General features: G+C 70.2%; 78 protein-coding genes, 1 tRNA gene and 2 pseudogenes. 21 read left to right on the top strand and 60 right to left on the bottom strand.

What is annotated here, in order from left to right; genetic code table 11:
• The 3 genes from AC1DXJ_RS18830 to AC1DXJ_RS18820 form a co-directional block, all read right to left on the bottom strand.
• Positions 1-788: coiled-coil domain-containing protein (locus AC1DXJ_RS18830; protein WP_477637657.1), on the bottom strand; the 788-nt coding region annotated here is incomplete at its 3' end.
• Positions 789-1,076: 288 nt separating this feature from the next.
• Entirely contained in the window at positions 1,077-2,396 is a 1,320-nt protein-coding gene (locus AC1DXJ_RS18825) for an MFS transporter (protein ID WP_477637656.1), read from the bottom strand.
• A 42-nt stretch (positions 2,397-2,438) separates the two neighbouring features.
• Positions 2,439-2,885, bottom strand: a complete 447-nt coding sequence (locus tag AC1DXJ_RS18820; RefSeq protein WP_477637658.1) for an SRPBCC family protein — start codon at positions 2,883-2,885, stop codon at positions 2,439-2,441.
• A 69-nt stretch (positions 2,886-2,954) separates the two neighbouring features.
• Here AC1DXJ_RS18820 and AC1DXJ_RS18815 point away from each other — a divergent pair, with 69 nt between their 5' ends.
• Genes AC1DXJ_RS18815 through AC1DXJ_RS18805 form a run of 3 tightly spaced genes read left to right on the top strand, consistent with a single transcriptional unit; the run spans position 2,955 to position 5,718 of the window.
• Positions 2,955-3,815 (top strand): alpha/beta fold hydrolase, encoded by an 861-nt coding sequence (locus AC1DXJ_RS18815; RefSeq protein ID WP_477637655.1) that lies wholly within the window; start codon positions 2,955-2,957, stop codon positions 3,813-3,815.
• Positions 3,812-4,201 carry a VOC family protein gene (locus AC1DXJ_RS18810; RefSeq protein WP_477637654.1) on the top strand — a complete coding sequence of 130 codons (390 nt, stop codon included), beginning with the start codon at positions 3,812-3,814 and terminating at the stop codon, positions 4,199-4,201. The genes AC1DXJ_RS18815 and AC1DXJ_RS18810 overlap by 4 nt, the downstream gene beginning before the upstream one ends.
• A 35-nt stretch (positions 4,202-4,236) precedes the next feature.
• Positions 4,237-5,718, top strand: coding sequence for an LLM class flavin-dependent oxidoreductase (locus AC1DXJ_RS18805; protein WP_477637653.1), 1,482 nt, complete (start codon positions 4,237-4,239; stop codon positions 5,716-5,718).
• 80 nt (positions 5,719-5,798) lie between these two features.
• Here the strand turns inward: AC1DXJ_RS18805 and AC1DXJ_RS18800 are convergent, their stop codons facing one another.
• The 4 genes from AC1DXJ_RS18800 to AC1DXJ_RS18785 are packed head-to-tail and all read right to left on the bottom strand — an operon-like array spanning position 5,799 to position 11,033.
• Positions 5,799-6,383 (bottom strand): GTP-binding protein, encoded by a 585-nt coding sequence (locus AC1DXJ_RS18800; RefSeq protein ID WP_477624873.1) that lies wholly within the window; start codon positions 6,381-6,383, stop codon positions 5,799-5,801.
• Positions 6,364-6,735, bottom strand: coding sequence for a DUF742 domain-containing protein (locus AC1DXJ_RS18795; RefSeq protein ID WP_477633192.1), 372 nt, complete (start codon positions 6,733-6,735; stop codon positions 6,364-6,366). The genes AC1DXJ_RS18800 and AC1DXJ_RS18795 overlap by 20 nt, the downstream gene beginning before the upstream one ends.
• Positions 6,736-6,739: 4 nt before the next feature.
• Positions 6,740-7,159 carry a roadblock/LC7 domain-containing protein gene (locus AC1DXJ_RS18790; RefSeq protein WP_477613829.1) on the bottom strand — a complete coding sequence of 140 codons (420 nt, stop codon included), beginning with the start codon at positions 7,157-7,159 and terminating at the stop codon, positions 6,740-6,742.
• Positions 7,146-11,033 carry an ATP-binding protein gene (locus tag AC1DXJ_RS18785; protein WP_477637652.1) on the bottom strand — a complete coding sequence of 1,296 codons (3,888 nt, stop codon included), beginning with the start codon at positions 11,031-11,033 and terminating at the stop codon, positions 7,146-7,148. The genes AC1DXJ_RS18790 and AC1DXJ_RS18785 overlap by 14 nt, the downstream gene beginning before the upstream one ends.
• A 185-nt stretch (positions 11,034-11,218) precedes the next feature.
• On the opposite strand from AC1DXJ_RS18785, the gene AC1DXJ_RS18780 reads away from it, so the two are divergent.
• Together AC1DXJ_RS18780 and AC1DXJ_RS18775 are read left to right on the top strand one after the other, a co-directional pair.
• Complete coding sequence (locus AC1DXJ_RS18780) at positions 11,219-11,677, top strand: YkvA family protein (protein WP_477637651.1); 459 nt, start codon at positions 11,219-11,221, stop codon at positions 11,675-11,677.
• 122 nt (positions 11,678-11,799) lie between these two features.
• Positions 11,800-12,483: a phosphatase PAP2 family protein gene (locus AC1DXJ_RS18775; protein ID WP_477613832.1), complete on the top strand. Its 684-nt coding sequence runs from the start codon at positions 11,800-11,802 to the stop codon at positions 12,481-12,483.
• Positions 12,484-12,541: 58 nt separating this feature from the next.
• Here AC1DXJ_RS18775 and AC1DXJ_RS18770 read toward each other — a convergent pair whose 3' ends face one another.
• Entirely contained in the window at positions 12,542-14,380 is a 1,839-nt protein-coding gene (locus AC1DXJ_RS18770) for a GAF domain-containing SpoIIE family protein phosphatase (protein ID WP_477637650.1), read from the bottom strand.
• A 147-nt stretch (positions 14,381-14,527) separates the two neighbouring features.
• On the opposite strand from AC1DXJ_RS18770, the gene AC1DXJ_RS18765 reads away from it, so the two are divergent.
• Genes AC1DXJ_RS18765 through AC1DXJ_RS18755 form a run of 3 tightly spaced genes read left to right on the top strand, consistent with a single transcriptional unit; the run spans position 14,528 to position 17,971 of the window.
• On the top strand, positions 14,528-16,234 hold the full coding sequence (locus AC1DXJ_RS18765) for an alpha-amylase family protein (protein ID WP_477637649.1): 1,707 nt from the start codon (positions 14,528-14,530) through the stop codon (positions 16,232-16,234).
• Between the two features lie 38 nt (positions 16,235-16,272).
• A complete protein-coding gene (locus AC1DXJ_RS18760; protein ID WP_477637648.1) occupies positions 16,273-17,292 on the top strand; it encodes an SDR family oxidoreductase in 1,020 nt (339 codons plus the stop codon).
• The gene (locus AC1DXJ_RS18755) at positions 17,285-17,971 is read left to right on the top strand and encodes an HAD family hydrolase (protein WP_477637647.1); all 687 of its coding nucleotides are present in this window, start codon (positions 17,285-17,287) and stop codon (positions 17,969-17,971) included. Before AC1DXJ_RS18760 ends, AC1DXJ_RS18755 begins: the two co-directional genes overlap by 8 nt.
• Positions 17,972-17,998: 27 nt before the next feature.
• Here the strand turns inward: AC1DXJ_RS18755 and AC1DXJ_RS18750 are convergent.
• From AC1DXJ_RS18750 to AC1DXJ_RS18715, 8 genes and pseudogenes are all read right to left on the bottom strand, one after another.
• Positions 17,999-18,672 (bottom strand): annotated as a pseudogene (locus AC1DXJ_RS18750) (DUF6766 family protein).
• 81 nt (positions 18,673-18,753) lie between these two features.
• Entirely contained in the window at positions 18,754-19,161 is a 408-nt protein-coding gene (locus tag AC1DXJ_RS18745; RefSeq protein ID WP_477637646.1) for a hypothetical protein, read from the bottom strand.
• Complete coding sequence (locus AC1DXJ_RS18740; protein ID WP_477613839.1) at positions 19,158-19,478, bottom strand: phosphatase RsbU N-terminal domain-containing protein; 321 nt, start codon at positions 19,476-19,478, stop codon at positions 19,158-19,160. Before AC1DXJ_RS18740 ends, AC1DXJ_RS18745 begins: the two co-directional genes overlap by 4 nt.
• Positions 19,471-19,857, bottom strand: coding sequence for an STAS domain-containing protein (locus AC1DXJ_RS18735; protein WP_477613840.1), 387 nt, complete (start codon positions 19,855-19,857; stop codon positions 19,471-19,473). The genes AC1DXJ_RS18740 and AC1DXJ_RS18735 overlap by 8 nt, the downstream gene beginning before the upstream one ends.
• Positions 19,854-20,747 (bottom strand): STAS domain-containing protein, encoded by an 894-nt coding sequence (locus tag AC1DXJ_RS18730; RefSeq protein ID WP_477613841.1) that lies wholly within the window; start codon positions 20,745-20,747, stop codon positions 19,854-19,856. Before AC1DXJ_RS18730 ends, AC1DXJ_RS18735 begins: the two co-directional genes overlap by 4 nt.
• Before the next feature lie 2 nt (positions 20,748-20,749).
• Positions 20,750-21,832, bottom strand: a complete 1,083-nt coding sequence (locus tag AC1DXJ_RS18725; protein ID WP_477637645.1) for a sigma-70 family RNA polymerase sigma factor — start codon at positions 21,830-21,832, stop codon at positions 20,750-20,752.
• A gap of 355 nt (positions 21,833-22,187) precedes the next feature.
• Entirely contained in the window at positions 22,188-22,514 is a 327-nt protein-coding gene (locus AC1DXJ_RS18720) for a hypothetical protein (protein WP_477637644.1), read from the bottom strand.
• 224 nt (positions 22,515-22,738) lie between these two features.
• Entirely contained in the window at positions 22,739-23,278 is a 540-nt protein-coding gene (locus tag AC1DXJ_RS18715) for an ABC transporter substrate-binding protein (RefSeq protein ID WP_477637643.1), read from the bottom strand.
• Between the two features lie 483 nt (positions 23,279-23,761).
• Here AC1DXJ_RS18715 and AC1DXJ_RS18710 point away from each other — a divergent pair, with 483 nt between their 5' ends.
• Positions 23,762-24,241: an SRPBCC family protein gene (locus AC1DXJ_RS18710; RefSeq protein WP_477624869.1), complete on the top strand. Its 480-nt coding sequence runs from the start codon at positions 23,762-23,764 to the stop codon at positions 24,239-24,241.
• A gap of 10 nt (positions 24,242-24,251) precedes the next feature.
• Here the strand turns inward: AC1DXJ_RS18710 and AC1DXJ_RS18705 are convergent, their stop codons facing one another.
• From AC1DXJ_RS18705 to AC1DXJ_RS18690, 4 genes are all read right to left on the bottom strand, one after another.
• Entirely contained in the window at positions 24,252-26,447 is a 2,196-nt protein-coding gene (locus tag AC1DXJ_RS18705; RefSeq protein ID WP_477637642.1) for a catalase, read from the bottom strand.
• 62 nt (positions 26,448-26,509) lie between these two features.
• The gene (locus tag AC1DXJ_RS18700) at positions 26,510-27,214 is read right to left on the bottom strand and encodes an alpha/beta fold hydrolase (RefSeq protein WP_477637641.1); all 705 of its coding nucleotides are present in this window, start codon (positions 27,212-27,214) and stop codon (positions 26,510-26,512) included.
• Positions 27,211-28,095, bottom strand: coding sequence for a diacylglycerol/lipid kinase family protein (locus tag AC1DXJ_RS18695; protein ID WP_477613848.1), 885 nt, complete (start codon positions 28,093-28,095; stop codon positions 27,211-27,213). Before AC1DXJ_RS18695 ends, AC1DXJ_RS18700 begins: the two co-directional genes overlap by 4 nt.
• A gap of 28 nt (positions 28,096-28,123) precedes the next feature.
• A complete protein-coding gene (locus tag AC1DXJ_RS18690; RefSeq protein WP_477637640.1) occupies positions 28,124-28,330 on the bottom strand; it encodes a hypothetical protein in 207 nt (68 codons plus the stop codon).
• Positions 28,331-28,579: 249 nt separating this feature from the next.
• Between AC1DXJ_RS18690 and AC1DXJ_RS18685 the strand changes: the two genes are divergently transcribed.
• Positions 28,580-29,215 (top strand): ANTAR domain-containing protein, encoded by a 636-nt coding sequence (locus AC1DXJ_RS18685; protein WP_477624868.1) that lies wholly within the window; start codon positions 28,580-28,582, stop codon positions 29,213-29,215.
• A gap of 17 nt (positions 29,216-29,232) precedes the next feature.
• Here AC1DXJ_RS18685 and AC1DXJ_RS18680 read toward each other — a convergent pair whose 3' ends face one another.
• The 6 genes from AC1DXJ_RS18680 to AC1DXJ_RS18655 all read right to left on the bottom strand — a co-directional run bounded on the left by AC1DXJ_RS18680 (position 29,233) and on the right by AC1DXJ_RS18655 (position 34,197).
• Positions 29,233-29,781: a hypothetical protein gene (locus AC1DXJ_RS18680; protein ID WP_477637639.1), complete on the bottom strand. Its 549-nt coding sequence runs from the start codon at positions 29,779-29,781 to the stop codon at positions 29,233-29,235.
• Between the two features lie 71 nt (positions 29,782-29,852).
• A complete protein-coding gene (locus AC1DXJ_RS18675) occupies positions 29,853-31,085 on the bottom strand; it encodes an RNA polymerase sigma factor (RefSeq protein WP_477637638.1) in 1,233 nt (410 codons plus the stop codon).
• Positions 31,086-31,167: 82 nt separating this feature from the next.
• A complete protein-coding gene (locus AC1DXJ_RS18670; protein ID WP_477637637.1) occupies positions 31,168-31,509 on the bottom strand; it encodes a DUF2200 domain-containing protein in 342 nt (113 codons plus the stop codon).
• Between the two features lie 54 nt (positions 31,510-31,563).
• Entirely contained in the window at positions 31,564-32,736 is a 1,173-nt protein-coding gene (locus AC1DXJ_RS18665) for an alkaline phosphatase family protein (RefSeq protein ID WP_477637636.1), read from the bottom strand.
• Entirely contained in the window at positions 32,736-33,998 is a 1,263-nt protein-coding gene (locus AC1DXJ_RS18660; RefSeq protein ID WP_477637635.1) for an alkaline phosphatase family protein, read from the bottom strand. The genes AC1DXJ_RS18665 and AC1DXJ_RS18660 overlap by 1 nt, the downstream gene beginning before the upstream one ends.
• A 125-nt stretch (positions 33,999-34,123) precedes the next feature.
• Positions 34,124-34,197: transfer RNA gene (locus AC1DXJ_RS18655), tRNA-Thr, on the bottom strand.
• Between the two features lie 164 nt (positions 34,198-34,361).
• Between AC1DXJ_RS18655 and AC1DXJ_RS18650 the strand changes: the two genes are divergently transcribed.
• Positions 34,362-35,159 carry an SIMPL domain-containing protein gene (locus AC1DXJ_RS18650; RefSeq protein ID WP_477637634.1) on the top strand — a complete coding sequence of 266 codons (798 nt, stop codon included), beginning with the start codon at positions 34,362-34,364 and terminating at the stop codon, positions 35,157-35,159.
• A gap of 22 nt (positions 35,160-35,181) precedes the next feature.
• Here the strand turns inward: AC1DXJ_RS18650 and AC1DXJ_RS18645 are convergent, their stop codons facing one another.
• The 15 genes from AC1DXJ_RS18645 to topA all read right to left on the bottom strand — a co-directional run bounded on the left by AC1DXJ_RS18645 (position 35,182) and on the right by topA (position 52,006).
• Entirely contained in the window at positions 35,182-36,723 is a 1,542-nt protein-coding gene (locus AC1DXJ_RS18645; RefSeq protein ID WP_477637633.1) for an alpha/beta hydrolase, read from the bottom strand.
• A 34-nt stretch (positions 36,724-36,757) separates the two neighbouring features.
• Positions 36,758-37,897, bottom strand: a complete 1,140-nt coding sequence (locus tag AC1DXJ_RS18640; RefSeq protein ID WP_477637632.1) for a DNA polymerase III subunit delta' — start codon at positions 37,895-37,897, stop codon at positions 36,758-36,760.
• Complete coding sequence (gene tmk / locus AC1DXJ_RS18635; RefSeq protein ID WP_477633185.1) at positions 37,894-38,511, bottom strand: dTMP kinase; 618 nt, start codon at positions 38,509-38,511, stop codon at positions 37,894-37,896. The genes AC1DXJ_RS18640 and tmk overlap by 4 nt, the downstream gene beginning before the upstream one ends.
• 105 nt (positions 38,512-38,616) lie before the next feature.
• A complete protein-coding gene (locus tag AC1DXJ_RS18630) occupies positions 38,617-39,240 on the bottom strand; it encodes a response regulator (RefSeq protein WP_477613860.1) in 624 nt (207 codons plus the stop codon).
• Positions 39,237-40,655, bottom strand: coding sequence for a sensor histidine kinase (locus AC1DXJ_RS18625; protein ID WP_477637631.1), 1,419 nt, complete (start codon positions 40,653-40,655; stop codon positions 39,237-39,239). Before AC1DXJ_RS18625 ends, AC1DXJ_RS18630 begins: the two co-directional genes overlap by 4 nt.
• Complete coding sequence (locus AC1DXJ_RS18620; protein ID WP_477637630.1) at positions 40,656-41,201, bottom strand: hypothetical protein; 546 nt, start codon at positions 41,199-41,201, stop codon at positions 40,656-40,658.
• Positions 41,202-41,286: 85 nt separating this feature from the next.
• On the bottom strand, positions 41,287-41,913 hold the full coding sequence (locus tag AC1DXJ_RS18615; protein ID WP_477637629.1) for a GNAT family N-acetyltransferase: 627 nt from the start codon (positions 41,911-41,913) through the stop codon (positions 41,287-41,289).
• Positions 41,914-41,975: 62 nt separating this feature from the next.
• A complete protein-coding gene (locus AC1DXJ_RS18610) occupies positions 41,976-42,764 on the bottom strand; it encodes a MerR family transcriptional regulator (protein ID WP_477637628.1) in 789 nt (262 codons plus the stop codon).
• A 60-nt stretch (positions 42,765-42,824) separates the two neighbouring features.
• Positions 42,825-43,850: a branched-chain amino acid ABC transporter permease gene (locus AC1DXJ_RS18605; RefSeq protein ID WP_477637627.1), complete on the bottom strand. Its 1,026-nt coding sequence runs from the start codon at positions 43,848-43,850 to the stop codon at positions 42,825-42,827.
• The gene (locus AC1DXJ_RS18600; RefSeq protein ID WP_477613866.1) at positions 43,847-44,719 is read right to left on the bottom strand and encodes a branched-chain amino acid ABC transporter permease; all 873 of its coding nucleotides are present in this window, start codon (positions 44,717-44,719) and stop codon (positions 43,847-43,849) included. Before AC1DXJ_RS18600 ends, AC1DXJ_RS18605 begins: the two co-directional genes overlap by 4 nt.
• A 107-nt stretch (positions 44,720-44,826) precedes the next feature.
• Entirely contained in the window at positions 44,827-46,080 is a 1,254-nt protein-coding gene (locus AC1DXJ_RS18595; RefSeq protein WP_477633179.1) for an ABC transporter substrate-binding protein, read from the bottom strand.
• A gap of 98 nt (positions 46,081-46,178) precedes the next feature.
• Complete coding sequence (locus AC1DXJ_RS18590; RefSeq protein ID WP_477613868.1) at positions 46,179-46,886, bottom strand: ABC transporter ATP-binding protein; 708 nt, start codon at positions 46,884-46,886, stop codon at positions 46,179-46,181.
• A gap of 5 nt (positions 46,887-46,891) precedes the next feature.
• The gene (locus AC1DXJ_RS18585) at positions 46,892-47,665 is read right to left on the bottom strand and encodes an ABC transporter ATP-binding protein (protein WP_477633177.1); all 774 of its coding nucleotides are present in this window, start codon (positions 47,663-47,665) and stop codon (positions 46,892-46,894) included.
• Positions 47,666-47,843: 178 nt separating this feature from the next.
• Positions 47,844-49,202: a serine hydrolase domain-containing protein gene (locus AC1DXJ_RS18580; protein ID WP_477613870.1), complete on the bottom strand. Its 1,359-nt coding sequence runs from the start codon at positions 49,200-49,202 to the stop codon at positions 47,844-47,846.
• 5 nt (positions 49,203-49,207) lie between these two features.
• Positions 49,208-52,006, bottom strand: coding sequence for a type I DNA topoisomerase (gene topA, locus AC1DXJ_RS18575; RefSeq protein ID WP_477637626.1), 2,799 nt, complete (start codon positions 52,004-52,006; stop codon positions 49,208-49,210).
• A 213-nt stretch (positions 52,007-52,219) separates the two neighbouring features.
• Between topA and AC1DXJ_RS18570 the strand changes: the two genes are divergently transcribed.
• Positions 52,220-53,023 (top strand): dioxygenase family protein, encoded by an 804-nt coding sequence (locus tag AC1DXJ_RS18570; RefSeq protein ID WP_477633174.1) that lies wholly within the window; start codon positions 52,220-52,222, stop codon positions 53,021-53,023.
• 14 nt (positions 53,024-53,037) lie between these two features.
• On the opposite strand, the gene AC1DXJ_RS18565 is transcribed toward AC1DXJ_RS18570, so the two are convergent.
• Entirely contained in the window at positions 53,038-54,108 is a 1,071-nt protein-coding gene (locus AC1DXJ_RS18565; protein WP_477637625.1) for an NAD(P)-dependent alcohol dehydrogenase, read from the bottom strand.
• Positions 54,109-54,236: 128 nt separating this feature from the next.
• On the opposite strand from AC1DXJ_RS18565, the gene AC1DXJ_RS18560 reads away from it, so the two are divergent.
• Positions 54,237-54,965: a TetR/AcrR family transcriptional regulator gene (locus tag AC1DXJ_RS18560; RefSeq protein WP_477637624.1), complete on the top strand. Its 729-nt coding sequence runs from the start codon at positions 54,237-54,239 to the stop codon at positions 54,963-54,965.
• Positions 54,962-55,363, top strand: a complete 402-nt coding sequence (locus AC1DXJ_RS18555; protein WP_477613875.1) for a VOC family protein — start codon at positions 54,962-54,964, stop codon at positions 55,361-55,363. The genes AC1DXJ_RS18560 and AC1DXJ_RS18555 overlap by 4 nt, the downstream gene beginning before the upstream one ends.
• A gap of 171 nt (positions 55,364-55,534) precedes the next feature.
• On the opposite strand, the gene AC1DXJ_RS18550 is transcribed toward AC1DXJ_RS18555, so the two are convergent.
• From AC1DXJ_RS18550 to AC1DXJ_RS18505, 10 genes are all read right to left on the bottom strand, one after another.
• Entirely contained in the window at positions 55,535-55,855 is a 321-nt protein-coding gene (locus tag AC1DXJ_RS18550; RefSeq protein WP_477613877.1) for a hypothetical protein, read from the bottom strand.
• An 11-nt stretch (positions 55,856-55,866) separates the two neighbouring features.
• Positions 55,867-57,630: a sodium:solute symporter family protein gene (locus tag AC1DXJ_RS18545; protein WP_477613878.1), complete on the bottom strand. Its 1,764-nt coding sequence runs from the start codon at positions 57,628-57,630 to the stop codon at positions 55,867-55,869.
• A 99-nt stretch (positions 57,631-57,729) separates the two neighbouring features.
• Complete coding sequence (locus AC1DXJ_RS18540; RefSeq protein ID WP_477613879.1) at positions 57,730-59,766, bottom strand: ABC transporter ATP-binding protein; 2,037 nt, start codon at positions 59,764-59,766, stop codon at positions 57,730-57,732.
• Positions 59,763-61,499, bottom strand: a complete 1,737-nt coding sequence (locus AC1DXJ_RS18535) for an ABC transporter ATP-binding protein (protein ID WP_477637623.1) — start codon at positions 61,497-61,499, stop codon at positions 59,763-59,765. The genes AC1DXJ_RS18540 and AC1DXJ_RS18535 overlap by 4 nt, the downstream gene beginning before the upstream one ends.
• Positions 61,499-62,128, bottom strand: a complete 630-nt coding sequence (locus tag AC1DXJ_RS18530; RefSeq protein ID WP_477637622.1) for a TetR/AcrR family transcriptional regulator — start codon at positions 62,126-62,128, stop codon at positions 61,499-61,501. Before AC1DXJ_RS18530 ends, AC1DXJ_RS18535 begins: the two co-directional genes overlap by 1 nt.
• Positions 62,129-62,261: 133 nt before the next feature.
• Complete coding sequence (locus tag AC1DXJ_RS18525; RefSeq protein ID WP_477637621.1) at positions 62,262-63,761, bottom strand: DUF7059 domain-containing protein; 1,500 nt, start codon at positions 63,759-63,761, stop codon at positions 62,262-62,264.
• On the bottom strand, positions 63,758-64,471 hold the full coding sequence (locus tag AC1DXJ_RS18520) for an AIM24 family protein (protein WP_477613883.1): 714 nt from the start codon (positions 64,469-64,471) through the stop codon (positions 63,758-63,760). The genes AC1DXJ_RS18525 and AC1DXJ_RS18520 overlap by 4 nt, the downstream gene beginning before the upstream one ends.
• 9 nt (positions 64,472-64,480) lie before the next feature.
• Positions 64,481-64,957 carry a GNAT family N-acetyltransferase gene (locus tag AC1DXJ_RS18515; protein WP_477637620.1) on the bottom strand — a complete coding sequence of 159 codons (477 nt, stop codon included), beginning with the start codon at positions 64,955-64,957 and terminating at the stop codon, positions 64,481-64,483.
• Between the two features lie 152 nt (positions 64,958-65,109).
• Positions 65,110-67,626 carry a sodium-translocating pyrophosphatase gene (locus AC1DXJ_RS18510; protein ID WP_477613885.1) on the bottom strand — a complete coding sequence of 839 codons (2,517 nt, stop codon included), beginning with the start codon at positions 67,624-67,626 and terminating at the stop codon, positions 65,110-65,112.
• Between the two features lie 154 nt (positions 67,627-67,780).
• Positions 67,781-68,125 (bottom strand): anti-sigma factor antagonist, encoded by a 345-nt coding sequence (locus tag AC1DXJ_RS18505; protein ID WP_477613886.1) that lies wholly within the window; start codon positions 68,123-68,125, stop codon positions 67,781-67,783.
• A gap of 85 nt (positions 68,126-68,210) precedes the next feature.
• Between AC1DXJ_RS18505 and AC1DXJ_RS18500 the strand changes: the two genes are divergently transcribed.
• Positions 68,211-70,610, top strand: coding sequence for a DEAD/DEAH box helicase (locus tag AC1DXJ_RS18500; RefSeq protein ID WP_477637619.1), 2,400 nt, complete (start codon positions 68,211-68,213; stop codon positions 70,608-70,610).
• A gap of 107 nt (positions 70,611-70,717) precedes the next feature.
• Entirely contained in the window at positions 70,718-71,737 is a 1,020-nt protein-coding gene (locus tag AC1DXJ_RS18495; protein ID WP_477637618.1) for a hypothetical protein, read from the top strand.
• Positions 71,738-71,749: 12 nt separating this feature from the next.
• Here AC1DXJ_RS18495 and AC1DXJ_RS18490 read toward each other — a convergent pair whose 3' ends face one another.
• The 8 genes from AC1DXJ_RS18490 to AC1DXJ_RS18455 all read right to left on the bottom strand — a co-directional run bounded on the left by AC1DXJ_RS18490 (position 71,750) and on the right by AC1DXJ_RS18455 (position 77,684).
• Complete coding sequence (locus tag AC1DXJ_RS18490) at positions 71,750-72,166, bottom strand: Rv3654c family TadE-like protein (RefSeq protein WP_477633167.1); 417 nt, start codon at positions 72,164-72,166, stop codon at positions 71,750-71,752.
• On the bottom strand, positions 72,163-72,528 hold the full coding sequence (locus tag AC1DXJ_RS18485; RefSeq protein ID WP_477633166.1) for a TadE family type IV pilus minor pilin: 366 nt from the start codon (positions 72,526-72,528) through the stop codon (positions 72,163-72,165). Before AC1DXJ_RS18485 ends, AC1DXJ_RS18490 begins: the two co-directional genes overlap by 4 nt.
• Positions 72,529-72,542: 14 nt before the next feature.
• Positions 72,543-72,821 (bottom strand): DUF4244 domain-containing protein, encoded by a 279-nt coding sequence (locus AC1DXJ_RS18480; RefSeq protein WP_477613891.1) that lies wholly within the window; start codon positions 72,819-72,821, stop codon positions 72,543-72,545.
• An 85-nt stretch (positions 72,822-72,906) separates the two neighbouring features.
• Positions 72,907-73,407 carry a type II secretion system F family protein gene (locus tag AC1DXJ_RS18475; RefSeq protein ID WP_477613892.1) on the bottom strand — a complete coding sequence of 167 codons (501 nt, stop codon included), beginning with the start codon at positions 73,405-73,407 and terminating at the stop codon, positions 72,907-72,909.
• Between the two features lie 176 nt (positions 73,408-73,583).
• The gene (locus tag AC1DXJ_RS18470; RefSeq protein ID WP_477613893.1) at positions 73,584-74,285 is read right to left on the bottom strand and encodes a type II secretion system F family protein; all 702 of its coding nucleotides are present in this window, start codon (positions 74,283-74,285) and stop codon (positions 73,584-73,586) included.
• Positions 74,282-75,409: a TadA family conjugal transfer-associated ATPase gene (locus AC1DXJ_RS18465; RefSeq protein ID WP_477613894.1), complete on the bottom strand. Its 1,128-nt coding sequence runs from the start codon at positions 75,407-75,409 to the stop codon at positions 74,282-74,284. Before AC1DXJ_RS18465 ends, AC1DXJ_RS18470 begins: the two co-directional genes overlap by 4 nt.
• Before the next feature lie 13 nt (positions 75,410-75,422).
• Positions 75,423-76,133, bottom strand: coding sequence for a CpaE-like family protein (locus AC1DXJ_RS18460; RefSeq protein ID WP_477613895.1), 711 nt, complete (start codon positions 76,131-76,133; stop codon positions 75,423-75,425).
• 708 nt (positions 76,134-76,841) lie between these two features.
• A complete protein-coding gene (locus AC1DXJ_RS18455; RefSeq protein WP_477633163.1) occupies positions 76,842-77,684 on the bottom strand; it encodes a Fic family protein in 843 nt (280 codons plus the stop codon).
• Positions 77,685-77,803: 119 nt separating this feature from the next.
• Between AC1DXJ_RS18455 and AC1DXJ_RS18450 the strand changes: the two genes are divergently transcribed.
• The 5 genes and pseudogenes from AC1DXJ_RS18450 to AC1DXJ_RS18430 all read left to right on the top strand — a co-directional run.
• Positions 77,804-79,006 (top strand): sensor histidine kinase, encoded by a 1,203-nt coding sequence (locus tag AC1DXJ_RS18450; RefSeq protein ID WP_477613897.1) that lies wholly within the window; start codon positions 77,804-77,806, stop codon positions 79,004-79,006.
• Between the two features lie 10 nt (positions 79,007-79,016).
• Positions 79,017-79,829 carry a LytR/AlgR family response regulator transcription factor gene (locus AC1DXJ_RS18445; RefSeq protein ID WP_477613898.1) on the top strand — a complete coding sequence of 271 codons (813 nt, stop codon included), beginning with the start codon at positions 79,017-79,019 and terminating at the stop codon, positions 79,827-79,829.
• Entirely contained in the window at positions 79,826-80,248 is a 423-nt protein-coding gene (locus AC1DXJ_RS18440) for a hypothetical protein (RefSeq protein ID WP_477613899.1), read from the top strand. The genes AC1DXJ_RS18445 and AC1DXJ_RS18440 overlap by 4 nt, the downstream gene beginning before the upstream one ends.
• Positions 80,249-80,279: 31 nt before the next feature.
• Positions 80,280-81,806, top strand: a complete 1,527-nt coding sequence (locus AC1DXJ_RS18435; protein WP_477637617.1) for a sodium/solute symporter — start codon at positions 80,280-80,282, stop codon at positions 81,804-81,806.
• A gap of 128 nt (positions 81,807-81,934) precedes the next feature.
• A pseudogene (locus AC1DXJ_RS18430) lies at positions 81,935-82,055 on the top strand (IS481 family transposase); the annotation flags it as partial.

Here is an 82,055-nt window from a genome sequence, read left to right as displayed (position 1 = left end):
GCCTCGGCCGCGGCGGCGCGGGCGACGGCTGCCGCGGCCAGACCGTCCTGGCGCTGCTTCTCGAGGGTCACCGAGGTCTTGCGGAGGCTGGCCAGCTGCACGGTGAGCGCCTGCTGCTGGTGCTGGATCTGGGCGGCTGCGGCCTGGGCCTGGTCGGCCTGGGCCTGCGCGGCGTTGCGAGCCGCCTGGGCGGCCGCTGCCGCCTTGGCCTGCGCCGCTTCGGCGCTGGCGGCCTGCTGGCGCATGGTGTCGGCGACGATCGAGGAGGCGGCTGCCCGCTGCAGCGTGCGCGTCCGGGCGTCGCTGACGGCCTCGAGAGCGGTGGCGCGGTCCAGCAGGTCCTGCGGTCCGGTGCTCGACAGGTAGGCGTCGAGCTCACCGAGGTTGCCGCCCTGCTGGTAGACACTGGCCGCGTAGCGACGCACCTGCAGTCCCGCGGCGTCGGCGATCTCCTGGGCCTGGGCTGCACGCTTCTTGGCTGCCGCTGTCTCGGCCGTGCGCTTGTCGAGCTGGTAGCGGGCTCCGTTGTACGCCTCGGCCGCTGCCGCCGCGCTCTCCTGCACCTGGCTCAGCCGGGCGCTGGCCGTCGCGTACTGCGCGTCAAGGCTCGAGACCTTGCCGGAGGTGCTGGCGACAGCCGACTTCGCCTTGTCGACCTGGGACTTGGACGGGTAGACCGGGCCCGGGTTGGCGGAGGCGGACAGCCCCGTGCTGACGGCCAGGATCCCCACGATCGACAGGGTCGCGCCGGAGCGCAGCGCGCGACGTGCGGGGCGGGCGTTCGGCACGGGGGATGCCTCTCGAGTCGGGGGACCGGTCTGGTTGGGACAGCCGCACGAGACTAGAGCCGGGTTTTCACTCGGAACACTCCAGTCACACAAATCCCACGCCTTACGGGCCGGTACGGCGAATGACACGCCTGTAGTTCGGGGAGTTACACGGATGTCTTTCAGCAGGCAGCGACGCTCCTTCGATCACCTGTCCGACAATGGTCACGAATCAGTAACGAAATCCGCATTTTCGCAGGTGAGAGGCCCTGAGCGGCCGATCTGGCCCCGCTCCAGAAGTCGGCGAGATCAGGGCGTGATGGCCTCGCCGGCACGCAGGGCGGCGTAGGCCTCGGGATCGCCTTCCTTCAGGGCCCGGCGGGTCTTGCGGCGGTAACGGAGGATCTGCACGACACCGGCACCCCAGACGAGGTACTGCACCGACATGGCGGCGCGGAAGGTGTCGACGTCATAGGTGCTCGGCCCACCCGGCGCCACCCTGTCGAGGATGATGCCGATCAGCGTCACGGTCGACAGCGAGGCGAGGAAGCCGCCGACGTTCACGATCCCCGTGGCACTCCCGAGCCGCGTGGGCGGGTTGAACGTCCGGGCCAGGTCGAAGCCGACCAGCGACCCGGGACCACCGACCGCCGTGATGACGACGAGCAGCACCAACAGGGGCAGCGGCGCCCGCCCGGGCCACAGCAGCACGACCGCCCAGACCGTCATGATCGAGAAGACGATCCCGAGGATCAGGGTCGAGCGCGAGAACGGGTACTTCGTGACGAACCCGCCGATGACTGGACTGGTGACCACTGTCGTCACGGTCATCAGCATGAGCAGGATGCCGGCCGCCTTCGGCGAGAGCCCCTGCCCGGCCACGAGGAACGGGTAGCCCCACAGGAGGGCGAACACCGTCGCGCCGAACTGGGCGGAGAAGTGCGACCACAGGCCGAGCCGGGTGCCGGGGGTGCGCCAGGCGGCGCGCACGCTGCGGGCCAGCGCCCGGACCTTGATCTGGTCGAGCTCGTGGTCGGGGTTTGGCGAGTCCCGCACGACCACCAGGACGATCGCCGCCAGGACGACGCCGAAGAGCGCGGCACCCGCGTAGGACGGCGTCCAGCCCCAGGTGTGGAGGGCGTAGACGAGGGGAGTCGCCGCCACGAGGGCCCCCAGCTGGCCGAGGAGCCCGGTGAGCTGGGAGACCATCGGGATGCGCAGCGGCGGGAACCACAGGGCCACCAGGCGCAGCAGGGGGATGAAGATCATCGCGTCGCCGATCCCGACGAACACCCTGGCCGCGATGCCCACCACGAAGGAGTCGGCGAAGGCGAACCCCAGCTGCGCGACGGTCATCATCGTCACGCCCGTGAGCAGCAGCCTCTTGGGCCCGAACCGGTCGAGCAGCGCGCCGACGGGGATCTGCATGGCCGCATAGACGAGCAGCTGCACCATGGTGAACACGGACAGCTGCGTGGCCGCGATGTCGAAGCGCTCACTGGCCAGCAGCCCCGCCACCCCGAGCGAGCTGCGGTGGAAGACGGCCAGCACGTAGACCGACACGGACGCGGCATACACGATCCACGCCCGCCGCCCGCCGAGTGCGAACTGGGTGGCGGGTCTGGTCACGGCCCCAGTGTCCCCCAAGCCCGCCTTCACGGGCACCGCGGGTCACGCCAGGTAGTCCGCCAGCCCGGCTCGCCCCGACCTCATCATCCAGCCGTGGTTGGCGCGCAGCAACGGCCCGGTCACGCGCGCGGTCCGCGCCAGCAGCACGGGGGTGACGACGGCCTCCTGGTCGAAGTCGGCGATCGTGGCGCCGTCGTCACCAGCCCGGACCCGCCACTCGCACCAGCCCTCGAGGTCACCGCTGACCTCGACCCGCAGGTGACCGGTCGACGGGTCCTCGACCTCCCGTCGCAGCACCAGGTGCAGCGTGTAGGGCAGGAAGCTGCGGATGTCGGTGCGCCCGGAGTGGTCGTCGATGCGTTCGGCGGAGCGGACCTGCGGCCACCACAGCGCGTACCGCTCCACGTCCGCGAGTGCGTCGAAGACGCGCCCGGGAGCGGCGGGCAGGCGCCACCGGTGGTGGAAGTGGAAGGTCGGCACACCACTCATCATGCTCGCCCCCGCCGGGCCGCTGCCCACCACGTCCGCCCTCGCCAGGCACCCCGGTAGGTTCGCCCCATGGAGCGTTTCACCCGGGACGGCCTGGTGTTCGACGTCGCGGACAGCGGCGCCGGCGACGAGGTCGTGATCCTGCTGCACGGCTGGCCCCAGGACCGGCACACGTGGTCGCAGGTGGCCCCGCTGCTCGCCGCCGACGGCCTGCGCGTGGTGACGTTCGACCAGCGGGGCTACTCGCCGGGCGCGCTCCCCCGGGGTCGCGATGCCTATCGCATGAGCGAGCTCGTGTCCGACGTCCTGGCCCTCGTCGACGCGCTCGGCGAGACCCGGGTGCACCTCGTGGGCCACGACTGGGGTGGCTCGGTCGCCTGGGCCTTCGCCGAGCGTCACCCCGAACGGCTGCTGAGCCTCACCGCGGTCTCCACGCCGCACCACCGGGCCATCGCCTGGGCGCTGCGCCACGCGGACCAGGCCCGCGCAGCTGGTACGTGGCCGCCTTCCAGCTCCCCGCCCTGCCCGAGCTGGTCCTGCGTCGTCGCCTGCCTGCCGCCCTGCGCCGTTCCGGCCTGCCCGAGCAGCACGTGCAGAGGTATGCCGCGCGGTTCCGTCGGCCGGGCATGGCCAGTGGCGGGTTGGCGTGGTATCGCGCAATTCCGTTGCGCCGCAGCGCCCCTCACGATGCGACCACCTCACACCGGATCTCGACGCCCACGGCCTACGTCTGGGGCCGGCACGACCCGGCGCTGGGCCGAGCGGCCGCCGAGCGCACCCGGAGCCACGTGGCCGCCGACTACACCTTCACCGAGCTCGACGCCGGGCACTGGCTGCCAGAGACCCATCCGCAGGAGGTCGCCGCGGTCATCCTCGAGCGGCGACGCACGCTCCAGCAGTAGATTCACGCCCAGGAGGTGGGTGCGATGACAGGTGGCACCGGACTGGCACAGGTGGCCCAGCACGCTGAGGACCTCGACCGAGCGGCCGCCTTCTACGAACGGCTGCTCGGGTCGCCACCACTGGCCAGGTTCGACCCGCCCGGACTGCTGTTCTTCGGGCTCGGCGACACCCGGCTCCTCCTCGAGCAGGGTGCGAGCTCGGCCCTGCTGTACCTCGCCGTCGACGACGTCCCCACCCGCATCGAGGAGCTGCGCGCCGAGGGGGTCGTGGTCGAGGCCGAGCCGCACGTCATCTTCAGCCACACCGACGACACCCTCGGGCCCGCCGGCAGCGACGAGTGGATGGCCTTCATCCGCGACAGCGAGGGCAACCTCGTCGGACTGGTCAGCCACGCGCCGAGGGCAGACGGCTGACCACAGCGCCCCCGCTGCCCGACCCGGCGCTGGTCGTGCTCGTCGGCCCGAGCGGTGCGGGCAAGTCGACCTGGGCTGCGCAGCACTACCGGCAGCAGGAGGTCGTGTCGTCGGACGCCCTGCGCGCGGTGGTCGGCAGTGGTGAGCACGACCTCGACGCATCGGCCGACGCGTTCGCGGTCCTGCACCAGGTCGTGGCGGCGCGGGCTCGCCGCGGACTGACCGTCGTCGTCGACACCCTCGGGCTGGACCCGGACCTCCGCGACCGCCTGCGCGAGCAAGGCCGGGTGGCTGGACTTCCCTGCGTCGCAGTGCTTTTCGAGACAACCCCCGCCGTATGCCGCGCGCGCAACGCCCAACGTGACCGACCCGTCCCAGCGACCGTTCTGGGCCGACAGCTCGCGACGTTCGGGCGCGTCCGCGAGGCCCTCGCCGACGAGGAGTGGGACGTGGTCCGGACCGTCAGCGAGACGTCGTCGGCGGCGGACCCGATGTCGGCGACCACCACAACGCCGGAGGACGCGGCGGCCGCTCGGCCGGCGGCCGCCGGACGGGTGACCGCGGCGTCGACGGCCGGGGCTGGTGACCTCGGGCTCGACGTCGTGATCCAGGTGTCACGTTTTCCCTGGGGTGCGGACCCCGCCGGCTGGCTGCGTTCGGTAGCCCTGGCGGCGGACCACTTCGGCTTCAGCGGGATCGCCCTCATGGACCACCTGATCCAGATCCCCCAGGTGGACCGGGCCTGGGAGCCGATCCCTGAGCCGTGGGTGACGCTGGGCATGCTCGCCGGCCTGGACACGAACCTGCGACTCGGCACCCTCGTCTCGCCGGTGACCTTCCGCGCTCCCGGCATCATCGCGAAAACCGTTGCCACGCTTGATGTGCTCTCCGGTGGTCGCGCCTTCGTCGGACTCGGGGCCGGCTGGTGGGAGCGCGAGCACCTCGCGTTCGGGCTGCCCTTTCCCCCGCCGGCAGATCGGCTCGACCAGCTCGAGGCCTCGATCGAGACGATCCGCGCCCTGTGGGGCAAGGGCACCAAGGCACACCAGGGCAGACGGGTCACGTTGCCCGAGACCACGGCATACCCGCGGCCTGTGGGGCAACCACAGATCATCGTGGGCGGCGGCGGCGAGCAGCGGACGCTGCGCATCGCGGCGGAGCTCGCCGACGCCTGCAACCTCCCCAGCGACCTGCCGACGCTGGAACGCAAGCTCGCCGTCCTGCGCAGGCACTGCGACAGGGTCGGGCGCGATGCCGACGAGGTGGCCGTGACCGTGCTGGACCTCCCTGTCGTCGGCCTCGACCGTGAGGACACCTGGCGCCGGGTCGAGCGGCTGCGAGGTCGCACGCCGGCCACGACCTACGCGTCACGTCACCACGCGGGCGAAGCGGCCCTGCACCACGAGCGCCTCCTCACGTTGGCGCAACGCGGCGTCCGGACCGTCTTCGTGGGCTTGCCCGACCTCGAAGGCCCCGAGGACGTCGAGCGGCTCGCGGGAGTCCTGACCGGCCGCTAGACATGACCGAGCCGGGTGCCACCTCGTCGAAGTGGCACCCGGCGTCGCGGTCAGCAGGCCCGTGCGGTGACGGGCCGGGGTCAGGCCGAGGCGGAGACACCCGTGAGCTGGGTCAGCGCGAACTCGGTGATGCGAACGAGGGCCCGCTTGGCGGACTCGCGGTCGCGGGCGTCGACCGCGATGACGGGGATGTGCGACGGGATGGCGAGAGCCTCGCGGATCTCGTCGGGACCGAACTCCTGCGAACCGTCGAACTGGTTGAGCGCGACGATGAACGGCAGGCCCTTGGCCTCGAAGTAGTCGACGGCGGCGAAGCTGTCGTCGAGGCGACGGACGTCGACCAGAACGACGGCACCGATGGCGCCCTTGACCAGGTCGTCCCACATGAACCAGAACCGGCGCTGGCCAGGAGTGCCGAACAGGTAGAGAACGAGGTTCTCGGCCAAGGTGATGCGACCGAAGTCCATCGCCACGGTGGTGGTGTGCTTCTGCTGCACCTTGGAGATGTCGTCCTGGCCTTCGGACTCGTTGGTGACAAGAGCCTCGGTGCGCAGGGGATCGATCTCGGAGACGGCACCAACGAAGGTGGTCTTGCCGACGCCGAACCCGCCGGCCACGACAATCTTCGTCGAGGCGCTGTTGCGGCTAGAGGGCGCGTAGTCCACTGAGTGTCCTTTCAATCAGTTCACGTCGTTCGTCGGATGTCGTGTTTTCGGAGATGGTCGTTCGCGTCTTGAGGTGCCCGGCGGTGACCAGGTCACCCAGGAGCACCCGGGCGACGCCGAGTGGGATGTGCAGCTTTGCCGAGACCTCGGCCACCGACTCCTTGGCTGCGCACAGGTCGATGATCCGCCCCGAGAGGTCGCCCTCGGGCCAGGTCGTGGTGCGTCCGGAGGGAAGCACCTCGAACGTGGCCTCGATGGGAAGGTCGACCACGGACTCGGTGCGTCCGGACGTCAGTGCGTACGGCCGGACCAGGCGAGGGCCCGCCGACACTTCGCGTCCGTCTGGCGCCATGGGTCTAGCCCGACATCGGGGTCCGGGCAGACGCGTCGATCATCTTGCCGACGCGGTCGACCAGGACCGCCATCTCGTAGCCGACCTGACCGATGTCAGAGTCGGTGCTGGTGAGTGCTGCCAGGTGCGAGCCGTCCCCGACGCTCATGAGGAGCAGGTAGCCCAGCTCCATCTCGATGACGGACTGCAGGACCGTGCCGCCCTGGAAGAGGCGGGCCGCGCCCGAGGCGAGGCTGGCCATGCCCGAGGCCACGGCTGCCATCTGCTCGGCGCGATCGACGGGCAGCTGCTCGCTGGCGGCCATGGGAAGCCCGTCGGCGGACACCAGGATGGCGTGTGAAACGCCAGGGGTCTCCGTCGTGAACTTGGCCACGAGCCAGTCGTACTCGCCCTTGGGCTGGGCCATGGCGTCAGTGGTGTACATCGGCTTCCTCTCGGTGTGTTCCATCTTGTGCCTCGGTGCGAGCGGAGCTCACGCCGTTCTTGTGGCGGTTGAGGTTGCGGCGGATCGATTCGGGATCGCGTCGCGATGCTGCGGGGGCAGCGGGCTTCTCGTCGGCCTCGTCGACGGCGCCGGGGATCAGGTAGCTGCCCGGGCGTCGCATGGGGAGGCCGGCTGCGGACTCTTCCAGGGGTTGGGTCTCCTCGATCCGTGCGGCGGCTGACCACGCCTGGTCAGCCTCGTTGGTCGACCACGACGCCGAGGCGGGCACCGACGAGTCGTCGGTCAGCCAGCGCGACATCATCGCTCGGAAGATGGGGGTGTCGTTGAGGTTCCCGCTGCGAGGCGCGCTCGCCGGCTCCTCGACGTCCTCGGGCGCCACCGCAACGAGCTCGGTGGTCTCCTCGGCTGCCGTCTCGACGCCCTCGTCGACGCGCTGTTCGGGAGCGTCGGCGACTGCCTCGACCACCGGCTCCTGGAACGCGACGACCTCGGTCTCCTGCTCGACAACGGCGACTGCCTCGACCACCGGCTCCTGGAACGCGACGACCTCGGTCTCCTGCTCGAGAACGGCGACCGGCTCGGTCACGGCCTCGGGCACGGACTCGGTGGTCACGGCCTCCGCGCTGACGACGGTCTCCTCGCGCTCCGGCACCACGGCCGCGTCGCGGGCCCGACGGGCGCCGAAGAAGGACGTGTTGTGCGCCCGCATCGCCGGCCGTGAGCTGGGTGCGCCAGCCGTGGGGTCCTGGGTGGCAAGCGCGGACGTCGCCCCCGGGACGCGGGTCGGCAGCGGCGTGGCACCTTCCGGCCCCGTGACAGGGGCCTGAACCACATCGAGGCTGTCGACCGGCGCCGACACCTCGGCGGAAGCCTCCGCCGGCGCGTCGGCAGTGGCCTCGGGTGCGCCGTCAGCGACCAGCTCGCCTCCGGCCTCCGCGACGGGAGCGTCGTCCGAGTCCTGCTCGGAGTGCTGCTCCGGGACCTGGTCGGACCCGGCGTCAGCAGCCTCGACAAGGGCGACCTCGGCCACCCACTCCTCGGGCACGTGCATCTCGGTGGTCGAGTCGTGGGAGTCCATCGAGTCGCTGCTGCCCGTCGAGCCGTTCGACTCAGGTGAGTCGATCGAGTCGTCCTGGGCGGCGATGTCGGTGTGCGCTGCGGTCTCGCCGTCGGTTGCCGGGTCCTCGGCCCCGAGCTCACGGGCCTTGCCGGCCTCGACGATCTTGGCGCGGTGCTCGAGCCAGGCCGACAGGTTGGAGGGCATCTGACGGGGCTCGTCGACCTCGGCCTCGATCCGGGCGGCCTCGGCGGCCGCCTTCGCGCGGCCGGGAAGCCAGCTGAGCCGGCCCGACTTGGCGGGGGCACTCGACTTGGCACCGGGCTTGGTCGGTGCTTCTTCCTCGGGCGTGGACGGGGCGTCCTCGAACTCGCGGTACTCGGTGATCCCGGTGGCCCGTGGCTTGCGGACCGGAAGTCCGGACGCCGAGAGCTGGGGCCCGGTGGCTGCCTCTGCCGCCGGAGCATCCTGGCTCTGGGTGGGGGCCTCGGTGACCTCGGGGTCGGAGACCTCGGGGTCGGCGACAGCGGCCGTCGCAGCCTCGGCAGGAACCTGCGTGGCCGGGGTGTCGTCCGTCGGCGCGACGGTCGCGCCGTTGACGGCGGGCTTGTCGGACGAACCGTTGACACCCTTCTCCCGGGCGGCGTGGCCGTTGGTGGGCGCCTTCTCCTCCACCGCCGCGTCGGCACCGTCGATGACGGGCTTGGCGGGGGTCTGTATGCCGTTCGCGGCCGAGGGGCCGTGGGCCCCCGGTGTGCGGGTGGGCAGCACCTTCTTGGCTGCGCCCGGCACCGGGCTCGGCGTGGCGCCGCTGGCGCCGCGCACGCGGGTGGGCAGGCCGGACTTGGTGGTGCCGCCGACAGCGGACGCGGGCGGGGCTCCGAGGGAGGAGGCTGCCGGCGCCTCAGGAACGGCTGGAGCAGCGGCCGGGCGCGCCGGGCGCTCGCCCCGGCTGCTGTCGGCGAGCAGGGCCGCGGGCAGGTGCACGGACACCGTGATGCCCTGCTTGTCGTCGCCGTTGCGGCGCAGCCGCACCGCTATGCCGTGCCGCTTCGCGAGGCTTCCGACCACGAACAGGCCCATGCGACGGGCGGTGTCGGCGGTGATGTCGCCACCGTGCGCGAGCTGGTCGTTGAGGGCAGCAAGCTCCTTGGGCGGCATACCGAGGCCACGGTCGGAGACCTCGATGAGGAGGCCGCCTTCGGGCGTGCGGGCACCACGGATCGCCACACGGGAGGTGGGCGGCGAGTAGGAGAGGGCGTTGTCCACGACCTCGGCGACCAGGTGGATGAGGTCGGAGCCGACCGCACCCAGGACGTGGTCGTTCGAGGTGTCACCGATGTCGATGCGCTCGTAGTTCTCCACCTCGGACACGGCCGCACGGACGGCGTCGGAGACCGAGACCGACCCGGACACGCCACGACGGGTGGACGTGCCGGCGAGCACCAGCAGCGAGTCGCTGTTGCGGCGCATACGGGCGGCGAGGTGGTCGAGGCGGAAGAGGCTCTGCAGCCGCTTGGGGTCTTCCTCGTCGCTCTCGAGGCGCTCGATGAGGCTGAGCTGCTGGTCGATGAGGGACGTGCTCCGGCGCGACAGCGTCTCGAACATGTGGCCGACCTGGACGCGCAGGCGGGCCTGCTCGCCGGCGAGGGTGCGGGCCTGGGTGTGGAGGTCGTCCACCGCGCGAGCGAGCTGACCCATCTCCTCGGTCGTGTGGACCGGGATCGGTTCGAAGGCGGGGAGCTCGGTGCCGTCACGCATGGCGGTGACCGCTTCCGGCAGCCGCTTGTTGGCAACCTCCAGGGCGCCCTGGCGCACGGCGCGGATCGGGAGGAGGAGCGATCGGATGAGGGCCACCACCAGGGCCAGGGCGGCCGTCAGCGCAGCGATCACGATGATGGCGTTGAGGATCGCTGCGGTGCGGTGCTCTGCCGCGCGCTGGCGGAGGTTGGTCTCGAGCGCGGTCAGCTGCCCGTCCATGAGCTTGGTGTAGCCGGCGTTGCTGGACTCGATGACCGTTCCGAGCCCCTGGATCTGGGCCTTGTCGGGCGACGCCTGCTGGAGGGTGTACCCACGGCGGCCGTTCTCGTTGAGGAGCTGGCGGACCTGTCCGACCTGCTCGCCCGTCGAGGCCGACATGAGTCGCGTCAGGGCTGCGGTCTCGGCGCCGACCTGACCGACGGCGCGCAGGTTGGCGGCTGCGTCGTCAGTGTTGGCGAGGTTGACCTGTTCGCCGGTCATGGCGCGCTGGGCGGCGATAGCGTCCTGGAGGGCTACGACGAGCTTGGCGGAGGCCGAGTCGTCGCTGAGGCCGAGGTCGGAGACCGCCGAGGACATCAGGGTGGCGGTGTTGCCCGACTTGTCGATGACGGTGTCGGAGAAGCCGTTCTGCGTCTTGGCCGTACGCACTGCCTGCCCGAGCGACAGCGCCGTCGTGGCGCTCTCCTTCACCGAGTCAGGGACGCCGGGGACCTTGATGGCGATGCGGAGGTTCGCCGCCGCGGACTCGTACTTCGTGATGGCGGCGATGACGCCGCCGCCGCCGACGCTCTCGGCAGCAGCCAGCCGCTGGACCGCGAGGTTGTACTCGACAACGGGGCGGATGACGAGGACGGTGTCCGCGGCCCGCGAGAGCTTGCGAGAGGAGTCGAAGTCGTTCTTGACGCGGAGGCCACCGAAGACGAAGGCCAGCAGCACGGGAAGAACGATGGCGGCTGCCAGTTTGCGACGGAGGGGCCACTGACCGAACGACCAGCGTTGGGGGACACGGCCAGCCGCCGACTGCAGTCTGGACACGGAGCCACCTTCCTCACGACGAAAACTTGGGCGAACGGCAACATACGTGCGCCCACAGGGGGCAGGGATAGGTATCCAACGGCGGTTGGCACGTTTGGCCTGCGTAGTTCTGACCGAACGGACTAGACCACCCCGGAGGGGCGAACCAGCGTGCCTGCGGTGTCGCCGGTATACGCGGCTCGGGCATGGGCGAGACTGACGAGATGCCCCTCCCGCGGATCGACCTGGCCGACGGCGCGCCCGCGTGGTGGTCGCTGGCCGCAACCGTCGGTGGCGGCCTGGTGCTGCTCTGGGTCGTCCTGGTGGTGGCACTGTGGTGGGCCCGTCCGGACGACCTGCGGTTGCGGGAGGCGTTGCGGTTGCTGCCCGACCTTCTTCGCCTGCTGCGACGCCTGGCCGTGGACGCCACGGTGCCGCGTGCCGCGCGAGTGCGCCTGTGGCTGCTGCTCGCCTACCTCGCGAGCCCGGTCGACGTCGTGCCGGACTTCCTCCCCGTCATCGGCTATGCCGACGACGCCATCCTCGTGGCCCTGGTACTGCGCTCGGTCACCCGGCGCGCAGGGGCGGAGGCGCTCGAGCGGCACTGGCCGGGCAGCCCCGAAGGCCTCGCCGCGGTCCGCGCCCTGGCTGGGCTTCGGGACTGACGGAGCAGCGCGACTCCCGTGTCCCACCTGCCGGCTCAGCATCTGCGCAGGTCAGCGACCCGTGGCCGAGGCTTTGGGCGCTAGGCTCGTGAAGCTGTGCACCCCCACCGGAGTAGGACACCATGGCCTTCTTGACGCGCTACACCGACGATCGCTCGTCGCCTCCAGTCGGCTCCGCGGTCCGGGACGCGTTCGTCCGCGCCGTCGCCCCGGCAGTTGCCCTCTGGGCTGCCATCGTGGGCATCGGGCTGTTGATCAAGGGACCTCTCGGCGGCCTGCCCTCCGAGGAGGGCATCAGCAAGGACGCCCAGGGCGTGCGCACCCCGCGGTGGGACGACGTGACGCTGGTGTGGTCCCACATCGGCAACACCGAGATCGTCATCGGGGTGTGCGTGATCGCCGTCGGCCTCCTCTGGTGGGGCACGCGGCAGTGGTGGGTGGCCGTCATACCGGCCATCGCGATCTCCCTCCAGGCCACCGTCTTCGTGATCGCCACGGCCGTCGTGGGCCGGCCCCGGCCCCACGTGGCCCACCTCGACCCGGCTCCGCCGACCTCGAGCTACCCGAGCGGTCACGTCGGTGCGGCCACCGCGCTCTACGTCAGCTTCGCGCTCCTGGCCCAGCGGATCGAGTCACCCGTGCTGCGCCGGGCCGTGACGGCGGTGTGCCTCGTCATCCCTGTGCTGGTGGCGTGGGCCCGCCTCTACCGAGGCATGCACCACCTGACCGACATCCTGGTGGGAATGGCCAACGGCTTGGCCTGCGCGCTCCTGGCGTGGGCCTACCTGCGTCGCAAGAGCGCCTGACAGTCGCAGGGCGCCTGACAGTCGCAGGGCGCCTGGAAGTCGTCAGGGCGCGCGGTCGTCAGGGCGCGGGCTCGAGGTCCTCGGCGCCGGCGGCGGCGTTCTCGAGGGTTCGCGCCGTCGGCACCGCGGCGTGCCGACGCAGGGCGACCGCAGCCACGTCGTCGTCATGCGTCTCGTCCGCGACCGCGGCGATGGTGCCGCACAGGCCGCGGAACAGGTCCGGGTCCGTGAGGCCGGCGAGGGCAGCCGTGAGTCGTTCTCGACCGACGTCGATGTCCTCGGTGCGCCGCTCGATCAACCCGTCGGTGAAGAGCAGGACGGTGTCGCCGGGACCGAACCACATCCGATGGCGACGACGTCGTCCCTCTCCGATGGCCAAGGGCCCACCGTCGGCACTGGGAAACTGCTCGACGGAATTGTCTGCTCGCAGGAGGATCGGCGCCGGATGTCCGGCGTTCGCGACCAGCAGGTCGTTCCGTCCCGGATCGACCAGCAGGTAGGCCAGCGTGACGAACTGCTCGTCACCGTAGGCAGCGAGCATCAGGTCGAGCTTGGTCAGCACCACGTCCGGGAGCGGGTCCGCGGCGATGTAGGCGCGCACCGATGCCCGCATCTGCGCCATCGACGCGGCGGCCTCGACCCCACGCCCCATCACGTCTCCGACGAAGACCGCCACCCGCCCGTCCGTGAGGGCGACCACGTCGTAGAAGTCGCCCCCCACCTCGGTACGGCCAGACGGCAGGTAGCGCGCCGCGACATCGCAGCCCTCGATCACCGGCAGCCCGACCGGGAGGACGGCGTGCTGCAGCCGGGTGGCGACCGCCAGGGTCTCGCTGTGCAGCTCGGAGTTGTCGATCGAGACGGCCGCCCTGCGCGCGATGTCCTCGGCGAACACGAGGTCGCCCTGCGTGTAGCGGTGCTTGGACTCCGCGCTCACCCACGTGATGACGCCGAGGGTTCGTCCGCGCGCGACGAGGGGGACGGTCACCGCGCTGTACAACGCCAGCTCTCGCGCGATCCGGAGGTGCTCCTCGTCCCGGGCCCCGGCGACGAGCATCTCGTCGGTGATCTCCGCGATGAGCTCGCTGCGCCCTGTCCTCATCACCTGCCACGGACCGCTGGCGGAGTTCGGGTCGCTGGGGTACCGCTCCGCGAGCTCGTGCGCGTACGCCACCTTGGCCGGGTCGACATGGGCCACGGCGAGCCGGCGCAGCCGGTTGTCCTTGACCAGGTCGATCGCACACCAGTCGGCGAAGGTCGGCACTGCGAGCTGGGCCACCCGCGCCAGGGTGGACTCGTAGTCGAGGCTGCTCGCGAGCTCGGCCGAGGCCTCGGCGAGGAAGGTCAGCTTGGTCTGGCGGTCGGCTGCCTCCTGCTCGGCCTGCACGCGCTGCAACGCCTGGGCGCAGGTGTCGGCCAGGATGTCGAGGCAGTCGAGCTCCGTGGGCTCGAACCTGCGTCGTCCGGGGAAGGACAGCCCGATCGCCCCGAGGGTGTCGTTCGCGGTGTTCAACGGCAGGACCAGCACCGAGCGGTCGCCGCGATCTATCCGCGGGGTGTCCGGATAGGCATCGAGGATCGCCTCACGACCGGACAACAGGATGCGACGACCCGAGACGATGACGTCAGCCGCCGGGCTCGGCATCGACAAGGGGTAGGTCGCGAAGGCCTCGGCATCTCCCTCGTCCCCACCCCGCAGCCCCATGAGCCGGATCGTGTCGGGCCCGTCCTTCAGGCTGAGCGAGGCCATGGTCGCTCCCACGGCTTCGGAGCTGTGTTCGACCACGATCCTGGTGACGTCCTCTGCGCTGGCCGCCCGGATGAGCTCGGCCGTCACGCGGGCAAGTCCGGTCAGGCGGTAGTCGAGCCGCGCCTCGATGCCAGACCCCTGTGTCATGCCGACATGATGACAGCGAGCGCCTGCCGCGGCACGGGATCGCCAAGAACCCGACCGGACGATCTTTGGGGGTCGGGAGATCGGCGCGGCCTCCTGACCAGCGCTTTCGCGGTGGCTGGCTCGGGCCAACGGTGGTAGTGAGGACACATGCAGATGTCCAAGACGGCCGACCTGTGGTGGAAGACCGCGGTGTTCTACTGCGCCGACGTCCAGACCTTCCTCGATGCCGACGGGGACGGGCAGGGCGACCTGGCGGGCATGGCGCGCCGGATCGACTACCTGGCCGACCTCGGCGTCACGTGCCTGTGGCTCATGCCGCTCTACCCGACGCGCGACGTGGACGACGGGTACGACATCACCGACTTCCTGGGCGTCGACCCCCGGCTGGGCGACCTGGGTGACTTCGTCGAGCTGGTCCGGACCGCGCGGTCGCGCGGCATCCGGGTCATCCTCGACTTCGTCATGAACCACACGTCGGACCACCATCCGTGGTTCGTGCAGGCCCGCAAGGGCACCGACAACCCGTACAGGGACTACTACGTGTGGCGCTCGACGGCCCCACCGGACACGTCGGCGATGGTCGTCTTCCCCGACAAGGAGGACAGCATCTGGGAGAAGGACCCCCGCACCGACGAGTGGTACCTGCACAACTTCTACAAGACCCAGCCTGACCTCAACACCGCCAATCCCAAGGTCCGCGACGAGATCGTCAAAGTCATGGGTCTGTGGCTCGAGCTGGGCGTCTCGGGTTTCCGCATCGACGCGGTGCCGTTCCTCTTCGCGCGGGACACCGTGCCCAAGAAGGACCAGAAGTTCGAGTGGGACCCCCACGAGACCCTGCGCCACGTCAAGGCGTTCTGCGGGCGGCGGGGTAGCGACGTCGTCCTCCTCGGAGAGGTCAACGTGCCGCGCGCAGAGCAGACGGCCTTCTTCGGCGGAGCGGACGGGGACGAGCTCACCATGCAGTTCGACTTCATCGGCATGCAGGCGACCTGGCTGTCCCTCGCGCGCGGCGACGCACGGCCGTTGGCCAAGGCGTTGCAGGGCAGGCCGGAGGCCGACGAGGAGAGCCAGTGGGTGAACTTCCTCCGCAACCATGACGAGCTCACCCTCGACAAGCTCACCGACGAGGAGCGCCAGGAGGTGTTCGACGCCTTCGGACCCGACCCCGCAATGCAGCTCTACGGGCGCGGCCTGCGCCGCCGGCTGCCGACGATGCTCGACGGCGACCCCCGCCGCATCCGGCTGGCCTACTCCCTCATGTTCTCGCTGCCCGGCAGCCCGGTTCTCTTCTACGGCGAGGAGATCGGCATGGGCGAGAACCTCGACGTTCCGGGCCGGTATGCCGTGCGGACGCCGATGCAGTGGAGCGCGGCCAAGAACGGCGGCTTCTCCCGTGCGGCCAAGGGCCGGCTACCGCGGCCCGTCACGGAGGGCGCCTACGGGCCCGACCACGTCAACGTGGCCTCCCAGCGCAACGACCCCGACTCGCTGTGGACCTTCGTGGCCCAGCTGATCCGCCGCTACCGCCAGTCGCCCGAGCTCGGATGGGGTCGGTTCCACCAGCTCGAGCAGCCCTTCGACGCCGTCCTGGCGCACGTCGCCCGCGTGGACCCCTGGGCCACCATCGCGGTCCACAACCTCGGCTCGGAGGCCTGCCGCGTGCCGCTCTCGCTGGCCACGATCGCCGGCGACGACCTGCCGCCGATCGTCCACCTGACCGACCTGCTCGCGGACTACCGCCTCGAGCCGGTCGGAGACGGCGCGGGCGCTCCGACGGTCGAGGTCGACCTCGACGGCTACGGGTGCAGGTGGCTGCAGGTCATTCGCGAGGGCGACGAGCGGATCGCCTGACCGCATCGGCAGGACCAACCAAGGAGAGGAGCTGTCCAATGAAACGAGTGGTGGTCGTGACGGGAGCGAGTGGAGGCGTGGGACGCGCCTGCGTCCGTGAGTTCGCCCGGCGAGGCGACGACGTCGCGCTCATCGCGAGAGGCAGCTCGGGGCTCGAGGCTGCCGTCCGGGAGGCGCAGCAGGCTGGGGTCAAGGCCCTCTCGGTGCCCGTGGATGTCGCCGACGCAGAGGCGGTCGAGAGCGCCGTGGCCCGGATCGAGGACGAGCTCGGTCCGATCGACGTGTGGGTCAACGCGGCGTTCACCTCCGTGTTCGCGCCGTTCAGCCAGGTCACCGCCGAGGAGTTCCGCCGCGCCACCGAGGTGAGCTACCTCGGCTACGTGTACTGCACGATGTCGGCCCTTCCCCGGATGCGTGCCCGCAACCGCGGAACGATCGTCCACGTGGGATCAGCGCTGGCCTATCGGGGAATCCCGCTCCAGACCGCCTACTGCGGTGCACGGCACGCCGTCCAGGGTTTCCACGAGTCGCTCCGCTGTGAGCTGCTGCACGACGGCAGCAACGTCCGCGTCACGATGGTCCAGATGCCGGCCCTCAACACACCTCAGTTCGGCTGGGTGTTGTCGAAGCTCCCTCGACGTGCCCAGCCCGTCCCGCCGATCTACCAGCCCGAGGTCGCGGCGCGTGCGGTCGTCTACGCAGCCGACCACCCCCGTCGGCGGGAGTACTGGGTCGGCGCCTCCACCGTCGGCACCCTGGTCGCCAACGCCGTCGCGCCCGGCCTGCTCGATCGCTACCTGGCTCGGACGGCATACAACGCCCAGCAGACCGACGAACCCCGGGACCCAGCCGACCCAGCCAACCTGTGGGATGCGGCGGACGGTCCCGGCGGCCGGGACTTCGGTGCCCACGGTTCCTTCGACGACCGGGCGAAGGGGCGCAGCTGGCAGCAGGAGCTCTCCCACCGCCCCAAGGAGGTCGCGTCGGTCCTCGCCCTCGGCGCCGCCGGCGGGACGCTCCTCGCGGGGCGGGCGATGCGGGGAAGGAAGCATGTCTGACCTGCTCACCCGCGTCAGCGGGATCGTCTTCGACCTCGACGGCACCCTGGTCGACTCGACCTACGTCCACACGATCAGCTGGTGGGAGGCGATGCAGCAGTTCGGTCACGACCGGCCCATGGCGATGGTGCACCACGCGGTGGGGATGGGGGCCGACAACCTGCTCGACCACGTGCTCGGTGACCGGCGGAACCGCAGCCAGGACAGCGCCATCGCGGCCGCCCACGACGCCCTGTTCGGCACGTGGCACGACCGTCTGCACCCGCTTCCGGGCGCCGGTTCACTCCTGCAGTGGTGTCGGGACGCCGGGCTGACGGTGGCGCTCGCCACGTCCGGCGGAGAACGGGACCTGTGGGCGATGCTCGAGGTCCTGGACCAGCCCGACTTCGACCTGATCGTCACGGGCGACGACGTCGCGAGCTCGAAGCCCAGCAAGGACCTGCTCGAGTCCGTCATGACGCGAGCGGACCTCGAGCCCGAGGACCTGATGGTGGTCGGTGACTCCGTCTGGGACATGGAGGCCGCGACCCGCGTCGGGGCCTCCGGGGTGGGGGTCGCGACCGGGGGGACCAGTGCGCCCGAGCTGCACGACGCCGGAGCCGAGCTCACCTTCCCCGACCTCGCCGCACTGCACGACGCCCTCCGGAGTGCCCGACCGGAAGCCTCGCCCGGCGCGTAGCTGCCGCGGCTCCGGAGGGCAGGGCGCCTAGCCCTCGACTCCCGTGCTGCTGTGGGCGCTCCCGACCGGCTTGGACTCCGGCGACCCGCGCTCCCGCAGGTAGATGCTGAACACCACCATGCTGCCGACGGCGAGGAACTCCGACTGCCAGTTCTGGAAGGTGCGATTCCAGAAGTCCGGAGCGTGCAGGTAGCCATTCCACGTCAGCGGATCCTGGAGGTCCTGCAGCTGCTCGGCGTTGTAGGCACTGCGACCGGCGACCAGCTGCGCCGTCCACGACCCGAGGAAGACCGCCCCCATCGCCAGTCCGAGGGAGCGTGAGTACAGGCTGGTCCGCCAACCCCCGACCTTGGCCCACGTGGGCGACCCCACGTCCGCATAGCGTCCGACCTTCTGGTCCTTGTCCGACCCACGACCGGCGTGGTCGAGGGCTTGGACTCCGGGGACCCCTTCTGCAGGAGCCACACCGTCAGGAGGATGTAGAGCAGGAACTGCAGGTACTCCGACTGCCAGTTCTCTGCAACGTCCACCGCGAACTGCGACGAGGTGACGTACTCCCGCAAGGTGAGTGTGGGTAGCCCGGCGTCCATCGCCGCCTCGTTGTACGAGGCCTCCCCGGTGAGTGATTGACCGACGAGGGCAACCAGGAGTAGCACCGAGAAGGCCAGGGTGAGGCTGTTCTCACGAAGCCACGTCCTCATCGGTGGGTCACCCCCATGGCGAAGCAGAAGGTGAGTCCCAGTCCGATGAACAGCAGGTACCCGGCGAACCACGCACGCACGTCAGGCTCCCTTGACCTTGCAGTCATACGGCCGGCCGTCTTGCTGCCGGCTGCAGCCCGCGGCGGTCACCCGCCATCCCTGCTTGAACCGGGCGAGGAAGATCGTGTCCGTCGACAGGTGCACCACAGCGTCCTTGCCGTAGACCTGCACGGACTCCACCGAGGTGGAGCCCTTCTCCTCCGCGGAGGACGGCAAGGCCTCCGCGCAAGGGCCGTCGGACTCCTCGAGGGCTCGAAGGGTCTCGGGGGCCAGCAGCCCGCAGGCCGTCGCGGGCGCGGTGCTCACGGACCGGACGAACGTGCTGGCCGCTGCCTTCACGTTGGCGGCCTCGACGTTGCCCTGGCTCGCGCAGCCCGACACTGTGGCCAGGGACGTGAGGGCCATGATGATTCGGTAGCGGGATGTCATCCGTTGCCCCTGCCCTGCACGGCTTTCGATGTCGCGGAGCTCAGGCTCCGGTGTGCCATGTCGAACGTCGAGAGCACCTCCAGCAGGAACTCGGAGGCGGCAGCCGTGACCCCGCGCACGTCATTTTCCGGGCTGTCTTCGAGGACCTCGGCGAGGACGAGGTGGTGGACGTGGACCAGGTCGAGAAGACTCACCCCCCGGACGATCGCCTGGCGCCCCAGCTGGTAGCCCAGCGTCAGCGCCGCCTCACTGCGCTGGGGCAGGTAGCGCTGGAACGCGGCACGGTAGTCGAGGGTCAGGTCCTCGACGTCACTCATGCCTGTTCCCCTGTCCACGGATCCTCGTGAGGTAGTCGAGGCCCTCCTCCAGATCCAGCGCCGTCGGGACCTCACCCATCCCCATACCCAGGCGCACCATGGCGTACGCGACCTCGGGCTGGATGCCGACGATGACGGTGGCCGCGCCGCGCAGGCGGGCGATGTCGGCGATCGACTGCAGCGTGCGCGACCCGAAGCTGTCGATCACGTCCAGTGCTGCCACGTCGATGATGACGCCACGCGCGCGGTGCTCACCGATCTGGCGGACGAGGTCGTCCTGGAACCGGACCATCTCCGAGTCGTCCAGGGCAGTGTGGACCGACGCGACGAGGGTGTCACCCTGACGCAGTATGGAGACGAGGGCCGGTCCGGAGTTCACGAGCCGTCAGTCACCGCCTTGCGCGTCACCGCGTAGCCGAGCAGCCGCTCGGCCTCCTCGAGGCCGCCCTGGAGGTCGCCGATGGTGTTCATCTTGCTCAGGTCCACGCCGATCGTGACGAGGGTTTGCGCAATCGTGGGCGACAGGCCGGTGATGATGACGCTGGCACCCATCAGCCGCGAGGCGTCTACCGTCTGCACCAGGTGGTTCGCGACGGTCTCGTCGACGTCCGGGGCCCCCGTGATGTCGATGACGACCACCTTGGCGCGATGGGTGCGTATGCCGCTCAGCAGCTGCTCGGTGAGCTGCCTGGCCCGTTCGCTGTCCAAAACGCCGATGATCGGCAGGATGAGGAGCCTCTCCCGAACGGGCAGCACCGGGGTCGACAGCTCCTTGATGGCGTCCTGCTGCTGGCGGATGACGCGCTCACGCTCGTCGACGAAGCTGACGGCCACGGTGTTGGCGATACGGTTCGCCGCCGGTTCGTACGCGTCGAGGATCTGGTTGAGCAGGGCGAAGTCCCGCTGGTACTTCTCGAAGAGCGACCGCGCCAGGACATCCCTCAGCAGCAACACGATGCCGACCACCTCATGCGTCTCGACCCCCCGCGGGATGATCCGCTCCGACAGGTCGCGGGCATAGTGCTGCAACGCTTCCACACTGCCGGTCTCGAGCACCTCCACGTAGTTGTCATAGACCGACGTGGTCTCGGCGATCATCTCCTGCGGGGTCATGGCCTCGAGCAGGTGGGCATCGCGGATGCGGGACGCCCACTCGTTGCGGAGCTTCGCGCGATGTTCCCTCAGGTGGGCCACCAGCTGGGGAAGCAGCTGGTTGCCGGACAGGGACGGCTCGTGCTCCGTCGGGTCCTCCGTGTTCTGGGCGTTCATGCTCATCCCTTCTTGTCGAACCATTTGGTCATGCTCACAGTGGTGCCGTGCTCCGCCTCGGAGACGATGGTGAACTCGTCCATCAGCCGTCTGGCTCCGGGAAGCCCGAGGCCGAGTCCGCTGTAGGTGCTGTAGCCGTCTTCCATGGCCTTCTCGACGTCCGGTATGCCGGGTCCGGTGTCCCGGGCGACGACCCGGATGCCGGGACGTGGACGTTCGAGCAGCTCGATCGTCACCTCCCCGGGTGAGGCGAACCGGACGATGTTGCGGGCCACCTCGGACACGGCCGTGGCGAGCAGGGTCAGGTCTGTTCCCCTGAAGCCGGCGCGCACCGCCAGCTCGCGAGCGGCTTGACGCACGGTGACGATGTCCGGGTCCGCGCTGATCGGCACGTGCACCTCGTCGTCCCGCACCGGCCCCCTGCCGAGCAGTGGTTCGCTGAGCCGGGCGCAGAGCTCGCACTCCAGCAGGTGTCGAGCAGCATCGACCTCACGCTGTCGTCGTCGGTCCGCGCTGGAGAGGGCCAGCAGCACAGGCCTGCATCTGTCTGTGGGGGGCTCGGCCCGCTCCAGCGCGAGCAGGTACTCGACCCGCAACCGGGCTCGGGTCCGCTTCAGCTGGGCGGCCACAGCACCGGCCGTGCTTCCGGTCTCCTCCGCCAGCGACTGGGTGGCGCGACCACTCACCTCATGCGCCAGCAGGACCTCTCGTTCGCGGTCGGTCAGCCGGCGAAGCGCCTCGTTGATGGCGGACTGTTCCTCCGAGGCGACGACGACCTCTTCGGCCTCCTCCGGCTCGCTCGGGTCGAGCACCCGGTGCCTGTTGCGGACTTCTCGGTCGTCGTTGCGCCACATGGTGGCCATGACGTTGCGGACCGTGGCGATCGCGTATGGCTCGATCATGCCGGGCTCGATCCGGTTCTCGGCCGCCAGCACCCGGAGCAGCGTCTCCTGGACCAGGTCCTCCGCCGCGGGGTGCTGGCCGACCCGGGCTGCGACGATCCGGCGCAGCATGGGGATCAGGGCCGCGACATCTGCCGCCCCTGTTCGCTCCCTCGGCTCGTCGGCCGCCCCGGCCGTGCTCACGGGTGCGACACTACGCCGCACCGAGCATTTCCACCCCTCTGACCTGCACAGTTGGCGTCCAGCGGCGACAGGCAGGACGCCCTGTGCCGTGACCGAGAGCGGGTGGACACCGCGTGGCGCCGGGAGAGGAACCTCGCATCCCGGCGCCGCGCGGCTGGTCCCGTCACCATCAGCAGGTGGAGCGCCCTCGCTGGTCAGTGGTCCTTGGTTTCGAGGGCCGTTGGGTGCGGAAACGGTGCCGGGGGCGGTCTGCGGGAAACAGCTGGCGCGCTGTCCTCCACGGTCCACGACTCCAGCTTCTGGAGAACGTGCAGCAGCCCGAGCACCAGACCCGGCGCAGCCAGCGCGACGGCCTTCACAGCGGTTCCACGCGAGCCCGACTCGTGCGGGTGGTGCGTGCCCTCCCTCCGGTGCTGCTCTCCCCGCGAGGAAAGGCAAGCGAAGGTTCGATCGTGAAACGCTCGACGTGGACGGTGATCCCCATCAGGTCGAGCTGCAGTGGTCGGACCACGGGTCGTAGGCCGCTGTCGTCACGCACCAGGTCGACCGGGGCGGTGGCGCGACGGCTGTCCACTCCGACCAGGGTTCCGTCCGGCTCACGGAGCTCACCCGTGAAGACCCCGGTGATGAAGGCACCGCGCGGCACGATGACCAGTCGCTGGAGCCGCAGCGACCCGGTCATGGCCCCTGAACGTCCCCGCGGAGATCGGAACGTCCCACTGATGGGCGTGCCGTCGCCGTCCGGGGGACGCGCGCCACGCCGGGGACGAGGTCTGAAGGCGATCACGGTCATCACGAGCTCCAATTGCGTCGGGCGCTGTCGCCGGGCTTTGGGGGGTGGCAGCGGCGCCCCTGCGGTGAGGGGCGGCGCAGGGACGCCACTGCCACGTCAGTCGCTCACGCGGCTCAGAGGCCGAGACCTGTCAGCAGACGGTTGAGCAGCGCTGCGATGCCACCGAGAGCGTTGCCCGGCCCGTCCAGCAGGCCGGCAACGGCGCACAGCAGGTTGCCCAGGAGGTTGCCCGCACCGGGGACCGCCGTGACGTCCAACGACACCGGGGCGAGGTCGATGACCAGGCCCAGCAGGTCGAGGTGGAGCGGGCCGAGGTCAAGGGTCAGGATGCTGCAGCCCTGCGTCACCGCAACGTCCTGCAGCGGTGCAGTGAAGGTCGTCCCGCCCGCGGGCAGTCCGGTGCCGGTGATGGTCCCGGAGAGCTGGACGACACCATTGACGACCGAGGTCGTCAGGTTGCTCAGCTGACCCGTGAACGCCGTGCCGTTGGGCAAGGTGCCCGTCACGGGCAGAGTCGTGGCTGCGGCTTGTGCGGTGGGAGCCACGGCCTTCGCGGCGGGCGCCGCACTCGCAGAGGCGGCAGCCGGGACGAGTCCAACTGCCCCGGCCAAGAGAATGGCCGTGCCGGTTCCGACAAGTTTGGTCTTCAACATGACTTGCTCCTTCGCTGGAGCCCGGGTGGAGCTCCGTAGGGGCTTGTTCTTCCTTGGCTAGGCGTGGACCTGTAGGTCCATCTGGTTCCTGTCCACACAGATGAAGACTCCGGTCGGCAGCCACATGACGCGGGATCTGCGGTTCGCTGGGCGGCTGCGCGCCACCATCCCCGCGTGGGGAAGCCGGCCAGCCACTGACACTCGCGTCATGTCCGGCCCTCGAAGGCGTCAGTCGCCAGATCCGGGCTCCGTGTCCACGTTCGCTGCTTGTCCCCCATCGGTATGACGCCACCAGCCATGGTTGCCCGAGGTCCCGCCACCGGGTGCAGGACGGGACAACAGGGACAATGCGACGTTTGCGCAGGTCAGACGCGGGTACACCCCTCGTGGGCACCGCCCCGTCTCCCACCCGTCTCGCAGCCGCCGACGGCGCTACCGTTGCCGTTGCAGCGTCCACCCGCCCGACTGGAGGAAGAGCTGACCATGGAACTCCCGACCACAGGCGTCATCACCGTCACCCGCGACATCGATGCTCCTGCGCAAGCCGTCTGGGACGTGCTCGCCGACGGCTGGTTCTACGCCACCTGGGTCGTCGGCGCGTCAAGAGTGAGGGGCGTCGACCCCGAATGGCCGGCCGAAGGCGCGCGCATCCACCACTCCTTCGGGGTGTGGCCCACGGTTCTGAGTGACACGACGCACGTCCTGAGTTCCAGCGAGCCCAGCGAGCTCGTCCTCAAGGCCCGCGGTTGGCCCGTGGGTGAGGCGAAGGTCGTACTCACGATCATCCCCGGCAGCGACGAGTCGTGCACTGTGGCCATGGCCGAGGACGCCGTGTCAGGGCCCGGCACCTTGCTGCCCCGCCCGTTGCGGCAGCTCGCCATCGGCCCGCGCAATGTCGAGGCCCTGCGCCGGCTGGCGTACATCGCCGAGGGCAAACGCCGCGAACGCGTCAGCGGGCAGTGAGCAGCGCCCGTCAGGGCTGGACATCGCGCTCCCAGTAACGCAGCGCGCCGCACTTCTTCACGAACGTGGTCGCTGTCGACTTGGTGACCTTCACACACCCGGCATCGAGCAGGTCGGCCACCCCGGCCGCCTCCAGGAGCGGGCGTGAGGCTGCGTTGTACCCGATGAACTTGTGGTGGGCGAAGGCGTCCGAGACGAAGTCCTTGGCGGTGCTGCGGACGGCCAACGCCGGGACGGCCTTGGCGCCCGGTAGCAGCACCACCGCGTCGTAGAGCACGGAGGGTCCACCGTCGATCATCTGGTCGGCCAGCAGCACCGAGCCGTCGCTGAGGGTCACCCCACCCACGACGGGGGCGATCGTCTCCAGCACGGCGCCAGCCTCGGCGAACGCGTCCGCCAGTGGCGTGAGCACCGCGGCATCGGTGCCGTCGGTGACGAGCACTCCCAGCTTGCGGCCGGCGAAGCTGCCCGGACCCCTCTTGAGGATGCTGAGCGCGTCCGAAGGCGGGAGGTCGGTCCGCGGCGGCATGGCCGCGATCGCAGGCTCGGGCAACGGCATACCAAGGCCGCCTGCCACACCAGTCGCCAAGTCCTCGTGCACGTTGAGCAGGTGAGCCAGCATGCGCGTCCGCACCTGCGGGATCTCGCACTTGCTCAGCTCGAACGTGTAGGCCTTCACGATGTGGTCCTGCTCGACCGGCGTCTGGCTGATGAAGAACTGTCGGGCCTGGCTGTAGTGGTCGGAGAAGGTGGCCGAACGCACCCGCACCTTGGTGCCCTCGAGCGGCTCCTCATGGCTCTGGAAGCCCGCTGCCGCGTCCGCTCGAGGTCCGCGCTCGGCGGCGCCGAAACCGTTGGGCTCGTAGTTGACTCGGCCCGTCGGCACCTCGTACTGCATCTTGCCGTCGCGCTGGAAGTGTGCCACCGGGCACCGAGGTGCGTTGATCGGCAGCTGCGTGAAGTTGGGCGTGCCCAGGCGGGAGAGCTGGGTGTCGAGATAGGAGAAGTTGCGCCCTTGGAGCAGCGGGTCGTTGGAGAAGTCGATGCCCGGCGGGACGTTCCCCGTGTGGAAGGCGACCTGCTCGGTCTCGGCGAAGTCGTTGTCCACAACCCGGTCCAGCGTCAGCCGTCCGACGACCTGCAGCGGCACCAGCTCCTCCGGGATCAGCTTGGTCGCGTCCAGCACGTCAAAGTCGAACTCCTCGGCGAACGACTCGTCGAACACCTGCACGGCAAGGTCCCACTGCGGCAGGTCCCCGCTGGTGATCGCGTTCCAGAGGTCACGCCGGTGGAAGTCAGGGTCGGCACCGTTGATCTTGACCGCTTCGTTCCACACGACCGACTGCAGGCCCTGGAGCGGTCGCCAGTGGAACTTCACGAAGGTCGACACCCCGTCGGCGTTCACGAAGCGGAACGTGTGGACCCCGAACCCCTCCATGAAGCGGAACGACCGCGGGATCGCCCGGTCCGACATCTGCCACACGGTCATGTGGATCGCCTCGGGCGTGAAGGACACGAAGTCCCAGAAGCTGTCGTGAGCCGACTGCGCCTGGGGGAACGCCCGGTCAGGGGACTCCTTGACCGCATGCACGAGGTCGGGGAACTTGATGGCGTCCTGGATGAAGAACACCGGGATGTTGTTGCCGACGATGTCCCAGTTGCCCTCGGTCGTGTAGAGCTTCACCGCGAACCCACGTACGTCGCGCGCAAGGTCGAAGGATCCCTTGGCGCCGGCCACTGTCGAGAAGCGAACAAACGCCTCGGTCTTCCTGCCGACGGTCGAGAAGATGGCTGCCCTGGTGAGCTCTGACAGGTCGGCGGTGGTCTCGAAGGTGCCGTGAGCGCCGTAGCCGCGGGCGTGCACGACGCGCTCGGGGATGCGCTCGTGATCGAAGTGGAAGATCTTCTCCCCCATGGCGAAGTCTTCCAACAGGGTCGGTCCGCGTTGGCCGGCACGCAGGCTGTTCTGGTCGTCGGACAGCGGAGCGCCTTGGGCCGTGGTGAGTACCTGACCGCCCTGGACCGGCTGGTGCACCTCTCCCCCGGAACCGAGGATCGCGGCGGGCTGCGTGGCAGGCTGCCCCGCCGCAGAAGCCTTCGCCTTCCCCGCGCCGGCCCGGGTCGAACCAAGCTTCGTCGTGTTCTTCTTCGACATGACTCCCTCTCGCGATGCGGCGAACCAGCTCGCGACGGAGAGCTCGGCCACGACTGTCTGTTCAGCACCTACCCCCCCAGGGCCGCGGGCAAACACGGCTCGGCGGGCGACGCCTACGGAAGCCGGGCGGACGGCCGCTCGGCGGCCAGGCGCACTCGGTCGACGGCAGCCACGACGGCGGCGGGATGGGTCAGGGGAACCATGTGAGCGGCGCCGTGAATTGTGCTCAGACGTCCGTTGGACGCGCGCCGCAGAACCGATGACCACTCGTGCGAGGCGATTCGGTCCTTGTCCCCGCGCACGACCTCCACCGGCAGATCCAGCCCGCTCAGTGCATGGTCCGTGCGAAAGCGTCGCAGCGAATCCATCCCCCGGAGCATGCTGAGGATCCCGGTATGCCGGTACTGCGGGGCGAGCACACGGGCTTCACCTGGGCGTTCGTGAATGGCGGTGCGGCCCCATTGGGCCAGCATCCTCGGCCAGGTGTGGGCCGCGGGATCGGTCACCGCGCCTACGAGGACGAGTCCCACGACGTCGTCAGTGTGGCGGGCCGCTTCGACCACGACGGGGCAGCTGGCCGAGTGACCTACCAGTATGGTCGACGCACCTCTCGGCAGTCTGTGCAGAAGGCGCTCGGCCTGAAGCTCGACTGAAACCCCGGTGCCGCGCGGCACGGGTTGCCCCATGGAGGGCAGCAGGACGACGGTGCTCTGCCCGCGCAGCTCGTGGCGGACCCGCTGCCAGGATCTGCGGTCCAGACCCAGTCCGGGGACGAAGACCACGATGGGGCTCGACCCTTGGGTCGTGGCCTCGCTCACAGGACGGTCTGCAGGACCTTGGTCAGGATGTCCACCTGCACCGTCGCTCCCGCCGGCAGGTCGACGACCTCGCCGTCGATCTGCAGCGGTAGCGGGGTCACCGTCGTGAACGAGTAGCTGCGAACGCTGGGCTGCTTGCCCAGGCCGATGGTGCTCGCCTTGATGGCCATCGCGAGGATCCGCAGCTTCGACGTGTGCCGGAGGGTGATGACCTCGAACAGTCCGTCGTCGGGCTTGCCCTCGTCTTCGGCCAGCGTGGCAACCTTCGCCATCTGCGCGATGTTGGCGAAGACGAGGCTGTCGAACTGTTGGCGGGTGCCGTCCTCGATCTCGATCTCGAACGGGCGGAACTTCGCGAACGTCCGCACGACGGTGACCATCTCGCGCAACGAACCCTTGCCTCCCTTTTCGAGGTCGACCGCAACCACGGGTGTCAGGCCCAGGCCGATGTACGAGTGCGCGTAGCGCACCACCTCGTCGGCCGCGCCCCCCGCCGTGAAGCGGAGGAGGTCGATCCGGCTCACGGAGCCATCGGCGATGGCCTCGGCGATCGGACGCTCCTTGGTCGTGCGGCGGTGGTCGTTGGCGTTTCCTGCTGCCAGCACCGCCGCGAAGGCACGGTCGTTGTCGGCTTGCATGACGCCGTTGACGACCTCGTTGTAGCCGCCGTCACCGCTGACGGACACGACCAGTGGCGCCCCCACCTCTGCGGCCTCCCGCGACAGCTCGACGGCGTGGCCCGCGTGCTGGGTGGGAAGCAGCTCGACGGCAAGCGTCGGCACGCGCTCGGCGAGGTCCTCACGCAGTTCCTCGGCCAGCTCCTTGGCCTCTCCGGTGCTGTGTGGGTTGAAGATCAGGACGACGCGGTCGAAGGAGGGCACGTGGTCAGAGTAGGGGTGTCGACGACCTTCACGACGCCATGTGGGCTGGTGGCGTACCGCCAGCGTCCTCGTCGGCCCGCCGAACGGGAGGGGTCAGACCGAGGACAGCATCGATCTGGGTGTCCGTGAGCCGCCCGGGAAACTCACGGACGGCCGCCATCAGGTCAGCCAAGAGCTCGATCTCCGAGCGCAGCACTGCGTCCGTCATCTCCGAGTCGTCGGGGCGGTCGACCATCTCCCGACACTAGGGCGACCCGACGCCGGGGTCGTACGTCATTCACATGCGTGCGGAGTACGCCTTTCGAGCGTCATCACATCGAGCTATGGCTGCCCTAGACACCCCGCGAAGGTGTCGCTCGAGACTTCCGCCGAGATGGGCTTGACGCGCGAGCGGCCATTCGTATTATTTGGCCGAAGGTCAAGAAGTGGCCTCTCTGAACTCGTGGTTGCTGTCCCACGGCGGTCTCTGGCGATGGAGGGTCTGATGTCATTTCTCGCGTCCCTGACGGACGAACCTGCACTGTTCTTCGAGTACGACGCCACCGCAGACCGGTGGACCTGCTCAACCGATCTCCGGGAGCTGTACGGCATCCCGCTCGGGCAGGACCCGACAACGGACCTGATGCTCGAACGCGTCGTCGAGCAGGACCGAACCGTTGTCCTGGAACGGTTCCATGAGGTGCTGACCCGCGCGCGCCCGTTCTCCCTCGAGTACCGGCTCGTCGACCCTGCCGGCCGCACCCGACGCCTGGTCCTGGTGGGCCAGAGCGAGGACGCCGGCGGGGAGGTCAAACGACTGTCGGGGTTCATCGTCGACATCACTCAGTCCCTCCGTGAGGGAGCCGCGGAAGCAGTGCTGGCCTCGACCGAGCACCGCGCCGCGATCGAGCAGGCCAAGGGTGCCCTCATGCTCAGCTTCGGCATCGGGGAGGACGCGGCCTTCGAGATGCTGCGCACCTACTCCAACCAGCACAACACCAAGCTGGTGCGCGTGGCGGAGTACATCATCGCCGGGCTGGCCGATCCCGCCTTCGCCCGCGAGGAGCCGGTCCGCTGCCTGCTCGACATCCTGCTCAGCCTCGAGAGCGGCGCAGCCGAGGACGCCCAGGACTCGGCCTGACGGGCCCGGGCCAGCCGTCAGCCTCCCCCGCCGCCATCGCCCCCTCCTCCGGCTCCGCCTCCGCCGAAGCCCATGCCGCCACCATTGTCGGCGTTCAGGTGGTTCTGCCTCGCGAGGTTCCAGCGGCCGCTGTCGGGATTGAAGCCGGCCTCGGCCCAAGCCCCCTCCTCCTCGGGCTCCGGGTCTGCGCCGTCCCAGGCGGCATACCTCCCGAACAGCCCGAAGCAGGCCTCGGTGTGGATCACGGCCTGTGAGAGAGCCAGCAAGGTTGCCGGCTCGCAGGACGACAGGAAGGCGTTCGGCGAGCGCCGCTCCCCGAGCACGATGAGGTGCGCGATCTGGGCGGCGTCGCCCGGTTGGAGCCGCTGGCCTGCGACCAGCCCACGCTGGACGGCCGTCAGGATGACCCGGCGGTTGTCCTCGCCGAGCCGGGAAAGCGCTTCGGTGTGCGCCACCTCCACCGCGTCAGGCGAGGCTTCCCGCAAGAGGAAGCGGTACTGGCGGACCACGGGGTCCTCGTCGTTGGCGTCTCGCGGTTCCTGCTGCCTGCGGCCGATTCGGACCATGGTCGATGGTAGGACGCGCGGAACCAAGCCACCACTGGGAAAGCACGCCCACGGCATACGCGCCAGTGCCACTAGGCGAGCTGGTCGCGGCGGCGGGTGAGGTAGGCGGTCTCGGCCGTGTTGCCGGCCAGCTCGAGGGCGGCATCGTAGGCGGCGCGGGACTCCAGGCTGCGGCCCAGCCGACGCAGCAGGTCGGCCCGCGTCGCGTGGTAGGCGTGGTAGCCCGACAACGCTCCCTCGAGCCGGTCGACGACGGCCAGCGCCACCTCCGGGCCGTCGAGCTCGGCGACGGCGATGGCGCGGTTGAGGGCGACGACCGGTGAGGGGTCGAGGCGGACGAGCTGGTCGTAGAGCGCGACGACCTGGGACCAGTCGGTGTCGCGCACGTCGCGGGCGGAGGTGTGCACGGCGTTGACCGCTGCGAGGAGCTGGTACCGCCCCGGAGCCACGCCCGTGGCCAGCCGCTCGCGCACCAGCCGATGACCCTCGGCGACCAGCGCCGCGTCCCAGCGCCCACGGTCCTGCTCGTCGAGGGTGACCAGCTCGCCGGTCGGGGACACGCGGGCGGTGCGGCGGGCCTCGATGAGGAGCATCAGCGCCAGCAGCCCGGCCACCTCACCGTCCTGCGGCAGCAGGGCCCGGATCAGGCGGGTGAGCCGGATCGCCTCGGCGGTCAGGTCGTGACGGAGGGGATCGGTGTCAGGACCGGTCGCCAGGTAGCCCTCGTTGAAGACGAGGAACAGGACGGCCAGGACGCCCGAGACCCGGGCCGGCAGGTCGTCCGCGGACGGCACCCGGTACGGGATGTGGGCCGCCTTGATCTTGGCCTTGGCGCGGGTGATCCGCTGCCCCATGGTGGTCTCCTGCACCAGGAAGGCCCGCGCGATCTCGGGCACGGTCAGGCCGCCGACCATCCGCAGGGTCAGCGCGACGCGCGACTCCATCGCGAGCGCCGGGTGGCAGCACGTGAAGAGCAGTCGCAGCCGATCGTCGTCGATGGCTCCGAGAGGCTCCGGTGGGTCGTCGTCGTACACCAGCTGGGCCTCCTTCTGCTTGCCGTCCCGCTTGTTCTCGCGCCGGATCCGGTCGATGGCCTTGTGGTTCGCGGTGGTGGTCAACCACGCGCCCGGATTGGGAGGTATGCCGTGTGTCGGCCACCGCTCGACGGCCGTGGCGAACGCCTCGGCCGCCGCCTCCTCGGCGATGTCGAGGTCACCGAAGCGCCTCGTGAGCGAGGCGACGACCCGCGCCCACTCATCGTGGTGGGCCCGGGTGATCGCCGGCGCTACGTCATCCACGCTCACCGGACGGCACCTCCTCACCCCTACTACGAACGCGTGCGCCCCGATCCGACAGTGCTCAGGGACGATTTCCTGAGGGCACCCTTCAGCTCCGCAGGATCTTGTCCATCGCCTTGCCCTTGGCGAGCTCGTCCACGAGCTTGTCGAGGTAGCGGATCTTCTGCATCAACGGATCGTCGATCTGTTCGACGCGCACGCCACACACCACGCCGGTGATCGACGGGGCCCGCGGGTTCAGCCGTGCCTGGGCGAAGAACTCCTCGAAGGTCGTCCCGTCGGCCAGCCGTCCCTTGAGCTCCGACTCGTCGAAGCCGGTCAGCCACTCGATCACCTGATCCAGCTCGGCGTTGGTCCGCCCCTTCTTCTCCACCTTGGTCACGTAGTGCGGGTACACCGAGGAGACACTGACGGAGAAGATCCGGCTCATCCCGTGAGCGTACTTGCTTGCCCCCAAACGCGTTCGGCGATGAAGGCGAACGGGTCAGCGGTTGTAGACGTCGAGCCCGAACCGGTTCAGACCGCTCTGTGCCGCATAGCCGAGGCGGGCCTGGCCGAACAGGTCCTCGATGCTCGCGAGCATCGAGTAGTGGTTGTACGGCGTGCTGCTGAGGCTGCCGGGGCGCACGAACGGTGACAGGGCGAGGGCGCCGACGCGACCGCCGCCCATCCCGGTGATGCCGGGCAGCGGGCTGTTCGGCCCGGGCCCCTCGCCACAGCACGCGGTGGCATCGCTCTGGGGACCGTCGGACTCGTCGAACGTGATGAGCAGGAGGCCATCCGTCTTGAACGCTGGGGCGTTGAGGATGGTCGGCACGGTCGCCTTGAGCCACGCGTCGGCTGAGGCCAAGCCGCCGGGCTGCCCGTCGACGCAGGGCGTGTCGTGCCCGTCGTGACACAGGTTGGGCGTGATGTAGGTCAGGTTCGGCGTGGTCGCCGTCGCGGCAAGGTCGGAGTCGAGCGCTCCGGAGTCGACGACGTGGGCGGCGCAGTAGGCCGGGTCGTCGATGACGGAGTGGAAGTACACGAACGGGTTGTGGCGCGCCGCGTACTGGTCGCCGACCTTCGCCTTCTGGGTGTCGTCGGGGGCGCCCACCGCGGGGTGTCGGCAAGGAGTGCCCATGTCCTCCATGTACCCGCGCCAGGTCAGACCGGCGGCGTCGAGCTGGCCCTGCAGGGTGGGCACGGTCCCGGGGTAGACGCACCCGTCGCCGACGTACTGACCGGGTGCCGCTGTGCCCGCGCCGGCGAAGTCGCTGAACACCTGGCAGTCGCCCTGCGTCTGCGGGTTGGGCCCCTGCCCGCTGACCTGCGCGATGTAGTTCGGCAGGCTGTTGTGCGCGGTGCCGTAGTACTGGGTGAGCAGGTTCCCCTGCGCCCGCAACGTCTGCGACAGATAAGGCGCAGCCGACCCGGGACCCCAGGTCTCGTCATACCCCTTGTTCTCGAGGTTAATGACGAAGACGTGCTTGACCGCAGGCAGGTATGCCGCGGGCCTGGGTGCGCGCGCTGGCGCGGCTGACGCGCCCAGCGAGATCGCTGTCGTGGCAACGATGCCGACGAGTACGGCAGTCACAGCGGCGGCGAGGCGGGTGCCAGCAGCTCGGGGACGAAGGGCGCGCGACGGGCGGTGGCCGAGGGTGCGGGGGCGGGTCATCACAGGCTCCATCCATGGGTGTTGGCAAGGTCCTTGAGCGCGTGCCAGTCCTCGTAGTCGGCCGTTCCTGCCGGCGGGCACGGCGTGCCGACGAACGGGGGGACGGCGTATCGCGGGACGTCGGTGTTCGGGGCGTTGGTGAAGTCGAGCACCTCGGCGAGGTTGCGGGCAGCAGCGTCACGCGGGGTCAGTGCAGGCAGTCCCCATCGCCACTCGATCATCTTCAGGACAGAGGTGTGGTCGTAGACGTCCTTGGCGACGTGGCCGCGGCGGGCACGTGGGGAGACGACCAGGCACGGCACCCGGAAGCCGCGCATGCCCCATTCGGGGTGCGCGTCGGGTGCGCTGGTGGGGGCGACATGGTCGTAGAAGCCGCCCCACTCGTCGTAGTTGACGACCAGCACGGTCTTGTCCCAACCGGGGCCGGAGGTGACCGCGTCGTAGACCTGGTCGAGGAAGTGCTGGCCCGCGCGGATGTCGGCGTGGGGGTGGTCGTCGGCGCTGGAACCCGTGCCCTTGTCGAGGAACTTCGGGTCGACGAAACTCACGGCCGGCAGGGTCCCGGCTGCCGCATCGGCCAGGAACTGCGGATAGGGCTTGGAGATGTCGAGGTACTTGCTGCCCCAGAGGGCGGTGAACGGGGTGTCGTAGAAGTAGTACGTGCCCTTCACTCCGGCCTCGGCGAGTCGGTCCCAGATGGTCGGCATCGTCGCGACGTCGGTCGAGTTGTGGATGCGATCGGTCTGGGCGGCGTGCTGGTAGAACCGGTTCGGGTAGGTCTCGGCGAGGATGGCGGAGAAGTAGTTGTCACACACGGTCCAGTCGCGTGCTGCCTGGCCGTAGAACGCGAGGTCGGCGTCGGTGTAGTAGCCGATGGCGAACGTGTCGTTGTCGCCCGCCTTGAGCCAGCCGTCGCAGCGGCCGTTGTTGTACTCGACGCGACCACCTTCGAACGAGTGGTCGGGGTCGGGGTGCGCGCACCCCTGGTAGTCGGTCAGGTGGTGGGTGTTGTGCGGCACGCCGTAGCGGTCGGTGAAGGTCAGTCCCGCCTGCTTGCCACGCGCCCCCGGCAGCCACCCGAGGTAGTGGTCGAAGGACCGGTTCTCCATCATGACGACGACCACGTGCTCGATGCCGCTGCGGTTCGGGTCCGGCAGGACCGTGACGGCCGCAGCCGCGGATGCGTTGTCGGGCAGGCCGAGGGCCGCCCCGCCCAATGCTGCGCCTGCGCCGGCCAGAAGGTGTCTGCGTGTGATGCTCATGCCCCGACAACGCCATGCGGCGGAGGTGGTCACGGGCATGGTGGCCCTGTTCACCGGACGTTCACCGAACAGAAAAGACCCCCGGGACCGGAGTCACGGGGGCCTTCTTCTGGGTGGTGCCGCTGAGCCTCCTATCGGAATCGAACCGATGACCTATTCATTACGAGTGAATCGCTCTGGCCGACTGAGCTAAGGAGGCGGGTGCCCGAAGGCACGGACGATGAGTATACGGATGACCCAGCAGATTTCCGAACCGGCCGAACGACCGCCCGACAGCGCCTCCTGGGGTGATCGCCGACCGGCCTGCCGAACCCACCCGAGCCGCGCGCGGAACCCGGCCACGCGGCATACCGTCCCATCGCCATGAGCACCCAGCCGATGTCCCGTGGAGCGGTCGCCGTCGCGGTCGCGGTGTTGCTGGGAGGCGCCTTCTGGGTCGGCTCCCACTCCGGTCGCGAAGCCTCCGCCGCGACCCTCGTCACCTACCCAAGCCCGACCAGCCCCGGCACCACCGGCACCGCTGTCAGCAGTCCCGGCATCACCGTCACCGGCACGGCCCAGGTCGCCGGCAAGCCGGACACCCTGCGCCTCGGCCTCAGTGTCCAGACCCGTGGCGCCACCGTCGGCAAGGCGCTTGACGCCGCCAACTCCCTCACCGCCCGCGTCCAGTCCTCGCTCACCCGCAACGGCGTCGCCGGCAAGGACATCCAGACGTCCAACCTGCAGGTCCAGCCCGAGTACTCCTACCCCGTGAACGGCACCCCGGTCATCAAGGGCTACGTCGTCAGCGAAGGCGTCACCGCCACCCTCCGTAACCTCGGCAAGGCCGGCAACGCCATCACCGCAGCGGTCAACGCCGGGGGAAATGCGGTGCAGGTCAACGGAATCAGTCTCGACCTCGAGGACAACGGCAAGCTCCTCACCGCCGCCCGCGACCAGGCCGTCGCGAACGCGAAGACCAAGGCCGAGCAGTACGCCAAGGCCTCCGGTCGCGGCCTCGGCGCCGTCGTGAGCATCACCGAGACCGTGGCAGACCCTCCCCCGGTCAACTACGACATGCGCTCCGCCGCGGTCGCCAAGGACTCGTCGTCGCCGGTCCCAATCCAGGTCGGCAGTGAGAAGGTCGGCGTGACCGTCACCGTGGTCTACGCCTTCCGCTGACAGTTGCCGTCGGTATGCCGGGTCAGCACCTGGTGTTGTCCGCCGGGACCTTGCCCTTCGTGTAGTAGTTGTTGACCGCGTTGTCGATGCACTTGTTGGACCGCGTGTAGGCGGTGTGCCCGTCGCCGTCGAACGTCAGCAGCCGCGCGTTCGCGAGCTGGTCGCGCTCGCGCACAGCCCATTCGTACGGCGTCGCCGGGTCACGAGTCGTGCCGATCACGACGATGGGTCCGCTGCCCTCGGCGCTGATCTTGTGGGGCACCTGGCCCGTCTTGACCGGCCACTGGGTGCAGATCGCCGCGCCCCAGGCGAGGGCCGGGCCGAAGACGGGGGCCTTGACTCTCGCCTTGGCGACGATGCCCTCGTAGTACGCGGGGTCGGGGCTGCCGGGGTTGTCGAGGCAGCTGATGGAGTAGAAGGCCTCGAGCAGGTTCTCGACGTACCTGCCCTTGGCGGTGCGTCGCGCGTACTGGTCGGAGATCAGCATCAGCTTCGTGCCGTCGTCCTTGGCCACGACCTGGCGCAGCGCCTCGGTGAGCGCCTTCCACGACCGTGGGTCGTACATCGCCTGGGCGACGCCGAGGGTGGCCCACCCCTCGGTGAGCTGGGACTCACGACCGTCCCGCATGGGGACCGGTGACGCGTCGAGCCGGGCGAGCAGGTCCCCCATACCTGTCATGACCGCGGACTCGCTGTCGCCCAGGGGGCAGGTGCCCTTGGCGACGCAGTACCTCGCCCAGGCGTGCGCCGCGCGCTCGAAGCCCTCCGCCTGACCGACGGCCGACTCCTCCCAGGTCAGGTCGGGAGGGAGGACACCATCCAGGACGAACCGGCCCACCAGCGACGGGAACAGCCCTGCGTACACAGCGCCCAGCTGCGTGCCGTAGGACTTGCCGAGGTAGTTGAGCTTCACGTCACCGAGGGCCGACCTCAGGATGTCCATGTCCTTGGCGGTGTCCACCGTGGAGATGTGACCGAGCAGCGGCCCGGTCCGGGCGAGGCAGCTGTCGCCGAGGTCCTTCATCGACGCGAGGTAGGTCTGCACCTCGGCGGGGTCGTCGGGGGTGGGGTCCTGTGCCAGGAAGTCGTCCATCTCGGCATCGCCCAGGCAGTCCACCGGGCTGGACCGCTGGACCCCGCGAGGGTCGAAGCCCACGATGTCGAACCGCTGGCGCACCGGCTTGCCCACGATGGTGTCCGCGGCGGCGGCGTAGTCGATACCGGACCCCCCGGGCCCGCCCGGGTTGACCACCAGGGACCCCAGCCGTTGCCCCTTCTTGGTGGCGCGCATCCGCAGCACCCGGATGGTGATCGTCTCGCCGTCCGGCTGGGCGTAGTCCAGGGGAACGGTCAGCCCGGCGCACTGCCCGGGACCGCACTTCTTCCAGGCCAGTGTCTGCCCGTAGAACTTCGCGAGCGCCTCCGACCCGGGCGGGGCTGTGCGCGCGGCCTTCGGCACTGGTGTGGACGCCTCGCTGGAACCGCCGCCCAGCACCGAGCAGCCGGACAGGCCGACGGCCAGCGCGGCAGCAGCAGCCACCAGGACCTGCGCCTTCACCTTCATGCAGTCGACCGTATCCCGAGCAGCTGGGGCCGACTCACCGCGGCACCCGGAGCGAGATGGCCATGGCCTCCAGCGCCAGCAGCGGGGCAACGTTGAGGCCGATCCGCTCGCGGGCCGTGCCGATGGCGTCCATCGCCTGGAGCAGCTGCTCGGCGCTCATCGAGCGGGCCACCCCCTGGACGATGGGCAGGCTGTCCTGGTTGACCAGCCCGAGGGCTGCTCCGCTGTGCAGGATGAGGGCGTCGCGATAGACCGACAACAGGTCGACGAGCGACCGGTCGAGGACGTCGCGCGAGTGCCGGGTGGCCCGCGCCTTCTGCTCCTTCTCGAGGCCGGAGAGCTGGCTGCGGATGTGGGGTGGCTGCGTGCGGGCCGACGGGTCGGCTCCCAGCAACTCCATGAGCCGCTGCCGCTCCGCCGAGTCGCGCTCCGCCGCAGCCGCGCTGGACTCCTCGTCGGCGATCGAGGCGAGGTCGGCGGCAGCACCGATCGCGTCTCCGACACCGTGGATCCGCCCCGCCAGGCTGATCACGTCGCGGCGCCTGATCCGCGCGCCCTCGTCGCGGGCCAGCCGCCGAGCGAGCCCCACGTGGCTCTGTGCCGCCCGCGCGGCATACATCGCCATCGGCATCTCGACGCCGTCGCGGCGGTGCAGCAGCTCGGCGACCGCCTCGGCAGGCGGGGTGCGCAACCGGACGTGCCGCGAGCGCGAGCGGATGGTGATGACGACGTCCTCCAGCGAGGGAGCGCACAGGATCCACACCGTGCGGGCCACCGGCTCCTCGATCGCCTTGAGCAGGGCGTCGGCGGCGCGCTCGGTCAGACGGTCGGCGTCCTCGACGATGATGACCCGCCACGGGCCGACCGACGGCCGCAGCGCCGACATCGCAGCGAGCTCGCGAGCCTGCTCCACCTTGATCGAAAGTCCTTCAGTGGCAATGACATCCACGTCGGCATGGGTGCCGTCGACAGCTGTGCGGCACTCGCGGCACTCGCCGCAGCCGTGCTGGGGGCACTCGAGCGCGGCGGCGAACGCCCGGGCCGCCACCGATCGCCCGGACCCGGGTGGCCCGGTGAGCAGCCAGGCGTGCGTCATGGCGCTGGGGTCGGTGACCGCCCGCTGCAGGGTCGCGACCGCCGTGGCCTGCCCGATGACGTCGCGCCACACGGTCACGGCAGTGCTCCCATCGTCTGGAGCCGCTGCACGACCTGGGCATGGATCGCGTCGGGGGCCAGCGTCCCGTCGACGACGAGGTAGCGCTCGGGGTTGCCCTGGGCCATGGCCAGGTAGTGCGCGCGGATCGCCTGGTGAAAGGCGTCCGCCTCGGCCTCCAGCCGGTCGTGGACGTCGCCACGGCGGCGGCGACCCTCCTCGGCCGACACGTCGACGACGACGGTCAGGTCGGGCACCAGGTGGTCGACCGCCCACATGTTGAGGTCGTGGATCTCCTCCGCCCCGAGGTCTCGCCCCGCGCCCTGGTAGGCCACGGCCGAGTCGGTGTAGCGGTCGGTCAGCACCACCTCGCCACGGTCGAGTGCCGGCCGGATGAGCTGGTCGACGTGGTGGGCCTTGTCCGCCGCGAACAGGAGCGCCTCGGCCCGTGGCGCCACATGGGCGCCGTGCAGCACCAGGTCGCGGATCTCCCGGCCCAGGTCGGTGCCACCGGGCTGGCGGGTGACCGTCACCGTGCGCCCGGCGGTCTCGAGGGCCTCGCGGAGCAGGGCCACCTGGGTGGACTTGCCCGCGCCGTCGCCGCCCTCGAAGGCGATGAAGAGTCCGTCGGTCACGGGCCGAGCCTAGGCCAGCGGGGGGACACACCCCGCCCGCGGAGGTATGCCGCGCGGCCGGGTGACCACGCGGCATACCTCGTGCTCGGGATGGGTGGCCCCCCGTCAGCCCTCGTCGTCGAGGTGCTCGCGCGCCCAGAGGGCGGCGCTCGTGCGATCGAGCACGCCGATCTGGCGGAACACGCGTCCCAGGTGGGCCTTCACCGTGCGCTCGGTGATGCCCAGGGCTCGCGCGACCTGCTTGTTCGCGAGGCCGTCGGCGACCAGGCGGAGCACCTGCTGTTCGCGACGGCTCAGCCCGTCCGCCGGACGCGCCCCCGGCGCCGGTAGCAGGACCTTGGCAACCCGGGGGTCCAGGGGGGCGTGACCGGCCGCGGCTGCACGGACCGCCGCGAGGAGATCGGCTGGTTCGCAGTCCTTCAGCTGGTAGCCCACCGCCCCCGCGTCGAGCGCCTCACTCACCCGTCGCCGGTCGGAGAACGACGTCAGGACGACGACCTTCGCGTCGGGGACCGCCGCCAACACCTCCCGGGTCGCGGCAACACCGTCCATGACGGGCATCGACAGATCCATGAGCACGACGTCCGGAAGCGTCTCGACGGCGACTTCCCTGGCCGCGCGACCGTCGGCAGCCTGGCCCACCACCGTGAGGTCGTCACTGGCCTCGAGGAGAGCCGCGAGCCCAGTGCGCACCATCGCGTGGTCGTCGACCACCACGACCCGGATCACGGGGTCTGCTCCGGTTGCACCACGAGCCGCCAGTGCGTCCCGGCACCGGGGCGCGACGCCACCTGGAGCACCGCGCCGGCGTCGCTCGCGAGGTCGGCCAGCACGCGCAGCCCGAAGTGCCCCTGGTCAGGGGCCTCGAGCCTGGACGTCTCGAAGCCGGGCCCGTCGTCGAGCACGTCGAGCACGACCGAGCCGTCCTCACGGCCGAGCCGGATCGTCGCGGTGCCCGGGGCTGCGTGCTTGGCGCTGTTGCGCAGGCACTCCTGGGCCACCCGGTGGACGAGTCGTTCCTGGTCCTGGGTCAGCCCGAGGTCGTCGGCCCCTTCGACATCGACGTGCACCGTCAGGCCACGGGCGGCGCCGGACTGGGCCAGGTCGACCAGTGCCGTGGCCAGCCCGGCGCTGGCGAGGCTCGGCGGGTAGATGTCGACCAGGAGCGTCCGGAGCGTCCGGATGTTGCCACGCACCGAGGCGGCCAGGCCTCGGAGGTCGTCGGCCATCCGCGGCTGCCCGGACGACTCGGCCTTGGCAGCCGAACCCGCGGCGACGAACGCCGATCCCACGAGGTCCTGGACCGGGCCGTCGTGCAGGGTGCCGGCGATCCGGCGACGTTCGGCGTCGGACGCCTCCAGAGTGCGTTCGAGCAACCGCTCGCGGTGGCGCTGCGCCTCACTGAGGCGACGCAGCAGCCGCCAGAGGATCGGAGCCGTCAGGACCACGAGCAGCAGCAGGCTGCTGACGGTCACCCCGGCGAACCCGCGCCAGAGCTGGCTGCTGCGCTGCCTGACGGAGTCATACGGCGAGTAGGTCTCGAAGAGGAGCTCACGCCCACTGGGAGTCCATACGGGTCGGTAGACCTCCAGGGCGCGCCCGCCGGTCTCGAACTCGTTCTCGGTCGAGTCCAGCTCCGACACCTCGGCCTTGGTCTGCGGCTGCGAGAGGGCCACCCGTTGGTCCTCGCTGAGCGCGAAGGTGCGACCCACCAGCTGGGGCTCGTCCGCATAGAGGACCTTGCCCTCGGGAGACCAGAGCTTCACCCGCATGATGCGAGGACCCAGCACCCGCTCACGGATGGCGGCGTCCATGGCGGCCACGGCGGCGGGGTCGCCGTCCGCCAGGGCGTCGGTCAGCGAGGGGGTGATGACGGCCTCGGCGAGGACGTCGGCGATGGTGGCGGCGTCGGTGACCGCCTCGCGCTCGGCGAGTCGCTGGGCGGCCCACGACCCCAGGAGCCCGACGACCAACAGCACCACCGCGAGGCCGCCCACGACCTGGGTGAGGACCCTGCGCGGGCTGACCGGCGGCTGCGCGGCCGCGGTGTCGCTGCGGCGGGAGACCGTCACCCAGGGAGCAGCATCGGTCGCCTCGACGCGCAGGGGCTGCGTCGGGGCGACCGAAGAGGTGCGTTGGTCCACTCAGTCGTCGCTTCCGTGGCCGCCGTGGTCGTCGGACCCACCGTCGTCGGAATCGGAGCGGCCGGAGCCGGACTGGCCCGAACCGCTGGAGCCGGAGCCGGAACCGCTGCTGCCGGAGGAACCGGAGCCGGAGGAACCGGAACCGCTGGAGGTGGACCCCGGACCAGAGTTGTCGGCCGAGCTCGAGCCCGAACCCGACCCACCCGAACCGGAGTCGCGGTCGTCGCCTGGCTCGGTGCGCTGGTCGCGCGGGATGTCGCCACCGCGGTCGTCGCCGGCCTCGGTCGTCCGCGTCCCGCTCGAGGTGGCGGTAGAGGTGGCCGAGCGGTCGTCGCGGTCGTCGCCAAGCTCGGTGCGCTGGTCGCGCGGGGTGTCGCCACCGTGGTCGTCAGCCGTGGTGGCACCGGTCGTCGGCGTGACCACCTGTGCGCTCGCAGGGACGCGCACCGGCACGGCCTGCGAGAACGACGCGTTCCCCCAGAGCCCGACCGCGGCCGGGACGAGGGCGGCCAGCAGAGCGGCCAAGGTGATGGTCGTGCGCTTCATGGCGGATCCTTCCGTACTGGATTGTGACGGATCCACAGTGCGGCCGCGTCGTGGTCGCGCGGTATTGGGCGATGGTCGTAGTACCTCATCGGCGGGCTCGGTCCTCGTCCGCTGCGGGCCGCGACGAGGAGCTGGACGCGGCCCACTCTGCCGCGGTCACGGCATACACGTAGTCGTCCATCCGGGGGCGTCCGTCGCCGTCACTGCCCGCGCGCCTTTCGGCCACGCGCCGCAGCCCGACCTTCTCCAGCACCCGTTGCGAGGCGCGGTGGGGGACGAACACGTCGGCCTGGACCATCGCCACCCCCAGGTGGGCGAAGCTCAGGCGGACCAGCGCCTCGGCGACCTCGGTCGCCAGCCCCCGCCCGGTCGAGTCGGGGTGGACCGTGTAGCCGAGGACCGCCACCCACATGCCGTTGTCGTCGGGTTCGAGCCGGATCATCGCGTCGCCCACCACCGCGCCCTCCACCTCGATGACGAGGCCGAGGAGCGGCTCCGGGTGGCCCGGCTGGCTCCGCGCCATGTCGCCGGCGATGCGCTCGGCCACCTCGGCGCGGTCGAGCGGCCCACGGCTGAGGAACTCGGCCACCTCTGGAAGCGACCGGTGCCTGAGCACCCCGTCGACGTCATCAGCGCTGACCGGTCGCAGGGAGGCACGGCGGGTGCGTACCGGCCAGGGCACGGTGCTGAAGTCCACTGCCGACCGGCTCATCGTCCGAGGGTAGCCAGCAGGGTCGGCGTTGCTGCACCTGAAGTCCCGCCCCAACAACCGGCTCAGGCGGTGGGCTGCTCCTGCCGGTCGGCGTTGGCGTAGATCGCGTCACGGACGTAGTGCGCCATCCCCGGCCGGATCTCGTCGTACGTCGCCGTGAACCGTGGGTCGCTGGTGTACATATCGGCCAGGTTGCGGTGGAACTGCGGCGGGCAGTCGTAGAAGCGCTCGTTGATGTTGAGCCGGTGGGCCTCGGCGGCGTCCATCGCCGCCACGCTCGTTGGCGGCTCCCCCGCGTCCATCGCGTCGTTGAACCCCTTGTGCAGGGCGTCGCTCTCGGCCTTGACCGCCTCCCAGTCGGCCTTGGTGTAGCTCTTCGTGCGCCGCTGCGACTGCTGCCACGCGTCGCTGTCGCCCCAACGTTGCTCCGCTTCGGCCTGGGCGTCCTCGAAGCCTTCGCCGAAGAGCTCCTTCAGGTCCTCTGCCGTGGCGTGTTCGTCGTTCATCTCTCTCTCCAGTGCTCGGTCGATGGCCGTGACGAGGTCGCTCATCTCGTCGAGCCGTTGCTGGACCGCCGCGCGTTGGCGACGCAGGTGCTGCTCGACGCTCTCGGGGTGGTCCAGGAGAAGCGCGATCTCCTCGAGGGCGAACCCCAGGCGGCGGTAGACCACCACGTGCTGCAGGCGCGTGAGGTCGTCAGCCGTGTAGAGCCGGTAGCCCGCCGACGATCGCTCGCTCGGCCGCAGGAGCCCGATCTCGTCGTAGTGGTGCAACGTGCGCACCGTCACGTCGAGCTGCTCGGCCACCTGCCCCACCGTGAGTGGCTGCGCCTTGGTCGTGCGATCGGTCATGCGCACCACTGTGACGCCTCACGCCGCGTGAGGGTCAAGTCCCCCTGCGCGGGGGCGGGGTCAGGAGTCCCTGGCGTGGCGGCGCTTGCGGAGCCAGGAGCTCAGGCCGTTGCGAGCGGTGCCCCAGATGCCGTGGCGGAACGCCAGCACGATGATGACGAAGATCGCGCCGGTGACGATCCCGATGCCGTTGAAGCCCGACGACGCCAGCTGGTCCTCGAGGGTGACGACCAGGGCGGCGCCGACCACTGCGCCCCACAGCGTGCCGATCCCGCCGAGCACGGTGATGAGCACGACCTTGCCGGACGTGGTCCAGATCAGCTCCTGGAGCGAGGCGAACCCGTGGCTGATCGAGAACACCCCGCCCGCCAGACCCGCGAGCCCGGCCGACAGCACGAACGCCATGATCTTGTAGCGCTCCACGTCGTAGCCCAGCGCCCTGGCCCGCGCCGGGTTGTCCCGGATCGCGACGAGCACCCGGCCGAACGGGCTGTTGACCGTGCGCCAGGCGATGAAGACGCCGAGCAGGATGATCGGCAGCGCCGCGTAGTAGAAGTAGAACGAGTCGGCGTTGATGGTGTCGGTCAGCGGGCCGAGGTTCTTGGGGATCCCCTGCAGGCCGTTCTCGCCACCGGTCACCGAGCGCCACTGGTTGGCGATGAAGTAGATCATCTGCGCGAAGGCCAGGGTCACCATCGCGAAGTAGATGCCGGTCCGCTTGACCGACAGGTAGCCGATCGGCACGGCCAGCACCATCGCCACGACGGCGCCGCCCAGGATCGCGACGGGGAAGGGCAACCCGACGTGGCTGGCGATCAGGCCCGTCGTGTATGCCGACGTGCCCCAGAACGCGGCGTGGCCGAACGACAGCAGGCCGGTGTAGCCCAGCAACAGGTCGACCGAGATCGCGAACAACGCCCAGGCCGCGATGTCCATCGCCACGGGCGGGTAGATGAACCACGGCAGGGCGAGCGTCACCAGCAGCCCGACGGCCAGCATGACCCAGCGCACCAGGGGGCGTTGAGCGGCCACGACAGGCCCGGCGGGCAGCTCGACCTCGACCTTGTTCTCGAGCTGGGCACTCATGACGCAGCCTCCTCGCGGCCGAACAGGCCGGAGGGCCGGACCAGCACCACCACGGCCATGAGCATGAAGATGAAGACCTGGCTGAACCGGCCGGCATACCCCTGGCCGTAGGCCTCGACGAGCCCCACCAGGAAGCCGGCCACGACCGCGCCCAGGATCGAGCCGAGCCCGCCGATCACGACGACTGCGAACAGGATGATGATGAAGAAGCTGCCCATGTCGGCGTTCACCGAGCCCGTGGGGGCGCGCAGCACACCGGCGAGGCCCGCCAGGGCGATGCCGAACCCGAAAACCGGTGTCACCCAACGACTCACGTTGATGCCGAGGGCTCGCGACCGCTCGGCATCCTCTGTTGAGGCGCGCACGATCATGCCCACGCGGGTCTTGGTCAGGACGAGCCAGACGCCGAGGCAGACAACGATCGAGAAGACCGCCGCGAACACCTGGTAGGTCGACAGCGAGACCGCACCCATGGTGATCCGTCCCCCGAGGCCGGCCGGGAGCGGGTAGGGCAGCCCCGAGACGCCGTACTTCTTCTTGACCACGTCGACGAGCAGGAGGGTCAGGCCGAAGGTCAGCAGGAAGTTGTAGAGCGGGTCGAGCCGCAGCAGCCACTGGACCAGCAGGCGTTCCATGAGCACGCCGAACAGGAACATCGCGATCGTCATGATCGGCAGTGCCCACCAGAAGCCGAGACCGGTCGAGTCGAGCAGGACGGCGGCCCCCACCGCGCCGAGCATGTAGCAGGCGCCGTGGCTGAAGTTGACCACCCCGAGGACACCGAAGATCACGGCCAGTCCCAGCGCGGCCAGCGCGTAGAAGCCGCCGAGGGCCAGGCCCTGGAGCGTGTACTGGATGAAGGCACTCATGCGCGTCTTCCCGTGGTTGTCGGGGTGGGGAGGAGGGTATGCCGCCCGCTCGAGGCGAGCGGGCGGCATACCTCCCGCTGTGGTGACTCAGTCGTGGTGACCGAGGGTCACATCGTGCAGTCGGTGGAGGCGGGCCCGTAGGCGTCGGCCGCGGGGATGGTCTTGACGACTTCCTCGTAGTCCCAGTCCTCCTTGACCTGGTCCTTGCTCTTGACCTTCACGAGGTAGGAGTCGTGGATCACGTTGTGGTCCGCGGCCCGGACCTCGCCGTTGCGCAGGAACAGGTCGTCGATCTTCTTGCCCTCGAGCTGCTTCACGACGGCGTCGGAGCTGTCGGTCCCCGCCGCCTGGATCGCCTCGAGGTAGTTGAGGGCCGCGGAGTAGTTGCCCGCGTGCGCGAACGAGGGACGGGTGTTGGTCTTGGCCTTGAACTTGTCGGCCCAGGCCTTGTTCTTGGCGTCGAAGTTCCAGTACCAGGCGTCCGTGAACGTCGTGTTCTTGAACGCGTCGACACCGAGGGAGTGGATGTCGGTGATGAACATCAGGCCGACGGCCAGCTGCGCCTTCTCCTGCATGCCGGCTTGGTTGTACTGCTTGACGAAGTTCACCAGGTCTCCACCGGCGGCCATGATCCCGACGACATCGGGCTTGGACGATGCCGCCTTGGTGATGAAGGTGGCGAAGTTCTCGTTCGGGAACGGCGTCGCGATCGACTGCTGCACGGTTCCACCCGCCCCCTTGACGGAAGCAGTGAACGACTTGGTCATGTCCTGGCCGAAGGCGTAGTCGGGGTAGACGATCGACCAGTTCTTGCCGCCACCTTCGACGACCGCGCTGCCGGTGCCGCGGGCCAGCATGGCCGTGTCGTAGGCCCAGTGGAACGTGTACTTGTTGCAGGACTTGCCAGTCAGGGCAGTGCTGCCGGCGCCGATGTCGATGAACAGCTTCTTCTTCGCCTTGGCCTGGGTGGCGACGGCGAGCGCCGCCGACGAGGTCGGCACGTCGAGGATGATGTCGGCCTTGTCGCGGTCGTACATCTCCTGGGCCTTGGTGTTGGCGATGTCGGGCTTGTTCTGGTGGTCAGCCGCGACGATCTCGATGTTCTTGGCCACCGCCTTGTCGCCGTACTTGGCCTTGTAGTCGTCGACCGCCATCTGGATCGCGATCTTGGAGTTGGGGCCGGACAGGTCCTTGTAGACGCCGGACTGGTCGTTGAGCAGACCGATGACGACCTTGTCGTCACTGATCTTTCCGCCGGCGGAGCTGGGGCCGCCGGCCCCGCCACAGGCGGCGAGAACGAGGCTGCCGGTGACAGCGATGGCCATGAAGGCCATGGACTGTCTGGTCTTGGTGCGCTGCATGTTCCCCTCCTGGGGTCCTTGTACGGGTGTCTGTCTCTTGGTGGTGGGAGCGGGTGGGGGAAGCGGGTGGGGCGGTGCGGGTGGGGCTGGTGCGGTGCTCACATGCCGAGGTACTCGAGCAGCTCGGAGGTGCGGGACTGGAACGAGTCGTTGTCGAGCGACTCCACGACGCGTCCCTGGGCCAGCAGGTAGTGGCGGTCGGCGACCGTCGAGGCGAACGTGACGTTCTGCTCGACGAGGAGCACGGAGACGCCCTGGTCCTTGATCTGGCGGATGATGTCGCCGATCTGCTGGACGATCACGGGCGCCAGGCCCTCGGACGGCTCGTCCAGCAGGAGCAGGCGGGAGCCGGTGCGCAGCACTCGGGCGATGGCCAGCATCTGTTGCTCGCCACCGGACAGCTTGGTGCCGGGGAAGTCCCGCCGCTCCTGGAGCACGGGGAACTGCTCGTAGACCTGCTCGAGGCTCCAGGCGTCTGCCTTGCTGGTGATCGGCGGCAGCAGCAGGTTCTCCTGCACCGACAACGTGGCATAGATGCCCCGGTCGTCGGGCACCCAGCCGATGCCGGCCTTGGCCCGCTTGTCGGCGCTGGACCTGCCGAGCGCCTGGCCGGCCCACGAGACGGTGCCCTCGACCTGCCGGTGCAGACCCATCACGGAGCGCAGCAACGTGGTCTTCCCTGCGCCGTTGCGGCCCACGAGGGTCACGACCTCTCCCGGGGCCACGCGCAGGTCGACGTCGGAGAGCACGCGAGCCTCGCCGTACCACGCCGACAGCCCGTCGATCTCGAGGACCTCACCAGCCATCGGGGTCACCCTGCCTGTCCGAGGTAGGCGGTGATGACGCGCTCGTCGTGGCGCACCTGGTCGTAGCTGCCCTCGGCCAGCACCTGCCCGGCCTGCAGCACCGTCACCGTGTCGGCCAACGACCCCACCACGTGCATGTTGTGGTCGACGAGGACGACGGTCCGTCCCTCGGCGACCTGCTTGACGAGGGCGATGGTGCGATCGACGTCCTCGAGGCCCATCCCGGCTGTCGGCTCGTCGAGCAGCAGCAGCTGGGGATCCAGGGCCAGGGCCAGGGCGAGCTCGAGGGCCCGCTTCTGCCCGTATGCCAGTGACCCCGCGGCGGCACCGGAGCGGTCGGCCAGGCCGACCTGCCCGAGCAGGTCCATGGCGCGGTCGCGGAACTGGCGCATCTGCGAGGACGACCGCCAGAACCGGTAGCCGAGCCCGGTGGGCGACGCGAGGGCGAGCTCGACGTGGTCGACGGCGCTCATCTGGTCGAACAGGCTGGTGATCTGGAACGAGCGCGCGATGCCGAGGTGGGCGATCTGCTCGGGCTGGCGGCCGGTGATGTCGTCGCCGCGGAAGAGGATCTGCCCCGAGGTGGGCGCGAGGAAGCCGGTGAGCAGGTTGAACAGCGTGGTCTTGCCCGCACCGTTGGGCCCGACGAGGGCGTGGACAGTGCCTTCGGTGACGCTGAGGCTCACGTCGGAGACGGCGCGGAAACCGCGGAACTCCTTGGTCAGGGCGCGGGTCTGGAGCAGGGCTCCAGCCGTGTCCGTGGTGGCGTCGCGGGGCACCGGCACCTCCTCGTGCGGCTCGGTGCGACGGTGCGGAGCCGTCGCGTTCTGCAGAACCCTAGGCGCGCGCCGTGACGCCTGATATGGCCGGGTTCGCCACACAACCCTGACAGAACATGTCCTCCGCACACATCAGGCGCGTGTCACGATTTCACCCGTTTCCCTCCGGTTGGGTGCGTCAGTGCCAGCGGTCGGGGTGGATGTCGCCGGGGATGTCGGCCGCCGGGTCGTAGGGCGTCCGGCTGAAGCGGAACGACCCCAGGTCGAGGTGGCTGGGCCGGCCGTCCGCGCCGCGGACTACCACGAGCGGCTCACCCTCGTGGTAGCCGTCGAGGCCCACCCACCCGGTCTCGGTGGGCCGGAACCGGGAGCCGCGGTTGGCGCCCGGCTCCCCCAGGACGAGGTGCCCGTCGGCCGACAGGCGCAGGTCGTATGCCGTGGTGCCCCAGTACCAGTCACCGACCAGTTCCAGCCCGGAGGCCTGGTCCGCGTCGGCGGACCAGGGCTTGACCGGCAGGGGCTCGTGGTCGACGAGCAGGTCCAACAGGTCGTTGCCGAGGGCCATCCCCGACGTGGCGTTGGCGAAGACCACGCAGCCGTCGCCGGTGTCGCGGTTGACGCGGAGGCCGGCCAGGAAGCCGGGCATCGAACCGCCGTGACCGGCATACCGGACGCCGTCGAGGTTCCAGACCTGCCAACCCAGACCGTGCGCGCCCGTCCAGGCCTGGCCCGGGTTGTCGTTGACGGCGATGGGCAGGCACATCTCGTCGAGGGTCTGCGGGCTCAGCAGGCCGGCGGTGTCACCGGCCAGGAACGTGGCCCAGCGACTGAGGTCCGTCACGGTCGACCAGAGCTGCCCGGCAGGGGCCATCGAGCCCGCGTCGTGCTCGGGCTCGACGTGCAACAGGTCGGCGAGCGGGTGGACCGCCCAGCCGGGCGCCGCGGGTGCGACGGGACGCATGGAGGTGCGAGACATGCCAAGCGGGTCAAGGAGATTCGTGCGGACGACGTCACCCCACGGCATGCCGCGGAGCCGCGCCACGAGCTCGCCGAGCACGGCATACCCGACGTTGGAGTAGTGGAACCGCGCACCCGGACGGAACCGCAGGGCCGGTCGGCTGGCCACCAGGTCGGACCAGCTGCCACCCGGCGTCCGCTCCCACCACGGTCCCGAGGTCTCGGCCTGCAGGCCAGACGTGTGCGAGAGCAGCTGGGCGATCGTGACGCCGCCGAAGGCGGTGTCGGCCGTCTCGGCGAGGTGGCCGCTGATCGCGTCGTTGAGCTCGAACCGTCCCTCGTCACGCAGGCGCAGCACCTCGACGCCGACGAACGTCTTGGTGATCGAGCCGATGCGGTACTGCGTGTCCGCGGTGGCGGGCTCACCGTCGGCGCGACCCGACAGCGTGCCCACAGCGCCCGACCACGCCAGCTCGCCACCGCGCACCAGGCCAGCACACACGGACGGCAGCCGCCTGTCGGACTGTTCGCGCGCCAGGCGCTGGTCCAGCTTTCGGGCGGTGGTCTGCTCGATCGGCATGGGCCCTAGGCCTTCTTGGCCGCTGACTTCGTGGCGGTCGACTTCTTGGCAGCCGTCTTCTTCGTGGCAGCCTTCTTGGTCGTCTTCTTCGCGGCCCGCTTGCGGGTGGTCGGCCCCTTGGCGCGCTTCTCGGCCAGCAGCTCCGCACCGCGCTCGGGGGTGATCGACTCGGGGTCGTCACCCTTGCGCAGCGTCGAGTTGGTCTCGCCGTCGGTGACGTAGGGCCCGAAGCGGCCATCCTTGACCACCATCGGCCTGCCCGACACCGGGTCGCTGCCGAGCTCCTTGAGGGGAGCCGTGGACGCGCGACCCCGCTGCTTGGGCTGGGCGTAGATCGCCAGCGCCTCCTCGAGGGTGATGTCGAAGAGCTGCTGCTCGGTGGCCAGCGAGCGGGAGTCGGTGTCCTTCTTGAGGTAGGGGCCGTAGCGGCCGTTCTGCGCCGTGATCTCGACCTCGGTGCCGTCCTCCTCCTTGGAGATCCCCACGACCCGGGGCAGGCTGAGCAGCTTGAGCGCGGTGTCGAGGTCGAGGGTCGCGAGATCCATGTCCTTGAACAGGCTGGCGGTGCGCGGCTTGACCTTGGCCTTGCCCTTGAGGGCTGCGGTCTCCTCGTCCAGCACCTCGGTGACGTAGGGACCGTAGCGACCGGCCTTGGCGACGATGTCGCGGCCGTTGGTGGGGTCCTGACCCAGGACCTTGCCGTCGTCGGCGGACTGCTCGAGCAGCTCGCGTGCCTTGGCCGGCGTCATCTCGTCGGGAGCGATGTCGTCGTTGATCGTGGCGCGGCGAGGGGTGATCGCCGCATCGTCGCTCATCTCACCGGTCGACAGGTCGACGCCCTGGGGCACGGTCTCCTCGACGTACGGACCGTAGCGTCCGACCCGCACGACGATGCCCTCGCCGATCTCGATGGTGGAGATCGCACGCGCGTCGATCTCGCCGAGGTCCTCGACCAGGTGCTTGAGGCCCTGCCCGGAACCACCGACGAGGCCGCCGCCACTGCCGCCGACCGCCGGGACACCGAGGCCGTCACCACCGAAGTAGAACCGGTGTAGCCATCGTGCCCGCTGCTCGTCGCCGCCGGCGATGCGGTCGAGGTCCTCCTCCATCGAGGCGGTGAAGTCGTAGTCGACCAGCTCGGTGAAGTGCTCCTCGAGCAGACGGGTCACCGCGAACGCGAGCCACGTGGGGATGAGGGCGTTTCCGCGGGTGTTGACGTAGCCACGGTCCTGGATGGTGCCCACGGTCGAGGCGTAGGTGGAGGGTCGACCGATCCCCTTCTCCTCCATGGCCTTCACCAGCGTTGCCTCGGTGTAGCGCGGGGGCGGGGACGTCTCGTGCCCGTCGGCCTCGGCGCGCAGCGTGGTGATCGCCACGCCTTCGCTGAGCTTGGGCAGGCGACGCTCCTCGTCGGCCTCCTGAGCCCTGCTGATCTGCTCCTCGTCATGACCCTCTTCGTAGGCCGCGAGGAACCCGCGGAAGGTGATGACCGTGCCCGAGGCGCTGAACTCCACGACCTGGCCGTCCTCGAGGGTCCCCCCGAGCTTGACCGTCGCGGTCGACCCGCGGGCGTCGGCCATCTGCGACGCGACGGTGCGCTTCCAGATCAGCTCGTAGAGGGCGAACTCGTCGCCGCGGAGCTCGCCGGCGACCTGCGCCGGCGTGCGGAACCGGTCACCGGCGGGACGGATGGCCTCGTGCGCCTCCTGGGCGTTCTTGACCTTCTTCTCGTAGCGGCGAGGGGCGTCGGGGACGTACTCCCCGCCATACAGGTCACGAGCCTGCTGGCGCGCGGCGGTGAGGGCGGCCTCCGACAGCGTGGTGCTGTCGGTGCGCATGTAGGTGATGTAGCCGTTCTCGTAGAGCCGCTGGGCGACCCGCATCGCGTTCTTGGACGAGAGGCGCAGCTTGCGCGAGGCCTCCTGTTGGAGGGTGCTCGTCGTGAACGGTGCGGAGGGCCGCCGCGTGTAGGGCTTCTCCTGGACGCTGGTGACCTTGACCTGCGCCGAGATCACCTGTCGCGCAATGGAGTTGGCGGTCTCCTCGTCGAGGTGGACGACGCTCTTGGACTTGAGCGTGCCGTCGTCGGCGAAGTCGCGGCCGGTGGCCACGCGGGCGCCGTCGACCGCCGACAGCCGGGCCCCGAACTGGTTGGCGGTGCCGTCCGGGGTGAAGTCACCCTCGACGTCCCAGTAGGACGCCCGGACGAACGCCATCCGCTCGCGCTCGCGCTCGACGACCATGCGGGTCGCGACCGACTGCACGCGACCGGCGGACAGGCCGGCCTTGACCTTGCGCCACAGGACCGGGCTGACCTCGTAGCCGTAGAGGCGGTCGAGGATGCGCCGGGTCTCCTGGGCGTCGACCATCGCGACGTCGAGGTCGCGGGTGGTGTTGGCGGCCCGCTGGATGGCCTCCTTGGTGATCTCGTGGAAGACCATGCGCTTGACCGGGACCTTGGGCTGGAGCACCTCGAGCAGGTGCCACGCGATGGCCTCGCCCTCGCGGTCCTCATCAGTGGCGAGGTAGAGCTCGTCGGCGCCCTTGAGCAGTCGCTTGAGCTCGGAAACCTTCTTCTTCTTGTCGGCGTCGACGACGTAGTAGGCCTCGAAGCCGTTGTCGACGTCCACGCCGAACCGGCCGAAGGGGCCCTTCTTCATGTCGGCGGGCATCTCCGACGGGGTCGGGATGTCGCGGATGTGGCCGACCGACGCCTCGACGTCCCAGTCCTTGCCCAGGTAGCCGCCGATCGTCTTCGCCTTGGCCGGCGACTCGACGATGACGAGCTTGCGCCCCTCACTCATGGTTCAACCTCAGTTCCTGACCCGTGTGCAGCGGATTCGTCGCTGCGTGGACACGGCATCGCGGATGACGGTATCCGAGAGGGTCAAATCCGCCACGCCGCGTCCGCATTCCGCGAGGCGTGGCTGGACGTCGTCGCTCACGGTGGAGCGGGCTAAGTCACGTGGGGAGGTAGTTAGTTGAATGTTCAACCTTAGTCGTTGTATGCTGCAGCCATGAGCCAGTCCGCGACCGCCAGCCGCCAGCCCGTGCTGTACCTCAGCCACGGCGCACCCCCGCTGGCCGACGACCCGGTGTGGACCGACCAGCTCGCGACCTGGTCGACGAGGTTCGGCAAGCCGACCAACATCCTCATGGTGTCGGCCCACTGGGAGGAAGCGCCGCTGTCGCTGTCCGCCACCTCCGGCGACGTCCCCCTCGTGTACGACTTCTACGGCTTCCCGCGCCACTACTACGAGGTCACGTATGCCGCGCCCGGCGCACCTCAGCTCGCGGCCGACGTCACCAAGCTCATGCACTCCGGCGACACCCCCGTCCACCGGGACGAGACCCGCGGCCTCGACCACGGCGCCTACGTCCCGCTCGTGGAGATGTATCCCGAGGCCGACATCCCGGTCCTGCAGATGTCGATGCCGACCCTGGACCCCCGGGCGTTGTTCGACCTGGGCCGCAAGCTCGCGCCACTGCGTGACGAGGGCACGCTGATCGTCGGGTCCGGGTTCACCACCCACAACCTGCGCTGGTTCAACCCGGCTGCCGGCCCTGACGGAACCCCGCCGGCCGCCTCCGCGGAGTTCGACAACTGGGCCGCGGAGGCGCTCGAGCGCCAGGACGTCGACGCGATCCTCGACTTCATGCAGAAGGCTCCTGCCGCCCGTGAGGCCCACCCGCGCACCGAGCACTGGGCGCCCTTGTACGTCAGTCTCGGCGCGGCATACGAGTCGGGCAGCCTGGAGAACGAGAGCGTCATCGACGGCTTCTGGTTCGGCCTGAGCAAGCGGTCCTGGCAGTTCGCCTGACCGCTCGGCCCGGGTCAGGGGATCACGAGGGACTTGCCGCGTGAGTGGAACTCGCCCTGGAGGCGCAGCGCCTCGGCGGCGTCCGCGAGCGCCCACCGCCGGTCCATCACGGGACTCACCTGCCCGCGGGCCACGAGGTCGATGAGGAGCTCGAGGTCGGCGCGGTTGCGGGAGGCGACCTTGAAGGCAGGGGCGCGCCGGCTGCCGAAGGCGAAGTAGACCGGCACGCTGAGCATCCGAGGCAGGGGGCGCAGCCACTTCGACTTGGGCGAGGTGACCATCACGTAGCTGCCACCCGGTGACACCAGGCGCCGGCTCTCGCGCAGGGTCAGGCTCCCCGCGTTGTCGAAGAACAGGTCGAACGTCTCCCCCAGCGAACGCACGTCCTCCTTCGTGTAGTCCACGACTCGGTCGGCCCCGCCGCGACGCGCCGCCTCGACGTTGCCGGTGCTGCACACCGCCGTCACGTGCGAGGCGCCCAGGGCCTTGGCCAGCTGGACGGCGAAGCTGCCCACCCCACCGGACGCACCGTTGACCAGGACCCGCTGGCCGGGTCGGAGGCCGCCCCAGTCGCGCAGGCCCTGCAGGGCGGTCTCCGCGGCCACGCCGACGGTGGCGGCCTGATCGATCCCGACGCCGTCGGGAACCGGCACCAGCCAGTCCGCCGGCGCCACCACGAACTCCGCAAAGCCGCCACCGGACACCTCCCCGAAGACCCGGTCGCCCGGCTGGAAGCGCGTGACTGCCGCGCCCACCGCCTCGACCACCCCGGCGACGTCGGCGCCGGGAACCTGCCGCTTCGGCCGGCGCAGCCCGAGGCTGGGGCGGGCGAACATCGGCAGCCCGGTGACGTAGTGCCAGTCGAGCGCGTTGACCGAGGCCGCTCCGACCCGCACGAGCACGTCGTCGGCACCGACCGACGGAACGGGCACGGTGCGCACCGCGACCACGTCCTCCGGCCGTCCATACCGCTCGTGGACAGCCGCTCGCATCGTCGTGGGCGTCGGCCCGGAGCTCTCGCGGTATGCCGTCCCGGTCGCCTCCTGCTCGCGCGCCGAGGTGGTGGTGTGGTCGAGGTCGTTCATCGTGGCTCCCCAGCTCGTGATGGATACTTACGGTGTAAATATACGGTGTAAGTTAGCCCTACGCCGTAAGTCTGTCAATGGCTGACGGCTAGCATTCGTGACGAGAAGCACGCCGATCGGGAGGACCCGTGACCGACACCGTCGAGAGCGACACGCGCGACGCTGCGAAGAACGCCCCTCGCACGCCGCTCAGCCGCGAGCGCGTCATGCGTGCCGCGGTGGACGTGGCGGACTCCGAGGGCATCGCGGCCGTGTCGATGCGCCGGATCGGGCAGGAGCTCGGCGTCGAGGCCATGTCGCTCTACAACCACGTCGCCGGCAAGGAGGCCCTGCTCGACGCGATGGTGGAGCAGGTGGCCACCGAGATCGTGGCGGCCGTGGCGTCCCTCGACTCCCCCGACCCGGCGACCGACTGGCGTGGCGCACTGCGAGCGCGAGCCCTCGCCGCCCGCGAGGTCATGCTGCGCCACCGCTGGGCGCCCGGCGTCCTGGAGACGCGCACGACGATGAGCCTCGACATCGTCCGGTACTTCGACGGCGTCGTGGCGATCCTGCGGGCCGGCGGGTTCAGCAACGACCTGACGCACCACTCCCTGCACGCCCTCGGCAGCAGGGTCATCGGGTTCTCGCAGGAGCTGTTCGACCCCGGCGACGCTGCCGCGGACGGCGCGTCGGAGGAGCTGCTCGCGGCCATGGCGGTGCAGATCCCCCACCTCGTCGAGATGCTCGGCGAGGTCGCGCACGACGACCCTGGCTCGACCCTGGGCTGGTGCGACGACCAGAGCGAGTTCGAGTTCGGGCTCGACGTCCTCCTCGACGGGCTGGAGCGCCGCCGGGCTTCTACCGTGGGCTCATGATCACCGCACTGCACACCCTCGTCTACGCCGAGGACCCCGACGCAGCTCGCGCCTTCTTCCGTGACGTCCTGCAGTTCCCCGCAACCGACACGGGAGGCGGCTGGCTCATCTTCGCCTCCGGCCCGAGCGAGCTCGGGGTTCACCCGGCGTCGTGGGAGCACGGCGGACAGTCCGGCGGCACGGACCAGCGCTTCGACCTCTCGCTCATCTGCGACGACCTCGCCGCCACCGTGGCCGAGCTGCGTGGGCGGGGCGCCGAGTTCGAGGGCGAGGTCACCGAGCAGCAGTGGGGCTCGACCATCCAGCTCAAGGTTCCCGGCGCCGGGACGATGACGCTCTACCAGCCGACCTACGACCCGCCCGCCCTCGGACACCCCGACCTCGAGGCCATGTGGTGATCCCCGCGCCACCGCAAAACGGCCGTTGCGCTGCGAAACGGGGGTTGTAGCCCCCGTATTGCTGCGCAACGGCCGTTTTGCCGGCGGGTGGGGTCGTCGGTCGCTCCGGCCGAGGCACAGGTATGCCGGGTGGTGAGCACCCGGCATACCCTCACCGTCGGGCGGTGCGGCTCAGTGGCCGCCGGGGCGGCGTCGCGGAGCTGGACGGGTCGGGTCGTCCTCGACCGGTTCGACGTGCTCCGGCACGATGATCGGCTTGAGGCGGGCCCAGACGAGGAACACCGCTGAGGCGACAGCGAGCGCGAGCCCGGTCCACAGGTTGGCGTTGACCCCTCCGGTCTTGGCCTCCGCCGTGTCCATGAAGAACCCGGCCAGGAGGAGCAGCACACCGTAGATGCCCAGCAGTGCACCGATGATGTTGCGGATGTCGAAGGCACCAGCCGCGTGGCCACCCGATGCCTTGGCCGTGGGGTCGGACTTCTTGTCGGTCATGACTACTCCTCTCAGAAGGCGAAGTTGAGGACGAGGACCATGACCAGGGCGATCCCGGCCAAGGGCAGGGTCCGCTGGAACCAGGGCAGCGAAGCCTCCTCGGGGTCGACGAGGTCCTCCCGGGGTGTCTCCGAGTAGACCAGGCCCTTGAGCTCCGACGCAGGGGTCGACTTCGTCACCATCGTCACGAGCACGCTGACGATGATGTCGACGACGAAGGCAGCCGAGGCCGCGACGAAGCTGGCTCCCTGACCCGCCAGGTGGATCACGCCGAGGCTCGCCGACCCGAAGGCGTCCTCGGAGAGGAAGGCGACCACGACGGCCGACAGGGTGCCGCTGACGAGGCCGACCCAACCGGCGGTGGCCGTCATCCGTTTCCAGAACATGCCGAGGATGAACGTCGCGAACAGCGGGGCGTTGAAGAAGCCGAAGAGCGTCTGCAGATAGTCCATGACGTTGGAGAAGCTGCCGGCGATCGACGCTGTGAAGATCGCGACGACGGTCGCACCCACGGTGGCCAGCCGGCCGATCCGCAGGTAGTAGTCGTCGCTGTGGTCCTTGCGGATGTAGCGCTGCCACAGGTCGTAGCTGAAGACCGTGTTGAAGGCCGAGATGTTGGCTGCCATGCCGGCCATGAATGCCGCGAGCAGGCCCGCGATCGCCAGTCCCAGCAGGCCGTTCGGCAGCACGTCGCGCATCAGCAGCAGCAACGCGTCGTTGTACTTCACGCCCTCGCCACTGGCCCCACCGGCAGGGGTGCCGCCGTTCTTGAGGTCCATGATCTCCTTCACCAGCACGGCCGCGACCATGCCGGGGAGGATCACGATGAAGGGTACGAACATCTTGGGGAAGGCGCCGATGATGGGCGTCTTGCGAGCGGCCGAGATGGACTTCGAGGCCATCGCGCGCTGGACCTCGACGAAGTTCGTCGTCCAGTATCCGAAGGACAGCACGAAGCCGAGGCCGAAGACGATCCCGATGACGGACAGGAACCCCGAGTCGAAGCCTGACAACGCCTGCCCCGGCCAGGACTCGAGCTGCTGGGCGGCCGGCGGGACCTTGGCCGACGCGGGCGCAGCCTCCGCAAAGGCGGTCAGCTTGTCCTTGAGCCCGCCGTACCCGCCGACGCGGTGCAACCCGATCAAGGTCAGCGGCAGCAGCGACGCCACGATGACGAAGAACTGCAGGACCTCGTTGTAGATCGCCGCCGACAGACCGCCGAGGGTGATGTAGGAGAGCACGATCAGCGCCGCGACGATCAACGCGACCCACAGCGGCCAGCCGAGCAGCGCGTGCACGATCGAGCCGAGCAGGAACAGGTTCACCCCGGCGATGAGCAGCTGGGCGACGGCGAAGCTGATGGCGTTGACCAGGTGGGCCCCGGTGCCGAACCGCCGGAACATGAACTCGGGGACCGACCGCACCTTGGAGCCGTAGTAGAAGGGCATCATCACGACGCCGAGGAACAGCATGGCCGGGATGGCGCCGACCCAGAAGTAGTGCACCGTCGGCAGACCGTACTTGGCGCCGTTGGCCGACATCCCCATGATCTCGACGGCACCGAGGTTGGCGGAGATGAACGCCAGACCGGTGACCCACGCAGGCAGGGAGCGACCCGACAGGAAGAAGTCGATGGAGTCCGACACCGAGCGCCGGGCGATGACGCCGATCCCCAGGACGAAGGCGAAGTAGATCGCGACCAGCGAGTAGTCCAGCCAGTTGGCGTCGATGAGGGTGTCGGCAGCCGGGACGGCGAGAGGGGCGAGGAAGGACATCAGCGGCTCCTGGGCGGTGCGTCGACGGACGTCAGCCCAACCTAGGGCGTATGCCGCGAATCAGCACCCGGGCGCACGCCGCCACCAGCCAGGGCTGGCTCAGACCTTGGCGCCCGCCAGGTCCGGCGCGGGGGCCTCGCCCGTGTCGACGTCCACGGCCGCACCGCTGAACTGCGCGGCATACAGCTCCGCGTAGGCGCCACCCCGGGCGAGCAGCTCGTCGTGTGAACCCTGTTCGACGATCTGGCCGTCGCGCATCACGAGGATCACGTCGGCGTCGCGGATGGTGGAGAGCCGGTGCGCGATCACGAAGCTGGTGCGGTCGTGCCGCAGGGCCGACATCGCCTTCTGCACGAGCAGCTCGGTGCGGGTGTCGACCGAGCTGGTCGCCTCGTCGAGGATGAGCAGCGCCGGGTCGGACAGGAACGCCCGCGCGATGGTGATGAGCTGCTTCTCGCCCGCGCTGATGTTGCCGCCCTCGGCGTCCAGCACCGTGTCGTAGCCGTCGGGGAAGGAGTGCACGAACCGGTCGACGTAGGTCGCCGTGGCGGCGGCCAGCACCTCTTCCTCGCTGGCGCCGGGCCGGCCGTAGGCGATGTTCTCGCGGATGGTGCCGCCGAACAGCCAGGTGTCCTGCAGGACCATGCCGATCTCGTTGCGCAGGTTGTGCCGCGTCAGGTCGGTGATGTCCACCCCGTCGAGTGTGATCCGGCCGGAGTCCAGCTCGTAGAACCGCATGATGAGGTTGACCAAGGTGGTCTTGCCGGCCCCGGTCGGCCCGACGATGGCCACCGTCTGACCGGGCTCGACGGTGAGGTCGAGGTGCTCGATGAGGGGGTTGGCCGGGTCGTAGGAGAACGACACGTCCTCGAACTGCACCCGTCCGTGCGGGTCCTCCAGAGTCGTCGGCTCCGCTGCGTCGGGGCGCTGCTCGGGAGCGTCCAGGACGTCGAAAACCCTTTCGGCAGAAGCCACCCCGGACTGGAGCAGGTTCGCCATCGACGCCACCTGGGTCAGCGGCTGGGTGAACTGCCTCGAGTACTGGATGAACGCCTGCACGTCACCGAGGCTCATCGACCCGCTCGCCACGCGGAGCCCGCCGACCACCGCGATCACGACGTAGTTGAGGTTCCCGATGAACATCATCGTCGGCATGATGATGCCGCTGATGAACTGCGCGCCGAAGCCGGCGTCGAACAGGTCGTCGTTCTTGGTCCGGAAGGCGGCGCGCACCTCGTCCTGCCGGCCGAAGACCTTGACCAGCTGGTGTCCCGTGAACGTCTCCTCGACGATCGCGTTCAGCTCACCGGTGCTCTTCCACTGCTGCACGAAGTGCTTCTGTGAGCGCTTGCCGATCGTGGCCGTGACGAACATCGAGACGGGGATGGTGACGAGCGCGATCAGGGCGAGCAGCGGCGAGATGTAGAGCATCATCCCGACCATCGCGACCACCGTGAGAAGCGACGTCAGCAGCTGGCTCATCGTCTGCTGCAGGCTCTGCGCCACGTTGTCGATGTCGTTGGTGACGCGGCTGAGCAGCTCACCGCGCGGCTGCGCGTCGAAGTACTGCAACGGCAACCGGTTGAGCTTGTCCTCCACGTCGCGACGCAGGATGAAGATCGTGCGGTTGACGGCGCCGGTGAGGATCCAGCCACTCGCCCACGACAGCACGCTGGCCACGGCATAGAGCGCGAGCACGAACAGCAGGACCCGACCGACAGCACCGAAGTCGATCCCCGAACCGGGCACGAGGTGGGGCATCCTGGCGACCATGTCGGCAAAGGTGTCGTCGCCGCGCGCGCGCAACGCCTCGACGACCTGGTTGCGAGTAGCGGTGGGGGGCAACGACTTCCCGACCACACCTGCGAAGATGAGGTCCGTCGCCTTGCCGAGGATCTTGGGCCCCACGGCGTTCAGGGCGACGCTGCACACGGCCAGCGCCAACACGGCATACAGGGCTGCCCGCTCGGGGCGGAGCAGGGACAGCAGTCGCTTGGCCGAGGGGCCGAAGTTGCGAGACTTCTCCGACGGCAGGCCGATCGACATCGGCCCCCGCCGCTGGGCGGCGTTCGCCACCGGACCGCGCCGCGCCTCCGCAGCCTTCTCCTCCTCGGTCTTCACACCCTCCGAGCTCATGCCGCCACCTCCTCTGCAGATCGCTGCGACTCGACGATCTCGACGTACGTCGGGCACGTCTCGAGCAGTTCGTCGTGGCGGCCCGCGCCGACCACCAAGCCGTCGTCCAGGACGACGATGTGGTCGGCGTCGATGATGGTCGAGACCCGTTGTGCCACCACGATCACCGCCGTGTGCCGGGTGACCGGCTTGAGTGCCGACCGCAGCCTCGCGTCGGTGGACAGGTCGAGGGCCGAAAAGCTGTCGTCGAACAGGAACACCTCGGGCCGGGAGACCAGCGCCCGCGCGATCGCGAGCCGCTGGCGCTGCCCACCCGAGACGTTCGTGCCGCCCTGGGCGATCAGCGCGTTCAGGCCCTCGGGCATGGCCCGCACGAAGTCGTCCGCCTGGGCGATGCGCAACGCCTCCCACAGCTCGTCGTCCGTGGCGGCGGAGTCGCCGTAGCGCAGGTTGGAGGCGACCGTACCGGTGAAGAGATAGGGCTTCTGGGGCACCAGTCCGATCCGTGACCAGACGTCCTCGAGCGTCGCGTCCCGGACGTCGACCCCGCCGAGGCGGACGGACCCGCCGGTGACGTCGTAGAGCCTGGGGATCAGGGACAGCAGGGTCGACTTGCCGGAGCCGGTGCTGCCGATGATGGCGGTCGTCCGCCCTGGTTCGGCGGTCAACGAGACGCCTTGCAGGACAGGCACATCCGCGCCGGGGTAGCAGAACTCGACGTCGCGGAGCTCGACACTCGTCCCCGTGCGGGGGATCGCGATCGGCCTGGAGGGCTGGACGACGGTCGAGTCGGTGTGGAGCACCTCCGTGATGCGTCCCGCCGAGACCGCAGCGCGGGGGATCATCATCGACATGAACGTCGCCATCATGACCGACATGAGGATCTGCATCAGATAGCTCATGAAGGCGGTCAGCTCGCCGATCTGCATCTGGCCGTTCTCGACGCGGTGCGACCCGAACCACAGGACCGCTACGGTCGAGGCGTTGAAGATCAGCATCACGATCGGGAAGACCAGCGCCATCAGCCGGCCCACGGCGAGCGCGGTGCCGGTGTACTGGGTGTTGGCCTCGGCGAACCGGGCCCGCTCGTGGTCCTCGCGGACGAACGCCCGGACCACCCGGATGCCGGTGATCTGCTCGCGCAGGACGCGGTTCACCCAGTCGACCGACTCCTGCATGAGCCGGAAGTTCGGGATCATCCTGCGGATCACCAGCGCCACGGACAGCGCCAGGGCCGGCACGGCGACGGCGACCAGCCACGACAGCCCGACGTCCTCGCGCAGCGCCATGATGATGCCGCCGACCATCATGATGGGAGCCGACACCATCATCGCCGCACCCATGAAGACGACCGTCTGCACCTGGGTGACATCGTTGGTGTTGCGCGAGATGAGCGTCGGGGCGCCGAACCGCGACACCTCCTGGGCGGAGAAGTCGCCCACCCGCGCGAAGATCCCGGCGCGCAGGTCGCGGCCGAGACCCGCGGCGGACCTCGCCCCCAGGTAGGTCGCGGCGACGGTGGCGACGATCTGCACCAACGAGACGGCGAGCATCCATCCGCCGGTCCTGACGATGTAGCCGGTGTCGCCCTTGGCGACGCCCTCGTCGATGATCCGGCCGTTGAGGCTGGGCAGGTAGAGCGAGGCCATGGTGCCGACGAGCTGGAGCCCCACGAGGAAGGCGACCAGGCCCTGGTAGGGCTTCAGGTAGTCACGAATGATCCGGATCAGCACTACTTCTTCCCCCTGGAGGTGGGCGACGTGGTCGCGGTGGTCGGGCGGGCGAGGGCGCCCTCGAGGACGACGTCGACGAGCTCGGCCGCCGTGGAGTCCTGGCCGTCGAGCATCGGGTGGACGCTGGAGAGCGTCAGCATCCGCAGGTAGCCGATGAAGTTCTTGACCGGGATGCGCAGCAGGGCGACATCGTCACCGATGAGGGAGGTGAAGGCCTCGTCGAGCTCGGCGGTCCCCTCCTGGCGGCGCCGCAGCGCCTTCGCGTCCATCGGGCGGTGCAGCGGTTGGCCGGACGACTGCAGGACGCTCATCAGGGCGAAGATGCCCTGCAGGTGCTTCTGCATGACGGTGACCGCGGCGGCAAGGCGTTCGCGCAGGGGCAGGTCGCGGTCCACGGCGGCCAGCTCGGACTTCACGGCGGCCGTGTCGAACGCCTCGTGGACGCACGCGTGGATGATCTCGTCCTTGCTCTCGAACACCCGGAAGATCGTTCCCTCGGCGATCCCCGCGGCCTTGGCGATCTCCCGGGTGCTGATCCCCCGGCCCTTGTCCCGCAACAGCGGGATCGTGGCGGAGATGATCGAGGCCCGGCGGTCCTCGGGGGCCATCGCGGGGGCGCGTGGTGACATGAGGATCAGTATGAGTGAGTGAGCACTCACTCACAACAGGGTTTCCCACCTGCACAAACGGCCCCGCCCATGACGAATGTCCCAGAGGTCACTCACTCGCGAGCCCCCCGCCGGCCCCGGAAGCGGGCCGTCGTCAGACGAGCAGGCCGTCGGCGACGAGCTCGCGCAGCAGCGGGACCGCCGAGGCGCGCACCTCGCCCACGTCGGAGCCGAGCAGCTCGGCGATCGCCGCCACGGCTGCGTCGGCAGGCAGCGTCCCGTCGCACACGCTGACCAGCGCCGCCCCCACCGTGTCGAGCCGGACCGCCCGGCGCAGCCCGCCACCCTGGCGCAGCAGGATCACCGACGGGTCCTCGGCACCGGGCCGGCCGTGCCGCTCCTCGGTCACGTCGTCGGCGCAACGCCACGCGACGGCCAGGACCTCGTCGTCAGTGTGCTCGGCCAGCCACGTGCGTGCCCGCAGTCCGGACAGGACGTGCGGACCCATGGGTGCGGCCACCGGACCGGTCGCCTCGGTCAGCTCGACGAAGGGACTCCGCTCCTCGAGTGGCCGCTGCAGGGTGATCACCCCGAAGCCGATCGCACTCACGCCGCGCGACGCGAAGTCGTCGAGCCACGCGGCATACATCGTCGCGAACTCGGTCGTGGCGCTGTGGTGACCCCCGTCGCGGGACCAGGTCTCGGCGTACTGCGCCGGGTCCTGCACGTCGCGCTGGACGATCCAGGCATCGAGTCCGGTGCCGGCGACCCAGCCACGCACCCTGTCACGCCAGTCGGCCTCACCGACGACCTCCCAGTTGCCGAGGAACTGCGCCACCCCACCGGGTTCGAGATGGGCCCCGATGGAGCGCACGAGGTCGGCGACGACCGCATCGCCGGCCTGCCCGCCGTCGCGGTACTCGAACAGCGGGACGTCTGGAGTCCGCGGCGTGATGACGAACGGCGGGTTGCTGACGATGAGCCCAAAGCGTTGTCCTGCAACGGGATCCAGCATCGAACCCTCGACGACTTCCCACTCGCACTCGTTGAGCAGTGCGTTGAACCGGGCGTAGTCCAGCGCCCGCGTCGAGATGTCGGTGACCGTGACCTGCCTCGCGTGCGCGCCCAGGTGCAGGGCCTGGACCCCGCATCCCGTGCCGAGGTCGAGGGCTCGCTCGACAGCCGGCCGCGGCGTCCAGGACGCCAACGTCGTCGACGCACCGCCGATCCCGAGGACGTGGTCCTCTCGCAGGGGCGCCCGGGTCTGCAGCTCGGTGAGGTCGGAGGCGATCCACCACGCGTGGTCGTCGTCGCCGTAGGGCCGCAGGTCGCACGTCGAGACGACGCCCGGCCCCTGCGGTGCCACCAGGCGCAGCGACGTCGCACCGGACAACCCCAGGGTGGGGAGAGCGGCCGCCGCCTCCTCGCTGTCGACGGCGTCTCCCAGCGCGAAGAGGCGCACCAGGGTCGCGAGCGGGGTGCCGACGTCGACGGTGACCCGCTGCGCGGGCAGCACCTGCTCCCGGGCGAGGGCCGCTGCCGCGAGTGGTCCCAGCAGCTCACCGACCGCCTCGACCGTGTATGCCGCGGCGACCAGGTCGGCCCGCAGGCGGGCGACCAGCTCGGCGTCGGCGCGCGGTGTGGGGGTGGTCATCCGTCGAGCAGGCCGCCGAGGTTGAACCCGCCTCCGCCGCCACCGCCCTGGGCCGCGGGCGGCGTCCACTCGCTTGGTTGGACCACGACGAAGCCCGGCCCGGAGAAGGCGTACTGGAAGGCCTCGCCCGAACCACCGCGCAGCATCGAACGCACGTTCATGCTCGACACCACCTGAGGCACCAGGTTGGCCGACCAACCCACACAGGCCTGCACGTCGACGTAGGTGGGCTGCTGGCTGCAGTCGAGGATCACCGGTTGCCCGACCGTGTGGATCGCGACCGTCCCGGTGCCGTGGAGGGTGGTGTTGAACAGCCCGCCGCTGAGCATGCCGGCACCCTGCACCCGCTTGATGTCCCACTCGATGGTGGAGTCGAAGGCCAACAGGTTGCGGGCGTTGACCGACAACGCGTCGCCGGTGAGGTCGATGAGGAAGACGAAGCCCGCCTCGGACGCGAAGAAGACGTCGCCCTCCCCCGAGACCCGCATCAGCGAGACGTCCTCGCCGGTCACGACCTTCTTGAAGAGCTTGCCGACGCTGCCTGCCTTCTCGTGGTCGAAGCGGATCTGGCCCTGGTAGGACACCATCGCTCCCTTGACGGCGAGGACGTCGCCACCGAGGTGGACCCGCAGCATCTGGGGGTTCTGCAGCGCGAACCGCTGCTGCGCCTGGACTTCGAGGTTGGCCTGGTCAAAGAGCGGACTCTGCATGGCCCCAGCCTAGGATGCGGGCCGGTCCGTCGACAGGCGATAGGCGTACCAGGTGTCGCGTTGGGCCCCCAGCCCGTCGTAGAGCCGTTGGGCGGTCTCGTTGTCCGGCGCGGTCTCCCACGCCAGCCAGCCCGCCCCGCGGTCGGCTGCGAGCCGACGACACGCCTCGATGAGCCCCGCACCCACTCCCCGACCACGGGCCTGCTCCGTGACGAACAGGTCCTCCATCACCGCCAGCGGCTGGGCGAGGGTGGTGTCCCAGGTCCAGAGCATCGTGGCGTGGCCGAGCGCCTGACCCGAGCCCTCGCGAGCGATCAGCTGGGTGCCGCCCGCACCCTCGTCGAGGAAGGCGGCGGCCATCGCGCGCAGGTCCTCGTCGGCCGGGTTGCTCTCGTAGAACGTGCAGTACGCCCGCATCAGGGGCAGCAGGTCGACCAGGTCGTCGGTGGTGACCTGCGAGATGTGGAACGAGCGCTGCGGGTCCATGGCGCGACCCTACGCGCGGTCGTGAGCACGCGGCATACCCCGGCTGCTTCCGGGCGAGTGGCCGATTTCCCGGGGGCGACGGAAAAGGCCGGCTCACCCAGGTGGGTGAGCCGGCCCGTCCGTTCCAGCAGGCGTGGGTATGCCGTGTCGAGCTAGCGCTTCGCCGGCTCCTCGACCGAGTCAGCAGCGTCGGCAGCGTCGGTGGCGTCGTCGACTGCCTTGCCGGGAGCGGTCTCGGCCTCCCCCGAGTCGGGCGCGGCTGCGTCGAACCTCGCGGCAGCCTCACCGTCTCCGTCGCCACCGATCGCCAGGTCGCGTGCCTTGGACACGGCGACCGCGGCGATGACGATGATGATCGCGGCGGCAGCGATGCCGTAGCGGACCACGTTGTTCTTGTCGTCGCCGATCGAGAGGGTGACGACCGCCGGGGCGATGAGCACCGAGACGAGGTTCATGACCTTGATCAGCGGGTTGATGGCCGGACCGGCGGTGTCCTTGAACGGGTCACCGACGGTGTCACCGATGACGGTGGCCGCGTGGGCGTCGCTGCCCTTGCCACCGTGGGTGCCGTCCTCGACGATCTTCTTCGCGTTGTCCCACGACCCACCGGAGTTGGCGAGGAACACGGCCATCAGGCAGCCGGTGCCGATCGCACCGGCGAGGAAGCCGGCCAGCGGCCCGATGCCGAGGCCGAAGCCGACGGCGACCGGGGTGAGGGCGGCGAGCAGACCCGGCGTCGCGAGCTCACGCAGCGAGTCCTTGGTGCAGATGTCGACCACGCGGCCGTACTCGGGCTTCTCGGTGTAGTCCATGATCCCGGGGTGCTCGCGGAACTGGCGGCGCACCTCGAAGACGATGGCGCCGGCGGCGCGGGTCACCGCGTTGATGGCCAGTCCGGAGAACAGGAACACGACGGCCGCGCCGAGCAGCAGCCCGACCAGCACGCTCGGGGTGACGATCTGCAGGTCGAACGGCGCGGCGGCCTTCTGGAGGGTCGAGGAGAACTGCGCCTGCGCGGCCTCCTGGGTCAGGGCGCCACTCTGGACCTTGGCCATCAGGTCGGTCTGGGTCTTCTGCTGAAGGGCCGTGAAGATGGGCTCGAACTTGGCCTTCCAGGCGTCGGAGTAGGAGCCGAAGAGCGCGGTGGCCGCCAGCACGGCGGTCGCGATCGCGATGCCCTTGGTGATCGCCTTGGTGGTGTTGCCCACTGCGTCGAGGTCCGTGAGGATCTGCGCGCCCTCGCCGTCGACGTCGCCGGACATCTCGGCGATGCCCTGGGCGTTGTCGGAGACCGGTCCGAAGGTGTCCATGGCCACGATGACGCCCACCGTGGTCAGCAGACCACAGCCGGCCAGCGCGATGAGGAACAGCGACAGGACGACCGAGCCACCGCCGAGCAGGAACGCTGCGTAGACGGCCGCGCCGATGATGACCGCCGTGTAGACGGCCGACTCCAGGCCGACGCCGATGCCCGACAGGACGACCGTGGCCGCGCCGGTGAGGGAGGTGCGGGCGACGTCCTTCGTGGGGCGCTTGTCGGTGCCCGTGAAGTAGCCCGTGAGCCACAGGATGACCGCGGCCAGCACGATGCCGATGATCACGGCGAGAACCGCCGAGCGACGCGGGTCGCCGGTGAGGGCGGCAATCGTCTCGTCGGCGGAGCCGAGCCCCTTGAACGTGTCGGGCAGGTAGACGTACGCGGCCACGCCGGAGAGCACGGCGGCGATGACGGCCGAGATGTAGAACCCGCGGTTGATCGCCGAGAGGGCGTTCTCGCCGGGCTTGACCCGCGTGATGAAGACGCCGATGAGGGCGGTGACCGCACCGATGGCCGGCACGATCAGCGGGAAGACCAGGCCGTAGGTGCCGAAGGCGGCGGAACCCAGGATGAGCGCGGCCACCAGCATCACGGCATACGACTCGAAGAGGTCGGCGGCCATGCCGGCGCAGTCGCCGACGTTGTCGCCCACGTTGTCGGCGATCGTCGCGGCGTTGCGCGGGTCGTCCTCGGGGATGCCGGCCTCGACCTTGCCGACGAGGTCGGCGCCTACGTCGGCGGCCTTGGTGAAGATGCCACCGCCGACACGCATGAACATGGCGAGCAGGGCGGCGCCGAAGCCGAAGCCCTCGAGCACCTTGGGGGCGTCGCCCTGGTAGAGCAGGACCACGACGGAGGCGCCCAGCAGGCCGAGGCCCACGGTCGCCATGCCGACGGTGCCACCGGTACGGAAGGCGATCCGCATACCCGAGTCGCGGTCGCCGCCGCGGGCGGCGGACGCGACCCGGACGTTGGCCTTGACGGCCAGGCTCATGCCGAGGTAGCCGATGGCGGCGGAGAACAGCGCGCCGACGACGAAGAACGCGGACCGACCCCATCGAACCTCGGAGGTGTCGGCGGGAAGCAGGAGCAGCAGGCCGAAGACCAGGACGATGAAGACGCTCAGGGTCTTGAACTGGCGGGCGAGGTACGCCTGGGCGCCTTCTTCCACGGCAGCGCCGATTTCCTGCATCTTCTCGGTGCCGGGGTCGGCCGCCAGAACCTGCTGGCGGAAGAACACACCCATGACCAGCGCGATGATCGCAATGGCGAGCACGGCGAAGACCAGGGTGAGATTGGTGCCGTCAAGCTGCAGGTCAGCAGCGGTGGCGGCAGGCGCAAGGCGCGACATTCCATCCTCCTCGATGGGGAATCATTCAGGACCGCCCAAGGGCACGCCACGACGGCGCACCACAGAGGGGACGTTGCAGGCGAGGGTAATGCACGTCACAGGGTATGTGACGCCGCGTGAGCAGGGTCACAGAGAATTCATCACGCCGACTTCGTCAGACGTTCGACGCCTCGGAGGCCTCGTCGACCGTGGGGTAGATGTGGAAGACCTTGTCCAGACCGGTGATCTTGAAGACCTTGAGGATCCGCTCCTGGGCACTGACGATGCGCAGGGTGCCGTTCTGACCACGCACGAGCTTGAGCCTGCCGACGAGCACGCCGAGGCCCGTGGAGTCCATGAAGGTGACCTTCTCGAGGTCGACGACGAGGTCGGTGCGACCCGCAGCCACCTGCTTGTCGAGCACTTCGCGGAGCAGCGGAGCGGTGTAGACGTCGATCTCGCCCGCCACGTGGACGATCGTCACGGCGCCCTGTTCGCTGCTGGAGACCGACAGGTCCACGCTCACCCCTTCTGTTGCCATCGCTGGTGCCATCACTGGTGAGCAGACGGGTGCACCGTCTGCCCTCGGGATTACGGTAGCGGCAATGTCCACCTCTGGTCCCACCGCACCCGATTCCGCCGGGACGAGCCGTGCTCCGTTCGACCCCGAGTCGGTGCTGGCCGGGCTCGCCTCGGGAGTGCGAGCCGAGCGGTTGCTGCACGTGCACGAGGTGCCCGCGCGGGCCGCATCGCTCGCTGACTGGCCCACCTGGGTCGACCCCAGCGTGTATGCCGYGTGCGCCGGCGCCGGGGTCACCTCCCTCTGGTCCCACCAGCGGGAGGCCGCCGACCTGGCCCACGACGGGTCGCACGTGGTCATGGCGACGGGCACCGCGTCGGGCAAGAGTCTCGGCTACCTCCTACCCGTGCTGTCCGCCGTGGTGGAAGGGGCGCTGGCGCCGTCGGGTCGCGGAGCGACAGCGCTCTACCTGTCCCCCACCAAGGCCCTCGCAGCCGACCAGCTCGCCCGGGTGCAGGCGATGGCCGTGCCAGGGGTGCGGGCCGCGACCTATGACGGTGACACCGCGACCGAGGAGCGTCGCTGGATCCGCGACCACGCCCACTTCGTGCTGACCAACCCCGACCTCGTGCACCACTCCCTGCTACCCCTGCACGAGCGGTGGGCGCCGTTCCTGCGGGCGCTGCGCTACGTCGTCATCGACGAGTGCCACACCTACCGGGGAGTCTTCGGCTCCCATCTCGCGGCGTTGCTGCGTCGTCTGCGCCGCGTGTGCGCACGCTACGGCTCCTACCCCACCTTCGTGCTCGCCTCGGCGACGGTGCGCGACCCGGCGGCCCACGCCTCCCGCCTCGTCGGTATGCCGGTCGCGCCCGTCACGGAGGACGGCTCACCTCGTGAGGCAATGACCTTCGCCCTGTGGGAACCGGGACTCCTCGGAGAGGGTGCGGGTCGCCGGTCGGCCACCTCCGAGGCGGCCGACCTGCTCGCGAGCCTGGTCTCCGGGCGGGTGCAGACGGTGGCCTTCGCCAAGTCCCGCGCCGGGGTGGAGGCCCTGGCGACCAGCGCCCGCCGGACGCTGATGGAGGTGGAGCCCGCGCTGGGAGGTGCGGTCGCGGCATACCGGGGCGGTTATCTGCCGGAGGAGCGCCGCGCGCTCGAGCGATCGCTGCGCTCGGGGGCGATCGTGGGACTCGCGGCGACCAACGCGTTGGAGCTGGGGATCGACATCAGCGGACTCGACGCCGTGCTGCTCGCCGGGTGGCCCGGCACGCGAGCGTCGTTGTGGCAGCAGGCCGGGCGCGCCGGGAGGGCGGGGACCCGGTCGCTGGCGATCTACGTCGCAGCCGACGACCCGCTCGACACCTATGTCGTGCACCATCCCGACGTGGTCTTCGGACAACCGGTGGAGGCCACTGTCCTCGACCCCGACAACCCGCACGTCCTCGGGCCGCACCTCGCCGCCGCGGCGGCCGAGCTGCCCTTGCGGGAGGCGGACCTCGCGATGTTCGGCGACCAGGCACGCGGGCTCGTGGACGCCCTGGTGGCGCGCGGGATCCTCCGGCGGCGACCGAGCGGCTGGTACTGGGCACGCACCGACCTGGCCTCCGACCACGTGTCGCTGCGGGGAGCCGGCGAGGTCGTGGGGATCGTCGACCAGCGCACCGGCCGGGTGCTGGGCACCATCGACGAGGCGTCGGCGCACACGCAGGTGCACACGGGGGCGGTGCACGTGCACCAGGGCGACAGCTATGTCGTGACCGACCTCGACCTCGAGCACGGGACGGCGACCGTCGTGAGGGGCGACCCCGGGTGGAGCACGTTCGCGCAGTCGGTGAGCGCGTTCGACATCATCAGTGCGCAGCGCAGCGTGGACTGGGGGCCGGTGCGGGTGTCGTTCGGGACGGTGCAGGTGCACACGCAGGTGACGTCCTTCCTGCGGCGGCTGGCCAGCGGCGAGGTGATCGGGACCCACCCGCTCGACCTGCCGCAGCGCACCCTCAGCACCCGCGCGGTGTGGTGGACCATGCCGGTCGAGTGGCTCGAGGCGGCCGGCGTGGGTGAGCCTGACATCCCTGGTGCCGCCCATGCTGCCGAGCACGCGGGGATCGGCATGCTGCCTCTGGTGGCGACCTGCGACCGGTGGGACATCGGGGGCGTGTCCACCGCCCTGCATCCTGATACCGGGCTGCCGACGATCATGGTCTATGACGGGCACCCCGGGGGTGCAGGCTTCGCCGAGCGCGCGTTCGACTCCTTCGAGCTCTGGCTCGACTCGACTCTCGAGACGGTCCGCTCTTGCCGCTGCGAGAGCGGCTGCCCCGCCTGCGTGCAGTCGCCGAAGTGTGGCAACGGCAACGAACCGCTCGACAAGGCCGGGGCCGTGGCACTGTTGCGGGCGGTGCTGGCCCACGCGCCACGGGGGTCCGATCGACGCCAGGTCCAGCTGCCGGCCGCGTCCGCCCTCGGCAAGGAACGGACGTGACGAAAGGGGCAAACCCGCAGGCCAGCGGCTAGGGTCGAAGCGAAGGGTGCCCCCGCACCCTTCGGACGGTGCACCACGCACCCTTGATGTGTCGGAGGTTTCGACCCGTGATCGTGTTCGGACTGATCCTTGTTCTGCTCGCCCTCGCCGCGGGTGTCGTGCTCTTCCTGGCGACCGACTCGCTCACCTCGCCGGTAGACATGGAGCTCTCCGGCTACCACTGGGGAATGACCCCGCTGGCCATGCTCGCCACCGGCGCCGTGGCGATGCTCCTCCTCGTCCTCGGCCTGGCGATGATCCGGGGAAGCATCAAGCGCAGACGCCGTCCAATCCGTGAGGCCAAGGACGCCGAGCGTCAGGCCAAGCTCGAGGAAAGCATTCGCGCCGACGAGCGGGCCCGCGCCGAGGAGACCCACCAGAGCGCCCTCGCCGAGCGGGACCGCATCCGGGACGAGGAGTTCCAGACCCGCCTGGCCGACCATGACCGCGAGCGCGACAGCGAGCTGTCCTCGCGTGAAGAGGAGTTCGCCTCCCGCGAGAAGGCCAGCGAGGAGCGGGTGCGGGCAGACGAGCGCCGCAAGGTCGAGCAGGAGTTCGCCTCGCGGACGGCTGCTGCAGGTGCGGGCGCGGCGGGAGCTGCTGGTGTCGGGGCCGCCGCCACTGGGGCTGGTGGGCCGCGCGGTGCCCGCGACGCGGACGCTGCACCCACCGCGACCTACGCAGGCGCGGGGACGACCGACACCGACGCCACGACTGGCCGCCACTCGTCCGATGCCGAGCCGGACAGCGTGACTCCGGACGGGCGGACCCAGTCCCAGACCGGGACCGAGACTGAGACCGGGGCCGCCACCGGGACCGCCACCGGGACCAGTACCGCCGACTCCACCCAGGTGCTCGAGCGGGACAGCGGCGACACGGTTGCCGGTGACTCACGCGACGCGCACGTGTCCGATGCCCAGACCGCTGGCACTCCCGACACGGCCGGCGAGCGGACCGACGACCGGACCGAGCGGGCGGACGACGAGACCTCGAACGACAGGCCCGCCGCGGCGGACGACTCGGCGCACCCGGGCCACCGCACGGTGGCCGACAAGATCATGGGTCGCGACCCCGCGCCCCGCGACTGACCGCGAACACCATCACGGCGACGGCCCAGCACGGGCCGTCGCCGTCGTGGTCCCGGCCACCAGTCCCGGCAGCGAGAAGCCCGCTGTCACCCTGGCCCTCACCGTGACCGAACCGTCCCCCGCCACGAAGCACCCCTGAGGCCGCGCGCCGTTCCTCGCCGTGATCGATGCCCCGGCGGTGCAGGCCGCCCGTGGATCTGCCCCAGCCTGCAACGCCTGCGACGCCGCCAAGGCGCCGAGGTCGGCGGCGGACCGCGCACGGTGGGTGGCGACGACGGCACTCGACAGGGCCAGCGCGCCCACGATCAGGACGAAGGCCACCCCCACGGCCGCCACGACGACCACCGTCACCCCGCCGATCTCCCCGCGACCGTGTCGGCCGAGCCCACGTCCGCCGAGCTCACCTCGGCCGAACCCACGCCGGCTCATGGCAGGGCCTCCGACCCGAGCGGGGCATCACTGGAGTCGACGTCCTCGCGCGCAGCCACCGCCTGACCCGTCGGGGACGCCCCTGACCCCAGCCACCGCAGTCCCGGGGACGGAGCTCCCCGAACCACGACCCAGACCTCCCGGTCGGAGCGCGTTACGGAGAAGGCGGCCCGCGGAGGCGCGAGCCGGTGCCCCACCTCGAGGGCTGCCGCCTCATCGTCTCCGCGAGCGAGGGCTCGCGCCGTGGCGCGCGCGGCGTCAACACAGCGCACCTGGTCGGTCACGGTGGTGATCGCCGACAAGGCCACGACGAGCACGAGGACCAGGGCGGGGATGGCGCAGGCGAACTCGGCCGTCGCCATCCCGCCCTCGCGTCCTAGCCCGCCGACCCGAGCGCGGTGGCGATCACGGACGCCAGGGCGGACTTGACGGCCCCCGACCGCACGACGGCGAGCAGGACGGCGGCAAAGGCGCACGCGGCGAGCGTGCCGACGGCATACTCCGCCGTGGTCATGCCTGCTTCGGTGTGCTGACGAAGCGTCGAAACTCGTTGAACCAGTTTGCATTTCACGCTGACTCCTTGGTGGTAGGTCGGGCACTGCGCCCTGTTCCAGCCGAGTTCAGCGCGTCTGCGCACCCCCCGCCAGCACTGCATCTCAGGCCTGTGCACGCGAAGCCAGGGCGGGTACGCCTGTGGACAGTCCCGGCCACGCAGGCCCCGTATCCGAGGCGATGGCGGATCACGATGCTCCCGACAGGACACCCGAGGCGAGGTTCAGGACGACGGGGACGACTGCCGTGCAGGCGAAGGCCGGCAGGAAACCCAGCCCCAGGGGCAGCACGAGCAGCACTCCGGCGCGAGCCGCCGCCCGCTCGCGCTCGCGTTCGCGCTCCTCGCGAAGCCGTGCAGCCGCCCTGTCGATGAGTGCTGCCGGGGCCGCCCCCGTCTGTTCGGACATGTGGGTCGCCAGCGCAGCCGGCCGCCAGCCCGGTCCCGCGTAGGACCACGCTTCGCGGGCAGGACGTCCCCAACGCAGTGCTGCGACGACCGCCGCCAGCTCGCCGCGCACCCGACCGGTCGACGCCGCCTGGACCTGGTGCAGGGCCTCGACCAGCGGGAGGCCAGCGCGAAGGGCCAGGCTGATGAGGACCAGCGCATCGGCCACTTCGTCCGACGACGCGAGGTGGCGCCGTCGGGTGGGTCTCCGGTCGCGGAAGAAGGCGACGGTCGGCCAAGCCACGATGCCCGTCGACGCATGGTGCCGATCCCCTCCCGGCCCTCCTTGCCGTCCAAGCCCTCCTTGCCGTCCAAGCCCTCCTTGCCGTCCAAGCCCTCCTTGCCGTCCAAGCCCTCCTTGCCCAGACCGGCTCGGCCACAAGGCCGTGGCCAGCCCGACCAGGAGCAGGGCGAGCAGCGTCATGTCGCCCGACGGAGGATCCGGCGACTCCACCACCAGGCCCCGGCGGCCAGGGACAGCCCGAGCACGAGACTGCCTGTCGCGGCGGGCGACGAGAAATAGAGTGCGCCAGGATCCACCCCGACCGCTGCACCGACGAGGGGACCGCTCGCGGGTAGCAGGCACAACACGGCCATCGAGGCTCGCGGGCCTGCGGCGGCGCTGGCGAGCCGCTGTCGTCCGCGCTCCCGCGCCCGCAGGACTCCCTCACACGAGTCGAGCGCCTCGGCCAGCGGCGCCCCGGTCCGTTCGCTGAGAGCCCAGGCTCGCCCCACGAACTGTAGATCGGCGCTGCCCTGGGATTGGGCGTGACGCAGCCACACCTCGGCCGCCGGCGCGCCCGCCCGCGTCGCCTCGACGAGGTCTCGCACCAGGCGGGCGAGCACGGGGTCGTCGGCGCAGCTCGGCTCGGCCGCAGCCAGAGCAACCGCTGGAACGACCCCGGCACGCAGAGGGGCAGCGACGGCCGCGACGAGCTCGGCGAGAGCCGCGTCGAAGGCCACTCGACGAGACCCACGGCGCCATCCGCGGCTGCGAGCGACGCCGGCGGGTCGGATCTCGTCGCCTCCCTGGCCGCCCTCCCGCATGGGCAGATGACTGCGGGAGACGGGCCACAAGGTCGCGGCGGCGACCAGCAGTCCGGCCATCAGGGCGATCCTCACACCCGTCCTCCGGTCAGGGTGGCCAGCCGGGCCCATCCGGGGCCCTGCCGTCCGGAGGCGACGTCCAGCGCGAGGTCGCAGACCGTCTCGTCGCCGGTCCACCTGATCACCGACAGGGAGGCGACCCGCCGCCCTCTCACGCCGCGTTCGACGTGCACCACCGCTTGCACCGCGCTGGAGAGCTGGGTCTGCACGGCGTCCCTCGGCATCGCCGCGAGCGCACCGAGTGCATCGAAGCGGCGTGGCACGTCCGCAGGCGCGTTCGCGTGCAGGGTGCCGCAGCCACCCTCGTGGCCGGTGTTGAGGGCCGCGAGCATCTCGCGCACCTCAGCCCCACGCACCTCACCCACCACGAGCCGGTCGGGTCGCATGCGAAGGGCCTGCCGGACGAGGTCCACGAGCCCCACGGCGCCCTGACCCTCGATGTTGGGTCCACGACCCTGGAGCCGCACGACGTGAGGATGGGCCACGGCCAGCTCGCGGACGTCCTCCACGACGACGATCCGCTCCGCCTCGGGCACCTCGGCCAACATGGCCGCGAGCAGGGTGGTCTTGCCGCACCCGGTCCCACCGCTGACGACGAAGGAGCAGCGGCCGAGCACCAGGCCGCGCAGCAGCTCCTCGACCGCACCATCGAACATGCACCGAGCCCGCAGTGCCCCCAGCCCGACCCCGGAAGCACGAGGCACCCGCAGGCTCACGTGGGGGCCGCCGTCGACCAGCGGCGGGAGGATCGCGTGCAGCCGGATGCCGCTGGGCAACAGGCCGTCCACCCACGGCTGGCTCTCGTCCAGTCGTCGCCCGGCAAGCCCCGCGAGCCGCACGGCCAACCGTCGCGCTGCCGACGGTTCGAGGTCGACATCGGCCCGTTGCACGCCACCCCTCCCCCGGTCGAGCCACACCGAGCCGTCACCGTTGACGAGGACGTCCGTGACGTCGGGGTCGGCGACACAGGCCTCCAGGGGGCCGAGTCCAAGGACCTCGGAGGCCAGCACGCTGCGCGCGGACTCCACGCCCCCGTCGCCGAGTCGGGCAACGTCGGCCGCGGCGACATCGGTCACCGCAGCCGAGTCTGGTCCTTGGCCACGGCGGATCCGGTCCACGATCAGAGCCTCCTGGCTCATCGGCCCACCGTCCTCACGCGCCCACCGGGTGCTCGGACCGGGCGTCCGGCGCCCCGGCTCCCAACAGTGAGTCGGCCAGGGCCGACAGCACCCCCGAGGAACGACTGCCCGGAGTACGACCGCGGTCCGCGTCGGCCGCGATCCGCGAGTCATCGCGAAGCGTCCCCACCAGGGGCAGGTCGAGGTGGACCGCCACCTCCTCGGGGCCGACCGGGTCGCCTCGACCCGTCCTCACGACGAGGACCGCAGGACGACCGAGCTCGTGGACCACCTCGGCCAAGGTCATCGCGTCCGCGAGGTGGCGCGAGGACGTACCCACCACAACCACCAGCTCCGTGCACCGGTTCGCCAGCCACAGGGAGCAGCCGAGGTCGACCACGGCCACACCACAGACCCGCGCCAGGGCCGCCACCGCGGCGCCCACCACGTCATCGCTCAGCCCCGGGTAACCACCGGAAAGGACTCTGGTCGTCGCCTCACTGGGCAGGGCCCGCAGCAGCGCTGCTCCGTCGAGTGCACCCTGCGCTGCCGCCAGGTCTGGCCAGCGCAGGCCGGGCAGGTGCTCGAGGCAGGCCGTCACATCCAGGGCACCGCCGTCGGGCGCTCCGTCGATGGCCACCGTGGCGCCCACGCGCGGACCGGCGCGCACCGCGAGCGCGACAGCCAGGGTCGACACCCCCAGCCCGCCTGACGCGCCGATCACGCCCATCACCCTGTGGTCCATGCCCGTCAGCCTGGGCCTGCGCATTCACCGGAGCCACCACCACGTGGCGTCCTGTGGACCCATCCGCCAGGCGTGTCGCCGCTGTGGACGAGCGCAGCCACCACGGCGCCGTTCCGGCGCACCTGAGAAGCCTTGCACAAGGCAGGGTTGGCAGAGGCTGCCTTGCAGGAGGCTGCATTGAAGGAGGAAAGGGGACGGCCCCGGTCGGGGGGACAACCGGGGCCGTCGACGCGCCAAGCTCCGGGGGGGAGGAGCCGGTGCGCCGATCCGCTCTACCCACAAGGGGGAGCGGACGTCTTCATGGTGGACCATTTACCCTTCAACCGCAACTCGATCCGGCGCGTTTCGGGGCGAGTTTTGGCGTGGCGTCGCAGCGACAGACGCCCATCGCGCGCAAACCGCCACGAACCGAAGGATGGCACCCCGCGCAGCGGGGTGCCATCGCACCGTGATCCGCCACGGGTTACCAGGCGTGCATTCTGTAGTTGTCGCACCGGGACAAGCCCGTCACGATCGGTCCACCAGTGGACTGCCCGCGCGTGGGTGCCCGATGGAGTCACGGTGGTCGTCGGCCTCACGACCGTCGACTTGCCTCCATGTGTACCCCCGCTCCGGGGCAAAGGAAAGCCTTGACTTCCGGACGAAGCAGGAAATCCAATACGTCGGGCGAAGCAGGAATCCAACACGTCTCGTGTCCCCACGAACGGGTCAGGTGAGCCGCCCCGCACGCACCGCGTCGCAGATCTGTTCGCCTTGCGCCGCGCCCGCCACGATGGCGTCGGCGCAGTGCCCGATCCACAGTCCCAGCCCCTCCGGACTGCCGGTTCCGTATGCCGCGAGCGCGCCGAGGTAGGCCGGCCCGCCTTGGGTGGCGTGACCGGCTTCGGTGACGACGACCCCGGTGGGGTCGAGCCCGGTGGCCTGCACCAGGGCGCGCTCGACGGCCCGCGCCACGACGCCGTTGCCGCGAACGAAGGGGCGCAGGGTCGCGATCTCCGCGTGGGCCAGCGCCGCGACGACCAGGGCCGGCACCGCGGAACCTGCCGTCATCACACCGACCAGGAGCTCGAGCCGGTCACGCAGCTCGCTCGCACCCGTGGCCGCCCCTAGGTCGAGGAGCTCCGCGCTGGACTCCCCCTCGATCCGGGGCCGACCCAGCTGGTGGTCCGGGAGGAGGCCCGAGGCTGCGGCGACGTGCAGCCTCGCCAGGGCCTGGAGGGGGGCGCTGGCGACCATGCTCCGCACGTGCTCGCTCTCGGCGGTGGCGGTCACCGCTCCGCGGGCCACGCGTTCGACGGGGTCGGGCTCGAGCGGCCACTGGGCTGCGCCGCGCATGACGTCACGCACCAGGTCGAGCGGCACCGTCGCGCCCTCCAGCGCCGCGCTGGCCTGGGCACCTCGCACCCGCGACTCGGCCGCAGCCTCGGGGATGCGGCGTCGCAGCGCCTCGTGCCAGCGCAGCCGCTCACACGCCTCGCGGGCGGCTGCGATCTTCTCCGGGACCCCGGGCAGGTCGGCGAGGGGGCGAAGCGAAGCGATGACGTCGACCACGGGGAGCAGCCTAGGCGTTGGCCGATCCGCTCCGAGCCCGCGATCAGGCCCTGCGCTCGTGATGGCGCTCAGGCCGGCGATCCGGCTCGGAGGCCACGACTCCGCCTAGAGTGCGCGATGTGTCGGGCAGCTTCAACCTCCCCACCGCGATCTTTGTCGCGGGCGCCATGGTGCTGGTCTACGCCCTGGTGCGGCTGGTGCGTCATGGCCGCAACGCCGCCCGGGGTTTCGTCTCCGAGGTCGACCACGCCACGCACGCCACGCTCCACACCGCCTCGATGGCAGCCCGCCACCTGCAGGACGGCCTGACGGCCGAGGGCACGACCAAGGCCGCCAAGCACCTGCGCGAGCTCCTGGGGTCCCCGGGGGTGGCCGTCTGCGATGCGAGCGGGCTGCTGGCCTGGGACGGAGCGCCGGAGCACCACGCCGCCGACGCACCAGGACACGCGGAGGAGGTGCTCCGCACCGGGCGAACCATCGTCCTGCGGGCCGGCCAGGTGCAGTGCCCCGACCCCGACTGCCCCGCCAGGACGGCCGTGATCGCGCCCGTGGTCACCGGTGAACGCGTGGTCGCCGCCATCGCGGCATACGGTCCGCACGCCTCGGCCGGTCTCGCCCGGGCGACGGAGGAGGTCGCGGGGTGGATGGCCACGCAAGCCGAGCTCGCCGACCTCGGCCACCAGCGCACCCGCACGATGGAGGCCGAGCTGCGCGCGCTGCGCGCCCAGATCAGCCCCCACTTCATCTACAACTCACTGGCGGCCATCGCCTCCTTCGTACGGACCGACCCCGAGCGCGCCCGTGAGCTGTTGCTGGAGTTCGCCGACTTCACGCGGTACGCCCTGCGCCGGGGAGGTGCGTTCACCACGCTGGCCGAGGAGCTGCGCAACGTGGAGCGGTACCTCGTGCTCGAGCAGGCGAGGTTCGGCGACCGGCTGCGGATCTCGTTGTTGATCGCCCCGGAGGTGCTGCCCGTGACGGTGCCCTACCTGGCGATCCAGCCCCTCGTCGAGAACGCGGTCCGGCACGGGCTGGCCTCGAAGGAGGGCGGTGGCCACGTCAGCATCTCCGCGAGCGACGAGGGCGCCGAGGCCGTCATCACCATCGAGGACGACGGGGTGGGCTCGGACCCGCAGGCGATCAGGAGCGTGCTCGACGGCGGGGCGGAGGGCGACAACGTCGGGCTGGGCAACGTCGATGCGCGCCTGCGGCAGGTCTACGGCGACGACTTCGGCCTCGTGGTCGAGACCGCGCCCGGAGCCGGGACGAAGGTCACATTCCGGGTGCCCAAGTACGCCCCCGGGGTCCATCCCACGTCGTAGGCTCTCCCCCATGGCTGGCGCGCCCTCCGCCGACCCGGAGCCCCGCCGCCCGCAGGACGCCACCGTCGGCCCCGCGGGCGCAGCGCTGCGCGCGCTCGTCGTGGACGACGAAGCCCCTGCGCTCGAGGAGCTCAGCTGGCTGCTGCGCCAGGACCACCGCATCGCCGAGGTCATGACGGCCTCGAGCGGGGCCGACGCGCTGCGTTCGCTCGACGGCGGCAACATCGACGTCGTCTTCTCCGACATCTCCATGCCCGGGCTCGACGGCATGGAGCTCGCGCGGGTCATCGCGAGGTTCGTGGAGCGGCCCCAGGTCGTCTTCGTCACGGCCCACGACCAGCACGCCGTCGACGCGTTCGCCATCGACGCGACGGACTACGTCATGAAGCCGGTCCGGGCCGATCGCCTCGCGGAGGCAGTGCGTCGCGTCGTGGCGGCCGCCGACCCCGGGTCCGGGACCGCTACCGCGGCCGCCCCTGAGGACGAGACGATCGCCGTCGAGCTCGGCGGGGTCACCAGGTTCATCACCAGGAGCCAGATCCGCTACGCCCAGGCGCAGGGCGACTACGCCAGGCTGCACACCGAAGCCGGGTCCCACCTGGTGCGCATCCCACTCAGCACGCTCGAAGAGCGTTGGGCAGCAGCAGGATTCGTGCGCATTCACCGCAGCACCCTCGTGTCGCTGGCCCACATCAGGGAAGTTCGGATGGAGCACGGTCGCTGCAGCGTCGTCCTCGAGGGCGCGGAGCTCCAGGTCAGCCGACGACACACCCGCGAGCTGCGCGACCGCCTGCTCAGGGCCACCCCGCGCGTCACGTCGTGACCGGACCCGGCGACCAGGGACCGGACGCCGCGCCGGCGCAGCCCCACGGTCCGGCGCCCGTCCGCGTCCGGGTCACCAGCACCCGTCGCGACGCACCGACGCGGCGCGACCTGCGACCGCTCACCCGTGACATCGATGAACAGAGCACGCTGGGGGAGGTCTACATGGCCGGCCTGATGTCCGCCCAGCTGCGCCTGGCCCTGAGGGTGCTGGCGTTCGGGGCCGTCGGACTCGGCGGCCTGCCCCTGGTGTTCCTGCTGGTGCCGGCGACCCGCACGATGGCCCTGGGCCGCGTCCCACTGCCCTGGTTGGTCCTCGCGTTCGTCGTCTACCCGGTGGCGATCATCGTAGCGCGCTACTACGTGCGGGCGTCCGAACGGATCGAGGCGGAGTTCTCCCACGTCGTCCGGCGTCGCTGATGGACGCCGACCACCGGGCAGAGGAGGCGTCGTGAACCCGGCCTACGGGGTCGTCGCCATCGTCCTCATCTGCACCGTGACGCTGGCGATCGGCGCGTTCGGTCTGCGCCTGTCGAGAACGACGAGCGACTTCTACGTCGCCGGACGCACCGTGACCCCCTACCGCAACGCCAGTGCCATCGGTGGTGAATACCTTTCCGCGGCAAGCTTTCTCGGCATCGCCGGGTTGGTCTACACCAATGGCCTGGACATGCTGTGGTTCCCCGTCGGATACACCGTCGGCTACGTCGTCCTCCTCGTCCTCGTCGCCGCACCGTTGCGCCGCTCGGGCGCCTACACGCTGCCCGACTTCGCCGAGGCCCGGCTCGAGAGCACCGTGATCCGCAAGCTCTGCTCCGTGCTCGTCGTGGCGATCGGCTGGCTCTACCTCCTACCCCAGCTCCAGGGCGCGGGGCTGGCCCTGGCGACGGTCACCGGTGCCCCCACCTGGGTCGGCGGCCTGGTCGTCGCCGTCGTCGTGGTGGCCAACGTGGCGGCAGGGGGTATGCGGTCGATCACCCTCGTGCAGGCCGTCCAGTACTGGATCAAGCTGACCGCCATCGCCGTCCCGGCCTTCGTCCTGCTCGGTGTATGGCTGGGCGATGGCGCGCCCTCCCCCGCCATCGCCGAGAAGACCGCCTGGGCCGAACCACTGAACGGCCTTGCAGGACAAGGCCATCCGGTCTACGCGACCTACAGCCTGCTGCTGGCGCTCGCCCTCGGCACCATGGGCCTGCCGCACGTGCTGGTGCGGTTCTACACGAACCCCGACGGCAAGGCTGCACGACGCACCACCCTGACAGTGGTCGCCCTCCTCGGCGCCTTCTACCTCTTCCCGCCCCTCTACGGCATCCTCGGCCGCGTCTACATCCCCGAGCTGCCGGGGGGCACGGCTGCCGACACCCTCGTCCTGCGGCTGCCCGGGGCGATCGTCCCGGACGGGCTCGGTGAGGTGCTCTCGGCGGTGCTTGCAGGGGGCGCCTTCGCCGCGTTCCTGTCGACGGCGTCGGGTCTGACCATGTCGGTGGCCGGCGTGATCGACCAGGACCTGCTGCGCAGACGGCTCGGCCGGATGACCGGCGACGACTTCACCGTGGCACAGGGCTTTCGGCTCGCGACGGTCCTGTCGGTCATCGTCCCGTATGCCGCGTCGAGACTGATCGAGCCGGTCGGCCTCGCGACCATGGTGAGCCTGGCGTTCGCGGTGGCCGCGTCCACGTTCTGCCCCCTCCTGGTGCTGGGATCCTGGTGGCGCGGCCTCAGCACCGTGGGAGCAGCAGCCGGCCTCGTGGTCGGCGGGACCCTGGCTGCCGTCGCGGTGGCCATCACGATCTTCGCCGGCCCGGTCCCGGGCTGGACCGGGGCGCTGCTCGGCCAGCCGGCGGCCTGGACGATCCCGATCTCCTTCGCCACCGCGGTCGTCGTGTCCCTCGCGACTCCGGGTCGCATCCCCCGGCACACCTCTCGCACCATGGTGCGGCTGCACACCCCCGAGGACCTGGCCCTCGACCGAGACTGAGCTAGCTGTACTGACCCGAGACGTTGGTTGAGTGGGTGTGATCCGCTGATCTGATCAGTGGCGCGGGGAGGGCCTCCCGCGGTGGAGTGGAACTGCCTAGGTATCCGCTCACAAAACAGGAGGCCCTCGTGTCCCACGCTAACGCTGCCCTGACCCCTCGTGTCCGGCTCAAGGTCGCCAAGTTGGTGGTCGACCGCCACGTCCCGATCAGCGAGGTCGCGGCCCGGTTCCAATGCTCATGGCCAACGG

Source organism: Pedococcus sp. P2_D9, assembly GCF_056404275.1.
The sequence above is the reverse complement of the archived record's forward strand: the minus strand, read 5'-3'. Positions and strand labels throughout refer to the sequence as shown.

Coding starts and splice junctions, on each gene's coding strand:
- AC1DXJ_RS18710 (WP_477624869.1), top strand. CDS start 23,762: ATGGAACTCCCGACCACAGGCGTCATCACCGTCACCCGCGACATCGAT.
- AC1DXJ_RS18595 (WP_477633179.1), bottom strand. CDS start 46,080: ATGCAGCGCACCAAGACCAGACAGTCCATGGCCTTCATGGCCATCGCT.
- AC1DXJ_RS18760 (WP_477637648.1), top strand. CDS start 16,273: ATGAAACGAGTGGTGGTCGTGACGGGAGCGAGTGGAGGCGTGGGACGC.
- AC1DXJ_RS18765 (WP_477637649.1), top strand. CDS start 14,528: ATGCAGATGTCCAAGACGGCCGACCTGTGGTGGAAGACCGCGGTGTTC.
- AC1DXJ_RS18670 (WP_477637637.1), bottom strand. CDS start 31,509: ATGAGCCGGATCTTCTCCGTCAGTGTCTCCTCGGTGTACCCGCACTAC.
- topA (WP_477637626.1), bottom strand. CDS start 52,006: ATGAGTGAGGGGCGCAAGCTCGTCATCGTCGAGTCGCCGGCCAAGGCG.
- AC1DXJ_RS18665 (WP_477637636.1), bottom strand. CDS start 32,736: ATGACCCGCCCCCGCACCCTCGGCCACCGCCCGTCGCGCGCCCTTCGT.
- AC1DXJ_RS18525 (WP_477637621.1), bottom strand. CDS start 63,761: ATGACCACCCCCACACCGCGCGCCGACGCCGAGCTGGTCGCCCGCCTG.
- AC1DXJ_RS18730 (WP_477613841.1), bottom strand. CDS start 20,747: ATGAACGCCCAGAACACGGAGGACCCGACGGAGCACGAGCCGTCCCTG.
- AC1DXJ_RS18610 (WP_477637628.1), bottom strand. CDS start 42,764: ATGACCGATCGCACGACCAAGGCGCAGCCACTCACGGTGGGGCAGGTG.
- AC1DXJ_RS18510 (WP_477613885.1), bottom strand. CDS start 67,626: ATGTCGCGCCTTGCGCCTGCCGCCACCGCTGCTGACCTGCAGCTTGAC.
- AC1DXJ_RS18490 (WP_477633167.1), bottom strand. CDS start 72,166: ATGAGCCGGCGTGGGTTCGGCCGAGGTGAGCTCGGCGGACGTGGGCTC.
- AC1DXJ_RS18645 (WP_477637633.1), bottom strand. CDS start 36,723: ATGAAGGTGAAGGCGCAGGTCCTGGTGGCTGCTGCTGCCGCGCTGGCC.
- AC1DXJ_RS18745 (WP_477637646.1), bottom strand. CDS start 19,161: ATGACATCCCGCTACCGAATCATCATGGCCCTCACGTCCCTGGCCACA.
- AC1DXJ_RS18600 (WP_477613866.1), bottom strand. CDS start 44,719: ATGAGTGCCTTCATCCAGTACACGCTCCAGGGCCTGGCCCTCGGCGGC.
- AC1DXJ_RS18445 (WP_477613898.1), top strand. CDS start 79,017: ATGGCTGGCGCGCCCTCCGCCGACCCGGAGCCCCGCCGCCCGCAGGAC.
- AC1DXJ_RS18530 (WP_477637622.1), bottom strand. CDS start 62,128: ATGTCACCACGCGCCCCCGCGATGGCCCCCGAGGACCGCCGGGCCTCG.
- AC1DXJ_RS18515 (WP_477637620.1), bottom strand. CDS start 64,957: ATGGACCCGCAGCGCTCGTTCCACATCTCGCAGGTCACCACCGACGAC.
- AC1DXJ_RS18810 (WP_477637654.1), top strand. CDS start 3,812: ATGACAGGTGGCACCGGACTGGCACAGGTGGCCCAGCACGCTGAGGAC.
- AC1DXJ_RS18570 (WP_477633174.1), top strand. CDS start 52,220: ATGAGCCAGTCCGCGACCGCCAGCCGCCAGCCCGTGCTGTACCTCAGC.
- AC1DXJ_RS18565 (WP_477637625.1), bottom strand. CDS start 54,108: ATGAACGACCTCGACCACACCACCACCTCGGCGCGCGAGCAGGAGGCG.
- AC1DXJ_RS18770 (WP_477637650.1), bottom strand. CDS start 14,380: ATGACACAGGGGTCTGGCATCGAGGCGCGGCTCGACTACCGCCTGACC.
- AC1DXJ_RS18485 (WP_477633166.1), bottom strand. CDS start 72,528: ATGGCGACGGCCGAGTTCGCCTGCGCCATCCCCGCCCTGGTCCTCGTG.
- AC1DXJ_RS18715 (WP_477637643.1), bottom strand. CDS start 23,278: ATGTTGAAGACCAAACTTGTCGGAACCGGCACGGCCATTCTCTTGGCC.
- AC1DXJ_RS18550 (WP_477613877.1), bottom strand. CDS start 55,855: ATGACCGACAAGAAGTCCGACCCCACGGCCAAGGCATCGGGTGGCCAC.
- AC1DXJ_RS18775 (WP_477613832.1), top strand. CDS start 11,800: ATGGCCTTCTTGACGCGCTACACCGACGATCGCTCGTCGCCTCCAGTC.
- AC1DXJ_RS18815 (WP_477637655.1), top strand. CDS start 2,955: ATGGAGCGTTTCACCCGGGACGGCCTGGTGTTCGACGTCGCGGACAGC.
- AC1DXJ_RS18680 (WP_477637639.1), bottom strand. CDS start 29,781: ATGGTCCGAATCGGCCGCAGGCAGCAGGAACCGCGAGACGCCAACGAC.
- AC1DXJ_RS18790 (WP_477613829.1), bottom strand. CDS start 7,159: ATGTACACCACTGACGCCATGGCCCAGCCCAAGGGCGAGTACGACTGG.
- AC1DXJ_RS18720 (WP_477637644.1), bottom strand. CDS start 22,514: ATGACCGGGTCGCTGCGGCTCCAGCGACTGGTCATCGTGCCGCGCGGT.
- AC1DXJ_RS18755 (WP_477637647.1), top strand. CDS start 17,285: ATGTCTGACCTGCTCACCCGCGTCAGCGGGATCGTCTTCGACCTCGAC.
- AC1DXJ_RS18740 (WP_477613839.1), bottom strand. CDS start 19,478: ATGAGTGACGTCGAGGACCTGACCCTCGACTACCGTGCCGCGTTCCAG.
- AC1DXJ_RS18540 (WP_477613879.1), bottom strand. CDS start 59,766: ATGAGCTCGGAGGGTGTGAAGACCGAGGAGGAGAAGGCTGCGGAGGCG.
- AC1DXJ_RS18460 (WP_477613895.1), bottom strand. CDS start 76,133: ATGGACCACAGGGTGATGGGCGTGATCGGCGCGTCAGGCGGGCTGGGG.
- AC1DXJ_RS18555 (WP_477613875.1), top strand. CDS start 54,962: ATGATCACCGCACTGCACACCCTCGTCTACGCCGAGGACCCCGACGCA.
- AC1DXJ_RS18650 (WP_477637634.1), top strand. CDS start 34,362: ATGAGCACCCAGCCGATGTCCCGTGGAGCGGTCGCCGTCGCGGTCGCG.
- AC1DXJ_RS18795 (WP_477633192.1), bottom strand. CDS start 6,735: ATGGCGCCAGACGGACGCGAAGTGTCGGCGGGCCCTCGCCTGGTCCGG.
- AC1DXJ_RS18580 (WP_477613870.1), bottom strand. CDS start 49,202: ATGCCGATCGAGCAGACCACCGCCCGAAAGCTGGACCAGCGCCTGGCG.
- AC1DXJ_RS18620 (WP_477637630.1), bottom strand. CDS start 41,201: ATGAAGCGCACGACCATCACCTTGGCCGCTCTGCTGGCCGCCCTCGTC.
- AC1DXJ_RS18605 (WP_477637627.1), bottom strand. CDS start 43,850: ATGAGTGCCCAGCTCGAGAACAAGGTCGAGGTCGAGCTGCCCGCCGGG.
- AC1DXJ_RS18660 (WP_477637635.1), bottom strand. CDS start 33,998: ATGAGCATCACACGCAGACACCTTCTGGCCGGCGCAGGCGCAGCATTG.
- AC1DXJ_RS18820 (WP_477637658.1), bottom strand. CDS start 2,885: ATGAGTGGTGTGCCGACCTTCCACTTCCACCACCGGTGGCGCCTGCCC.
- AC1DXJ_RS18520 (WP_477613883.1), bottom strand. CDS start 64,471: ATGCAGAGTCCGCTCTTTGACCAGGCCAACCTCGAAGTCCAGGCGCAG.
- AC1DXJ_RS18690 (WP_477637640.1), bottom strand. CDS start 28,330: ATGGTCGACCGCCCCGACGACTCGGAGATGACGGACGCAGTGCTGCGC.
- AC1DXJ_RS18780 (WP_477637651.1), top strand. CDS start 11,219: ATGGGCGAGACTGACGAGATGCCCCTCCCGCGGATCGACCTGGCCGAC.
- AC1DXJ_RS18545 (WP_477613878.1), bottom strand. CDS start 57,630: ATGTCCTTCCTCGCCCCTCTCGCCGTCCCGGCTGCCGACACCCTCATC.
- AC1DXJ_RS18685 (WP_477624868.1), top strand. CDS start 28,580: ATGTCATTTCTCGCGTCCCTGACGGACGAACCTGCACTGTTCTTCGAG.
- AC1DXJ_RS18480 (WP_477613891.1), bottom strand. CDS start 72,821: ATGCAGTGCTGGCGGGGGGTGCGCAGACGCGCTGAACTCGGCTGGAAC.
- AC1DXJ_RS18615 (WP_477637629.1), bottom strand. CDS start 41,913: ATGAGCCGGTCGGCAGTGGACTTCAGCACCGTGCCCTGGCCGGTACGC.
- AC1DXJ_RS18465 (WP_477613894.1), bottom strand. CDS start 75,409: ATGAGCCAGGAGGCTCTGATCGTGGACCGGATCCGCCGTGGCCAAGGA.
- AC1DXJ_RS18590 (WP_477613868.1), bottom strand. CDS start 46,886: ATGGCTGGTGAGGTCCTCGAGATCGACGGGCTGTCGGCGTGGTACGGC.